This window comes from Chryseobacterium sp. DT-167, from assembly GCF_058310155.1.
The window spans coordinates 1-115,343 of sequence record NZ_JBZEEQ010000014.1; the positions used below are offsets into that span (position 1 = coordinate 1).

A 115,343-nucleotide genomic window follows, 5' to 3' on the forward strand; every position below is an offset into this window, starting at 1 on the left:
AGGAAATACCATTTCTTATGACTTAAACGGGAACATGACCAGTCATCTAGATAAAGGAATTCTTGAAATAAAATATAATCAACTGAATCTGCCATCTTATATAAAATTTAATAATTTCGTACAAAGAGTTGGCGGTGATGTATACCGAAATATGACTTACTCTTACCGTGCAGATGGAGTAAAGATCAAGAAAGTACATCATTATTTTTCAGGTAGAAACAGAGCAGATGCTTTTGCAACTACTGATTATATTGATGGTTTTCAGTACAGTAATGATCAGTCTGGTCTTATTGTACCATCTGTATTAAAGTTTTTTGCTACTTCCGAGGGGTATTTTGATTTCGAAAACAATCGTTATATTTACCATTACAATGATCATTTAGGTAACGTAAGAGTAAGTTTTGCAAGAGAAGGTAACACGGCGATCATTGTAGAGCAAAACGATTATTACGCATTTGGATTAAAGCATAATGGTCCTCTCTATAATCCTACAGGATTGAACTATAAGTATCAATATAATGGTAAGGAAATGCAGGATGAAATTGGGATGTATGATTATGGAGCAAGATTTTATATGCCCGATTTGGGAAGATGGGGAGTTGTAGATCCTTTAGCGGAACTAAACACAAGACACTCTCCTTATCATTATGCCTTAAACAACCCCATGAGATTCATTGATCCGGATGGAAGAAATGCAATGGATACGATGATGCAGCTTGGTGGAACGTGGCAAAATGTCGGGTACGGATATTTCAATGCTGAATTAGGAAAGTATATCGATTACGAAGGTAATGTAATGAATGCTGCTCAGGTTCTGGAATCAAGAGCCTTTATCAATGGCGGTGGTGGAGCTGGAAGTGGTGCTGTAGATGTTGTTCTGCAAGAACTAGTGATGACTGGTAAGGGCAGTAAAAAAACGTTTAATAACTTTGAAAATCTGGACTATAATAGATTTATCCTGTCAAACAGTATATTAGGAGCTTTAGGAAACTGGAATTATGATGTTAACAGTGCCAACATGGGACAATACATCATGAACTCTAAAGCCTCTATGGAGGTGGCAGCGGTTGAAAGATTCTTATTTATTGATATACCTTTGTCTTTTGCCGGTGGAGAACTTGTTGCTGCAGGATGGAGGGCAAGTGGTATTGGTAGATATTTATGTGGTCCTATTGGAAGATTGACCAACGGACTGATAAAAATCTGTTTCACAGAGGGAACTTTAGTAGCTACAGAAAAAGGCAGTAAAAAGATTGAAGACATTAAAGAAGGGGATTTTGTATGGAGCTACAACGAAGAAACGGGCAAAAAAGAACTGAAAAAAGTAGTAGCACTATCCCGCAATACTTCTTCTTCATTAGTAAAAATCTCTGTAAACGGTACAGAAATTACCTGTACACCGGAACACCCATTCTTTGTGAACGGAAACTGGGTAGAAGCCAAAAACCTAACAAAAGGTACACTTCTAACCACTTTAGACGGAACAACTTCTCCTGTAGAATCTATTAAATTCTTGGATGAAAAGGTAAAAGTCTATAACTTTGAGGTTGAAGGTAACCATAATTACTATGTTTCTGAGAAAGGAATTTTGGTGCATAATGATTGTTCTTTAATGACTGAATTTATGGGTCATTTCGGTAAATACGTTTCAAACATCGATGCTAGTATTAATATGGGATGGTTTACAGGAGATGTTATGGAACTGCAGGTTAATGCTATATTACGAAGCTCAAGTGCCCCTAGAAATGGTGTAATGAAAGCATTAACAGAAACGGCTGAAGGTATGGCAAGAAAACATGGAATGAGTGAAGTTCGTATACAGTTCAATATGGTTCATAATTCTTTCCTTAAGCATGGAGGATGGGCAGACGAACTGGGATATTATTTTAGTAGAGAGGGAGATACAGTTTTTTGGGAAAAAGTTTTACATTAGTATGAAAGCAAAAGAATTTAAAAAAGAGGTTTTGGAAATTACTCTTAGAAGTGTTGATAAAAAACCTGAAGATTGGATAACATTTAATGATAAAATGCACACAATTTTATTAGAGGATAATTATGTCCCAACAAAAGCATCTCTATTGTCAAATGAATTACCAATATTAGAGTGTGATTTACATGACTCTTATTTACTTGTAACTTCAGATAGGGTTATTTCCATTATCAATAATAAATATGATGAGATTTATCCAAATGATTTTTATGAACTTTGTAATGATTATGAAAAGTTTAATTATAAAAAAGAAGGTAATTATCCCAAAACTAATTTTATATGTATTCAGAAAATAGATGGATTTAAAGTTCTATTAAAAATAGATTCTAATTATCCTGCTTTTTTTACTAAAATATTAATTTATAATATTATGTTATATAAGAAAGAAGGAAGATGGTTTTTAAATCCAAGGAACAGAATGTATTAGTAAAAATATTTTGATAACTAAATAAACAATGAAAAAGAGATTGATTTTTGATCAATCTCTTTTTATTAGAAAAGTAAAAGTTTATAACTTTGAGGTTGAGGCAACCATAATTATTATGTTTCTGAGAAAGGCATCTTGGTGCATAATAATTGTGAAAGATTTTTAGGTTTAACAGATGACTTGTATGCGGAAGGACAATATTTTATGTATTCAGAAAATTACATTTCCGGAAATACATATACAAAGTCTATTTCATTATTAGCCAAAGCACAAGAATCGACGGATCTCAATTTATTATTAAGAACAATGTTTAATGAAGCAAAAAGTCATGGTGCAACAATGCTTGAATTAAGAGGGACATCTGTAATGAATAGTAAGTTGTTTAATGAAGCTGCTGCTAGGAGATTAGGTTTCACTTTTGAGAAATTAAGTGAATCATCAATAAGACTTACAGCCCCAATTCCTTAATAAAATGAAAATATCAATTTTAGAAGCAAAATTCAGAAGAAGTAAACTCGAACTGAATTATACCGAATTATGGAAAACTTTAAATATTTTTAAGCAAAATATTATTTTGCAAAATATCACTTTATCCATAAATGAAACACCTATTATTACATCTTTTATAAATAATATTGAATGGTGGTTAATAACAGATCAAACAATTTATAATTATAATAATCACTTAGATATCATACTTTTAACTAATATTTCAAAAATTGAAATGTTCAAAGACATTAAAACTCTTAATGAAAGTTATGTAAACATTTACTATAAGGAAAGGATATTATCATTAAAACTTGAGGAAAAATCTTGGATAATAGTAATCGAAATATTAAAACATTTAACGCATTTAAATATTTCTATTGATAAGAATTTTGATCAATATTAAAATGTAAATTATTCCTTCACTTTTTTTGTGAAGGAATTTTATGACATTAACCAAAACTCTATAAATTTGAAGGTAACCATAATTATTATGTTTCTGAGAAGAATATTCTTGTTCATAATGATTGTGGAATCAATGCCATTATTGAATCAATACCTTCTTCTTTAAAACAACTTAATATGTGTAAAAACTTTGCAGCAGAATTAATGGAAAGAATGACAGCACAAGGTATAAAAGGAGAAATGGTTACGCTAAAATCATCAAGAAATATCTGATCTGATGCATTTAATATGAATATTAGCACAAATGGAGACCATGTTGGAGTAAAAGTTGGAAATATGGTTTATGATAATTTATATCCCAAAGGAATTGAATATTCTAAATGGCTTATGGATTTAGAAGTAGGTTCTCCAATTTTAGGCATGCCCAAAGTTACACCTTTCTAAAAATAAATTTATGAAATTTGAAGAATTAATGTCTCATATTGAAAGGAGACCTCAACAATTTATTGGAGAAAAAGATATATTTTTGTTAAATGCTTTTTTAACAGGTTATCTTTGTAATAATGCAATAAGATTAGGCGAAACAGCTAAATATGATTTTAGATCTGATTTTAATGATTGGTTACAAGAAAAATTTAATTATCACAATTCATTTTCATGGTCAAATATCATAAATGAAATAAGCAAAAAAGAAAATTTGAATTCTGTAGATGTATTTTTTAGAGAGTATCATTTATTTCAAAAAGAAAATAAATAATCATAAATATTCCCTTATCATGTTTTAGTAAGGGAATATTTTTGTTTTCAAATAAGTAATCAAAAGTCTATAACTTTGAGGTAGAACGTAACCATAATTATTATGTTTCTGAAAAAGGGATTTTGGTGCATAATAATTGTGAATGGCTAGAAGGATCATTAAGCCAGATTAAAAGATGGATTCCTACTGAACCATGAATGCAGGGTTCAAAAGCAATTGATGACATAGCTGCCAGATTAATGAAAAATGATTCTTATGTTTTCAGAGAACCAATAAAAGTAGTTGAAGCAGAGGGAAGGACGTTTATATTAGATGGTCACCACAGAATTGAAGCTGCTATAAAAGTGGGCTATGAAGGATCAATACCATATCAGAGAATACCTGCCGGACAAATATCTGAACATTCTATTTTCAGGAATATTGGAGAACTTTTAGAAACAGTTGGACATTAAAATTATTAAAAAATAAGGAATGAACTACCACAACTTATATGATAAAATAAGAGAATATGCTTTAAAATGTTTGTTTTACAATGAAAATTTGATTACAAACTATAAATTACAAACTATTCCAGAATTAAGTGATTATAATCATTTTATATTACCAATGGCTGCTGTAAAAAAAAAGGTTATAATTTATAAAGACTTTTTTGTAATTGATCAAACTAAACTTGAATACCATGTTCATGGTACAGGTATAACTTTTACTTTTGATGAAATAAGATATTCTTTTCAATATTTTCCTCAAATAGAAAATAAAAATATTCCAATTTTTTCTATTTCTTCAATTTATGATTATATAAAAGTTATACATGGATATATTGAACAAGATAAATTTACAGAAATAATGAATAAAATTGTAAATGAGAAATTAATAACTAAAATTGATGAACATGGTTTCTCATTTTATATTCCAGAATTAGAATTATCGGTAATGTTCCAGAGTTAGTGATGAGCATTTTTTGAAAGATTAACTCACTGAATTTCAGAACTTATTTAAAATTAAATAACCAAAACAAGAGTAGGCATTTCCTACTCTTGTTTATTTTTTTCAAAAAAACATATTTAAATGACTGAAGATCATTCCTCGTGTATCAGAGTTAGTGATACAGCGATTTGCAAAAATTGTTACTCACAAAATATCATCAAAAACGGAACTACAAAAACTAAAAAACAGCAATATTTCTGTAAGAACTGTAATAAAAGGTTTTTAGAATTTTATAGTTACAAAGCTTATAAAAAGAATATCAACCCGCAAATAATTCAACTGACAAAAGAAGGTTTAGGAATCAGAAGTACAGCCAGAGTTTTAAACATTTCTACAACAACTTTACTTAGAAGAATTATTAAAATTGCGGCGGATATTACTCAACCTAAAATCTGCTATTATCAATCTTACGAACTTGATGAAATGAGGCTTTTCATCAGAAAGAAATCAAATCAACAATGGTTGGTTTATGCTATAAATAAAGTAACTAAAACAGTCGCAAATTTCTACATTGGCAAACGAACAAACAAAACCTTAAACACTGTAATAAAAACTCTTCTCAATTCAAATCCGGAAAAGATTTATACCGATAATCTTAGAAATTATAAGTATTTAATTCCAAAAGGAATTCATGAAAGCAAAAGATTTGGGACAAATTCTATTGAAAGGAAAAATCTGAGTATAAGAACTCATCTGAAAAGACTAAACAGAAGAACAATCTGTTTTAGTAGAAGTGTTCGCATATTAACTTCTATTCTGAAACTCTATTTTTGGTCATAATTTAAGTTTCCACAATCACATATATTCAAACCTAAAAATGATCATTATTATTAATCAATGACAATTCGCCTTATGCGGATGTGTGTTGTGATCTCCCGGCAAATGACATTCACCATTGTTATCTTTAGAAATCGTCATTGCTTCAGCTCTCGGAGAAATATAAGGAATACCCAATTCTAAACCTCTCACGATAAACAGACCTCCCAAAATAATCATAATGACCGGAACTGCTTTTAAAATCTTAAGTCTGAACGCCTGATTCATCAGGTTTCCGACCAAAACTACGGTAAACATGAATGGAAGTGTTCCCAAACCGAATAAAGCCATATATGAAGCTCCCTGCCAAATTCCGCCGGCTGCTAAACTTGCCGTTAAAGCCATGTAAACCATTCCGCAGGGAAGAAATCCGTTGAGAATTCCTGTCGTGAATCTTGAGCGGTAATCTGCCTTCTGTAAAAGTTTTCCTAAGTTAGATTTTACTTTAAACAAAAATTTAGAAAAAAAAGGAATTTTTGAAGCAAAATCTTTCCCTCCAAATGAAAATAAAGCCATTACAATCAAGAGAATTCCCACAGCAATTGTCAAATACTGTTGAAAACCTGCCATTTCAAAACCTTCGCCGATAATTCCTAAAATTCCGCCTAATAAAGCATAAGTGAAAATTCTACCGAACTGATAGGTTAAATTCTGAAGGTAGAAGTTGGTAGCCTGTTTTTTCGTTAATCCCATCGATAATGCAATAGGACCACACATTCCGATACAGTGAAAACCGGAAGCAAAACCTAAAGCGATTGCCGATAATACAAGTGCTATTTCCATATCACGTCATAATCGAGTCGGTAGTCTGTTTTGTTGGTATTCCACATCAATCGTAACGTGTAATTTCCTTTTGTCAAAACTTTTGCAGGAATGGTAAATGACTGATTGGTATCGAGTTGCTCAGATCTTTTGATGTCTAAATTCTGATCATCAGATCTGTTAAGCACAAATTTAATCTTAGAATTTGCGTTGTTGATATTTTTTGGAAAAGTCAGGGTAATTCCTGATGCATTCTGAGAATATGCAGGTTTTTCTTTCAAAGTATCTGCTCTTCTTTTTGCATCGATGACGGTTTGATATTCCAATTCTTCTTCGTAATACTTATCGGTTACCATTTCCGAGTTTTTCTGTCCGTTCGGAAATAAGAAAAGCATTGATAAAATAAATATAATAAATGAACCTAATGCTATCAATACACCGTGGCCCCAAGTGAAATTTTTCATCTTTAAAAAAATTAAAATTGTAATTTAAATGGTCCTTCGAAATAAGTTTCATAAGAATCTATAAGCTCACCTTTCATGTCGTAAACACCAATTTTGATGTTTTGTTTAGATAATTTCATGGCATCTTCAGGAAAGCTGATATTCACAGTACCTTTTGTGATCTTATCTCTTTCTACTGTAATTTTGCTTGATGCACTGTAGCTGATTTCACCTTTTGCAGGCTCTATCACTTTGATGGTAACTATTTTTTTATCATTGGTTTTATTCAGAAAAGTATAGTTGTAGGTATTGGTGATTTTTCCTTCTCTTACAAAGAATGTACTTCCTGCCGGTTTGATGAATTTAGCTTCCATCTCGCCACGGCTTGAAAGAAGATAGGCTAAAAACCCAACCAATAAAACCAGAACAACGGCAAAGCCTTTCATTCTTCCGGTGAATTTATATGGAGCTCCGGTTTCTATTTCTTTTTCAGATGCATAGCGAACCAAGCCTTTCGGTAAGCCTACTTTTTCCATGACTTCATCACAGGCATCGATACATGCGGTACAGTTGATGCATTCCAACTGCTGTCCGTCTCTGATGTCGATTCCTGTCGGACAAACGACCACACATTGATAGCAATCTATACAGTCGCCTTTTCCGGCAGCTTTCCGGTCTTCACCTTTTCTCCATTTTGATCGGTTTTCACCTCTGTTGAAATCGTAAAAAACATTGATGGTTTCCTTATCAATTAAAACTCCCTGTAATCTTCCGTAAGGGCAGACCAGTGTACAAACCTGCTCTCTGAACCATGCAAACACAAAATAAAATGCTGCAGTAAAAAGAATCATTACAATAAAATTGGTAAGATGGGCAAAAGGACCGTCAGAAACAATATCAAGTACCTGCTCATAACCCACAATATACATAAACATGAAGTGCGTAATAATCAATGAAATGACAACATAGATCGACCATTTCAGACTTCTCTTCCAGATTTTTTCGCTATCCCATTCCTGTCTGTCAAGCTTCATCTGCTTATTTCGGTCTCCTTCAATCAGATATTCTATTTTACGAAAAATAGATTCCATAAAAATTGTCTGAGGACATATCCACCCGCAGAAAATTCTTCCGAATGCAATCGTAAAAATGATGATAAATAGGAGAGAGGCAATAGCGCCCAAAGTAAGGATGAAAAAGTCCTGAGGATAAAAAGGTTGCCCGACAATGAAAAACTCTCTGTCGATAACATTAAATAAAAAGAAAGGATTACCATTGATTTTTATAAATGGTACAATAAAATATACAGCCAGTAAGATATAACTGACGATGTTCCGGTAATTGGTGTATTTACCTTTTGGTTTCTTAGGAAAAACCCATTTTCTTTTTCCGGATTGTTCCATTGTTCCTATAGAATCTCTATAAGTTTCAGGATCTAAAACCTGCCCCTGTCCGCCGCGTAGAATTTCTACTTCTTTATCTGACATTTTTAGTATGGTTTTATTAATAAAAAAGAAAAAACATAATTCGTTACTATTTTTTAATTTAATAACAAATTATGTTTAATCATATATTTTTAAGTTTTAATTTACTGTTTCTCCCACTTTGCTTCATCACCGTAAGCAGGTGCACCGCCTTGAGCTGGAGTAATTGGTGGCTGTTCCTGGTTGATGTGATATACATAAGCTGCAACATTCTGAATGTCTCTTCCTGTAAGTACACCATTTTTACCCCAAGCCTGCATTGCAGTTCCTGTAACACCATTTTCGACAACGTGGAAAACGTTTTTGAATAATGTTTTTTCAGGCTGGTTGTGCCAGAAGTTATCTGTAAGGTTAGGACCGATGCCTCCTTTACCACCATCCGAGTGACAAGATACACAGTTGGTCTTGAAAACTTCCTCACCTGCTGCGATGTTGTCTTCAGAAAATACTGCAGTTTCTATGGTTATCTGAGGCTGATCTTTTTCGTAAGCTGCAATACTTGCAATCTGTTCTTTGTATTCTACCTCATACTCAGTCAGCGGATGTGCAAAATCAGTAAATGAATATGCACATATGTACACTGCACAAAATGCTGTCCCAAACCAGAATAAACCTACCCACCATTTTGGCAATTGATTATCCAACTCCATGATCCCGTCAAAACCGTGATCGATAAGGATATCTTTTTCTTCGGTTTCAGACTGCTTCTTGAAAGCTGCATCATACTGTCTTTTTAAGAAAGGAATTTTCTTTTCGTTAAGGTACGCTGCTTTTTCTTCTGCAGATAGTTTTTTAAATTTATTGTTTTCAATCAAATCTCCGATTGCACTGTGAATGTATGCCAAAATTGCACTGATCACTACAGTTCCCCAGAAATATGGCGAAGCTAAAAACGAATAGCTTTGTACAAATAAATAATAAAATACGATCAGAAGTCCTATTATTATCAAGATGTTTACAAAAACCGGTGTTCTTTGTTTCATAATAAATAGTTTAATTTTTTAAATTAAAATCATCGTCATCATCCTCAAGAGGCGCATGCTCTTCTTCTTTGTAATATTTTTTAGGTCTGCTAAAAACATAGATTACTAAAGCAATGAAGAACAGCATAAAGAAAATCAGAGCCAAAGTTTGATACAAACCTGCATTTTCTGTGTTGGATAATATATCTTTAAAGTTCTGAGGAATCATGTAAGCTTTTAATTTTAGTTATTACTAGCTGTTTTTATTTCTGTAGTTTTAATATCTGTACCCAATCTTTGCAGGTAAGAGATCAATGCTACGATTTCTTTTTTCTCAAGTTTTACATCCGGTCTTTTTGCGTACTCATTCTTCAAATCGGCTGCTTCAGAGAAGATATCTTTTACAATTTTTGCTGCCTGATTGTCTGCCCATTTATCTGCTGAATCAATCTGAGCCTTTGTGTAAGGTACATCAAAAGATTTTTTCATCAGCGTCATTTTGTCGATCATCTTTGATCTGTCTAAGTTGGTTGCAATCAACCAAGGATAACGAGGCATGATAGAACCTGCAGATGTAGATCTTGGGTTATACATATGCTTGTAATGCCAAGAACTCGGGTTTTTACCACCTTCTCTATGCAAATCTGGTCCTGTTCTTTTTGAGCCCCAAAGGAATGGTCTATCATAAATGAATTCTCCTGCCTTTGAATACTGTCCGTTTTTACCGTTAAATCTTACGATCTCGTCTCTGAAAGGTCTGATCATCTGAGAGTGACAGGCATTACAGCCTTCACGGATGTAAATATCTCTACCTTCCAATTCTAACGGAGAGTAAGGTTTTACCGCAGAAATTGTAGGTACACTCTTATCCAGTGAAAGCGTAGGAACAATTTCTATCAAACTACCGATGGATATTGTGATGAAAGATAAAATACCTAATAAAACCGGCATTCTTTCTAACCAAAGGTGAGTACCTTCTCCTTCTTTTCTTTTCTTGCTGATAATTGCTAAAGCCGGAGCTTCTGCAGGAACTTCTTTTTGGAATGATCCTTTTCTCACTGTAGCAAAAACGTTGACTACCATCAAAAGACCTCCTGAAAGATATAAGAAACCTCCTACAAATCTTAATTTATAATAAGGAATAATTGCAGTTACTGTATCGAGCCAGTTTTTCCACAATAATGTTCCGTCCGGGTTGAATTGTTTCCACATTAAGCCTTGAGTGAATCCTGCAATATACATGGGTACTGCGTAGAAAATGATTCCTAAAGTACCTAACCAGAAATGCCAGTTAGCTAATTTTACAGACCATATTTTTGTTCTCCACATAATCGGTACCAAGTAATAGATCACACCGAATGCCATGAAGCCATTCCATCCTAATGCACCTAAATGTACGTGACCGATAACCCAGTCGGTAAAGTGACCGATTTTGTTGATGTTTTTTGTTGCTAAAAGCGGTCCTTCAAAAGTTGCCATACCATAACAGGTCACTGCAACTACGAAGAATTTAAGGATCGGATTTTCTCTTACTTTATCCCAAGCTCCTCTCAAAGTAAGAAGACCATTCAGCATACCTCCCCAAGATGGAGCAATAAGCATAATAGAGAAACCTGTAGATACCGCCTGTACCCAAGCCGGAAGAGCCGTGTACTGAAGGTGGTGAGGTCCTGCCCAGATATAAACGAAAATTAACGACCAGAAGTGAATAATTGATAACTTGTAAGAAAATACAGGTCTGTCGGCTGCTTTTGGTAAGAAGTAATACATCAAACCTAAAACCGGTGTAGTCAATACGAATGCTACTGCATTGTGACCGTACCACCACTGAACGATAGCATCTTTTACTCCTGCATAAACAGAATATGATTTGAATCCTGTGAATGATAATGGAACCTCAAGGTTATTGAAAATGTGCAGCATTGCCACTGCGATCCAAGTACCAATATAAAACCAGATTGCTACATACAGGTGTCTTACTCTTCTTTTTGCGATTGTAAGGAACATATTTGCTCCGAATATAATCCATGAGAATGCAATTAATATGTCGATTGGCCACTCATGCTCAGCATATTCTTTTGAGGTATTGATCCCCATAAAGAATGTGATGAACGTAGCCACAATCATTAACTGCCAAGTCCAGAAATGTAACCAAGACAATGTATCGCTGTACATTCTTGATTTTAATAATCTTTGTAATGAGTAATAAATACCGGTATAAACGATATTACATACAAATGCCCAAATAACAGTGTTGGTGTGCAACATTCTTATTCTTCCGAAACCAAACGCACCATGAGTGTTGATCAAACCTTGAATATCACCTGATGACAGACTTTTTATCGTCGTATCATCGGTCCCGAATAAAAATTCAGGCAGTTCAGGGTAGAAAAGCATTAATGCTGCCGTAAGCCCGAACACGAATCCTATAATTCCAAAAACTATGGTCGCGTATAGGAATGCCCGAACAATACTGTTGTCATAACTAAACTTTTGTGTCTCCATACTAACTATTCACTTTTTTCTTCAATTTTATTATTTTCTCCTATTTCCTCTTTATCGTTTTTGTTGCCAGAATCTACCTTTTTATCTTCTTTTACTTCATCTTCAAAAAGTATGCGAACAGCAGGAGATTCATCATCTTCAAACTGTCCTTTTCTCGCATTTACTATAAAAACGATCAGGAAAACTGCAGCCAAAGAAGCACTGCATAAGATCATTAAATATAGAATATCCATCAGACAACAAAATTAACCTATTTTCGGGGTTCAAAATTAGTGAAAAATAATGACATTAATCACGAAATAGCGCTTCTCGCTAATTTAAAATCAGTCTAAATAAGGCTGTCTAGGCGGTTTTTTTGAAATATTTCCGACCTAAAATCCACGTCGAAAGTGTAGTAAAAGAAATCACTGTAATCGAACTTAATGGCATTAAGATGGCAGCAAATAATGGCGACATATGTCCGGTTACTGCAAAACTCAACCCTACAATATTGTAAAGAAAACTGATTACGAATGTCAATTTAACAATTGTGATCGATCCTTTGCAAACGTTCAGATAGTTGTCTAGCTGTGATACTTTTTCACCGTTCATAATAACGTCTGAAGATGGTGTAAAGCTGTTGGTGTCGTCTGAGATAGCAATTCCTACGTTGCTCTGTTTTAATGCTCCTGCATCATTCAGTCCGTCTCCGAGCATGGCTACTTTCATTCCTCCGTTTTGTAAGTCTTGAATGTAATTTAGCTTGTCTTCCGGGCTTTGGTTAAATGCCATTGAACTGACATTTGGAATGATTGCTTTAAGCTGACTCTCCTCCGAAGAATTGTCTCCGCTTAAGATAAAAATCTTATAAAGATTAAGTTTGGTGAAAAGGCTTTTCAAGTTTTCACGATATTCATTCTTGAAAATAAATTTACCTAAAAACTCATTATTTTTACTGATGTAAACTGCGGTTTCAAGATTTTTAGACTCCTGATCGTTGTATTTTGCAGAGCCTATTTTATATAAATTTCCACGAATGTTGGCTTGGTAGCCCTTTCCTGAAATTTCCACGAAGTTTTCCACAGGGAAATATTCATCATTGATTTCTATAAATTCGTAAAGAGATTTTGAAAGCGGATGATTGGAGTTTTTCAGTAAAGTTTTGATATTCAGTAAATCAAATTCAGAAATTTCAGAACCTTCAAATTTGATATTGGTTTTTTTCCTTTCAGTAATCGTCCCGGTCTTGTCGAAAACGATGGCGTTGATTTTCGAAATTTTTTCGATCGTCAGAGTGTCTTTTACATAGAATTTATTTCGTCCTAAAATCCGCATAATATGTCCGAAGGTGAACGGAGAAGAAAGCGCCAATGCACACGGACAAGCGATAATCAGAATTGCAGAAATTACCTGAAACATTTTTTCTAAATCGATAAATGACCAGTAAATTCCCGAGATCAAAGCAATGCCTAAAATAATGAATGTGAAATACTTACTGATGTTATTAATTAATGTATCCAGTCCTGTTTCATGTTTTTTAAAAGCTTCTTTGTTCCAAAGCTGCGTAAGATAACTTTGGTCCACGTTTTTGATCACTTCAAGCTCAAGTGATGAGCCAATCTGTTTTCCGCCGGCAAAAATTTTGTCTCCGGGCTGCTTGCTGATGCTTTCGCTTTCTCCTGTAATAAAACTGTTGTCGATGTTTCCTTCACCATTAATTAAAATAGCATCTACAGGAATAATTTCCTGATTCCGAACCAAAATTCTGTCTCCGATTTTAATTTCAGAAAGCAAAATATTTTCCTGTTTTCCGCCAAAATCAACTTTGGTAACGGCGATGGGGTAGAATGATTTGTAATCTCTGTCGTAAGAAAGCGAGCTGTACGTTCTTTTTTGAAACATTTTTCCCAGAAGCATGAAGAATAGAAGTCCGCATAAAGTATCGAAATATCCAGGTCCGTAATCGGTTACCACTTCATAAACACTTCGTCCGAACAAAACAAATATTCCCAAAACAATAGGAACATCAATATTGACGATTTTATTTTTCAAACCGTACCAAGCTGATTTGTAATAATCTGAAGCAGAATAAAGTACCACCGGAATTGACAGTAAAAACATCAGAAATCTGAATAAGCCCTTATAATGTTCCATCCAGACATCTTCACCGCCAATGTATTCCGGAAATGCGAGAAACATTCCGTTTCCAAAAGCAAATCCGGCAATTGCAAGTTTCACCAAAAGGGATTTGTCTAAATGATCTTCGTTTTTTTCGGCAGTTTCTAAACTGATTGCGGGTTTGTATCCCAGATTCGTTAAAAATTTAGCTAGCTCGCTTAATTTTAAATCGTTATGATTGAATGAGATCTGTAAGGTCTTTCTTGTGAAGTTGACCTGAGAATATTTAATATCTTTATGTAAAGTGTGAAGACTTTCTAAAAGCCAGATACAGGATGAGCAGTGAATGACCGGAATTTTAAAAGTAACAAGACTTGTATTTCCTTCGGAGAAATCTGTGATTTTTTCAAAAATTTCAGGAGTATCGAGATAATCAAACTGAGAAAAATTTTCGTCGCTTGGTCGTATTCCTGCCCTTTTATTTAGTTCGTAAAAATTACTTAAATTATTGATGTTCAGGATTTCGTAGACAGATTTGCAGCCGTTGCAACAGAAAATTTTTTCGTCAAAAGAAATTCTTTCTTTTTCTATGTCTTGTCCGCAATGAAAACAGTTATCGCTCACCTTCATAAATTATTGACTGACAAAATTATAACAATTTTTTTTGTTTATCGAGTTAAAATGTTCTATTTTTGTGATAAATGTCATATTAAAATGTCGCAGGAAAAACAGATTGCTATTGAAGAAAGATTTGCCAGGGTTTTTAACGATAAATCCTTCAAAGACAGGCTTTCCAATACTGATTTTGAAAGATACTTAGGTGCAAAGAAAAAGCTTAGTTTTCAGAAACATGACATCATCTTTGATGATGGTGAAATTCCGAAAGGAGTGTATGTTTTAGAAAAAGGAGCCGCAAAATTGTCTAAATCCGGGTCTTTTGGGAAAGATCAGATTTTAAGATTTATAAAAGAGGGCGATATTATCGGTTATCGTGCATTGCTCTGTGGTGAAAATTTTCAGGCAAAAGCAGAGGCAATGACAGATATAGAATGTACTTTTTTACCTGCAGATATTTTTATGGATCTTCTTGAGGTAGATCCCCAGCTTTCATTTATTATGCTTCAGAAGATTGCATATGAACTGGGAGAATCTTCGAATACCATTACCTTCCTTGCACAGAAAACGGTAAGAGAACGTCTTGCTGAAATTTTAATTCTTCTGGAACAGAAATTAGGTACAGATCCTGAAGGTTTTATTAAAATTTCTTTAACCAGAGAAGAAATAGCAAATATTATTGGTACTGCCACAGAAAGTGCCATCAGATTGATCTCTGAATTTAAAGGAGATAGTCTCATTGAAGTTGACGGGAGAAACATAAAAATCCTGAATCACGATAAACTCATGAAACTCGGTCACGTAGTTTTATAATCATACACAATACAAGTCGGCGAAAGCCGACTTTTTAACTTTTAAACAATACATATCTTATGTCTGTTCATTCTGAAATTAAAAGAGTTACTACTGAAACCTTACGAAAAATGAAATTCGATAAGGAAAAAATAACAATGCTTACTGCGTATGATTTTACTACTGCAAAAATGGTAGATGCAGGGGGAATTGATGCCGTTCTGATAGGAGACTCTGCAGCCAATGTGATGGCGGGTTTTGAAACTACATTGCCCATTACTTTAGATCAAATGATTTATCATACCCAAAGTGTAGTGCGTGGAATTGACAGAGCTTTAATTGTTGCTGATTTACCTTTCGGAACTTATCAGAGTAATCCTGATAAGGCATTAGAATCATCTGTAAGAATGATGAAAGAGGGTGGTGCTCATGCTATAAAAATTGAGGGCGGAAAAGAAATTTCAAAATCGATCAAAAAAATAATCAACGCCGGAATTCCTGTGATGGGACATTTGGGATTGACACCGCAGTCTATTTATCAATTCGGAACTTATAAAGTAAGAGCTAAAGACGAAGAAGAGGCAGACAAACTGATCAGTGATGCAAAGCTTTTAGAAGAATTGGGTTGTTTTTCTATCGTTTTAGAAAAAATTCCTGCAGATTTGGCTAAAAAAGTTTCAGAAAGCATCAGTATTCCGACTATTGGAATCGGCGCTGGTCCTGATTGTGACGGGCAGGTTTTGGTCTATCATGATATGGTAGGAATGAACAAAGGTTTTTCTCCAAAATTTTTAAGAAGATATCTTGATTTGTATACTGAAATCACAGGAGCTGTGGCGCAGTATGTGAAAGATGTGAAAAGTGCTGATTTTCCTAACCAAAATGAAAGTTACTAATGAGAAATAATCTGCAAATGGCTCAGGGAGTGATTTCTATTTTAGCCATATTATGTTTAGTTGTTGGTTGGTTTCAGTTGTTTTCACCTGAAATTAATGATATTCTTTCAAGAAAGCTATTTTATCTTTTAATAGGCCTGAGTTTTATTTTACAGGCTCCGTTGCTTGCCAATGAAAAATTTAAATATCCGATGTATGGAGCGGCGGCTTTGTGTATTATCGGAGCATTTTTGCCTATAGATTCAAGTTTGTCATTTATCAAAACGATTGGTTTGCTGGGCGGAGTCATTATTTCGTTTACAAACAGATCTGCGACTCGTCAGTAACTATGGAAGAACAGATCCTCTATGAAGATAATCATCTTTTGGTTATCAATAAAAAAGTCGGGCAATTGGTGCAGGGAGACAAAACTGGTGATGAGCCACTCTTAGAATCCATTAAAAATTTTATAAAAAAAAGAGATGATAAACCCGGAAATGTTTTTCTCGGTTTGGTACATCGCATTGACCGCCCAACTTCCGGTTTGGTGATTTATGCTAAAACTTCCAAAGCACTTTCTCGTTTGACGCAAATGGTGAAAAACAGGGAAATCAAAAAAACATATTGGGCGGTTGTTGCCAAAGAAATGATTCCCCAAAGTCAACGGCTGGTTCATTATTTAAAAAAGAACGAAAAAAATAATAAAGCAATTGTTTTTACTAAACAAACTGAGGGAGCAAAAGAATCTATTCTTACCTATCAGATTATTAAAACTTTAGACAATTATCTTCTTCTTGAGATTGATCTTGAAACGGGGAGACATCATCAGATTCGTGCTCAATTGTCAAAAATAGGAGTTCCGATTAAAGGAGATTTAAAATACGGTTCGCCGCGATCAAATCCTGATGGCGGAATAAATCTTCATGCCAGAAAATTGGAATTTGTACACCCTGTTACAAAAGAAAATATACAAATTGTTGCTCCCGTTCCGCAGAATGATGTGGTGTGGAAAGCGTGTGAAGATTTGATATAGCTAAAATTTATTTTTATGATTATACTCTTAATATTTGTGAAATATATAGCAATTTGATATTTTTTATTTGTTTATTTTAAAATATAACTGCTATTATGTAAAAAATAGTATATTTGTTTGAATCTAATTTGAATAAGTATGAAACATTTTTACAAAATTTTTTCACCATTAAAAAAAATCAATTCCTGTCTGAGGAATTTGGCTTTGGGATTTGCATTATTTACCGTTGGGAATAATGCTATAAATGCCCAGATTTGGACAATTAACGTTTGCTCAAATACACCAAGTACTACACAAAGCAACCTTTATGGACCTATGTATTCTGTTGCAACCGCAAATGCTACAAGCAGAATTACTTCAATATATCCTTCTTCTCAGCTTACCGGGATAGCATCGCAGACACTCACAAGCATTTATTTTCACACAGGCGCCGGAAATGCGGCTGGTATGCTGGGTACTCCGAATCTTAAAATATATCTTAAAGAGGTTTCAAATTCTGACTGGGGATCGGGAGCACTAGATTGGGCAACGGCTTCTACTGGAGCGACATTGGTTTTTGACGGAAACCCTGCACCTTTAGTTGGAACAGGAGGAGGATGGAAACAAATTCCTCTTACTACCAGTTTTCCTTATTCTGGAACGCAGAATTTAGCTGTTTTTCTTGAATATAAAAATACTACAGCCAGTAATGCAATTACATGGTCTTATGAATATACCAGCCCCTGTGTAAGTGGCTTAACTACAGGTCTGGAAACTAAATATAGTAACAATACAACTGGAGTTTTGCCAACTTCATTAGCTTCTACTAATTCAAGAAGACCTTATATTGGCTTTGATCATCCTGTAGCCTGCCCTTCTCCAACCAATGTAACGACTACAGGAATTACTCAAAACGGAGCGACTATCAGCTGGACAGCAGGGGGAACCGAAACTTCTTGGGATTATGCCATACAATCTGCAGGAAGCGGTATACCTACAACATTCAGTAATACTACTGTCGCTACTTTAAATCCTGCTACCCTTACCCCAAACACAAATTATGAATTTTATGTAAGAGCTGTTTGCGGTGGTACTAATGGAAATAGCATATGGAAAGGCCCTTATGTATTTAAAACCTTATGCGGTCCTGCAACATCAATGTTTGAAAATTTTGACAGCTACGTAACAGGAAATATTGTTCCGGACTGTTGGGCGAGAATTATTGGTGCTTCGAATACCGCACAGACAATCAGCTCTACAACTCCTGCATCGGGAACCAGAAATCTTTATCAGATCGCTTCATCACCGGCGAATGCAACCATAGTTGTTTTGCCGGAGTTCAGTAATGTAAATGCAGGAACAAACTGGCTGAGATTCAAAGCCAGAGTCACTGCAGCTCCAGGATCTTTGGATGTGGGATATGTGACAAGTATTACTGATGCTTCCACATTTGTAAATCTTCAGACACTTTCAATTGTTAATACAAGTTATACAGCACAGAATGCAGAATATACCGTAATAATACCAAACACAATACCGGCTAATGCAAGATTGGCAATAAGAAACGCAGGTATCTCTACCGCAGGACATTTTATGGATGATATGTATTGGGAGGCGAAGCCGAGTTGCATAAGCCCTACAAATATTTCAGTATCAAATATTACTCCATCAACTGCTCTTTTGCAATGGACGGCCTCTGTAACGCCTCCGGCAAACGGATATGATGTTTATTATAATACAACAAACGTAGCTCCAAATTCATCTACAACACCTTCTCTTACAGGTATTACAGGTACATCGGCTACATTAAATGTTTTAAACCCAAGCACTTCATATTATGTTTGGATACGTTCCAGATGTTCTGGTACAGACTTTAGTAATTGGACAACGCAAATTGTCAGCTTCAATACTTTATGTCAGCCTCCCGCTCTTTTATCAACCACTGGTGCGACAATCTGCCCAAATCAAGCTGCAACTTTGAGTGCTACAACGGTTTCCGGTGCCAATTTGAAATGGTATGATGCTCCGACAGCAGGTAATTTAGTTGGAAACGGAACCTCATTTACCACCCCTACATTAAGTTCAACCACCAACTATTATGTTTCTGCTTCAACCGGAGGAGTAGCAAATGTTGGTAAAGTAACACTGGAAACTAATGCATCCACTGGAGGAGGTCTTTCTTCATACCTTATATTTACGGCTCAATCGGATTTTATACTCAGTACCGTAGATTTGTTTCCATATTCCGCAACTGCAGGTACTTCAGGAACTGTAACTATTGAATTACTTACTGCTTCAGGAACACCAATTACATCTGCTACTGTAAATGTTACCGGTGCCAATTCCGTTGCTTCATCAGTTCCTCAAACTGTTGCATTAAACTTTCCTGTTACCGGCGGTGCTTCTTATCGATTAGGCGTAAGTGCATGGACAGGGATATCAAATATGTATCGTGATGCATCCAATCTAGCCTTCCCTTATTCATTACCGGGTATTGTAGATATTACGGGAGGAAGTTTAGCGACTCCATATTATTATTTCTTCTACAACTGGAGAGTTATCACCGGATGCGAATCTGCAAGAACAATGGTTACTGCAACAGTAGACAGCAACTGTCTTTCAACTTCAGAGACAGATAAAAAAGATGCGGTTAAAGTATATCCAAACCCATTCTCGGAAGTTGTGAATATCAACAAGCCTGAGTTGGTAAAATCAATAAGAGTTTCAGATGTTTCTGGTAAATTGATCAGAACATTCAATCAGGCAGAATCTGTTTTAAGGTTAAATGATCTTTCTGCAGGAATGTATATCTTACAGCTTGATATGAAAGATGGTTCTAAGCAGACCATTAAAATTATTAAGAAATAATCTTCATTAATATTTAAATAGAAATAGGCTCTAAATTTTTAGAGCCTATTTTGTTTTTATAAAAACTGAATGTTATTGTCCCGGTTGCAATACTCCACCATTATTTTCACTTTGGGTGGTTTGCTTGATCATATTCGGATCTTCTTTCGCCAATTTGTTTTTGGTTGGGATCTTGTAATTTACCGAAATTCCGAAACTTCTGCTGTCGTATTTATTGGAAGTAAAAACATTTCCGCCAGAAGATACTGCCTTAATTACACTTTTATTCTGATTAAATATATCTCGTGCATACAAAGAAACATTGAGGCGTTCGCTCATGAATTTTCTGGATACCGTAAGATCAAAAGCATTGTTTAAAGGCTTTTCGATCTCAAAATAATAAAAATTCCCTCTCGGTGCGATGACGTTGTAATTTGCCTGAAGTCTGATATCTTTTGGAAGAATAAACTGCCCCATTAAGCTGAACGACCAAAAACCTTTTGTTTTTATATCCGGCATCTGCTGAAGCTGGTAGCCTGTGTAGATGTAAAGCAAATTCATTTTGTCAGGATTCACATTAAATTTCATCAACTCGCTGAAAGGGGTTGTGAAAAGCATGAAAGGAATTGGCATTCCAAAATTAAAGTTATGTGTTCTCAGACTGCTTATCTGTACCTGTTCATTTGTAATGAGATTATTTTCTCTGGAAACTTTCTGTACAATCTGATTTTTCACCCAACTTGTGCTGTAACTTACATAAGCATAATCAAATGCGCTGATTTTGAATTCTGCATTGTCATAAATAGTAGGCTGAAGATTTGGGTTTCCGCTTGTGTTTAGTGTATTGTTACGGAGAGTTGTGTTATTGGGATTTAATAATGAAACACTCGGTAAGCTGATCTTTTTGTTATAATTAAGGTTGACAAAAAGTTGTTTCATCAGATTATATTGTACACTTGCATTGGGGAAAATTTTGAATTTTTTGAAAGGATTCAAATTTTTTTGCTCTAAATCTCCGTTATCATTAAATGCTTTTGTAATTCCTGTAATATCATAGTTTTCAGCTCTTGCCCCTGCAATGAAATCAAACTTTTTCAAGGTTGCCTGAAATTCCAGATAGGCAGAAGTGGTCTGTCTTGTATAATCTAAGTTGACAATATCTCTGTCTTTGGTCTCAAAATTCTGCTGATCATACAATCCTCCGAAGCTTACTTTGCCTTCATCCAGAATTTTCAAGGGTTGGGAATAATCTATTTTGAAATTGTAAAGATTAAACTGAGATGAGTTATCCAACCAGCTTACACTATTGCTGTTTTTTTGGTTGAATTCAGAATTGCTGTTGTTATAAACAAATCTAAAATCAAGCTTTTTATTTTTATCGGTAAATTTTTTCTGGTACGTTGCCGCAACTTCCTGTCTCAAACCTTCAGTATCACTTAAGAAATTTGATGTGGTAACGCCGTTTATAAACTCATCTGAGGTGATTTCTGAAGCACCATTGTTGTGATTGATGTCGTAATTAATCAATAATCTGTCTTTTCCCAATTCAAAAGTGAAAGCAGAATTCATATAATATGTTCTTCCCAAAGAACTTGAGCGGTTCCTGCTAAGCGCATCAAATTCAGAAAGAGATAAGCTTTCTCTATAATATTGACCCAAATTTACCTGCCATCCAAACCATTTATTTCTTGAGTTTAAAGCAATTGAATTATTAAACCTGCTTCTGTATTTGTCATAGCTTGAGAAACGATAACCACCGTTGTACACTGCAGTCAGATAATTTTTTGCTGATTTACTGGTGATGATATTTAAAATTGCACCTCCTGAAGTTGCCGGAAATTCTGCACCGGGTTGAGTGATGATCTCAATTCTTTCTACAGAATTGGCAGGCATTCCTTCCAAAAACGCATTCAGTTCGTTACTCGAAATATTCAAAGGACGACCATCCATATAAACATCAAGCGGTTTTCCTTGGTACATCATTCCCACCATGTCGGAAACAACCAGACCGGGAAGCTTTTTCACACCTTCCATCAGAGATCCCGAATTAAGACTTGGCTGCTCAGAAAAATCAAAGATAGTACGGTCTGCCTTTTGTTCGATGGCTTTTTTGGTCTTGGTCATTACCACCGCTTCAATTTCCTTTTCTTTGATTTTTGTTTCTTTATTGTCTTTGGTTTCCTGTGCAAAGCTGAACGTTGAAGCTGCAATAGAAAGAGCAAGTATAGTTTTCTTCATTTGATAGTTATAGTTATACAGTTAGACGATCAAAATAGATAATTGTTACAGCATATAACTTTATATTTTACTTCAACGAATCAAATTCCACATAGTCAAACTCAGGAGATGAGGTGAATAATTGTCTTAAAACCGAAGCATGACCATTTCCTGCAATCACTAATATTTTATCGTCCGAAGTATGCGGAATATTCTGAATATTTCTGAACATTCTCAAATTTCTGTCGTACCAATATAAAGCTAACATATCTGCGCCGTCATGTTCTCTCAATTTAAAATCTCCACTTAGATAAGCGCCATATTCATACTTGTGATATTCTTTGCTGTTCATAAATTTAAAAAGATCTAAAATTGATTTGAAGTTTTTCCGGTCAGAACTTTTAAAGAAAACATTATACTGCTTTGAAATAATATCATCACTCGAAAAGTCATAATCTGCACTTATATTTTTAAAATACAGAGAATCTTTCTTCCCAAATTTTTCCTCAAGATCATCCAAAACAGAATTTGCATCAATACTGTATAATTCATTTAAATTCAGTTCTTTTGCGATACGCATTGCGATCTGGTAACGTTCATCTCTTTGATCTTTGTGCTTTCCTTCTTTGTATTCCTTTAATTTTTGATTGGCATTCCAATTGGGCCATGCTTCGATGGCTATTTTTGTAGGTTTAAATTTTTTAATATAATCAATAAGTTCTGTAACTTCATTTGCTGTTTTTGGTGACAGGACATCTACCTGATCTCCTTTTTCAGTTTTATGGGCATCAAGATTGGGATAATCAAAATGAAATGATCCTACAACCAAAACTTTAGTCTTGGGATTTGTAAAGTATTCTGAAGGTTTTTTCTGTGCAGAAATTACTGTTGACAAGCAAAGTAAAAAAGTATACAATAATGTTTTCATAAGATTATTTTTTTGACAAAATTATAGTTCTATGCTATAACATAAAACAGCATTTCGATCAACAGAATAAGAAATGGTATGAAACCAATCTTCATCGGAAAAAACAAACTGTTTGTCGAAAAAACAGGATGAAATTTCGCAAAAAATCTATTTTTGTTCTATGAAAATCACCAAGCTCCTCTATCTGCATGTTTTCTTCTGGTCAATTTATATAATGGGTTCGCTTATTATTCCTTATTTTGTTTTTGACTCTCCGAATACGATTTTTAATCTTACTTTCTTTATCACGAGCATCATTTGTTTCTATGTAAATTATTTCGTAGTCGTTCCGAAGTTTTTTGACGGAGATAAAATTTATAAATCCGTCATTGTGTTTTTCCTGAGTGCAAGTTGTTTTGTCGGTGTACGCTATTTTATGGAAGAATGGTTTTTGCCAACTTTTTTCGGAATCAGGAATTATGCGGAAGGAACACAATTTATTTATTATTATTTTGATAATATTTTCTATAGCAGTACAACGATCTTCATCAGTACTACATTTTGGTTTTTAAAATATTTTATCAATACTGAAGTTGAAAAAACAGAATTGGTAAAGGCAAAGAAAAATGCGGAATTACAGGCTTTGAAAACGCAAATTAATCCTCATTTTATTTTTAATTCTTTGAACGATATTTATTCACTGGTCTACCAAAATTCAGATAAAGCCTTACCTGCGATTGAAGAATTAAGCCGGTTATTGAGATACAGCACAAAAGATCTTGAAAAAGATGTGATTCCTCTGGATAAAGAAATTGGTTATATTGATAGTTTGATCGCTCTGGAAAAATTAAGGATAAAAAATCCGGAATTATTAATGATCGAAAAAGAAATCAATTACCCAAAATTGAATATTTCACCGATGATTTTGGTGCCCTTTGTAGAGAATGCTTTTAAACATGGTGATTTCAGAAATAAAGGTTTCAAAATGAAAATTTCTGATGAGAATGAGATTCTGCATTTCCATCTTTTAAATTATAAAAAAGACAAAATGAAAGATTCACTTTCAGGAATCGGGATCAAGAATGTTATGAAAAGACTGGCTATCTTATATCCTAAAAAGCATGAATTAGATATTAAAAATTCAGAAACAGAATTTATCGTAGATTTAAAAATTAATTTGCGAAATGAGAAAAATTAAATGTATCATCATAGATGACGAGCCGCTCGCAGTTTCTCTGTTGGAAAATTACGTTGAAAAAATTTCGTTTCTTGAGTTTGTTTTTTCTTTTGAAAATCCTATTGAAGCTTTAGAGTACATCAAGAAAAATGAAGTCGATTTAATTTTTCTTGATATTCAAATGCCCGAACTTTCAGGGATCAATTTCATGAAAATTTCAGGAGATAAGCATAAATATATTTTGACAACAGCATATTCTGAATATGCTTTGGAAGGATATGAACATAATATTGTTGACTATCTTTTAAAACCTATTTCGTTTGAACGTTTTTATAAAAGTGCGTTAAAGGCTCAGGAGCGTTTTTCAGTTAATGAAAGTCAAAAAGGCTCTCATTTCTTTGTGAAATCTTCAGGGCAGCAACATCGCATTAATTTTGACGAAATTTTATACATAGAAAGTCTGAAAGATTATGTCAATATAAAAACTGATGATCAGGAATATATTATTTTGGATACGCTAAAGTCTATGGAAAATCAGCTTCCTGCTTATTTTCTGAGAATTCACAAATCGTTTATCATCAATTTAAATAAAATCAAAAGCTTAAGCTCAAAAAAGGTAATTCTAAATTCAGAAAATGAAGTTCCTGTCGGAGACAGTTACAGGGCTGTTTTTTTAGAAAAGATGAATAAATAAAAAACCAACTTCAATCGAAGTTGGTTTTATGTATAATGAGATTAAGAATTAATTTTCCTGTAATTTAATTAAATTCAGTGCAGAACCCGCTTTGAACCAGTCAATCTGCTGATCATTATAAGTGTGATTTGCCATTACAATATCTTTCGTTCCGTTGGTATGAAGGAATTCCAAAGTCAGTTGTTTTCCCGGTGCAAACTGATCCAGATCAAGGAAATTGACAACATCATCTTCCTGTATTTTATCATAATCTGTTTCATCAGCAAATGTCAATCCCAACATTCCTTGCTTTTTCAGGTTTGTCTCGTGAATTCTTGCAAATGATTTTACCAAAACCGCTTTTACGCCAAGATGTCTCGGCTCCATTGCGGCGTGTTCTCTGGATGACCCTTCACCATAATTTTGATCTCCAACTACAATCGAAGGAATACCTGCAGCTTTGTAAGCTCTCTGTACGGCAGGAACTTCTTCGTAAGCACCGTCTAATTGGTTTTTTACGTTATTGGTTTCCATATTATAGGCATTCACAGCTCCGATCAGCATATTGTTTGAGATATTATCAAGATGACCTCTGTATTTCAGCCAAGGTCCTGCCATAGAAATATGGTCAGTTGTACATTTTCCGAAAGCTTTAATTAACACTCTCGCTCCGGTAATATTTTTACCATCCCAAGCCGGGAATTCTTCCAGTAACTGAAGCCTGTCTGAAGTTGGACTTACTTTTACCTCAACTGTTGAGCCGTCTGCAGATGGAGCTTGGTAACCATTGTCATCTACTGCAAAACCTTTTGCAGGTAATTCAAAACCTTGAGGCTCATTTAATTTTATTTGTTCTCCGTTTTCTGCGGTTAAAGTATCTGTAATCGGGTTAAAATCTAATCTTCCCGAAATTGCAATAGCTGCCACCATTTCCGGTGAAGCTACAAAAGCGTGAGTATTTGGGTTTCCGTCTGCTCTTTTTGCAAAGTTTCTGTTGAAAGAGTGAATGATTGAGTTTTTCTCACCTTTTTCAGCACCTTCTCTGTCCCATTGTCCGATACAAGGTCCGCAAGCATTGGTAAAGATTCTTGCGTTTTCAAATTTTCTGAATGAATTTAAGAAACCATCTCGTTCTGCGGTAAATTTCACCTGCTCAGAACCTGGATTGATTCCTAAGATCGCTTTGGGTTTTACTCCTTTGGTAACAGCGTCTTCAACGATAGAAGCTGCTCTTGACAGATCTTCATAAGAAGAGTTGGTACAAGATCCGATCAGTGCCCATTCAACTTCAATTGGCCATCCGTTTGCTTCTGCTTTTGCTTTAAATTCAGAAACGGGAGTTGCCAAATCTGGTGTAAAAGGTCCATTTAAATGGGGAGCTAATTCTGAAAGATTAATTTCTATAACCTGATCAAAATACTGTTCGGGGTTTGCATAAACTTCGGCATCACCCGTTAAATGCTCGGCAATTGTATCGGCTGCATCTACAACATCCTGTCTTCCTGTGGAAGCAAGATATCTTCTCATAGAATCATCATAACCGAATGTAGAAGTTGTAGCCCCTATTTCTGCACCCATATTACAGATTGTTCCTTTTCCTGTTGCTGATAAAGAGATTGCTCCTTCACCGAAATATTCTACAATACAACCTGTTCCCCCTTTTACGGTAAGAATTCCTGCAACTTTTAGGATGACATCTTTTGCGGAAGTCCAGCCAGACATTTTGCCCGTTAATTTTACACCGATTAATTTAGGCATTTTAAGTTCCCAGGCCATTCCTGCCATTACATCTACAGCATCAGCTCCACCAACACCGATGGCAACCATTCCTAATCCTCCTGCGTTTACGGTATGAGAATCGGTCCCAATCATCATTCCTCCGGGAAATGCATAATTTTCTAATACAACCTGATGAATAATTCCTGCTCCCGGCTTCCAGAAACCAATTCCGTATTTGTCACAGACAGAACTCAAAAAGTTGAAAACTTCTGAGTTTTTATTAATTCCTTCCTGTAAATCTGATTCTGCACCTACTCTTGCCTGGATCAGGTGATCCGCATGAACTGTTGATGGAACTGCCACTTTAGCTTTTCCCGCCTGCATAAATTGCAAGAGAGCCATCTGTGCAGTTGCATCCTGCATGGCAACTCTGTCCGGAGCAAAATCCACATATGAATTTCCTCTTTCGTATTCCTGTGTTGAATTTCCTTCCCACAAATGTGTGTAAAGAATTTTTTCTGAAAGCGTTAAAGGTTTTCCTGTGATTTTTCTTGCTGCCGCAATACGTTCAGGATAGCGTTCGTACACTTTTTTGATCATGTCGATGTCGAAAGTCATATCTTAATTTAATTTTATTTTTTATAAATTGTTCTGCTTTTTAAATTTAAAACAGATGATACTGTGATTCATCAAATTCTGTTCCTTCAATCAGATTAAGGGATAATACTAATGAATTACGGACATATTTTATTTCTATCAAGTTAAGAAAAAATAGAGTTTCTGTAATTGATTTAAGTTAAAATAAATAGGATAAGCCTTAAATAGAAATGTTCTAAACAAAAAAATGAAAGATTTTAAATCCGAAATGGATCAAAATCTTTCATTTATATAATTTCAAAAGTCTTATGAAAGACGTATAATTATTTTAATTAATGTCCAACAGCTACCAACTCTTTAATTGGCGGGGCAAATTTGGTTAAGTCAATACCTTCAACAGCAGCTTTGTATTCGTTAATATTAGGAATTCTTCCCATAATAGCCGAAAGCACAACAACTGGTGTAGACGCCAATAAAGATTCACCCTTTTTACGTTCAGAATCTTCTACCACTCTTCCCTGGAAAAGTCTTGTTGAAGTTGCCAGAACAGTATCTCCTTTTTCAGCTTTTTCTTGGTTACCCATACAAAGGTTACAACCTGGACGCTCAAGATACATCATGTTTTTGTACTCTACACGAGCTGCACCTTTTGGAGCATTGTCGTCAAATTCAAAACCGGAATATTTCTCTAACAATTCCCAATCGCCTTCAGCTTTTAACTCATCAATAATATTATAAGTTGGAGCTGCCACAACAAGTGGTGCTAAGAATTCAACTTTACCATTTTTTCTTTCAATATTTCTCAACATCTGAGAAACAATTTTCAAGTCACCTTTGTGAACCATACAAGAACCGACGAAACCTAAATCTACTTTTTTGTCGCCACCATAAAAAGTAAGATCTCTGATGGTATCGTGAGTATATCTTTTAGAAACATCCTCGTTATTTACATCCGGATCTGCAATCATTGGTTCAACAATTACGTCAAGATCAACCACTACTTCTGCATAATAACTGGCATTTGAATCCGGCGTTAAAGCTGGTTTTTCACCAGATTTAATTTCAGTAATCCTCTTGTTTGCTTTATTTATTAATCCCTGAAGAACCTGAAGATGATTATCCATTCCTTTGTCGATCATGATCTGGATTCTGCTTTTTGCAATTTCTAATGATTCAATCAAAGTGTCATCTTCAGAAATACAGATTGAAGCTTTTGCTTTCATTTCTGCAGTCCAGTCTGTAAATGTAAATGCCTGATCAGCAGGAAGTGTACCGATGTGAACTTCGATAATTCTACCTTGGAAAACATTCTCTCCTCCAAACTGCTGCAACATTTGCAATTGAGTCGCATGTACTACATCACGGAAATCCATATGATGCTTCATATCACCTTTGAAAGTCACTTTCACCGATTCCGGGATTGGCATTGATGCTTCACCTGTTGCTAAAGCTAAAGCTACCGTTCCAGAGTCAGCTCCGAAAGCAACACCTTTTGACATTCTTGTATGAGAGTCACCACCAATGATGATTGCCCATTCGTCAATTGTAATATCATTCAGAACTTTATGAATAACATCTGTCATTGCGTGATATTCACCTTTCGGGTCACGAGCGGTGATCAAACCGAAATCATTCATAAATTTCATCAATCTAGGAATGTTTGCCTGCGCTTTTTTATCCCAAACTGAAGCCGTGTGACAGCCTGATTGATAAGCACCGTCAACGATTGGCGAAATAACGGTTGCAGCCATTGATTCCAGTTCCTGAGCGGTCATTAAACCGGTTGTATCCTGAGATCCAACGATGTTTACTTCTACACGAACGTCTGAACCAGCGTGTAAAACTTTCCCCGGAGCTAAACCAACAGCATTTTTATTAAATATTTTTTCAACAGCAGTAAGACCTACTCCTTCTTTAGTAATTTCTTTTGATGGTGCATAAACCGCAGGAATTTCTATTCCTAAGATATTTGAAGCCCAGGTCTGAAGTTTTTTACCAAAAACGATAGCGTAAGATCCACCAGCTTTGATGAATTCCATTTTTTGCGGCGTGAATGATTTAGAAATGTCTTTTAATTCCTGGCCGCCGTTATATAATTTTTTAGTCTTCGTATTAATGGTAAGAACCGTTCCTGTCGCTACAGAATAAACCTGCTCAAGGATTGGTTCATTATTTTCATTACGGATAACATTGCCTTCTGCATCCAGTTTTTTTATCCAGTTTTGAAGATCAATACCAATCCCGCCGGTAACGTCAACAGTTGTAAGGAAAATCGGAGAAATACCGTTTGTTCCAGCTACAATTGGAGCAATATTCACAAATGGAATATAAGGACTTGCCTGTTTACCCGTCCAAAGTGCTACGTTGTTTACGCCAGACATTCTTGATGATCCAACACCCATTGTTCCTTTTTCTGCGATCAGCATTACGCTTTTGTCAGGATGTTGCGCCTGTAAAGCCTGAATTTCTTTTTGAGCTTCAGGAGTCATCATACATAATCCGTGAAGTTCACGATCTGATCTTGAGTGCGCCTGATTTCCCGGAGATAATAAATCTGTAGAGATATCACCTTCACCGGCAATATATGTTACCACTTTGATTTCTTCAGGAGCTTCAGGAAGTTTAGTGAAGAAATCAGCCTGTGCATAGCTTTCAATAATTTCTTTTGCAATCTCGTTACCGCTGTGAAATGCTGCCTTCAGACGGTCAGTGTCTGCTTCGTAAAGAAAAACCTGTGTCTTTAAAACGTTGGCAGCTTCTTTAGCGATCTGTGCATCGTCACCCAAAGCCAGATCCAATAAAACCTTAATTGAAGGACCGCCTTTCATGTGAGATAATAACTCGAACGCAAAAGCAGGAGATATTTCTTCTAATACGGATTCACCTAAAATGATTTCTTTTAAAAATTGAGCTTTCACACCTGCAGCAGGTGTCGTACCCGGTAAAGTATTGTAGATAAAGAATTTCAGAGAGTCTGCCCTGTATTCGTTATTTTTATCTTTAATTTGTGCAATGATTTCACTTAATAATTCTGCACCATCAATTGGTTTTGGGTGAAGACCCTGAATTTTTCTTTCTTCAATCTCTTGGATGTAATCCTGATAAATATTCATAAATAGAAGTTCTTTTTCAAAGTTAACGGCAGACCTGTAACGGTTGTTATTGGATGATTTCGCAATTTATGCAAAACCTGCTGCAATAAAAAGTATAGTCTGCACCATTTTTAGAATGTGAGCTAATGTCAGTCCTAAAGTGAGAAAAAGGACTTTTCTGAAATGTAAATGGCTTATCAGTAATCTGTCTTTCGCAAAACTCTCTTTAGTAAGGTTTGGATATTTATTTGATCATGTTATCACAAAAATCATTATCCAAACGTTTTAAATTATCAGACATTTAAAAAATGTTCCCAAAAGTACGAATTTTAAATATTTTTTTTGAGATAAATTATTTAGATTCTGTATAAATATGTGTTTTATATTTTCTATTTTTGGCAGATATTTTGAACACAAATGATCATGAAGAAAATTTTTGATGTTATTTTTATTCTTTTATCCGTAAGTCTGTTATCGCAGTCTAAAAGTTTGAAAAATAATCAGTTATTGAATACGAAAAAAACCACAAAAAAGGTCGTTAATAAAACTCCTGAAAACAATTTAATTATTCTTAATGAAAATGTTCCGTTATTAATTCCGCAAAAAAAGAATGATAATTATGGGTATATTAATCAGAATGGGAAATTTGTCATCGCGCCCGAGTACCACATTGCAATGTTTTTTGCTGAAGATTGCAACCTTTTAAACTCATCAAATCCTAAAGCCAGGAGTTTTGGTACAGCCAAATTTGCCACAGTTGAGAAAAATAATATCTCATACAGAATTAACTATACAGGAAAAAGAGTCTATCAATATAAAAATGCTGATTTGGGTAAATGCAATTCAGAATTTAAAAAACAACTTTTCCACGCATATATTTTAAACGGGCTTTACGGAATTATCGAAGATTCAAAATTCAGCAATCCTGCAGATCGTTCACAGTTTAAAATTTATCCGAAATATCAATATCTTCATATTCTTGAAGGTGATGATTTATCCAATCCTATGATCGTGGCTTCACACAAAGATAAATTTGGAGTAATCGATGTCAACAACAATATTATTATTCCATTTGAATATGCCGATATTAAACGAAACTACAGCTGGAAATTGGGGAAAATGTTTGAAGTGACCAAAGACGACAACAATTACTATTATATTGATGTTAACAATAAATCGTACTAAATTTGGAAGATCGGTAATTTTTTGTAATTTCGCGCTGAAATTAAAGGGGTGCTCCAACGGGGGCTGAGATTATACCCAATGAACCTGGAACAGATAATGCTGTTTAGGGATGTTGTATCATAATATCTTATCGATCCCCTTTTATTCCATTAAATTTTAAAAATTTATAAGAATGAAAGGATTATTTTTTTTAGGACTTACCGCAAGTTCTTTAAGTTTTGCACAAACGCAAAACACAGATTCTCTGAAAATCAGGGAAATTGAAGCGATTAACTTTACCAGAAGACTACCTGTTGCGAAAGAGATCATCAATGTACAGAAAGATCTTGACAGTAGAAATCTCGGACAGGATTTACCGATTCTCTTAAAAAACCAAACCTCCATTATCTCAACTTCTGATGCCGGAAACGGAGTAGGTTACACGGGTTTCAGAATCCGTGGAGTTGCAGGAAGGGGAATTAACGTGATGATGAACGGCGTTCCGTTCAATGATTCTGAAAGTCAGGGAACTTTCTTTGTCAATGTTCCGGATCTCACGAGTTCAGCGTCGCAGATTGTCATTCAAAGAGGTGTTGGGACTTCCAATAACGGAGTTTCTGCTTTTGGAGCCAGTATTAATGTGATTTCGAAAGAGCCTGAAGACAAGTTTTACTTTAAAACAGATGACAGTTACGGATCATTTAATACCTACAAATATTCCGCTGAAGTAGGTTCGGGGAAATTCTGGAAAGACCGACTTTCCGTGATGGGAAGATATTCTCACATTCATTCTGATGGATATATTGACCGTGCTTTTTCAGATTTAAACTCTTACAATTTTACCGCCTTATTTGAAGAAGGAAAAACGAAACTTCGTTTGATGGCTTTTGGCGGAAAAGAAAAAACCTACCAAGCTTGGAATGGGGTAGACAGAAAAACATGGGAGACCAATCCAAAATACAACATTTCAGGGGCAATTTATGATGCAAACTGGGAAAATGTTGTCGGATTTTATGATAATGAAACCGATAATTACAGACAAAACCATTATCAGTTACTTTGGGAGCAAGGATTAAATGAAAGATGGAATTTAGAAACCACTTTACACTACACTAAAGGAAGAGGATATTACGAAAACTATAAACAGGGAGATCCTTACGAAAGATACGCTCTGCCAGATTTTAACGGAGAAGAATATTCAGATTTTATCAGAAAAAAATGGCTGAATAATGATTTCTACGGAATTGTTTCAACACTATACGGAAAGTTTGATAATCTCGATCTTAATTTTGGCGTTGTCGGAAATCAGTATTACGGAAGACATTACGGAAATGTAACAGATATTTTTGTTCCGCAGATTCAGGAACATGAATATTATAGAAACCGATCTGTAAAAAATGAAGTAGCAGGTTTTGCTAAAGCTTTGGTTAAAGTAAATGATTTTGAATTCTTCGGAGATCTACAGTTAAGAAATATCGATTATGATACTAAAATCTTAATGGAAGGCGATGGCGAAGGCGCAAATTTAGACAAAAACTGGCTGTTTTTTAATCCAAAAGCCGGTGTCAATTACAAATTAGGCAACGGAAAAGTATTCGTTTCCTACGCTCATGCACAAAGAGAACCGAATCGTGATGATTTGATCGCAAACAACGATGTGAAATCGGAAAAGCTCCACGATTTTGAAGCGGGAATTGAAAAACAGTTTGGAAAAGTAGCTTTCACAGCCAATCTATATTATATGTATTACCTGAATCAGTTGGTTTTAAACGGACAGATCAGTAATATCGGAGAATTTATCAGAACCAATTCCGGGAAAAGTTACAGAAGAGGAATTGAAGTAGGTGCTTTGGCAAAACTTTCAAAACAATGGGAAATTTCAGGAAATGTAAGCTTGAGTCAAAACAGAAATATTGATTTCAGAGTTGATAACAAAACATTAGTTAGCGATTTGGGAAACACAGAAATTTCGTTTTCTCCCAATGTGATTGCCAATTTGGGACTGAAATTTAATCCTACTAAAAATTTCCAGTTTGCTTTGATGAATCAGTATGTCGGAAAACAATATTTAGACAACACCGAAACTCAGGATTTGCAGTTGAAAGATTATCTTCTGACCGATTTTAATGCTCAATATCAGTTTAAAGTGGCAAGACATGACGTTGCTTTAAAACTTTTGGTTAATAATGTTTTTAATCAGAAATATGTCAACAACGGATATGTCTATGAAGGACCGATCTATTTTTCTCAGGCAGGAACCAACTTCATGTTTGGGATCAGCTGGAAAATTCAGTAATTAAATTAGACACCATTTCATATCATTATATTTCAGTAAAGTTCAGATTAAATTTTGGAGGCTGCTTCGGCAGTCTTTTTTGTTTTTAAATTAAAAAGATAGAATAAATAACTCCCACAGATTTCGCAGATTTACACGGATGAAGCGGTAGAGAAGTATAAAATATCTTGGTAAAGCTTATCTCTATTTAAAAAAATCTGTGTTGATCTGTGTAATCTGTGGGAAGCCAGTTTCATATGATATGACACAAACAAATCTCTGAAAAAGTCATGAAAAAGTTATAAATTTGCGACCAAATGAATATTTCAGCTTACATTTTAGACTATTTGAAACAATTTGGAACGGTTACTGTTCCGATGTTTGGTGTATTTTCTCTGGAAAATTCTAAAGCAGTCATCAATTCAGAAAACGGAAGCATTCTTCCGCCTTCCACAAAAATTGCGTTTCATTCTGATTATCAAATCTTATCTGATGATCTGGTGGAGTTTATCGCGAGTCAGAAAGAGGTTTCTAAAGAAGCAGCAGGAAACGAACTTCAGATTCAGACCGATTTCTGGAAGAAAAAACTTCAGGCTGAGCAGATTTTGGAAATTCAGAATTTAGGAACTGTTTTTATCGAAGACGGACAGCTTCATTTTAAAGGAAACCGCCTGGAATCTGATCATCCGGATTTTTACGGTTTGGAAGAAATTCACTTTTCAGATATTAACAAAGGTGAAACTTTCGAAACTCCTAAAAATACAGAGAAAGATTACAAATTCAACAAATCAATCCTCTGGATTTTCCTTTTTATCATTCCTGTTTTAGGAATGTTGTATTTAGCGTATACACAGCAAGAATTGATATTCGGAAAAAAATCTTTTGATGATGTTTCGGTACAGACAAAAACGAAGAGAATTGAAAAGAAAATTCCGGTAAAAGTAGATTCGGCACAGATCAAAAGAGCAGATTCTATCAAAGCTTTTAAAACAGATTCTCTGAAAAAAGATTCGATAAAACAAGCTGCAAAAACCTGGAAACCCAGCTCTCAAAAAAGAAAATCAAGATGGCAAAAATAAAAAAAGCGTCAGAATCTCTGACGGTGATGACCAATATCGTACTTCCCAATGATACCAATCAGTTAAGAAACCTATTCGGGGGAGAATTATTGGCAAGAATGGATCGTTGTGCGTCAATCTCTGCAACAAGACATTGCGAAAGAAGAGTAGTTACAGCTTCTGTAAATCACGTTTCATTTGATCATCCGATTCCTGAAGGCGGAATTGTTGTGATGGAATCTAAAGTTTCCCGCGCATTCTCCACTTCAATGGAAATTTATGTAGATGTGTGGTTAGACGATCCGATCAACCATAAAAAAATACAGACCAATAAAGGGATTTACACTTTTGTTGCCGTAGACGAATTTAACAGACCGATTCCGATTCCTGTAATGGAACCGGAAACTGAGCTTGAAGTAGAAAGATTCGATGCTGCCTTAAGAAGAAAAGAGCTTTCCCTAATTCTTTCAGGAAGAATGAAGCCGACAGATTCAGTGGAACTGAAAAAATTGTTTGCAGGAGAAATTGATGTATAAATAACAACGGAAGAATTTTTCTTCCGTTTATTTTTAAATGTAATCTGATATTATGAGAATTTTACTATTAGACAAAAATCATCCGTTAATTACTGAACAGCTTTTAGAAAAAAACTTTATTCTGGAAGAAGATTTTACATCTTCTTACGATGAGGTTTGCTCAAAGATTGAAAATTATGATGGTGTGATTATCAGAAGTAGAGTTCCTTTGGATAAAAATTTTTTAGAGAGAGCGAAAAATCTGAAATTCATTGCAAGAGTAGGGGCGGGAATGGAAAATATCGATATTCAGGTTGCTGAAAAATTAGGGATTCAGTTGATTAATTCTCCCGAAGGAAACAGAGATTCTGTTGCAGAACACGTTGTCGGGATGCTTTTAATCTTAATGAACCGGCTCTTCATTGCATCCAACGAAGTGAAAAACGGAATCTGGCTGCGTGAAGAAAACCGTGGTGACGAATTGCTTGGAAAAACTATAGGATTAATCGGCTACGGAAATATGGGAAAAGCTACTGCAAAAAGACTTTCGGGTTTTGGATGTAAGGTAATTTTTCATGATATTCTTCCCAATCTTTCTGATGAATTTGCAACGCAGGTTTCTTTAGCAGAATTAAAAAATCAAGCTGAGGTTTTAAGTCTGCATATTCCTTTAACGGCAGAGACAAATTATTTAATTGATGGTCAGTTTATTTTAGAAATGAAAAATGACTTCTATTTCGTCAATACTGCAAGAGGAAAGAATGTTGAAACGAGAAGTTTAGTTGAAGCTTTGAAGTCAGGAAAAGTAAAAGGGGCTTGTCTTGATGTTTTGGAATATGAGAAAGCTTCTTTTGAAAATCTCGATGCTTCGACTTCGCTCAGCACAGGTGAAAATGATGATTTAAATTATCTGTTGAGCTCAGAAAAAGCTATTGTAACACCGCATATCGCTGGTTGGACGCATCAAAGCAAAGAAAAACTGGCGCAGGTAATTGTGGATAAAATTATAGGTTCTTATTCAAATTAACTACTTTCACATTATGTTAAATAATTCATAATTTACAAGTATGTTTCAAAATTTATTTTGAGTTTTATTAAATTGCCAGTCATTTTTGAAACGCATGAAGAAGTTCAATCTGGTATTTGTTACCACAATAATATTATTCCTTTTTTCCTGTAAAAACAAATCCGAAAACAAAGAATCTCTCACAGAGAACAGTACCAATCTTCCGAATTACGGAAATGTAGATTTGGGAAAGGTGTTTTCACCACAGGACGGAGTTCTTTCAAACAAAGATTTTGTTATCAATTATATCGACCAGTATTATAAAAAAGTATGGGAAGGAAGTGACTTGAGCGGCGGAATTTTAGTGGCAAAAGGCAACGATATTTTATTTGAAAGCTACAGGGGTTTTGCGAGAGAAGGTAATCAGATGCCAATTGACAAAAATACACCTTTACACGTTGCTTCGGTTTCAAAGACTTTGACGGCAATGGCAATGCTGAAATTGGTAGAAGCAGGAAAAATAAAATTATCTGACCGCCTGACACAGTTTTTCCCCGGATTTCCTTATCCTGATGTTACTGTTCAGACTTTATTGGATCAAAGAAGCGGGCTTCCGAAATACGAGTATTTCATCACAAAAATTCAACCCGCTCCGGCAGAACTTTCAAAAACATACATTACCAATCAGGATGTTCTGAATATGCTCATCAAATACAAACCTGAACTGGCAAGAGATACAGATACAGGTTTTATGTATTGCAATACCAACTTTGCACTTCTTGCTTTATTGATTGAAAAAGTGACTAAAACTCCTTTTCCTCAGGCAATGCAGGAGATGGTTTTCACTCCTTTAAAAATGACAAATACTTACATTTTTCAGGAAAAAGATATTCCTACGGCAGCTCAGTCATTTTATTATGGTGGAAACAGATTGTATCCTTTAGACCGTTTGGATCTGATTTATGGTGACAAAAATTTGTATACAACACCGAGAGATTTATATACTTTTTCAAAAGCAATGTTTTCGAAAGATTTCCTGAAACCGGAATTGAAGGATATGATTTTTGCTCCTTACAGCAATGAAAAAGCAGGGCAAAATAATTATGGCTTAGGATTCAGAATGAAAATTTTTGATAACGGAGAAAAATTAACGTATCACAACGGATGGTGGCACGGAACCAATTCTGTATTTGCTCATCTTTTAAAATCTAAAGTCACCATTGTCGCTATCGGGAATAAATATTCAGGAAAAGTTTACTCAGCTTTGGCATTGTCGGGATTATTTGAAGACTTTCCGCCTCAGAAAGACAAGCTCAATCACATTATGAATGATAATAAAGACACATTGAAAACGGGAACTGAGGTTTTTGGAGAATAATGTTTATTTTTGCTCAAATATATTCATGAAAAGAATTGTTCTCTTACTGATTGTCAGTTTTCTTGTGCTTTCCTGTGCAAGGGTGGGTTCGCCTATTGGCGGACCAAAAGATACTTTGGCTCCGAAGTTTCTAAGTTCTAATATTGATACCACAAGAGTGAATGTGAGAAGAGATATCAAGGAACTCAGAATCGATTTTGATGAATATATTACTCTGAAGGATATCAATAAAAACTTAAACATTTCCCCGCCAATAGAGAATATTACGAGAATTTTACCCTCTAATATTGCCAATAAATATCTGATCATTCAATGGTCTGATACACTTCAGGCAAATACTACATATAATTTTAATTTTGGAAACTCAATTGCTGATAACAGTGAATCGAATATTCTGAGATATTTTAACTTCGCTTTTTCTACAGGTGAAAAACTTGATGATCTCTATATAAGTGGTGAAGTAAAAGATGCTTTTGCCATTACAAAACAGAACAGCAGCGAAAATAAAATGGTTGTCGGTATGTACCAGCTGAAAGATACAATCGACTATAAAAAAAAACCTTATTATATTACCAAAGTTGATGATGACGGGTATTATGAACTGAATTATCTGGCTCCCGGAAAATATAAAATTATTGCATTTGATGATGAAAACGGAAACTCAATATATGATCCCGGTAAAGAAAAAATTGGCTTCAGAAAAGATACTGTTTCGATTGAAAAATCTATTTCAGGTTTAAATTTAAAACTCTATCCGTCTAAAAAAGCATTTAAAAAACCTGAATTAAAAGAAATTCCTGGAGGTATTCTCATGACATTTGGAGGGAATCCTACTGATGTGAAAATTACTTCGAGAAACGAAAAACTTCAGGATTTTAAAGTTACCCATATACCAAAATCTGATTCAGTGCGTATTTGGTTTGATGCTGTGAAAAGTAATGTAGGGCAAACGGTGACCGAAAATTTGAAATTCGGATACGAAGCAGATGGTAAAAAAGATTCTACTTCGGTTTTCTATAAGTACAATGCCAAAAATACAATGACTGTCGAAAATAATATCGGCGGCTCGCTTCTTCCTCCCAAAACTGATTTCAAACTGATTTCAAATTATGTTGTTGATAAGATCAATCCTGAAAAATGGACATTGAAAACAGATAGCGTAAGCCAGAATTTTACCGCTAAGATATCGGCTTCTAATCCTTACGAAATTTTAGTTCAGTCTGATTTCGTAGCGGGTAAAAAATATCAGCTTACAGTTCCCAAAACTACAGTCTCTTCTTTTTATGAAAAAAATGCAGAGTCAAAAAGATTTGATTTTGAAGCTGATAAAGTTGAAAATTACGGGAGTCTCAGATTTACTCTTACTAATGCACCGAAAACAAAATATTGGATTCAACTGTTAGATTCTTCAGAAAAAGCTGTTTATCAAAAATATACGAGTGGAGCACTGGTTGATTTTGATATTATAAAACCGGGTGATTATATTGTCAGGATTTTAGTAGATAACAATGAAAATAAACATTGGGATGAGGCAGATTTTGTCAATAATATTTTTGCTGAAGATTCTTATGTCTATTATAAAATGGCAGTTGCAAGACCATTATGGGAAACAAAAGAAGATTGGGATCTGAATGATAAAAGAGTTTTTGAAGGTATCAAGGCTCCAAAACCTGTTGAAAAAGAGGATGTCCAGACAAATCCGAATAATCTGAATAACAATAATAACAGTACTAATTTAAATAACAGTACGAGATTGAATAACACGAGACAATTAACCCGATAATGAAAACATTTAAAAAAGTAGTTTTCTGGATTTTTGTTTCCTTTGCGATCATTCAGTTTGTACCTGTCGATAAAACAAATCAACCGATCAATAAGTCTGCTAATTTTGTTGATGTTAAAAAGCCGCCGCCAAAAGTTGTCGCATTGCTGAAAAATGCCTGTTATGATTGTCATTCAAACGAAACGGTTTACCCGAAGTATGCTTACATCGCACCGTTTTCCTGGTCTGTGAAAGATCATATCAATGAAGGCAGAGAGCATCTCAATTTCTCGGTTTGGAACTCTTACAATAAAGATTTAAAGGAAAGTATGTTGAAAAATGCTGTTCAGACGCTGCAAAATAAATCGATGCCTTTGCCTGCTTATATCGTTTATCATGACGAGTCTAATTTATCTGATGCAGAACGAACTATCTTGGTCAAATATTTTGAGGAGCTTCTGAAAACAAAATCTTATTAGACTGAAAATAAAAACTCCCACATTTACAAAAGATGTGGGAGTTTTTTAGTTTAAAAATTCTTTAAGTATTCTTTAAAAAATATTTTCTGTGAATCAAATGCAATGTCTTCAAGATTAATTTCGCGTAAAGGAATCCAATGTGTTTCCGAAATTTCAGAAAGCGCTAAATTTACTTCAAACTTTTCTGAAACACTGTATTCATAAAACAAATCGATCGTATTGTAGTCAATTTCTTTATATTGATAAACATTGGGAAGGCTTGTAAGATATTTTAAATTTTTAATATCTATATCAAGCTGTAGCTCTTCAGAGAGTTCGCGTTTGCACGTTTGCTCTGCACTTTCCCTTGGATCGACAAAACCTCCTGCCAAATCAAGTTTTCCTTTTTTAGGCTCCTGATTTCTTTTAGTAAGATAAACCTCGTCTCTGTATCTTATCACTACCGCAACGGCTCCTGCAACGTTATTATATAAAGTGAAATTGCAATTGGGGCAGCTCCATTTTTTTTCGCCATCCCAATTCAATGATTCTTTGCCGCAGTTCGGACAAAACTTCAATATTTTCATTCAACAATTTTAGTCTTATTTCTCGGATGGAAAGTTAAAATCACATCACGGAGTTCCTCAGTTTTAAGATGAGTATACACCTGTGTTGTCGTAATGCTCGAATGTCCCAGCATTTCCTGGATAAACCTAAGATCTGCGCCATTCTGCATAAGATGCGTTGCAAATGAATGTCTGAATGTGTGCGGAGATATTTTTTTGCTTACACCGGCTTTTTCCGTAAGTTCTTTAATAATTAGAAATACGATTACTCTTGACATTGAAGTCCCTCTGCTGTTTAAAAACAAAGTGTCTTCATGTTTTTTATTGATTTTGATTTTTGAGCGCACCTCTTTAATATACGCTTGCAACAATTCTGCCGTATAGTGTGCTAAAGGAACAAACCGTACCTTATTTCCTTTTCCGATAACTTTAATGTAGTTTTCTTTGAAATTGATGTTTGAAAGTTTCATATCAATCAATTCGGAAACCCGTAAACCGCAACCGTATAAGACTTCGATAATGCATTGATTTCGCTGTCCCAGATCTGAAGTGACGTCTATTGCATCAATAATCTTATTAATGTCTGCGAGACTCAGGGTGTCAGGAAGGTATAAACCTAGTTTGGGTCCTTCAAGTAATGACGAAGGGTTGTCATCACGAATTTCATCTTCCATCAGAAATCTGAAGAAAGCTTTAATAGACGAGATCCATCTCGCCTGTGATCTTTCACTGAATTTCTGTTTAGACAGTTTGAAGATGTATTCCTGCAGGTGATCATAAGAGATAACATCCGGACCTATATTCTCCAGATCTTCCTCTGCATATTCCTTTAGTTTTTTAATGTCTCTTACGTAAGCATCAAGTGTGTTTTCTGAGAAGTTTCTTTCGAATCTTAGAAAAATTTCAAAGTCTTTAATTTTTTCATCCCAAGTCATTGTGTTGTGTTTTTTATTTTATTTACAATTCATTTTCTATTACCTGTATTATTTCAATACCGTGTGCTTTTAAAAATGATATTCCTTCATTATCAGAATAAGCATTTATATATACGAGTCTTTCTATTCCTGCCTGCAATATCAGCTTACTGCAATCTTTGCAGGGGGAGAGCGTAAGATATAAAGTCGCTCCCCGGGCTGATTGTGTAGAACCGGCTAATTTAAGAATCGCATTCGCTTCTGCATGTAAGACGTACCAGTGAGTTTTTCCGTGTTCGTCTTCGCAGCAGTTTTCTGATCCAGAAGGGGTACCATTGTATCCGTCTGAAATAATCATCCTGTCTTTTACGATAAGCGCTCCTACCTGTTTCCTTTTGCAGTAGGAAAGTTTTGCCCATTCAAGAGCCATTTTCAAATAAGCTTTGTCAAACTTACTATACGTCTGCATCATTTCGAAATAATCTGTGATATGGTATATTTAGAAGTTTGGCTTTCTTTTTTCAAGAAAAGCAGAAACTCCTTCTTTCTTATCTTCCATTTCAAAAAGTTCTCCGAAATACTTGATTTCAGTTTCAAAACCTTTATCTGTATCAGATAGATTGGTTGCTTGTATTGCTTTAGAAATTGCCATTGGTGAGTTATTCGAAATTGTTTTAGCCAATTCTTTTGTTTTATTCAATAATTCTTCGATGGGGTAAACTTCATTTACCAGACCAATTTCTTTTGCTTTTTGTGCAGGAATCATTTTTGCTGAAAAAATCATCTCATTGGCTATTCCTTTTCCTACTAATTTTGGAAGTCTTTGCGTACCTCCATACCCCGGAATTAACCCTAAAGTTACTTCAGGAAGACCTAGTTTTGCATTTTCTGATGCATATCTTATATGGCATGCCATCGCAAGCTCTAATCCTCCTCCTAAAGCAAAACCGTTTACTGCCGCAATTACCGGTTTAGACAGATTTTCAATTTTATTAAAAAGATTATTATGCCCGTTTCTTGCAAGCTCTTCAGCTTTTGCCTGATTAAAATCACTGAATTCTTTGATATCGGCTCCGGCCACAAAAGATTTTTCACCACTTCCTGTTAATATAATAACCCTTACTTCATTATCAGATACTAAATCATCTAACGCAGAACTGATTTCTTTTATTGTGTCAGCATTTAATGCATTTAAACTTTCAGGTCTGTTGATTGTGATGATTGCAGTTTTGTCTTCTTTGCTTAAAATTATATTTCCGTAATTCATTCAGTGGTCTATATCTTTAATAACCTGCAAATTAAAAATTATTTTGCAAAAAAAAGGGAAAAAATTCATTTTTTTCCCTTTTTTGTTTATTTATAACAGTTTATTTTGAATGATTCATCATATTTGAGTCAATATTGATGTGTAAACCTGAAGCTACTTTCATACCAAGCTCGATGTTTGCCCTGAAAAAGTGGCACAACTGACGGTTAATGATTTCATCTCTTTTTGGGCCGTCAATACCGCTCATGTGATCGATGATGTTTTTGACCAAATGATCTCTGTCTTCCTGATTCATTGCTTTGGTATACAACAATCCGGGTTGGGTATAATGATCGTCATCGTTTTCGTTACGGTTATAGTTTGCAACATGATTACTGTCTAGTTCGTATTCGAAATTCTTATATGAAGAATCAGGTTGAATATCATCAAAACTGTTCGGATGATAATTGGGCTTGTCCTGATATTCGCTGGAATCTGCCATAAAGCCATCTCTTTGATAATTGTTGACAGCAAACGGACATCTGTTGACTTCAAGCTGGTGAGCGTTTACGCCTACTCTGTATCTATGGGCGTCAGGATAAGAAAATAATCTTCCCTGAAGCATTTTATCCGGTGAAAAACTGATTCCGTTGATTAAATTACTCGGTGAAAAAGTTGACTGCTCTACATGAGCAAAGAAGTTATTCGGAATTTCATTTAGTTCCATTTCTCCGACCTCAATAAGTGGGAAATCTCCCTGGAACCATACTTTGGTAATATCAAAAGGATTCCATCTGAATTCTTTTGCCTGCTCTTCCGTCATGGTTTGAATATACATCGTCCATTTCGGAAAATCACCGTTTTCGATAGCGTTACAAAGATCTTCCTGGGCAAAATCAGGATTTTCTCCTGCCATTTTAGTAGCATCTTCGTTGCTAAAGTTTTTAATTCCCTGTTTTGTTTTAAAGTGAAACTTCACCCAGGTTCTTTCATTTTTTTCATTGATCATTGAAAAAGTATGAGATCCGAAACCGTGCATATGTCTGTAGCCATACGGAGTTCCTCTGTCAGACATTAGGATAAGAACCTGATGAAGCGATTCCGGATTTAAACTCCAGAAATCCCACATCATTGTCGGGCTTTTTAAGTTGGTTTTCGGAACTCTTTTTTGAGTATGAATAAAATCAGGAAATTTTTTAGCATCTTTAATAAAGAAAACCGGCGTGTTGTTTCCTACTAAATCCCAATTTCCATCTTCTGTGTAGAATTTCAAAGCAAATCCACGCGGATCTCTCGCTGTATCTGCACTTCCTTTTTCTCCACCAACAGTAGAAAAACGTGCAAACATTTTACATGAATTTCCTACCTGAGAAAAAAGTTTAGCTTTTGTATATTGTGAAATATCATGAGTAACGGTGAATTTTCCATAAGCACCACTTCCTTTTGCGTGAACAATTCTTTCAGGTATCCTTTCTCTTACAAAATGAGCAAGATTTTCCTGTAAAATAAAGTCCTGCAACAAAACAGGTCCTCTCGAACCAACGGTTTGAGAATCCTGATGCTCATAATAAGGAGCACCGCTGCTTGAAGTTAATTTTTTAGAATCCATAGAATTATATTTGATTGATTTTTCAGTTTTAAAGAGCCATAATCAGCTTAATAATTATCAAATTTACTCGAATTTTTAATTGGTTCTGCCAAAAACATCATATCTTTGTCATAGATAATATTAATCAAATGAACATTCAGCAATTGGAATATCTTATCGCTGTAGATAAGTATAAACATTTTGGTAAAGCTGCTCAGGCTTGTTTTATTACCCAGCCGACATTAAGTGCAATGATACAGAAGTTTGAAGATGAGCTGGATGTAAAAGTTTTTGACAGAACAACTCACCCTATTCGTACAACAGATGTGGGACTGCAGATCATAGATCAGGCTAAAGTGATTATAGAGGCCGTCAACGAGCTGAAGAATAAGGCTAATTTACTAAACAATATTTTAGGCGGAACGATTAATTTGGGAATTATTCCTACCGTATCCTCATTCATTTTACCAACTGAAATTTTCCATTTTCTAGAAGACAATCCCAAGATTCTGATGAATGTGAAAGAAATGACTACCGATAACATCATCAAAGCTCTGAAAGCCGGAGAATTGGATGCCGGAATTATTTCTACGCCTTATGATAATGCGAACGAATTTTATCAGGATTTCCTTTTCAATGAAGAATTGATGATTTACAGTTCGGATACAGAAGCAAATAAAAAAAATACATTTATCGTTCCTGACGAATTAAACGTCGAAAAAGTCTGGCTTTTGGAAGAAGGAAACTGTCTTAGAAATCAGTTTGAAAACATCTGTCATTTAAAAGAAAACAGATTAAAGCCCAAAAATCTTGATTTTCTGGCTTCAAATATTCAGACCTTAGTTCATATGGTTGATAAGGTAGGCGGAATCAGTATTTTACCTGAATTGGCTTTGAATCAATTGTCTGAAGAACAAAAAGGCAAAGTTTTCAGATTTAAAAAACCTTTTCCTTACAGAGAGATCAGCATTATCTATTATAAGCCGACTTTTAAACAGAAAATCATTGATGAATTGGGGACTTTTATCAAGACTTCACTTAATACTAAGTTGAATTTTAATGAAAATCCTAAAGATTATGTGAGCATCAAGCCGCAATAATTGATATAAATCATTAATTTCAAGAAAATTATAAATACCACGCAAAAGTTTTGAGTATTAAGAAAATAGTACTTAAATTTGCGAACGTTATTAACGAGGAAAAATTTGACCTGATTGCAACCTCTCTAAAAAAATGCTAAAACAGTATATTCTTTTTAGCTTTTTCTGGGCAATTATTCATTTTTTTCTTCTACATTTAATTTTAAAAATACAAGAATAATATGTCTTATTTATTTACGTCTGAATCAGTTTCAGAAGGGCATCCAGATAAAATTGCCGACCAGATTTCCGATGCATTGATCGATAACTTTTTAGCATACGACAAAGCTTCAAAAGTAGCTTGTGAAACTTTGGTGACAACAGGGCAGGTTGTTTTGGCAGGTGAAGTGAAATCTGATGCGTATCTTGATGTACAGACGATCGCAAGAGAAGTAATCAACGGAATTGGCTATACAAAAGGCGAATATATGTTCAACGGTGATTCTTGCGGTGTAATTTCTGCAATTCACGAGCAATCTCCAGATATCAACCAAGGCGTTGACAGGGCTGTAAATGATGAGTCTTTCGAAGCTAAAGCAAATGCACAGGGAGCAGGAGATCAGGGAATGATGTTCGGATATGCTACCAACGAAACAGCAAACTATATGCCTTTGGCTTTAGATTTAGCTCATACGATTCTTAAAGAACTTTCTGCGATCAGAAGAGAAGATTCTGAAATCAAATATCTTCGTCCAGATGCGAAAAGCCAGGTGACGATTGAATATTCTGATGATCATAAACCGATAAGAATAGATTCTATTGTAGTTTCTACTCAACATGATGATTTCGGAGCTGAAGAGGAAATGCTGAATAAAATCAGAGAAGACATCAAAAACATTCTTATTCCTAGAGTTGTGGCTTTGCAGACTGAGGAAATCAAAGCTTTATTTAATGATCAAATCAAATATCACATCAACCCGACTGGGAAATTCGTAATCGGAGGTCCTCACGGAGATACAGGTCTTACAGGAAGAAAGATCATTGTAGATACTTATGGGGGGAAAGGTGCTCATGGTGGGGGTGCATTTTCAGGGAAAGATCCTTCAAAAGTAGACAGAAGTGCTGCTTATGCTACGAGACACATCGCAAAAAACTTAGTTGCAGCAGGCGTTGCAGATGAGGTTTTGGTACAGGTTTCTTACGCAATTGGCGTTGCTGAACCATGTGGTTTATACATTAATACTTATGGAACTTCAAAAGTAGGTTTACATGATGGTGAAATCGCTAAAAAAGTGTCTGCAGTATTTGATCTTAGACCTTACGCAATCGAACAAAATCTGAAGTTAAGAAATCCTATCTATCAGGAAACTGCTTCTTACGGTCACATGGGAAGAGAGCATTTTGTTGCTGATAAGACTTTCAATAAAGGTCATAAAAACGAATTGACTTTAACAGGTTTGGAATTCTTTACTTGGGAAAAATTAGATAAAGTAGAAGAAATTAAATCCGCATTTGGAATTTAATCAATTCTTTTAAATATTTAAACTGCCTTATCTAACTAAGATAAGGCAGTTTTTTTTAAATTTACGTTTTAAATAAATTAAGATGAAGAACTTTCGTTGGTTAGCGGCAATATTGTGTATTTGTTTTCTATGTGCTTTCGCAAAAGCTCAGGTTACGGTGCATAAAATGGTGAATGTAGGATATGTTTACCAGAATCAAAGCTTTGGTGAAGTGGGAGGGAAGTTGCTTTTTCTGAAAACTGATGATGTCATCTACAGATTGGGTGCTTCTGCATTAATGGGATCTGCAAATTCTGAATTTGCCATCATGCCAAAAGTGAATGCAGATGTTTTATTGAATTTTGAAAAAAATGTAGACTTTAAACATTCGTATTATTTTTTGGTGGGAGTTGAAGGAACAAATAAATATGTAGCTCCAAAAATCGGAGTTTCTATCTTCGGGCTTTTAGATTTGACAGGAGGTTACGCTTTTTCGATTGCAGACAGCAGATTAAATGGCAAAGAATTAAAAGGTTTAAATATTAATTTCACATTAAATATTCCTACAGCGTTCTTACATGACATGTTTAAGTAGATTTTTTTATAGAATTCTTTGAAATATTTAATAATTAGTTAACAGTTATTAAAATTTTATTTATATTTACAACATAATTTGATGCTTATAGAATAGACTTTACTTTTTTAAACAACTTTGTAGCGGCGATAAACCAGTCAGAATGACGGGAGACAGCTTGACTACGGGTATATACTGAGAAGAAAAGTCATGAAATCAACAGATAGCCTATTAATATCTCTTTACCAGAAAGGAGACGAAGAAGCATTATCAACCCTTATCCATCGTCATCAGAAAGACCTTTTTTCATTTATTCTTTACAAAATAAATGATGAGGATCTGGCAAACGACGTTTTCCAGGATACTTTTATTAAGATTATCGTCATGCTGAAAGAAGGGCGATATAATGAGGAAGGAAAGTTTATTCTTTGGGCAAAAAGAATTGCACAAAACTTAATCATCGATCATTTCAGAGCTAAATCTAAAAATGTAAAAGTTTCGGAAACTACTTTTGACAACGATGAATTTTCTATTTTTGATTTAATCAGAGAGCCGTCTGAAAATATCGAAGATCAATTGGTAAGTATGCAGATTCAGGAAGACCTGCTAAAAATGCTTCAGTGTCTTCCCGAAAATCAGCAGGAGGTGATAAAACTCAGGTTTTTCGACGGATTGAGTTTTAAAGAAATCGCAGATCATACTGATATGAGCATTAATACGACTTTAGGCCGGGTTCGCTATGCACTGATCAACTTAAGAAAAATCATGGAAGAAAATAATATTATACTTACGAGATAATAATTCACTCCTTTTCACGTTTTAAAGAAAAAACATTTTTTGCCTATGAAAAATAACGATTCTTTAAAAATGAAAAGTTTGAAACCCAAAAAACAAACCATTGATTTTTTGCTTAGTTTCTCAAAAAGTCTTGACGTGGTAAAGATTAAAAACAATCATTATCACCTTTCAAAAAATTAATCATTAATTTTGTGCTGTATGAAAATTCAGCACATTTTTTTTGATCTTGATAATACACTTTGGGATCACCGCAAGAACGCTTATCTCACTATCAGAAGTCTTTTCGAAAAAGAAGAAATTACTTTAAAATATAATATTGATTTTGAAGAATTTCATTCTGTATATCATGAGATCAACGAAAAACTTTGGGAGCAGATCAGAGACGGCGAAATTGATAAAGAATATCTCAGAAAACATCGTTTTTACGATACTTTCAAGCGTTTCGGAGTTGATGATTTAAATTTATCTATGTTTTTTGAAGAACATTTTTTAGATAAAATTCTCAATTATAATCATTTGGTAGAAAGTGCGGATGTTATTTTGGAGTATTTAAAATCTAAAAATTATACACTTCATATTATTTCAAATGGTTTTCAGGAAGTTACGGAGAGAAAATGTATTTTATCAGGAATTGATCACTATTTTAATACCATTACAAGTGCCGATTCAGTTGGCGTAAGAAAACCAAATCCCGAAATATTCGAATATTCTTTAGGTCTTTCTAAAGCTAAAAAAGAAGAAAGTATTTTGATTGGTGATGACTGGATTGCCGATGTTGTCGGGGCACAAAATTTTGGGGTCGATGTGATTTTCTTTGATGTTCTGAATGAAAACCCGCAACAGGAAAATTTGAAAACAATAAAACATCTTTTACAGATTAAAGAATATTTGTAAGAAATGCTTTATCAATAAATTATTTTTAAAAAGTTTCGGCGGCACCAAAGGTGCCGCCGAAACTTTATTCCGTTGAAAAATTTAGATTAAATTCCTAAGCTTTCTCTCACTCTTTTAATTGTTTCGGTTGCAATCGCTCTTGTTTTCAGAGCACCTTCCTGAAGTTTGGTTTCCAATTCATCAAGATTATTCATGTAGTAAGAAAACAATTCTCTTTCTTTTTCAAATCTCGTTAAAATTAAATCTAGCAATTCTTTTTTAGCATGACCGTAACCAAAATTTCCGGCTAAATATTTTGCTCTTAATTCTTCAGTTTGCTCAGCAGTTGCAATTAATTCATAAATAGCAAAAGTCTTATCTGTTGAAGGATCTTTCGGTTCTTCCAGAGATTTAGAATCACTTTCGATGCTCATGACTTGTTTTTTCAGTTCTTTTTCAGGTAAGAAAATATTGATGATATTTCCTCTTGATTTCGACATTTTGTGACCATCGACTCCGGGAACATATTTTGTGTCTTCCTGCAATTCAGCTTTAGGCAAAACCAAAACTTCACCCATCTGATTATTAAACCTTGAAGCAACATCACGGGCAATTTCCAAATGCTGAAGCTGATCTTTTCCTACAGGAACAATTTCCGCATCATACAAAAGAATATCCGCAGCCATCAAAATCGGGTAGGTAAACAAGCCTGCATTTACGTCCTGAAGCCTGTCTGCTTTATCTTTAAACGAATGTGCTAAAGTAAGTCTCTGATAAGGAAAAAAACATGATAAATGCCAAGATAGTTCACAGGTTTCAGGGATGTCGCTCTGTCTGTAAAAGAATGTTTTTTCGGTATCTAATCCGCAGGCAAGCCAAGCTGCAGCAATTTCGTAGGTGTTATTTTTAAGTTCTTTTGCATCTTTAATCTGTGTAAGTGAATGCAGATTTGCGATGAATAAAAATGATTCGTTTCCTGACTGCTTTGAAAGCTCAATCGCAGGAATAATAGCACCCAAAAGGTTTCCCAGATGTGGCGTTCCGGTGGCTTGTATGCCGGTAAGAATTCTTGACATTTGTTTTAAATTATTTATAAAAATTAATGAAATGCAAATTTAGGGAAAATTACTTTCTAATTGCGTTGTAGTATTGGATTTCAATTTTCTTAAAAATCTGTGGCAAAATGATTTTATATTCTTTTTTATCCAGATTTGTAATCACAGTTCCAAAAATATAAATCAAATATGTGTATTTTCCATCATTAATAATTGTGTAATAATCTGAATTTGTACCAAAGAAAATTAAATTTCGTGTATCCGTAAGTTGATTCTTAAAAGCTCCGAACGAATATTTCTTTTGATAACTAAATAGATGCTGGATTTTGTCTAATGACTTTTTGTCGAAAATTTTGCATGGATTATCTTTTTTCAAATATACCATTTTCTCATTGATCAAAATTTTCTCTATCACAGAAGGTTTTTTCACCAAACCATCGTTGTAGGTTTGAAGTATTTTAATTGCATCTAAATATGGGATATAATTATAAAAATAACCCTCTATGTTGAGATTATATATATTAAATATCGATAAGAAATAAACTTCTTCTTGGCTTACTTCTAAATCTTTTCCAGATGTTATTTGAGGATGATGATTAGCTAGATAATTTTCATGAATCTCAGAGTTTGAATTTTCATAAAGAACATTTCCTATCCGGATTATTTTTCTTAATCCTCCAAGTAAAACATCATTTCGATCATATTTTTTATTTCTGAAAGAGCTATAAAAGTTAACCACTTTTCCGCTTTTATTATCTACAACGATTATTTTTTCTCTGAACCATTCATCAAAAGCTTTTTTATCTTCAGGTTTAAGATTGTAAGTTAAAGCCATTTCAAAAATTTTATTTCTGATAGAATCCAGATTAGTTTTATAAGACGTAGAATCTAAAGTTGTATAGATTTTTAAATTCTTTTGTTGTGTATTGATTTTAAGTTTTTCAAGCTCCTCATCTACAAAACGAATAACTGTACTGTCTTTTATTGGTTTGTTATCGGAATAATAGTATATGTTTTCCTTTTTACAGGAAATAAGTAAGAATAGTAATATGAATAACTGAAAGAGCTTCATTCAGAATTAAGGAATTAAAATCTTATCTCCTCCATATTTCGGTTCTACACCAAAAATCAGATCCCAATAAACTTTTGCTTTTGCGAGATATTCTCGGCTGTTCGTCTTGAGTCCTGCATATTTAGTCACATCCTTTGCATTGTAACCGTAAGCTCGAATTCCGTTTTTTCTGGCTAAAAATACTGCCCTTTCATTGTGAAATTTTTGCGAAATGATAATCAGCTTTTTCTGTCCGAAAATTTCTTTTGCTCTTACAACAGAATCTAAAGTCCTGAAACCTGCAAAATCAAGAAAAATCTTGTCTTCCGGAATTCCGTATTGCATTAAAGTAAGCTGCATGTCTTCAGGTTCATTATAATCTTTTCGGCTGTTGTCGCCACTCACAATGATGTATTCTATCCTACCACTTTTATAGAGATCAACAGTTGCTTTTATTCTGTTATAGAAATAAGCATTTGGTTGTCCGTTGTTAAGTTTTTTGCTTGTTCCTAATAATAAAGCGGTTTTCGTTTTGGGAATTTCTTCAAGATAGTTGGAAACATAACTATTGCTGTATTTCTTAATGCTGTAATTGGCAAAAGCAATAAAAATAATTCCTGCAACGAAAAGAAGCAGGAAAAATTTTAAAATATTTTTAAAAACTTTTTTCATTAAATATGAATTGTTTAAAATTCAAGACCATTCGGGAAAGCTTTCTTTCTGAAGATCAATAATAATGCAGCTCCAACTGTAATGGCAGAATCGGCAACATTAAAGATGTATTTAAAAAATTCGATGTGTTTTCCACCGATTATTGGCCAGCTTTCAGGAACTGTCCAATCTACCAAAGGAAAGTGAAGCATATCAACAACGCATCCTTTCATAAAATTAGAATAACCATCACCGAAAGATGTGATTTTTGAAACCCCGCCATAATCGATCCATCTTCCGATGCTTTCGTCATACACTGTTCCGCTGTCGAAAATCAGTCCGTAAAACATCCCGTCAATGATATTTCCAATGGCTCCTGCAAAAATGATAGACATTGGTATAATTAAATAATTTGAAGCTCCCTGTTTCAGCCATTTTTTAAATAAATAAATCATTCCTCCGATTAAGAACAGTCTTAAAACGACAAGAAGATATTTACCGATCAGTCCGCCAAAATGGAGTCCGTAAGCCATGCCCGGATTTTCAACAAAAGTGAGTTTAAAAAAAGGTAAAACAGATACGCTTTCGCCTAAACTAAAATGAGTTTTGATATAAATTTTTGAAGCCTGATCTATAAATAAGATAAGAAAAGTGACAGCTAAGATCTTTTTCATTACAGATTCGTCTTTGGTTTGTCTTTAAAACTTTTCCCTGTATTTTCTTTTTTAACAGGAGTTTTTTTCTCGAAGGTTTGAGTTTTCATTCCTCTAGTATGAAATTTTTCATAACGAATTCCCATATCTTTCATAACGCTTTTCAGTGCGTTCAGCTCCATTTGGTTTTTTGGGTGTACAATTAATGCTTCCATTTTTTTTATTTAATTTTTTTGTCAGTCTGAGCTATAGTCGAAAACTTATTTTTTAGACAGTTCGTCTAATCTTTTTCGGTCTTTTGCAGACAAATCATTGATTCCGTTTTTGCCCATTTTGCTCAGAAGTCTGTCGATTTCCTTTTCTCTTTCGCGTTTATCAGAATTAAACTGTTGATCTATCGTCAGATTTTTTGGCTTGTCGGGATAGAATCTGTTTTTGATCCGGTCTCTGTTGAAAAACCATAAAATGGCGATAAGAATAATTCCTAAAATCAAATATTCGCTCATAGATATAATTAAAAATTAGGTTTATAAAATGTAAGACAACATTTCATAAACCCAATAATTTATTTACAAAAATAAGATAAAAATATTATCTCTGCATATTTTTAGCTTCGATGCTCAAAGTTGCATGTGGCACTGCCAAAAGTCTTTCTTTCGGAATCAGTTTTCCGGTCACTCTACATACACCGTAAGTTTTATTTTCTATTCTGATCAAAGCATTTTTCAGATCTCTGACAAATTTTTCCTGTCTTCCTGCCAAAATAGAGTTTTGCTCTTTACTCAATGTTTCTGCACCTTCTTCAAAAGCTTTGAATGTTGGTGAAGTATCATCCGTACCGTTATTCTGGTCGTTGATAAAGCTCTCTCTGATCAACTGCAAATCTTTTTCTGCTTTTTCTATTTTTTCTTTAATTACTTTCTTAAATTCTTGTAAGTCAGCATCGTTGTATCTTACTCTTTCGTCTTGCATGGTCTTTTCTTTTTTAATAAAATTATGAATTGGAATTTGAAAAAACAATAACTATACGTTAATTTTTTTCAACATTTACTTTAAAATTTAGGTCATCAATATCGATTTCGTTAAAATTTGAAAGTGAAGATACAATTTCTATTTTATTTGACAAGACCTCAGATGAAATATATTCTTCATTTTGTTTGATTTGATCCAAAAACGGTGTGTTTTCTTCCAAAATGATGCTTATTCTGTCTGTTAATTCAAAATCTTTCTCTTTTCTCAGATTCTGGATCCTGTTAATAAACTCTCTTGCGATACCTTCAGATTTTAACTCATCAGTCATCTTCAAATCTAATGCCACGGTTGTTTTTCCGTCGGAAGTTACTGTCCAACCCGGAATATCTTTTGTAGAAATCTCAACATCAGCAACTGTGATTTCATAACCTTGCAGCTCAATTTTTCCTTCTTTTTCTAAAGATGATATTTGCTCAGCTGAAAGATTAGTAATTTCATTACCAACAACTTTCATATCTTTTCCAAGTCTTGAGCCTAAAGTTTTGAAGTTAGGTTTGATTTGTTTTACAATTAAATGAGATGCTTCTTCAGCATTGATTAACTGTAATTCTTTAACGTTAACTTCCTGCTTAATTAATTCTGCCACTGCTAAAATTTGCTCCTCAGTCTTTTTATCCAAAACAGGAATCAATACTTTTTGTAAAGGTTGACGCACTTTTACATTTTCCTTTTTTCTCAAAGAGAAAACCATACTCGTAATATTTTGGGCTAAATGAGTTTTTTCAACCAAATCCTGATCGATTAAACTTTCATTCGCAACCGGGAAATCTGTCAAGTGTACTGATTCGAATTTTTCTTTACCTGTCGCACCATTCAAATCCTGATACAACTGATCCATAAAGAACGGAGCGATTGGCGCAGACAATTTGGCGACGGTTTCAAGACAGGTATATAAAGTCTGGTAAGCAGAGATTTTATCATCAGAATAATCTCCTTTCCAGAAACGTCTTCTGCACAATCTTACGTACCAGTTACTTAAATTATCATTCACAAAATTGCTGATCGCTCTTGCAACTCTTGTCGGTTCGTAATCTTCGTAGAATGCTTTTACTTCTTTGATTAAAAGATTTAATTCAGATAAAATCCAACGGTCGATTTCAGGACGGTTTTCAACATCTTTTTCAGAATACTTAAATCCGTCAACATTCGCATATAAAGTGAAGAATGAATAGGTATTGTAAAGTGTTCCGAAGAATTTTCTTCTTACTTCATCAATTCCTTCGATGTCAAATTTCAGATTTTCCCAAGGATTTGCGTTTGAAATCATGTACCAACGCGTTGCATCTGGTCCGTAAACTGCTAAAGTCTCGAAAGGATCAACAGCATTTCCTAAACGTTTTGACATTTTCTGACCGTTTTTATCCAAAACAAGTCCGTTACTCATTACATTTTTATAGGCAACTGAATCAAAAACCGCAGTTCCTATGGCGTGAAGCGTATAAAACCATCCACGAGTCTGATCAACTCCTTCCGCGATAAAATCTGCCGGGAAAGCTTTATGGTTGTCAATTAATTCTTTATTCTCAAAAGGATAGTGCAACTGTGCATAAGGCATCGAACCTGAATCAAACCAAACGTCAATCAGGTCGCTTTCACGGTTCATTGCTTTTCCGGAATCTGAAATCAAAATAACTTTGTCAACAATGTTTTTGTGTAAGTCAACCAAAGAATAATTTTCTTCAGACATGTTTCCGATCTTAAATCCTTTGAACGGATTTTCTTTCATCAACCCTGCAACAACAGATTTTTCGATCTCATTGTATAATTCTTCTACAGAACCGATTATTTTTTCTTCTTTCAAATCTTCAGTTCTCCAGATTGGTAACGGAATTCCCCAATATCTTGATCGGGAAAGATTCCAGTCGTTGACGTTTTCTAGCCAGTTGGCGAAACGACCTTCTCCGGTAGCTTTCGGCTTCCAGTTGATTTCTTTGTTCAAATCTACCAAACGGTCTTTTACAGCCGTCATTTTCACAAACCAAGAATCTAGCGGATAATATAAAACAGGTTTGTCGGTTCTCCAGCAATGCGGATAGCTGTGAACATATTTTTCAACCTTGAAAGCTTTGTTTTCTGTTTTTAAAACAATTGCCAGTTCTACATCCCAAGATTTTTCAGGAGCAGTTCCGTCATCGTAATATTCATTTTTAATATATTTTCCTGAGAAAGTTTCCGGAACATCATTTCCTTTGATAAATTTCCCCTGAAGGTCAACTAATGGGACTAAATTATCATTCTCATCTTTCACCAACATTGGCGGAATTCCGTTTTCTTTGGCAACTCTCGCATCATCCGCACCAAAAGTAGGAGCAATATGTACGATACCAGTACCGTCTTCCGTTGTCACAAAATCTCCGATGATTACTCTGAATGCTTTTTCAGGAGTTTCATCCGGCGTAAACCAAGGTATTAACTGTTCGTATTGAGTTCCAGCCAATTTTTCTCCGGTAAATTCTTTTAAAACTTTATACGAAATCGTTTTACTGTCTGAAGTATAATTTGCCAAATCTTCATCAGTTCCTTCAATGAATTTTTTGCCGAAATTCTTTTCTAATAAAACTCTCGCCAAAACAACCGTTACGGGCTCAAAAGTATATTGGTTGAAAGTTTTAACAACAACATATTCAATATCTCTTCCTACCGCCAAAGCTGTGTTTGAAGGCAAAGTCCAAGGAGTTGTCGTCCAAGCTAAAATGTTTACATCTCCATCGATATCATTAAATAAGTCTGAAGAATATTTTTTAACTTTAAACTGAGCAACAATGGTTGTATCTGTAACATCACGATAAGTTCCAGGTTGATTCAGCTCGTGTGAAGAAAGTCCTGTTCCTGCTTTCGGAGAATATGGTTGAATTGTATAACCTTTATACAACAAATCTTTACTATATAATTGCTTCAACAACCACCAAACGGTTTCCATGTACTTTGATTTGTACGTGATGTAAGGATCTTCCAGGTCTACCCAATATCCGATTTTTTCGGTCAGGTGATTCCACACATCGGTATAACGCATTACCGCTTCACGACAAGCTTTATTGTAATCTTCAATCGAAATTTTTTTGCCAATATCTTCTTTTGTGATTCCGAGCTCTTTTTCTACACCTAATTCTACCGGAAGTCCGTGCGTATCCCAACCCGCTTTACGGAAAACCTGTTTCCCGTTCTGCGTTTGGTAACGACAGAAAATATCTTTCAACGCTCTTGCCATAACGTGGTGAATTCCGGGCATTCCGTTTGCTGAAGGCGGACCTTCATAGAATACAAACTCTGGGTTTCCTTCACGGGTTTCTACACTTTTTTCAAAGGTTTTATTGGCTTTCCAGAATTCTGCAACATTCTCGGCTACATCTATAAGGTTGAGGTTTTTATATTCTTTAAATTGGCTCATTGTAATTTCTCAATTTCGTTGATTAATCAAGTTGGCAAATTTAGTGATTTTTGTCGGTTTATAATATATGTTTTATTTTGACTAGGTTTATTGAAAATTTTGAGAAGATTGAAGCGTTTTTTGAAGTGAATTGTGAAATGTGAATTGAAAAACTCAATCATAGAATTTTTGGTTTTTATCAATAGGAGAGGGCTTTAGCCCGCTTTCAATGTTGCAGAATAATATTGGCTTTAGCCAAAACCTATTTTTCTCTCGCAGATTTTGCAGGAACAAAATTTAGCACCCAACTTTTAAATTTAAATTAAATAAATTTGTCATCTAAATTTAAACTATTGGAACTCTTCCCACCCATCGAAAAATCAAGCATTCAGGAAATAAAAAAGTATCAGGAAGAAAAACTTCGGGAGCTTTTACAATATCTTGAAGCTAACTCGCCTTTTTATCAAAATCTATTTAAAAAAAATGATATTGATATTGCTGAAATTCAAACTTTGGAAGATCTTCGAAAAATCCCGACGACGACAAAGAACGATATTCAGCAGAATAATGATGACTTTTTCTGTGTTGCACAAAATCAAATCGTTGATTACAGTACAACTTCAGGAACTTTAGGCGATCCCGTAACTTTTGGTCTTTCGGAAAATGATATGGAGCGAATTGCTTATAACGAAGCAATATCTCTTTCGTGTGCAGGAATTTCCAAAGGTGACGTTGTACAGATGATAACAACGATCGACAAAAGGTTTATAGCAGGACTTGCTTATCTTTTAGGTTTACGAAAAATGGGAGCAAGCGTTATCAGAATGGGACCAGGCATCCCTGAATTGCAATGGGATTCAATTTTCAGATACAAACCAAAGTATTTGATAACCGTACCGTCATTTCTTTTAAAAATGATCGACTACGCTGAAAAACACGGCATTAATTATAAAAATTCAAGTATTTTTGGTGCAGTTTGTATTGGTGAAAGTATCAAGAATCAGGATTTTACGGATAATATCCTTTCGCAAAAAATAAAAGAAAAGTGGGATATTAAATTATTTTCAACCTATGCTTCCACAGAAATGAGCACCGCATTTACAGAATGCAAATTCCAGATTGGTGGACATCAACATCCGGAATTGATTATTACAGAAATTCTTGATGACAACGAAAATCCCGTAAAAGATGGTGAAAGTGGCGAATTGACGATTACCACTTTAGGAGTTGAAGCGCTTCCTTTATTAAGATTTAAAACGGGAGATTTAGTTAAAGCGCATTATGAGTCTTGTCAATGTGGTAGAAACACGATGCGATTGGGTCCTGTTGTCGGAAGAAAACAGCAGATGATCAAATATAAGGGAACGACTTTGTATCCGCCTGCGATGAATGATATTCTGAACGATTTTGACGGAATTTTATGTTACCAGATTGTGATTCAATCAAATGAAATTGGTTTGGATGAAATTATCATTAAACTCAGCACAGAAAGAGACGATGAAAGTTTTGAAGGTGAAGTGCGTGATCATTTCAGAGCAAAATTAAGGGTAAGTCCGAAAATTGAGATCGTAGATTTTGATGTTTTGTCTAAAACGGTTTTTAATCCGAATAGCCGAAAGCCTATCACGTTTGTAGATTTACGATAACTTTTTGATTTTATTCAATCAAGTTGGAAATGTTTTTATGCAGGGATGATTAAATTTCTTTCCAAGTATTATATTTGCAGTCTAAAAATAAATTAATGAAAAAAATATTACTTGTATTAATGATGGCTGTTTCATCCATTACTTTGGCGCAAAACGAATTGAAGGTTATTTCAGGAAGTTTTGGTTTTATAAGAGATCAGACCGAAATTAACGTAGAATTAAAATTTGATCAAACACTTTATCAAGTGGAAAATTTGACTGAAGATCAGTATCTTGAAAAAAGAAAAGAAGATATTTTAAAAAATTCAAAAAAAACAAATGAAGATTGGCAAAAATGGCTCGGTGAATGGCAAAGATTTAAGAGTTCTGAGTATTTAAAATATTTTTTGAAAGGAGCAAACAGCAAATCTAAAATCGTTTTTGCAAGTGGAAGTAAAGCAAAATATACATTGATTATTGATGCAAAATGGATTTATGCAGGATGGCATGGTGGAATAATGGGGCAAGAAGCAAAGCTGACTTCAGATATGAAAGTGGTAGAAACTGATAACCCATCAATAGTTGTATTGCATGTACAAGGCGATAAAATTTTAGGGAAACCGCAGAATAAAGATTTTGTAATGGAATATGGAAGAATAGCAGGAGCGTTTGAAGCTACAGGAAAAAGATTTTTGGGGAAAGAATATAAAAGAGCTTTAAGAAAATAAAATAAAAAAGGTCTGAGAATTCTCAGACCTTTTTTATGCTTGTTGTTTTTCTGCTTTAATAAAATTGGCGAGGTTTACAATGGCGGTATCATGTATTCTCACAAACGTATTCTTTTTGTCCCAAACATAACCTGCAAGAACGGCGCATATTTTCCTTTTAACATCGGGGTTTTCCGGTTGATGGAAAAATAATTCCTGAAGATTTCCGGTGTACCATTCTTTTACATAGGTTGTGAAAACGTTAACTCCGTATAAGATGTAATCTGCAAATTCTGTCTGCCAGTCAATTTTTTCGCCATTTAGCTGTCTTATTGCAAGTTTGGCTGCGGTCATTCCGCCTTCAGTTGCAAATGCCATTCCCGAAGAAAAAACAGGATCAAGGAATTCTGAAGCATTCCCCGTTAAAGCAAATCCGTCTCCGAATAATTTTTTAACCGAGCAAGAATAGTCTTTCAAATGTTTTGGCTCAAACAAAAATTCCACATCACCAAAACGTTTTACATAATAGTCGGAAAGGGAAATCGCTTTTCGTAAAGCTTCTGCGGTATCTCCATTTTCAGATAATTGATCAATATATTCAGTCGGACCCACAATTCCTACACTTGTATTTCCATTGGAAAAAGGAATTACCCACAACCAGACTTCAATTTCAATAATATCAAAAGAAATCAAAGTTCCTTCTACGCCTGCTTCTCGGTTAACATCCTCAACATGAGCAAAAATTGCAGAATGCGGAGAAAGTTTTGAAGGTTTTTCTAAATCTAAAAGTCTTGGTAAAACTCTCCCGTAACCACTAGAATCGATTACAAATTTTGCGTGAATTTCCTTAGTTTCGCCATCTTTTGTCTTTACGGTGGTAATAGAATCTGTTCCGTTGAATTCAATTCCGATTACTTCAGTTTCAAATTCAAGATCTACACCTTTATTGATGACTTCCTGAGCCAAAGCATTGTCAAAATCTGCTCTCGGAACCTGCCAAGTCCAGTCCCATCCTTCCCCGAATTTATTACTAAAATCAAAAAGACAAACTTCATCCCCTCTCAAAAAACGGGCACCGAGTTTTTTCTCGAATCCCATTTTGTCCAAGGCAGGGAAAAGTCCGGCTTCATCGAAATGATCCATCACTCTCGGAATCAGGCTTTCACCAACTACAAGTCTCGGGAATTTTGTTTTTTCAACAACTTTTACGTTGATATTATTCTTCTTTAAGTAGGCAGAAGAGACGCATCCGGAAGGTCCAGCTCCGATTACGAGAACATCAACAAATTCTTTGATCATCTTTGATTTTTTATTTTAATAATAACTTATATCTTTGCCGCAAAATTAGTGACAATTAATTATATTTTACAAAATTATATATTATTACTTTAATTAATGAAAATAAATAACTTTTTAGAACTGAGGGATTTTCAGAAAATCATTATAGGAAATGAAACCATAGAACTCGATGAGGTACTTCTCAATCGTGTGAATGCAAGTTTTCAGTTTCTGAAAGAATTTTCAAAAAATAAAGTAATTTATGGAGTCAATACAGGTTTCGGACCGATGGCTCAGTTCAAAATCAGTGATGAAGATACGCATCAGCTTCAATATAATTTAATAAGAAGTCATTCTTCAGGTATCGGAAACCCGCTTCCGGCAGATGAAGTAAAAGCGTGTATGTTGGCAAGATTAAACACTTTATCACTCGGAAATTCGGGTGTTCATGAATCTGTAATTTATCTACTTAAAGAATTGATTAACAGAAATATTACGCCTTTGATTTTCGAACATGGCGGAGTGGGAGCGAGTGGAGATTTGGTACAATTGGCACATTTGGCTTTGGTCTTAATCGGTGAAGGTGAAGTTTTTTATAAAGGTGAAAGAAAATCAACAAAAGAAGTTTTTCAAACTGAAGGTTTGGAACCAATCAAAGTAGAAATCCGTGAAGGTCTTGCTTTGATGAACGGAACTTCTGTTATGTCGGGAATTGGTATCGTCAATGCATACAAAGCCAATCAATTAACTGAAATATCTATTAAGTTATCTTGTGCAATTAACGAGATCGTTCAGGCTTATGATGATCACTTATCGGAGGCACTAAACGGAACCAAGCTTCATGAAGGCCAGCAAAAAATTGCGGCCAAAATGCGCGAACATTTATCTGACAGTAAATTAATCAGAAAAAGAGCAGATCATTTGTACACTCATTTCGAAGAACAGGAAAAGGTGTTTAAAGAAAAAGTGCAGGAATATTACTCTTTAAGATGTGTGCCTCAAATTCTTGGACCAGTTTTAGATACTTTAGAATATACAGAAAAAGTTCTTGAAAATGAGATCAATTCCGCAAACGATAATCCGATCATCAACGTTGAAGATCAACACGTTTATCACGGAGGAAATTTTCATGGAGATTACATTTCTCTGGAAATGGATAAGTTGAAAATTGTCGTTACAAAACTGACCATGTTGGCTGAAAGACAGTTGAATTATCTTTTAAATGCTAAAATCAACGAAATTTTGCCTCCTTTTGTAAATTTAGGTAAATTAGGCTTCAATTTCGGAATGCAGGGAGTTCAGTTCACAGCAACTTCTACTACGGCAGAAAGCCAGATGCTGTCAAACTCAATGTATGTTCACAGTATCCCTAATAACAATGATAATCAGGATATTGTAAGTATGGGAACGAATGCTGCGGTGATTTGCAGAAAGGTCATCGAAAATGCTTTTGAAGTATTGGCAATTGAAGCAATTACGATCATTCAGGCAATTGAATATCTTGATTTTAAAGATAAAGTTTCATCTTCAACTAGAGAACTGTACGATGAAATCAGAAAAATCATTCCGGCTTTTTCAAACGATATGGTCATGTATCCGTATTTGGAAGAAGTAAAAAAATATTTAAAGACAATGTAATTATTTAGTTTAATTAATTGTCAATAAAACTAATACGAAACAATATTAACATTAACACATGAAATGTGCTATCATAACAGGCGGTTCCAGAGGTATTGGAAGAGCGATCTGTATAAAACTTGCTGAAGAGAAAAATTATCATATTCTGATCAACTACACTTCAAATGAAGCTGCAGCAAAGGAAACCTTGGCTAAAGTTGAAGAATTGGGCTCAACAGGCGAAATTCTTAAATTTGATGTAGGAAATGCAGAAGAAACTTTAAAAGTTCTGAATGAATGGCAGGAAAATAATCCAAAATCAATTGTTGAAGTGATTGTCAATAATGCCGGAATTACAAGAGACGGATTATTCATGTGGATGCCAAGTGAAGACTGGAACACTGTGATTAACACGAGTTTAAATGGTTTTTATAATGTGACCAATTTCTTTATTCAGAAATTATTACGCAATAAATACGGAAGAATTATCAATATGGTTTCAGTTTCCGGAGTGAAAGGTACTGCAGGACAAACCAATTATTCTGCGGCTAAAGGCGCTTTGGTTGGAGCTACAAAAGCTTTGGCTCAGGAAGTTGCAAAGAGAAATATAACCGTAAATGCAGTTGCACCAGGTTTCATCAAAACAGATATGACACAGGACTTTAATGAAGATGAGCTGAAAGCGATGATTCCAGTCAACAGATTTGGTGAAGCAGAAGAGGTGGCAGATTTGGTTGCATTTTTAGCTTCGAAAAAATCTTCTTACATTACAGGTGAAGTAATCAATATTAACGGAGGAATTTATTCATAAAAATAATGTAGCAATTTACCAGTTTACCAATGTTTAAAATTGTTACATTGCTAGATTGTACATTGTTAAATTTAAAAAGATGGAAAATAGGGTAGTCATTACCGGAATGGGAATTTATTCTTGCATCGGAACTTCTTTAGAGGAAGTGAAAGAATCCCTGTATCAAGGTAAATCCGGAATCGTTTTAGTCGATGAGAGAAAAGAATTTGGTTTCAGATCTGGTCTTAGTGGCGTTGTTCCGAAACCGGATCTCAAAAATCTTCTCAGCAGGAGACAGCGTGTAAGTATGGGTGAAGAAAGCGAGTATGCTTACCTGGCTACGCTTGATGCGCTTAAAAATGCCAATATAGACCAAGATTTTTTAGATCAGAATGAGGTCGGAATTTTATATGGAAACGACAGTGTTTCTAAAGCGGTTGTAGAATCAATCGACATTGCAAGAGAGAAAAAAGACACCGCTTTAATGGGATCAGGAGCGATTTTTAAATCGATGAACTCTACTGTGACAATGAATCTTTCCACAATTTTTAAATTAAGAGGAATCAATTTAACTATCAGTGCAGCTTGCGCAAGCGGATCTCATTCTTTGGGATTGGCTTACATGATGATCAAAAATGGTTTTCAGGACATGATCGTTTGTGGCGGAGCTCAGGAAACCAATAAATATTCAATGGCAAGTTTTGACGGTTTAGGCGTTTTTTCGGTAAGAGAAAACGAGCCTACTAAAGCTTCAAGACCTTTTGATTCTGAGAGAGACGGATTAATTCCAAGCGGAGGAGCTGCATCTTTGATTGTTGAAAGCCTGGAATCTGCTCAAAAAAGAGGAGCCAACATTTTAGCAGAAATCATTGGTTATGGTTTCTCATCCAATGGCGGACATATTTCAACACCGAATGTTGACGGACCGGCTTTGGCAATGAACAGAGCTTTAAAACAATCAGGTTTAAAAGCTGAAAATATAGATTATATCAACGCTCATGCAACCTCTACACCGATTGGTGATGCGAATGAGGCAAAAGCAATTTACGAAATCTTTGGAAGTGAAGTTCCGGTGAGTTCCACAAAATCGATGACCGGTCACGAATGCTGGATGGCAGGAGCAAGTGAAGTGATTTATTCGATTCTGATGATGCAGAATGATTTTGTGGCACCAAATATCAATCTGGAAAATCCTGATGACGAGGCGAAAAAGATAAATCTTATCGCTGAGACAAAAAATCAAAAAATTGACGTATTTTTGTCGAATTCTTTTGGATTTGGGGGAACCAATTCCGCATTAATTGTAAAAAAGTTTGAGTAAAAACATGGAAAGGGAAAAAATTGTTGCGATCGTTAATGATTTTTTGATCAACGAGTTTGAAGTTGATGGCGATGAAATCAACAATGGGGCAAATTTTAAGAGCACTTTAGGCTTAGACAGCCTAGATTATATTGATATGGTTGTTGTGATCGAATCTAATTTCGGAGTGAAATTGGGTGAGGCAGACTTCAAAAAAATAGTCACTTTTGATGACTTTTATTCAACTATTGAAAATAAAATCGCTGAAAAAAACGCATAATTATTGATTAAAACTTTATCTTCTTATAAATTTTCCTTTAAAAATTAATTCAAAGTCTTTGTTAGGAGAGAAATCTTTTGTGAACTTAATATATTATTATTTTGTTCTAAAAACTTTGAGATCTTTGCGTTAAAAAAAATAAAGTCTGAAACCGAGATATGAACAAGTGGAAAGGTAAATCTAAAGGGACAATATTAGGATACAGAATATTCGTCTGGTGTATTAGAAATATCGGGATCAGGAGTTCTTATTTTGTGCTTTATTTTGTTGCTGCTTACTACTTTTTGTTCGAAAAAAAGAGCAATCAATACATTTCATATTATTTCAAAAAGCGACTCAATTATAACTTTTGGAGAACGATAATTTCCAGATATAAAAGTTACTTCACTTTCGGAACGGTTTTGATTGATAAAACGGCGATCTCTGCAGGATTGAGAGACAAATTTACCTATGAATTTGACGGAGTTGAAAATCTTAAAAATCTTTTAGCCGAAAAAAAAGGCGGTGTTTTAATCAGCGCTCACATCGGAAACTTCGAAATTGCGGAACATTTTTTTGCTGATATTGATTTTGACTGTCAGATTAATTTAGTAACCACAGATCAGGAAATTACGGTTATTAAAGAATATTTAGACAGTGTTACGGTTAATAAAAGTAATATCAAATTCATTTATGTGAAAGATGATATGTCGCATATTTTTGACATCAACGAGGCTTTATCAAAAAATGAATTGATTTGTTTCACAGGTGACCGTTATTTTGAAGGTTCAAAATTCCTTGAGACAGATTTACTCGGCAAAAGCGCAAAATTTCCTGCAGGTCCTTTTCTTATTGCATCCAGATTAGGAGTTCCGGTCGTTTATGTTTATGTGATGAAAGAGAAAAATCTTCATTATCATTTGTATGCAAGAGTCGCTCAACAGGTTAAAAAGCGAGATGCGCAAGGACTTTTAAACTCATATACTCAAAATCTGGAGTCGATGATCAAAAAATATCCTCTTCAGTGGTTCAATTATTTTGATTTTTGGGATGATGTAGATTAAATTTTTCTACATTTACCCTATTGAAAAACTAAGTAAAACTCAAATCATTAACATCAATTATTGTTAAGCATTATTTGTTCCTAATTATTCACAAAGTTTGTCGTTCCGAAAGAATCTAAGCGACAGTGAGATGCTTCCAGCATGGCAAAAGAACTGCTTAACTTTAAAAGAATATCTTTCTCTTTTGAAAAAACAATACGACATATTGGTTATTGGCAGCGGATTGGGAGGTCTTGTTTCAGCTCTTATTTTGGCGAAAGAAGGCTTAAAAGTCTGTGTTCTTGAGAAAAATAATCAGTATGGCGGAAACTTGCAGACGTTTTCAAGAGATAAATTGATTTTTGATACCGGAGTTCACTATTTAGGCGGATTATCTAAGGGGCAAAATCTTCATCATTTTTTTTCTTATCTGGAAATTATCAATGGTCTCGAACTTGAGAAAATGGATGAAAACGGATATGATAAAATAACTTTCGGAGAAGACGAAATTGAATATCCTCATGCACAGGGTTATGATAATTTTGTTGAGCAATTATCTAAATATTTTCCTGATGAAAGAGAAAATTTAGAAAATTATTGTGAAGAGATTCAGAGGGTTTGTAATTATTTCCCTCGGTATAATGTCGTGGGACAAAATAACTACAACGAAGAAATTCTTCATTTAAATACCAGGAGATTCATAGAATCGATCACTTCAGATAAAAAATTACAGGCTGTTTTATTAGGATCAAATTTTCTTTACGCCGGAGATTCTGAAAATATTCCTTTTTACGTTCATGCCTTAACGGTAAATTCTTACATTCAAAGTGCTTATAAATGTGTGAAAGGAGGAAGTCAGATTTCAAAGCTTCTGATCAGAAAATTAAGAGAATACGGAGCAGATATTCATAAACATTCCGAAGTTTCTGAATTGATTTTTAATGAAAATAATATTTTAAATTCAGTAAAAACAGTTCAAGGCAAAGAATATTTTGCGAAACAGTTTATTTCAAATATTGAGATCCGTTCTCTGATCAGGCTTATTGGTGAAAAAAGATTAAAAAAATCTTTCCTAAACCGAATCTTAAGTTGGGAACCTGTTTCATCCTGTTTCAGTGTTTATTTGGTTTTAAAACCGAACTTGATTCCTAATTTTAATTATAACATTTATCATTTTTCATCTGAAGAAATGGTGTGGAATGCTTTTAAATATAAAAAAGAAAACTGGCCTGAAACATACATGCTGTCATCAACTCCGGCAAAACAATATCCTGAATTTGCAGAAAGTCTGACCGCAATTTCCTATATGGATTTTGATGAGGTTAAAGAATGGGAAAATACATTTAACACTATTGCGGACGAGCATGAACGCGGAAAGCAATACGAAAAATTTAAGCTTGAAAAAGCGAAAAAAATGATTGATGCCTTGGAAAAGAAAATTCCTCACCTGAGAGAATCTATCAAAAACATTTATACATCTTCTCCGCTTTCTTACCGGGATTATATCGGAAGTTTCAGCGGAAATATGTACGGTTACGTCAAAACTTCAGAAAACCCTTTAAAAACGATGGTTTCGCCACGCACTAAAATTGAAAATCTTTTCCTCACTGGGCAATCAGTTAACATGCACGGGATTTTAGGCTGCACAATCGGTGCTTTTAATACTTGCGCTGAAATTTTGGGAAAAGAACTGATTGATGAACGTTTGACAAAAGTTTTAAATCAAACAAATGAAATTTAAAATCTTAATTTATCTATTTTTTATATTAAATCTCATTTCCTGTGGGGTTTCAAAATCAATAAAACATATTCCTGATGTAAAAGGATATTCATTAGAAATTCCGAAGGTTGACAAGATTAACGACTCTACTTTTAGTTTTAATCAAAATTATTTAACTAAAAATAGACAACAGCTTTGGGAATTATATATCAAGGGAAATCCTTTGCAGTTGGGTTATAACAATGGTGCATTAACGCAAAATCTGATGCAGAAACAGGAAGAAATTTTCTTTTCTAAAGTCGAAGGTTTTGTTCCGTCGAAATTCAAACAAAATCTTTTAAGAGGTTTCCTGAAATGGTATAACCGGAAAATGTACCTGAATGTAAGAGAAGATTTTCAGGCTGAATTGTATGGTTTGTCTCAATACTCATCAGATAAATATGATTTTATAGCTCCGAAATTTCTTCGAAATATGTATTTACACGGCGCCCACGATATTGGTCACGCAATGCAGGATCTAATGGTGGTTGGTTGTACTTCTCTTGCCGTTTGGAATGAAAATACGGAAGACGGAGATCTGTTGATCGGACGAAATTTTGACTTTTACGTCGGGGATGATTTTGCTAAAAATAAATTGATAGAATTCGTAGAACCGGAAAACGGAATTCCTTATCTGTCGGTAAGTTGGCCAGGAATGATCGGTGTTGTTTCCGGAATGAATAAAGAAGGGATTACCGTGACGATCAATGCGGGGAAATCAAAAATTCCGTTGACGGCAAAGACTCCGATTTCTTTGGTGACGAGAGAGATTTTACAGTATGCCAAAAATATTGATGAAGCGATAGCGATTGCAAAAAAGAGAAAAGTTTTTGTTTCCGAATCTATTTTGGTGGGTAGTGCAAATGATAAAAATGCTGTGATCATAGAAGTTTCTCCGAACAATTTTGGAGTTTATAAAGTAGAAAATTCCAGTAAAATTGTATGTACAAATCATTTTCAGTCAGAAGCATATAAAGATGATAAACGCAATCAAAAACATATTATAGAGAGCCATTCCGAATATCGTTATGAAAAACTTCAGGAACTTTTGCAGGAAAATAAAAAGCTGAATCCTGAAAAAATGGCTTCGATTTTAAGAGATAAATCAGGATTGAAAGATAAAAAAATTGGCTACGGTAATGAGAAAGCGATCAATCAGCTTTTGGCGCATCACGCCGTTATTTTTTCACCTCAGAAAAAATTAGTTTGGGTTTCTTCTAATCCTTATCAGTTGGGCGAATTTGTATGTTACGATCTGAATGAAATTTTTTCGGATAAAAGATTGAAAGGTGGAGAATTTGCAAAATCAGAATTGAATATTGCAAAAGATCCTTTTTTAGATTCTCAAGAATTTAAAAACTACGAAGAATTTAAAAAACTGAGTTCTCAGTTTGAAGGAGACGAAATCCTTTCTGAGGAATTTATTGACCATTATAAATCATTGAATCCCGATTTGTGGTTGGTTTATTATCAGGTTGGAAAATATTATTTTAAGTTTAAAGAATATTCAAAAGCAAAGATTGAGTTTGAAAAAGCCTTGACTAAGGAAATTACAACCGTTCCTGACAGAGAAAATATTGAGAAATATCTAAAGAAGACTTTGAAAAAGTTGAAATGATCTAAAATCAATCGTTTTCAGGATTTACTTTATTCAAAAAAAGATAAGCTGCAATTCCAGAAATCAGAGACATTGTACTTGCCAAAATAAGACTTCCAATGATGTATTGTACAAAATTATTTTTCACTAAATCAAAATTCCATTCCTGATTAAAAATATCGCTGTCTTCCGCAACAAAAGGCGCTCCCAAAAAAAGAGATGCAACTATGATAAATGGAATAAAAGGTGGCAAGCTCACATTTGAAGCCACAAAAGCCAAAACTTTGTTGAGCTTAAAGAGTACAGATAAAGAAATGACCAGCAAAGTATGAAACCCCCAAAAAGGAGAGAAGCCGATAAAAACTCCCAGCGCAATAGAAAAAGCCTTCGTACGGTTGCTTCCGTCACTTTCCAGAACGTCTTCTTTGATGAATCTTTTGAAACTTTTCTTTCTGAAATTATTGATGAAATTTCGGGGAATAATATAAACTAAAGTGATGAAAACCAGAATGGTATTCAGAATGCTGATTCTCGTAAAATCTTTGAATGGTCTGAAATGTGACACTCTTTCCGCCGGATCGTACAGAACTTTTATGGGAACGTTTTTCACAGGAATATGCCGCCACGCAGTTCTTACGATAATCTCAATTTCAAACTCAAATTTTGGCGTAAAATATTTCTTCGGAATTTTATGTAAAGGATATAATCTGTAGCCGGATTGTGTGTCTTCCAGCTTAATTCCGGTCTCAAACCAAAACCAGAAATTAGAAAAACGGTTTCCAAAACTGCTTTTTTTAGGAATTCCGTCCTGTGACATATTTCGGTTTCCAATCAATAGAACATCTTCGTTTTCATTCAATAAAGCCTCCACAAAAACAGGAATATCGTCGGGATAATGTTGTCCGTCAGAATCAATCGTGATTGCGTGATGATAACCCGATTTTTTTGCCTTTCTGAAACCAATTTTCAAACCATTTCCTTTTCCTTTGTTTTGAGGTAAATTGATGGTGGAAATCTGAGAATAGGTTTTTAAAATTTCTGAAGTAGAATCTGTAGAACCGTCGTTGATGACGATGATGTTTTTGGTGTACTCCAAAACACCGTCAATCACTCTCCTTAGCGTTTTTTTGTTGTTGTACGTTGGAATGAGGATGCAGATTTTCCTTTCGGAAATTGCATTTTGTACTTCAGAAAGTGTCATTTATTTTAATGAATTTTTTTCCGTTGCGGTCATTGTTTTAGACTGCATTGCAAATTTTCTGATGTAGGTTTTCAGTGAGGCGTTTTGTTTGCTGTAATTGCTGAGAAGGAAAGTTTTGTCCTCTTTCAGGTTCTTATTATACCCAACAATTTTCGGAATATTTTCTTGAACGCTCATTCTGATCACACGCAGTTCTGCATTGTTTGGATTGTTTTTGATAATGCTTTCCAGACTTGTAGCCCCGGATTTTACAAAAGATTTTCTCTTGTTCTTTTCTGTGGTTACCTTGGCTTCAAGTATATTTGCAGCGGCTTTATATGCTGAAATTACAGGGTCTGAAGATGATTTTTTATCAGCAATTCCGATAAAGTTTTTTGCACCTTCAACAGATAGATTGGCTTTTGAGTAAGAATTTCTCAAAGTTTCCAAATCACCACTTTGAAAAAATAAAAATAAACCGGCTAGTAAAGAAAATAAGAGTTTCATATTTTAGTATAATTGACTGACATTTTTAATGCAATAGTCTCGCCAAAAGAAGTTGTATTTTTTACTTTGATTTCAGTTTCACCTTCATTAATATCCAATTGCATCATTAAATCAGGCGTTTCAAAAGGGTTGATGATTGCCATAAACTTGACGTTTGAAGCAGATTTCAGAAACAATTTTTTCCCTGTAAACTCTTCTGTCAGCTCTTTTACGATCTGCATCATACAAACTCCCGGCGTCACAGGATTTCCCGGAAAATGACCTTTGAAAATATCGTGGTCTTTATTAAGGATAATGTTTGCAATGAAACTTCCGTTCTCAGTTTTATCGTGTGACTGTAAAGTATAAAAGTCTGTAAGTATAGTCTGCATGATTTATTCGGTTTCAGTGATTTGAAATAGCTTGATATTGATCTTAAAATCTTTGTGCTGAAGATTGATCGTTTCTGCAAAAGTAGGTTTTTTAGCTTCAAAACTAAAATCAATTTTTTCCTTATTATTCTTTGTGTAAACTAAATGATGGAGTAATTTATTTTCTTTATTAAAAGATAAATAATAATCTTTTTTGCCAATCTTCGAGTCATATATTATAAAAAGATCATTTTCAAAACTTTCAGTTACAGGATATTTTTGTCTTAACAATTCCTGAAAGTCATTTCTCAGAAAATTAATAACCATTTTTTTATCTAAATCTGCCAAAACATAATTCAGTTTAAAATCATTTCCAGAAATTTCAAAATCGATCATTTTGTTTCCAAAATCTGAAGTCATTACAACCCGATGCGTGGTTTCAGAGATTTTTTTAATGATTAAAATTCCGCTGATGTGATTTTTATAAACATCCATCTGGCATTTATACACATAATCTTCTTTAGAAGAAAAGTAGAGATTTTCAACTGTTTTTTCTGTGGTAGAAACTGGTTTTACTCCTTTTAACTGATACGATTTACAGGAAATCATCAGTAAAAAAATTGCACTATAAACTAAACTCTGAAGCAGGAATCGGCGCATTGATTTTAGTGTTTTTGAAAACAATATTTGTAGTATCTCCGGAAGCTTCCGTCATATTTACCTGTGAAACCGTTGACTGATTCTTAGGAAAATGAAGTTCGATCTGTTTAATATACTTCAATAGTTGAGCAGATTTCGGAGTGAATTTCGCAATATTAGAAGCCGAATTTTTTAAGTAAACGACGGAGAATTCAGGATCATTGAACATTTTTCCGTTGGAGCTTCCTACGATTAATTTATTGATCTTCTCAAAAGTTTTACTTTTCGCATCGACTGAAGATTTTTTCCCCTGATCATTGATGAAAATTTTGTTTTCCTTAAAAACAATGCTGTATTGGTAAGGTTTTGTGTATTTCCAGCTCAGTGTATTTGGAGATTTCAGAGACATTCTGCCTTGGGTGACAATATTCTTATCCAGGAAATCCATTTTTTTGGTTTGAGTGAAATCACTTTGCAGAGTTTTTATTTCCTTTGTTTCAGAAGAGATTTTTGTCACAAATGCTTTTGCTTCTGCTCCGTTCATTGCCGTATTCTGAGCAAAAACGAAACCTGAAATTAATAAAAATGCTCCAAAAGCTATATTTTTAATCATTTTTTAATTTTTTATAATAGAATCAATTGTAAAAGTTGAATACTTTTTGACCTTCAAAAATAACAATAATTCGACCAAAACATTGTACGTTTTCTCCGAAGTATCGTGAAGAAGGATGATGCTTCCTTTTTTTAAATCTTTGGTTACTTTTTTGTAAATTTTTTTCTCATCGTCTGTGATCGTATCTAATGAACGAACGTTCCATCCGATACTTTTTTTGTGAGTTTTTTTGATGGCTTTTGCAATATTCGGATTGGTAACGCCAAACGGTGGACGATATAAATTGGTTTTTATATTTCCGACTTTAGAAATAATCTCATCACATTTTTCAATTTCCTCAATCATTTTTGAAGCCGATAAAAAGCCCGTGTTGTTTGAATGGGAAAGTGTATGATTTCCAATCGTATGACCTTCTGCGATAATTCTTTGAAACGTTTCAGGGTATTTTTCAATCTGTTTTCCGATACAGAAAAATGTGGCTTTCACCTGATTTTCTTTCAAAATGTCTAAAAATTTAGGAGTAAATTCGGTCGGTCCGTCATCGAAAGTTAAAGCAACTTCTTTGATTTTTGTTCTTTTATGAGTGATGCTGTTGACAAAATAGCCTAATTCAATATCAAAAGAACCCCAAACTACCACTGCAGAAAATAGGATGAAGCAAAAAATGTAAACCCAAATTGTTCCCTGAAATGCATAAATAAATAGGTTCAAGAAAAGATAAAAAATAATAAATGGATAATGTTTCATCTTTATTGTTTTTAGATTTAAACTTTAGCAACCTGTTTGTCATTCACTTCGTGGAATCTTTGATTTCCGTAGGAATCTCGACAGTGTCTTAAATTTGCTTAGATTCCACGCTCCATTTCGTTTCCTCTGAATGACAAAAATTATACTTTCTCCAACAAAACCAAACTATTATCATTTCCTCCCAAATGATTATACAAAAGAACATTTTTAATTCCTTCTTTTTTCACAGAATTGATCATCATCACTTCCGGAATCTCCTGATTTTTGAGAATCTGACAAGCCATAAACATTGAAAAACCACTTGAGGTATTGAATTCTCCGCTTAAGTGTTTGTAATACAATAAAGACGAATTTGGAAATAAATCTATTGCTTTTTTATAATAAACATCAGATTCTGAATCTCCACTGAAACCTAAAATCACAGCATCAATATCGTTATTCGTTAAATTATTTTTAGCTAAAAAATCCTCAATAAATTGTTGAGTTTCATCTAATTCTAATATGTTAACAATTTGAATAGCTGTAAGTTGAGCATAAGAAGTTTCAGTTTTCTCTTTTCCTAAAACAAAAAAGCTCGAACCTTCGCCCCAAATCACGCCTTCCGTCGTTGAATTCAAATAATCAACAGGCAGATTTTCTTCTTTTTTAATGGAATTATTCAGTTTGTAAAGCTCCATTGTTCGCTCAGTTTGCTCATCTGTAGAGCCAACCAAAACATTTTCTGCTTCACCATCAAGAATCTGAAGTTTAGCATCGAGCATTGAAAATTCTAACGATGAAGAGCAGTTAACGTAGGTAAAATTATAGCCGTGACATTGCAGTCCCAAAGCAATTTGTCCAGCAACGGTATTATGAGTTGACTGAATGAAGTAAGTCGGAGTCAAAAATTCTTCATTATTATCAATTACATTTTTCAAAAACTTTTCAGAATCCTGTGAGCAGCCCATTCCGGTTCCTACGATGATGGCATCCGGTTTTTCAATTCCGGCTTCCTTTAAAGCTTTTTTTGATGCTACTGAACTCATTTTTACGGTTTTAGACATTCGTCTGCTCATTGCTGGCGGAATGAATTCTTTGTAATTGGGCTCGATGGCTTTTAAAACCTGAACAGAATTTCCGGGTTTCAGATTTTGGAAAAAATTTTCATTTAAAGTGTCCTGAACCGAGATGCAGGCTGCACTGTTGATGTAAACTGCACGCATTATTTAGAAAAAATTAAAGTTGAACAGTTTCCTCCAAATCCAAAAGAATTGGAAAGTACGTGGTTGATATTTTTTTCTTTCAGTTCGGTAACGGGCGTCAAATCAAATTCTTCCATTTTTGTTTTGAAATTTAAATTCGGAAAAATCACATTGTGTTGCATTGCCAAGATCGAATAAACAGCTTCAATTCCCGCCGCAGCTGCCAAAGTATGACCCGTAAATGCTTTCGTAGAACTGAATTCCGGCACCTGATTTTCACCAAAAATCCGAATCATTGCAATACCTTCAGATAAATCATTATTCGGTGTTGCCGTTCCGTGAACGTTGATGTAATCGATTTTTTCTTTGTCTAATCCGGATACTTTCAAAGCTTTTTCCATTGCTAGATAAGCACCTTGTCCGTTTTCCGAAGAAGCAGTCTGATGATGTGCATCGTTTGCATTTCCGTAACCAGAAAGATAAGCCAGCACTTTTTTATTTTCTTTTTTCACCACTTCATCAGATTCCAAAACTAGGAAAGCGGCTGCTTCGCCCAAGTTCAGACCTTTTCTGTCGTTGTCGAAAGGCGTGTTGTAAGAATCGGTCAGAATCATCAACGTATTGAATCCATTCAAAGTAAACTTCGAAAGAGAATCTGTTCCGCCAACAATTATGCGGTCGAGAACGCCATTTTTAATGAGTTTAGCACCCATCATAATCGCATTTGCAGCAGATGAACAGGCTGTACTGATGGTAGAAACCATACCTTTCAGACCCAATAATTCTGCAATTGCCAACGATGAATTTCCTGCATCGTGAGAGTCAATATATTTTTGCTTTTCAGGAAAATCTTCGTAGGTGTAGAAATATTTTTCGGTAATATCCATTCCGCCTACGCTGGTGGAGGAAATCAATCCGGTTTTGTATTCATTAATATCCGAAATTCCGGCGCTTTCTACAGCTTCTTTTGCAGCAACCATTCCCAACAAAGCGGTTCTCGTCACATTGTTATCTTCGTTAAGCTGAAGTTTCTGCACAAGTTCTTCATTAGACAGTTTTATCTCGCCTGTTTTGATATTTCCGGCGTGGCGAGTTTCAAACAATTCGATGTCTGAAATGCCGTGTTTACCGGTCGTTAGCGAAATAAAATTTTCCTCGATATTGTTACCAATGGAGGAAATAATGCCCATTCCTGTAATGGCAATTCTTTGACTCATCTTTTAAATAATGTAGCAATGTATCAATTTAACAGTGTAACAATATGGGTACATTGCTGGATTGATACATTGTTAGATTGAATTATTTTGTTCTGTTTTCCTCGATGTATTTTGCCATCACTTCGATAGATTGGAAGATTTCTTTTCCTTTTTTCGGGTCAGATAACTTGATTCCGTAGTCTTTGTCAAGAAGGACAATTAATTCCAAAGCGTCAATAGAATCCAATCCAAGACCACCACCGAAAAGTGGGTCTGTATCTTTGATTTCTTCTACTGCAACGTCCTCAAGATTAAGAACTTCTATAATTTTGTTTTTTAATTCTAATTTTAAATCTTCCATAATTTTATTCTAAAATGTAAAATTACTCTTTAAAGTAATATTTTTAAGTGTTTTTATTTCAAAAAATGTTTTTCTTCAATATTTTCCAGAACTTGCATTTGATGAATTGCAATTTTATTAAGTTTTTGCAAACGCTCACTTTGGCTGAAATTCTCTTGAATGAAATTAGCATTGATGTTTTCCAGATTTGAAAGACAAATCAGTTGATTCATCGTCGCATAATCCCGAATATTTCCTTTCTTCTCAGGATTTGCTTCTCGCCATTGACGGGCTGAAATTCCGAATAATGCCACATTCAGCACATCTGCTTCATTTGCATAAATGATAGAAATTTCTTTTGAAGATAATTCTTTTGGAATCAGATTTTGTTGGATGGCATCCGTATGAATTCGATAATTTATTTTTGCCAATTCTCGTTTTACAGACCAGCCAAATTGCTTTTGCTCTTCTTCTTTTAACCTTTGAAATTCGGTTATCAGATATAATTTAAACGAAACACTTATTGCGGAACCAAATTCAAAAGCGATGTCTTTGTGTGCAAAAGTACCGCCGTATTTTCCTTTTTTTACAATAATTCCGGTTGCATTGGTTTTTTCAACCCATTCCGAAATACTCAACGTGAAACTAGGCAATCCTGCCTGCATTTTAAAGTGGTCAGATTCGACCACTTTAAAGTTTGGGTTGTTAATGAGCTCCCAAGTGCTTAAAAATTCTAATGCATAACGTGTTCTAATCCAGTTCTTAATAATGTCCGCAGCGCGACTTTCGCTTTCTTTTGCGTTAGCCATATCAGTGAGCGAGATGTAATCTACATTCTCAACGGATACTATGGTTATTTCTGAATTTTCTACACTAATTTTTGCCATTCAAACTTTTAATAGCTGATTTTTATTTATTGAATCTTACAGTTTTTCACAAACTTAGCAAATATACAAAAGCTTTATAACTTTCCTGATAAAGTTCTACCCAGCCACACAAGACTTTTTCAGCTTTCCCTGATTGCAGAATCTGTGCCGCATATGAATTTAAAAATTCTTCATCAAATTCATCCAAGACAAAAAAAGCATTTTCGGTCTGCATTTTATGTTTAATGCTGATTTCGCCGACGCAAATATTCGGTAAAGTGTACACAAAAATGGCAGGACTTGGGAAAGAATTTTCCTGAGAATTGATGCTTTCCTGATATTTAAAATCAGTGTCGAGGCTTGAGGATTTGTTGGCAAAAACCAAAGCGGTATTGCTGTGGTCGTCATTTTTCAGAATCATTTCGGATATTAGAAAAGCGAGTTTGCTGAGATTATCCATTTTATGAAATTTTGGATAATTCAGTTCTAAAGTTTTGTAGGTTTCTTTTGCAAAGTCTGAGAAATTTTGGGCTTTGGTTTCAAAAATAATTTGGTCGTTGAGAATTATTTTTGAGTTTTCTATGGTGCAGATGTCTGTTTTCTTCATTGAGGATTTTCAAAAGTTTAAGGCTTTTTTGTTGGATTTTGATGAGTGTTGAAAACAGCGAAGACCACAATTTCATTTTCTACAATTTCATAAATGATAACAAAAGGGAATTTTTGGATGTAAGCCTCACGCAAATTTCCTTTTTTCAAAGGAAAGTGCAATGGGTTATTTTGAATTCTAGAAAAGTAAGATTCAACTTTTTGCATAAATTTTTCTCCAAGTCCAATTTGTTGACTTTCGTACCATAATGCAGATTCAAGCAAATCAGCTTCAGCATTTGGAGATAGGGAAAGATGATAAGTCATAGTTTTTTCATCAATCTTTCTTTCACTTCTTCCCACGAAGAAGTCTTTAGCTCACCGTTCAAATATTTTTTGCGTTCTTCCTCAATTTTGTCATAAACATAATCTGGAACTTCGGGATACTCAGAAGCTTCTAATTCTAAATCTTCTTCTTCTTCTGCATGAATGATTGCATTGATAATTCGCAGGATTCTGTCATCTGCAATATCAATGAACTCGTGAATTCTTTTTCTGATTTCCAAAGTAGATTCCATTTTCTAAAACTTTAATTCTATCAAAATTACAAAATTATTTTTATGCTTTTTCCAAAACTATCGCCGCATTACAACCGCCAAAACCCGAAGCCGTCTTCAAAATATATTTAATTTCTGCCGACTGATTTTCTTTAATAATATTCAAATCCTGAGAAACTCCCATTTCTTCAAAGTTTTTAGATGGAATTAAAGCGCTGTTCAAGGCAGATTCCATTGAAATAATGCTTTCCAAAAGTCCTGAAGCTCCCAGACAATGTCCGTAATAACCTTTCATACTGTTCAAAGGAACATTTTGCAAATCCATTCGGTTGAAGGCGATGGCTTCCATTTCGTCGTTGTAAAGGGTTGCCGTTCCGTGAGCGGAAATAAAATCGATTTGTTCGGCTGAAACTTTCGCTTCTTTCATCGCATTTTGAACGCTTGCAAATAATCCGTCGCCTGTTCTCGATGGGCCTGAAATGTGATTAGCATCGTTAATCGCTGAATCGCCTAAAACTTTAAACTTAAAATTTTCATTTTCTGATGGAGTAGAAGTGATATATGCTGCTGCCGTCGCTTCACCCAGATTAATTCCATTACGTTTTTTATCGTAAGGTTTGCAGGGTTCGCTTGCAATTGCCTGAAAAGAATTAAAACCTGAAATCACAAATTCAGAAATCTCATCTCCGGCAACCACAAAAGCATCTTTGTATTTTCCTGTCTGAATCATATTTTTCGCCACAGAAATCGCCATAACTCCGGAAACACAGGCATTTGAAATGACAATCGGTTTGGTTTTAAATCCAAAAAAATCAGCCAGTTTTTGCGCTAATTTTGAAAGGTAAATGCCTTCCGGTAAAGTGGTTTCGTTTTTTAATAAACTGATATTTCCTTTTGTTGTCGAAAGAATAAAAGCGGTGTCATCTGAAATCGAATGTCTTTCTACCAAAGGTTTTAAACTCAACAAAAACATTTTCTCTAATCTTGTGAAATTGTCATTCTGAGCGGAGTCGAAGAGTTTATTAAATTCTTCTTCCAATTTTTCAGAATCAATTTTAGAAACAAAGAAAGCTTCGTGATTATCGATAACTTTATGTAAAGTCACATCGGATTTCCCTTCCAAAAGTGCTTTCCAGTTTGATTCTACATCAAAACCCAAAGGCGTGATGCAGTTGTAATCTGTGATGTAAATTTCCTTTGTCATAATCCCATTTTATCTTTCCAAGTCTGAAAAAACTCGGGATTGTACAGACATAAATTATTTTCAGAATCTAAAAAAACCTGAATGGTTTCTCCACTACAAACCAATTGATTTTGTTGATTGAAAATCTCGTATTTATAAATCAATTTCGCCGAAACAGAATTCACAAAAGTCGTTACGATGTTGAAGGTTTCCCCATATTTCAAAGGAAGAAAATGTTCGCACATACTTTTTACAATCGGCGTTACAAATCCTGCTTTTTGAATATCAAGATAGGTCAAACCGTGCTGTCTTCCGAAAGCTTCTCTTCCATCTTCAAAATACACGATATAATGCCCGTGCCAAACGATTCCCAGCGGGTCTGTCTCGTTGAACCGGACGCGTACTTCTTCGGTACAGGTTAAATTTTTAGACTGCATTTTGTTTTCTTTCGTATAATAAAGAGATGGTCACCATCGCAATATAAAATAAAAATAAGAAAATCAGTTCTTTGGCAATTTCGCTAATGCCGCTGTTTCTTAAGATAATATCGTAATATGCATTCAGTCCCCAGTTCATCGGGGAAAACTGTGCAATTTTCTGCATAAATTCTGGCATCAGGAAAACCGGAACCCAGATTCCGCCAATCGCTGCCAAAACAACTACGGAAGTCGCTCCAAACGGCGCCGACTGTTCCTGAGTGTCAGAAACGGTGCCAATTAAAACCCCAAATCCAATCGCTGCCAATCCTGCAAAAAGAGTAACAATAAGCAGGTGAAACATTTTTCCGGAAACATCAAACTGAGGCAAATCCATCAAAGGGAAAAGCCAGATTCCCACCGCAACCATCAGCAAAAACTGGGTGACGCAAATGATGAGATACGTGAATGTTTTTCCTAAAATATGAATATAATACGGCGTCGGGCTCACACGAACTCTCACGCTCGTTCCTTGACTTTTTTCTTTGACCAAATTAATCGACAACGGCACCACAATAAAGAAAATCGCAAACAACGCCCACGCAGGAACGTTGTGTTGTACGGAATTCGGCATCAGTTCTTCCTTGCCTTTATTTGGTGTGATTTCTTTAAAAGTAATTAAGCTTTTATTTTCAAGGTCTTCCGTTGTACCGAGTTGGTCCTGGAAGGCTTTGTAGATTTTTTTATTCTCGATTTCGAAAACCATTTTATTGATGGCGTTCATTACAGAATTTTTGAAACCTGCATTGGTGGCAGGGTCGAAATAGAGATGAATGTCTTTTGCTTTTGAAGCCACAGCTTTTGTCGCAGTAGAATCGGTTTCCAAACCAAATGAGCTGACAACGGTCTGAACTTTAGAATCGATATTTGAGTTTAAGTCTTTCGTTAAATTTTCAGGAATAACGATGGCCATTTGATAATCTCCCGTAAACACAGCTTTTTCGGCTGATTTTTCGTTGTAATCGGTGACAAGTTCAAATGTTTTACTTGTTTCCAGTTCTTTTTTGATGACTTTGGAAACCTCAGAATGGTCATTATCAATGAAAATAATCGGAATTTTTGAACCTTCCAGATTTTTGAATGTCGAATCCTGGATTAAAGTGATGGTAATTATCAACAGCAATGGCATTAGAAAAATAATGACAATTCCTCCCGAATCTCTCTTCAACAACTGAATTTCCTTGATGAAACTTCTCCACAATTTATACAACATCTCTTAATTCTTTTCCGGTTAATGAAATAAAAACATCCTCCAGGTTTTCAGCATTGGCAACTCTTTCCACCAATTCTTGCGGAGTTCCTGTTGCGTGGATTTTTCCGTGGTCGATAATGGCGATTTTTGTACAGAATTCCTCCGCTTCCGAAAGGTGATGCGAAGTGTAAATAATGCACGTTCCTTTTTTATTTAAATCTAAAAGATAGTCGATAATCGCTTTTTTGGATTGAACATCTACGCCAACGGTCGGCTCGTCCAGAAACAGAACTTTCGGATTGTGAAGCGTTCCGGCAATCAGATTGCAACGGCGTTTCATTCCGCCTGAAAATTGGTCAACTTTTTTATTGGCAAATTTCGTCAAGCCCATCAATTCCAAAGCTTCGTCGATTTCTTTGTGAAGATTTTTATGTTTTAAACCATACAGACTTCCGAAGAATAAAAGATTTTCTTTCGCAGTCAAAGTAGGGTAGAGCGCATATTCCTGAGGAACAACACCGATGATTTGTTTAATTTTGAAACTGTCCTTTTTAGGCGAGAATCCGTCGATGGTAAAACTTCCTGAAGTAGGTTTTATTAAACCAGAAAGCATAGAAATCAATGTGGTTTTTCCCGCTCCGTTTGGGCCGAGAATTCCGTAAATTTCGTTTTTATCAATATTCAAAGAAATATCATTAACCGAAAAGTCTTCCGAATTTTTGTATTTCTTGTAGAGATTTTTTATTTCGATGATATTCTCCAAACTATATTGCTTTTCTCAATTTCTTATAAAAAGCTTCCTCCAGATCTGCAATATGCAGCATCGATTTTGAAAGCTGATTGTAAATGTCGCTTTTGGAATTTCTGTTTTTGTAAACTCTTGCAATATCCACTGCAAAGTCTCTCCAAAGGTCGCCGATTGTGGTGATTTCTTTAGACAATTCTTTCAGTTCTTCATTTTTAAGAATCACAGCCGCTTCCTGTAAAAAAGCACCGTAAATAAATCTGAATCCGCCACCGCCGGTTCCTATTTCTTCCTGCATTCTAATCAATTGTCCGAGATAATGATTCGTCACTTTTGTCCCTTTTTTCTCCGCCCATTTCGGAATGTTTTTTGCCACCCATCGCATCGCTTTTACGCCAATAATCGGAACGGGAGCGAGCATATTTTTGCAGGTATCTTTGATACCTTTTTTGATGGCTTCTTCTAAGTTTATATTTTCTGGGATGTGTGTCGGAAAATACATATGACCTTTCGGGGCAAGTGCGCCTTTTGCATAACGTACTTTTTCAAGTTCAGCCTCAGTCAAAGTCGTTGCGAAATCCATCACAGGGTCGCTTATGAGGAATTTTCCGTCTTCTTTTCCATACACCACAAGATTGTGGGCATTGAAATGGAATTTATATTCTTCAGGAAAATAAGTAAGATTGAAAACGCCTACCTGAAGACCTGTCGGGATATTTTGTTCTAAATTTTTCTCCAAAGCAGCCTGAGCTTCTTTAGGATTCGAAAATTTAACTCTTTTGATTTTAATGCCCAGTCTTTTTGCGGCTTTGCTGAAAATAGCTCCCGGCATCGGACGATAGCTGAAACCCGGTGCAAAGTTTACTTTCAGGAATGGTAAATACACGAAAAACAATCCGGAACCAATTCCGAAAATCATAGGTTCGCTAAGTTTTAAACCTCTGTTGAGAAGTAAATTGGAGGCAACACCGTTTTCACAATGGGCTGTCTGGTGGTGTTCAAAATTCAATTTCATTATTTACCGTCGAAGTTTTTTAATTCATTTACCGAGATTCCGAAGGTATCGGCGTATTTTTTGAGAGTAGAATCGCTGAGTTTTTTGAAAATTTTCGGTTTTGCGTGTCTTTTGACGGTCCATTGCCATTTCCCGACATACGCTGCAAGAACCTGCAAATCCATTTTATTTAGTTCCATAAAATAGATGATTGGACTCACGATGTTATTGGCAACGTTTTGTTTTGCCTCTTCAATTCTTTCGTTGATGAGTGCCATCGATTCATCGAGAGCGGCTTTTTTTGCTTCCCAGCCGATGCTTTGAGCGGTGGTGTAATTGTTATTTTCATCAGTCACATATAACATTTCGGTCATATTTGCTGATTGAAGATTACTTTCGTCTTGTGGAATGTCTTGTTTTTTCACCCAAAAAGATTGATGTTTAATAATCAGATGATATTTTATGCATCTGTTTCTCACTGATTTTTCAATGTGCTAAAATAATAAAAATGCAGGACATAGGATTATGGAATATATCGAGGGTAATTGTTCAGATCTAAAGCAAATTCTTTGTAATTCGTCGTGATTTGATATTTAATTACATCATAAATACATTGAACTTATGTCCATCGGGATCTGAGAAAGTAAATCCATAATAATTGTCAGCAAATTCTTTCGGTTCAGATTCTAATTTTCCGCCAGCATTTCTCACAGATTCTGCCCATTGATCAACTTCTTCTCTTGTTTCTGCGGATAAAGTAAAAATTATTTCATTGAAATTCTGAGCATTCGAGAATGCAATGTGTGTATTTTTCTCTAAAATATCTTTGAGAAAAAAATGGATGACAAAATTATTGTCACTAAAAAAAAAACTGGTCAGTTCATTAGATTTTCCATTAGACCTGAATCCTAAATTTGTATAAAACTCTGTAGTACGGTCAAGATCTTCAACTGCAAAATTTGCCCAAATCATTTTAGTTTTCATGAGATGTTTTTTATGAAATTATTAATTATTGTCTACAAAATCTATTCCTTATAAGTTATCGCCTTTGTTCAAGCACATATATCAAATTTTATTATACGATTTATAACCATGAATAATCTTCTATTTAAAATCATAATTAAAACGTTTGTAGAATATTCACCTGTCATTAAAGGTGAGCTCCGTAGGAGCGGCACTTGACACTATGTAATATAAATATCAATGGATTGTAACAAACGCTTTCAAAATCCTACCTATTTAACATTAAATTAATAAATTTCACTATGAAGAAAGTTTTTATTTCTCTTTCATTCTTTTTCATGATCAATGCAATGGCGCAGAAATTTGATACGCAGACAATGACCGACAGTCAGGGTTATACGTACGAAACTGTGAAAAATGATCAGGCAGGAGTGAGAGTCTATACTTTAAAAAACGGATTAAAAGTTTATCTCGCAAAGAACGATGATGCTCCAAGAATCCAAACCTATGTTCCTGTAAGAACAGGTTCAAATAACGATCCTAGCGATAACACAGGATTAGCTCATTATCTTGAGCACATGGTTTTCAAAGGAACTTCACATCTGGGAACTCAGGATTGGGCTAAAGAAAAAGTCTTGTTGCAGCAGATTTCTGATCTTTACGAACAGCACAAAGCTGAAAAAGATCCTGAAAAGAAAAAAGCACTTTACAAAAAGATCGATGAGGTTTCTCAGGAGGCTTCAAAATATGCAATTGCAAATGAATATGACAAAGCAATTTCATCTTTGGGTGCAACCGGAACTAATGCTCACACTTGGTTAGACGAAACGGTTTACAAAAACAATATTCCTGCAAATGAGTTAGAGAAATGGCTTAAAGTAGAAAAAGAACGTTTCTCAGAATTGGTTCTTCGTCTTTTCCATACAGAATTGGAAGCGGTGTATGAAGAATACAACCGAGCTCAGGATAATGACAGCCGTTTGGTAAATTATGCTTTAATGGAAGCGCTTTTCCCAAAACATCCGAACGGTCAGCAAACCACAATCGGTACTTCAGAGCATTTGAAGAGCCCCTCAATGGTAGCGATTCATAAGTATTTTAATACATATTACGTACCTAACAATATGGCGGTTGTATTGGTTGGAGATCTAGATTTCGACAAAACGATAAAATTAGTTGACCAGTATTTTGGAACGTTCAAATACAAAGAACTTCCAATGAAGAAAATGGTTTCTGAAGAGCCAATGACCCAAATTGTAAGCAGAACGGTAAAAAGTCCGTCTGCACCGAGAATGACGATAGCATGGAGATCTGATTCTTACGGAACCAGAGATGCAAGACTAGCAAGCATGGTTGGTGAAATCTTAAGCAACAGCGGTGATGCAGGTTTAATAGATTTAAATATCAGCCAAAAGCAAAAAGTATTAAGCGCAGGAGCTTACGAATCTCCTTACAAAACGTACGGAGCATTTACATTGTACGTAGTTCCAAAAGAAGGACAGAGTTTTGATGAAGCTAAAAAATTGTTGCTTGGACAGATTGATTTAGTTAAAAAAGGGCAGTTTCCGGATTGGATGATGAAAGCAATCGTCAACGATATGAAAGTACAGCGTATGAAAGGTTGGGAAACTGCAGACGGTCTGGCAACAACACTTTACAATGCTTACATCAACGAAAGAACTTGGCAGCAGGAATTAGACGAGATCAACGATTACGAAAAAATCACCAAAGCAGATATTGTAAAATTCGCAAATGAGTTTTTCAAAGACAATTATGTGGTTGTTTATAAAGAAAAAGGTGTGAATGACAAATTGGTTCGTGTACAAAATCCAGCCATTACACCAATCAAATTAAACAGAGAAGCGCAGTCACCTTTCCTTAAAGATATTTTGGGGACAAAAGCAGGAGAAATCAAGCCTCAGTTTATTGATTACAAAACGGCGATTGCTACAACAGATATCAAAGATAAGAAGGTAAGTTTCGTTCAAAACAAATATAATAAAGTAGCTCAGGTAAATTATATTTTTCCTTTCGGGACAGATAATGATAAAGAATTGAGCCTCGGTGTAAGCGTTTTACAATATTTAGGAACTGACAAGTATACTCCTGAGCAGCTGAAAGAAGAATTCTACAAATTAGGAATTTCAAACAGCTTCAGAACTACAAATGATCAGATCATCATCTCGTTGAGTGGGCTGGAAAGCAATATGAACAAAGGGGTAGAGTTGCTAAACCATTGGATGACCAATGTAAAAGCCGACAAAGCAATCTACGATCAGACCGTAAAAACGATTCTTGAATCAAGAGAAGTTGCCAAAAAAGACAAGACAAGAATTATGGCAGCACTTTCAAACTATGCGAAATACGGAAAGGATTCAAGAATGACAGATATTATTCCTAAGCAGCGTCTGGAAAGTATCAACGTGAATGAGTTGATGTCTAAAATCAAAACCCTGAACCAATATCCTTATGAGATTTTCTTGTACGGAGAAGATCAGAAAGGTCTTGAGAAAGCAGTAAAACCTTTCGTTATCAATACAAAAATGCAGCCTGCAAAAGCTAAAGAATATGCAGAACCGGCTACTGAAGGGAAAGTATATTTTACACCTTACGATATGGTACAGATGGAAATGGCAAAAGTGGCAAAGGCTAAAAATGTAGATTTAACCAATTTCGGAAAAGTAAATGTCTTCAACGAATATTTCGGACGCGGATTGTCTTCTATCGTATTCCAGGAGATCAGAGAAAGCAAGTCTTTAGCATATTCTGCGTATGTATCTTATGCTCCGGCTTCTGAAAAGAACCACCCGAACTATGTGACCAATTACATCGGCACTCAAGCAAACAAACTGCCTCTTGCGGTAAATGCAATGAACGATCTGATGGCAGATTTTCCACAGATTCCTGCGCAGTTTGAAAACTCAAAAGGTTCGGCGTTGAAGCAGATAGCTTCAAACAGAATCAACAGGACCAATATTTTCTATAACCAATTGGCATTGAAAAAATTAGGTGTAGATTATGATATCAGAAAAGATATCTATGCAGAAATTCAGAATTTGAGTTTGCCTCAACTGACAGGCTTTTACAATGCTGATATCAAACCGTTGAAATATAACACTGCCATTATCGGGAAAAAAGAAAACCTGAATATGGAATCAATTAACAAAATGGGGGAATTCAAAGAAGTAACCCTTGAAGAAATCTTCGGATATTAATTTTCATTAATATAAATTGTTTGAAGTGAAGCAGAAATGCTTCACTTTTTTTTATTTTTACACCATTTAAAAGTTTATAAACTTGCAGTTGCGTTTTTATGTTGATTACCTGCAATTTTTTTATTTATGAATTATCAGATAAAAATAATATTATACAAATCGGGGGAATAAGCATTGTCAAAATAAAAAATAACCAATCAGATTATCTGCTTTTAAAAGATTATAATAAAGCACATTTAAGAAATAATTATTGGGGATTGCTTTTTTCGGGTTTTTAAGTATAGGTATTATTATGAGTATCTTTTAGGATAGATTAGTGATCATAACCGAACGCCAAAGCGATGGCAACGACCAGTACAATTGCCAGAATGCAATACATTATATAGCTTATAAAACTTCTTACAAGTACTTCCTTAGATGTCAATTTATTAAAGAATTGTTTGTTTGTCCAGAAAATCAGGATAAAATCTATAATGAGAAGGAGATTTGATATCGTGTTAAAATCTGAACGATCTTTCAGAAAATAGAGGATAGGAAGAAAGACTATGTGAATGCCAAGTCTTTGTGAAGTTTTAAAAGCTTCAAAAATGATCAATTCATAAAAATTATATCCGGTTTTTTTAAACATAATGTAAGTCGTCACAGCATACAAAGGGATGGTTGCAACCACAAACCAATAATAATGTTCGAAAATTTTCTCCAATATCAAGCCAGAAGATTCGTCTAGTGCTACTCTTTGGTTTAGATCTAGCAAATGGTAAATCAAGGCATATATTGTTGACATAATGATCACCATAGAAATAGGTCTGAAATGATTGACACGTTTTCCTGCGATATATTCCTCAATGATGTAACCCGGTTTTTCGAAGAGCTTTTTTAAAGAATATCCAATACCTTTATCATAATGCAAAAGACCATGCTGTATATCTTCCCAAAGAAACTCATGATTGATTCTTTTGGTTTTCGCCGACTGTCCGCATTGATTGCAGTAGTTTCCGTTAAATACATTTCCGCAGTTTTTACACGTGGTCATACAATGTTTTTTGCATTACAAATATCCAGAATTTTCTGGTACAAGAGATGTTTCGATGATTTATCTTAGTCTACTTTCTCTTCTTATATTTTAACTGTATCAATAAATATACCTCATCTTTCTCTATATCTTTGCACCATGTACGTTCTACAGCCAAGGCATTGTCATACAGATAAAGATCTTCCATATTGTTAACGTATTCTAATCTTTCAGAAGTTTTGTATTTAAAAAATGAAATCAGATTTACCTCATCACCAATTGCTGGTGCGACAGGAAATTCTACAGAGTTTTCAAACTCAAATTCTATATCGTAGGAATAAAACCTTACTTTGACGCTCATATTTTTATTTTTATCAAATATATCGAAAATAAAGGGTTTCCAAAGAACAGAGTTATGCTCGGAGTTTTTGAAATTTCTTTTTTGATCTGTGTTTTTATTTTAGAGATAACTTTATACACAAAGTTTGTCATTCCGTAGGAATTCAAACTACATTGCTCAGAGAAATTGGCTTAAAAATTTTTAGATTAAAAAAGCCGACTTAAAAAAGTCGACTCGTATATTTTAAAATAAATTTCTAAGATTTTAATTCCTGAATAAACAAACTGATCTCCGTACGAATCAACAGTTCTTCATGCAAAAACGTTTCACAGGAAATATTGCAGATGTTTCCGTATTGAGAAATTAAGGAAGCTTTAGAAATAATCTTGTCTCCGACTTTCGGTAATGCCAAAATTTCAATTTTTTTGATATTGGTAATAAAACCGATCAGTTTAGTATCTTCATTTTGACCTGTGAAAAAACTCTGTCCAAGAATTGAAGAGCAAGTTTGCGCAGAATGTTCAATAAGACCAGCTTCTACAAAATGATTATTTTGAATAAATATGTTATCTGGAGTAATCTCAAAAGAAGTAACCACCTTTTCCGGAGTCAGCTCAAGAATATAATCAGCCATCAGCATGGGATTGCGATGAGGTAAAAACTGGTGAATATTGATGATATTATCTTCTTTTAACTCCATTTAAATTTTTCTTCTAAAAAACTTTAATTATATTATTTCGTCAATTCGGGTAGATTTCGAAAAACCGTATCGAGAAGTGTATGTGACAGATTTATCGATACAAATTCTTCCAGAATTTTACCCGAACTGACGAATTGTTTCAAATTTATTTTACAACAGTTTTCATTTGCGATTTTGCAATTAAGGTATCGTTTATTTTGGTAACGATTTCCACCAAAGTCACGCCTAACATTTCATTCAGAATGGTAGCTTCGGTTATAAGGTGATCGCCAATTTTTGGTAATTCATCAGCTTCAAAAGATTTGATGGCACCAATGTACCCTGTTGGAGCCTCTTTTCCCAAAAGAAAATATTTATATCCTGTATGCAAAGCAACGGTTTGAGCCTGATGTTCGATCAATCCTGAAGCCTGAAAGATTCCTTCATGCACAAAAAGATTGTCTTCTTTAATGGTAAAACCAGAGATTACGTGGTTTTCAGAATATTCTGAAACTTCGCCTACCATTACAAAAGGAAACTTCTGCGGAATCAGGCTTTCTACAAAACTTTGATCAGAATTGGGTAAGGTAACCTCCATTAGCAAACTGTTAGTAAAGCACAAGAATAAGCGAATCTTCCACTCTCAGGAACACACAGAAGAATTCTTTCTCCTTTATTAAGATTTCCTGAATTCATTAGCTGCTCAACAGCAATAAAGATTGATCCTGCACCTACATTTCCAACCTCTGATAAGTTATAAAACCATTTTTCCCAAGGAAAATCAAGTCCTACATTGGCAAATTCTTCTTTTAGACCTTCTTTGAAATATCCTGAAGAAATATGTGCTAAAACATGATCTATAGAATCCGGATCAAGCTCATGTTTGTCGAACGATGTTCTTAAACTTTCAGCACCTTTCACTAAGATATATTTATCAAGAATTTTAGTGTCCTGCTTTAAAGCAAAAATCGATTGGTTCAGCCACTCTTCAGCAGGATATTCTGCCCATGATCTTAAGCTTCCGTCTTCCTGCTTTTCACAGCCTGAGTACATACATGCTTCAATTTCGTGCGCATAAGAATAGAAATCGATCCATTCTATTTTTAAAGAGATTTCATTTTCTCTAGGTTTTGGCTCCAGTAAAAATGCAGCAGCACCGTCAGAAAGCATCCATCTCAAAAACTCTCTTTTGAAAGCTACGATAGGTCTTTCTTCAAGTAACTTCAAGTTTTCTGCCTCGTGGTTGAATTTATCAGCGGTCATCCATGCAGACATTCTTTCAGAACCTACACAGACAGCGTTGTCTTTTACCCCGGCTTTAATGTTTAGAAAACCATAGTTTAATGCATTCATCCCTGAATTACAAAGTCCTGTCGCGGTATTGATTTCTACAGATTTACCAATATTCAGTTCGCCATGCACCATTGATGAGTGTGATGGCTGAATCTGATCTGCAGAAGAAGTTCCGCAAGACAGAAGCTGCATATCTTCCTTTTTAAAATTTTCATCAAAAAGACCTTCTACTGCTTTTGCGGTTATCTGAGCGTTGGTGTGAGTTGGTTTTCCCTCCTTATCCAAAGCGTAATATCTCGTTTTGATTTTGTTGTTCCTTAGAATTAAGGCTCTCGCTTTAGAAGGTGTATTATTTACCAAGCCAAGATAGCTTTCCATTTCGTCATTCGAAACCGGCTCATTCGGCAAGTATGTTGAAGCTTTTGTTATAAATACGTCTTGCATTTCTATTTTAAATTAATTCCTTGTAAATATTCTTTTTGTTTTTGTCTTTTAGACCACAAAAGGGGTGCTAATAATATATGAAAAACCAACACAATTGGCGAAATAATCCAAATTGCTGCCATCAAATATACTTTAAAGAATTTTATCAGCAATGGGCGTTTTTCTTTTTTCTTTATAATCAGATTACTCCATACTGTAAAGATTTTGTTACCTACTTTCTCGACTCTCACCAGGAAAGGTCTGATTTCTACAGCTCCGTTTTTCACCAGCTCCGGCTGAAGATTTGCAAGATCATTGTTGTCAAAATGATTTTCAATGATCTTTCCATATTTTCCGGCTCCGTTGATTTCTTCATTTGAAACTCCGGCTGCAGGAAGCATTCCTGACTTTTCTTTTTGTCCGGTTGTCAGCCAGCGCAGAATCGTTAAAACACTGGTGTAGTTATCGTGCCGGTCTACCAAAGCGATATTGCCAACCAGTTTGGCATTCAGATTTTTCAGATAAACCTTCAGTTTTTCCTGAGAAAGCATCCACATGTTTCGGGTTCCGGAAACGGTAACGACAGGCGTGTTTTTCAATAAACCTTCGGCATAACCACTTTTCAGAAAAGAAATAATAGGGATAGAAGGAGTCAGATACCAAACCTGATATCCGAAAAGGATGAGGTCGTATTTTTTATTCAGCACATTTTCCGGCGGCGGAAGAATCTCGCTCGGAATCTGCAAATAAGATTCGGGAAATGTATTGAAAAACACATCACTCGACCACGGAAAAGGAAAATCCTCTTTTAGCTGAATGTTGTAATAGGTGACTAGATATTCGTCTTTTTTATCCTCAAACGGCTGGGCAATATTTTTCATAATATCCTCCAGCTGACCCGTCTGTGTATAATAGAGAACAAGTACGTTTTTCTGCATTAATATTTTTTATGGATTACAAAAATATGCTTTTAAAATTTATTATTCGTGTCGGAATACTCTTATTGATTCAGAAGTGAGCACTAAGTTAAATGCAGCGTTGTTAAAAACAATATTTTCAGTATTCATCAAAATAATAGTTTTGGGAAGAAGTGCGACGTCATTCAGATCAAATTGGGCATCAGAAATCAAAAGAACATCAATATCTTTCGTGACTTCAGAAATGTTTTCAATATAATTGATTTTCCTTGTTTTAACGACATAATTATTTTTAGCAATTTGTCTTTTTTCTTCGCTTTTTATGAGACTGAAAACTCTTCTTCCGGCCTGTTGAAGTGTCAGAAGAATATCTTTTTGCCCAAAATCGTCTGCGATGTGCAAGATGTTCGCATCTTTTGCGATGTGTTTATTGAGTTCAAAATAAACGGATTTATTTTTCTCAAAATCCTGTTTCACTTCATTTACGACTTCGGTTTCTTTGTAGAGATAGGTTAAAAACAATTTCTTTTTAAAATAATTTTCGTCCTCAATTTCATTTCTCAGTCTGGCAAATTCTTTTCTGAAATAAGCATTGATATTCTTGGCTCTTTCTTTGTAAACCGTTCCGAATGAGAGATCATCTTTGCTTATTCTGTCTCCCACTTTCACAATAATATCGCCGTCATAAATGATGAAGTCTCCTTTGGGTAAAACTTCAGAGTTTCCGTGAATATAAAGCGGTAAAATATCCAGATCAAATTCTTCAGCAAGATAAAAAGCGCCTTTATGAAAACGTTTCACATCATTCGTATAAGATCTTTCCGCTTCCGGAAAAACGACCAGAGAATATCCCTGATCAATTTTTTCCTTTAATTTTTCTTTTCCGTTTTCGATGCCTTGAGAAACCGGGTAAAATCCTAGAGCTTTCACCAATTTCCCAAAAACCGGAGAATCATAAACCCAATCATTCACGAGATAAACAATTTTGTGAGTTGCCATCGCAATTGCCAAAGTGTCGAGAAACGAAGTATGGTTTGCGATGATAATGGCAGGTTTACTGAAATCTTCATTTGGATTTTCTATAACCTTCTTTTTAACGAATGGGTTTCCGTACAATACAGAAGTTAAAAATTTAGCTAAAATCAGCTTGATGATATCTAAAGTTTTTCCTTTCGATTTTTTTACAAAAATACTGCCGATTACTGAAAATATAAACCCTCCCAAACCGTAATAAATAAAGAGAATCACTGAATGCAAAAACAGCCTGAATGTAATAGGAGATAGTCCTTTTTTGGTTCTGTTAATAATTAAAAATCTGAACCAGAACGGATACAGAGTTGAAGTAATAATGATAACCGAAAGCATTCCGATCAAAGCGACCAATGCCAGTGAATGTAAAGCCGGATGTTTTGCAAAAATTAATGAACCAATGGATAGGATTGTTGTGAAAACTGCCAGAATAATTGAAATTCGATAAGTTGGGAGTTCGTTTTTCCCTGTTGTATGTTCCTTCTGCATTGCCTGTGTCAGAAAAATACTGAAATCGTCACCAACCCCAAAAACCAATGTGCAGACAACGGTGCTGAAGATATTTAATTCCAATCCTAAAAAGTAAAGTATTCCTGCTGTTACAACGCCCGTCAGAACAATGGGAAACATTGTGAGAAGGGTGAGTTCAAAATTTCTGAAGAAAACAATGATGGTCAAAAGAATTGCCAGTAATGAATAATTGATCAACGTATTAAAGTCTCTTTTCAGTAAACCTAAAAAGTTCTCGTTCAGCTGTTGACGGTCAATAGCAATCGCATCGTGCTTCTTTTCTACATCTTTTATGAAGATATCTCTTTTGTTTTCGTCCACTTTTACGACATTCGAAACGGTGTAAAAACCATTTTCCTGACTCAGAAATTCCGAAATTTGAAGTGCTTTTATTGTTGAGTATTCCTTTAAGCTTAAAGTGGAGTAGGTTTTATTTAAATTTTCATTAAACTGATTAAAAGCCGAAGAGTTAAAGCCAAATTTATTTCCGTTGCTGATCAGTTCAGAAATTGTTGTATTCTTCTTGTTTTCGTCCCAGAAATTCTTCCAGATTTCTACTTTTTTCTGCTGGTCTTTTTCAGACAACACAACATTTCCAAGCGAGTTGTAGCTTAATATTTTTCCTTCTTTTTTTTCTTTCTCCAAAAATCGGCTCAGATTTGAATTTCTTGCCAAAGCTTCTTCCTCAGAATTCCCATAAGAGATCGTGTAAATGGATTTTGAAGTGATGTCTGACAATTTTTCAAGTTTTGCTTCACTTATTTTTAAATCTTTCGGGATGTAATTGAGATCACCAATATTTTCATTAAAACCAACGTGCCTGAAACCAAATAAGCACGCAATGATCACAATCGAACAACCGATAATCAGAGGTTTGTTTTTCTCATAAGGATAGTGCCCGATTTTATCAATAAAATTGGTGCTTACTTTACCTGATTTCTTTTTCGGATGATACAGTTGCGGAACAATAATCAATGCTAAAACCGAAGAAAATAAAACCGTGATTGACGCAAATAAACCTAAATCTTTCAACGCTTCGGAGCGTACAAAAACCAGACACAAAAATGAAACTGCTGTTGTTGCGCTGCTCAGAATTACCGGTTGGGTAATTTCTTTATAAAGTTCTTCAATATTGTTGTTGTGCTTATAATGTGTAAGAATATGCAAAGCATAATCAATTGTAATTCCAATCAAAATGGCTCCGACACTCAATGAAATAGCAGAAATTTTATCTTTAATAAAATACAAAACCATTAATGCCAGTAAAACAGAAAATAAAGTCGGAAGGAAAACGATAATGGGTGTGAAGAAGTTCCTGAAATAATACATCAGCAAAATCAACAGAACCGTCATCGAAATGATAACTGTGTTCTGAATGTCTTTCTTAATTTGTTGAGCATTTGCAACCGCAATCACCGGTGAGCCAAAATAACTTAATTCAGTTTTGCCTTTGAATTCTTTGTTGAGACTGTCTTTGATTTCGTTCAGTTGATTGACAAAAACTTCATTGTTTTTAGTGTCGTTGCTTTTGTTTTTTGGTTCAATGAAAAGCAGAAGGTTCTTCCCGTCTTTGGTAACGACGTAATTGTCTTCGAGTTTAAAATCTTTGCTGATGTTTAAAGCATTCAGTTTTTTGATGCCTAAAAAAGTGATTCCAAGAGGATCTTTTTTAATGAATTCTTTCGTTACCAAACTCGTTGGCGAAACCAAAGAAACATAATTGTTCTCAACCTGTTTTGCAATGCTGTCTTTGTTGAGTTTTCTTTCAATTTCCTTATAGTCGTTTTCGTCTAAAAACAAAGGCAAATTCTGATTTACGAAATCAAATGTTTCGGAAATTTCATTGTCATTCACTTTCCCCTGAATTGAACCGATGTATTTTTGTAAAGGTTTTGTTTTCTCTAAAAATTGGTCTGCAGTTTCTGATAGCTGAAAATTGTCGTCTTTTGATTTCTTTTCAATAATAACAATGATCTTATCTGAAAAGTTGAGCTGCTTGAGAACTTTTGCTGTAAGATCAGATTTTTCATTTTTGGGAATGATCTGATTGATGTCTTCTTCAAAATTGATTTTAGCAGCAAAGAATAAGCACATTGAGGCAACTGCCAAAGCGGTTACAATAGAAATAATTCTGTTTTTGGCGATCAGATAATATAAAAAGATGAAAAAACGATGCATGGGTTTCTCAAATCAGGTTTGCAAATTTAAATTTTTAAGCATTAGTTTTAAAACATTTGTGATAGTTTTCGCTGAAAATCAATAAAATATTCCATTTAAAATGAAAAATTCTTTTACTTTTGCAAAAGTTTCCCTTAACTGACCGATATATATTTAAACACAAAATTATTCTTAATCGGGAAATTGCTTGGTATGTTGAGAACATTTGATGAAAAATTAAACGGATTCCTGTTTGTAGTAATATTTCCATTTCTGCTTTTCTTCATGTCTTATTATGGCTTCGAATCTTCGTATGTAGAATTGAAATCGATGGAGAAGGCTCCAGATTTTATGTTTTCTTCAGTTTATGCCTATCGGGTAATCCCTAATTTTCTGATGATTCATGCTACTGAAGCCTTCGATTACTTTATTAATCATAATTTTTCATCGCTCAGAAAAATCCTTCTAAAAAACGGAACCTCTTTTTATCACAGTATTTTTCTTATCAACAGTTTCTTTTTTGTTCTTTCGTCGGTAGTTTTAAATGCAATTTTAAAAATGAACCCAATTACAATACTTCTAAATTCAAATGTCAAAAAGATCGTGCATCTTTTAGCGATATTTTTTATTGTAATTGTCCAGTATGTACCGACCAATTGCGATTTGATCGCTGTTTTCTTTTATTTGTTGGGGATTTGGTTTTCGTTACGATATTATCATCAAAGAAAAATTTCTGATTTTGTTTTTTTGTGTCTCACGATTTTTGTGTCGACATTTGTTAGGGAAACTGCATGTCTCAATATTGCTTTTTTTGCAGCGATTTTCATAGATTTTGAAAGATTCAAAACGGAAGTTTTTAAATCAGCAAAAGAAATTATTTTGCTGGTTTTGTCTTTTATATTGCCATACATTGGGCTAAAGATGATTATTCCGCAAGATGCTTCGTTTTTTGAGGGTATTTATCTTGCCAAAAATTTCACCAGTCCATTTAATCTCGCAGGATTACTTTTTGGTGTCATTGGTTTTTATTTTATTTTTAGTGTTTGTGGCAATGTGGGGAAATTAATTCTTAAAAAATATCTTTTCTTCTCCATTCCTTATCTTGGAATGATTACTTTAGTTGGTCTTTTTTGGGAGACCAGGCTTTTTTTACCACTGCTTCTTTCGGGATTGATTGTGGCTTTTCATCGGTTTAAAAATATTCATACTGCTTAAATGAGTTTATTACATCCATATTATATAATTGCAATTATTTTCATGCTGCTCTTTAGCTTCCAGGAAGTATTTGGCAGAAAAGTTGATAAAAAATGGCTTTGGTTCTTGGGTGGTTATCTTGTTGTATTAGCAGGGTTGAGAGATCATGTAGGGCCAGATTACGGCAGTTATGTAGGAATTTATATTTACTCTGATACCAAAGATTATGTAAGTATAATTTTCAAAGCATTTTTTTTGGAAGGACCCCGACCTGTAGAGTTGGAGTGGCTTTTTGTTTTGATTAACAAAATTTTGATTAATGTATTTGAGGCACCATTCTATGTTTTGACATTGGTGATTGCTATTATTACCATTTTCCTTAAAATAGAATATGTTGATGATAATACATTTTACCCTTTCACATTTATTCTTTTTATGTTTATTCCGGGTTTTTTTATTGGTGAAAGTGGGCAGATTCGGCAATGTTTGGGTTCTTTTATTGTTTACTATGGCATCAGATTCATCAAACAGGAAAAATTGATTTTATATTTACTATGTGTTTATTTAGGTGCCGGTATTCATAATGTTTGTTATATTTTCTTACCCATGTACTGGATAGCGCGTGTTCCGCTAAATAAAGTATGGATGCTTATTTTGATTATTGCATCTATATTTGCCTCACCGTTTGAGGTGTACAGGTTTTTTGGTGGTTTCTTGGATAATATTGCCGGAGATAATGTTCTGGTTGAGGGTTTTAATGGTTATATTGATGAAACTACACAGCGTCTGAACGGAGGCATTGGGATACCTGAAGGAATGATGGCTGTTCTTACATTCTTTCTTTTCACTTTTGACACTCAGATGAAAAAAAAGTTTCCTTATTATGAATATCATCGGAATTTTGCCGTGATTGGAATTTGTTTCTATTTCATATTCAGAAACAATCCTATCTTTTCTTCAAGACTGGCGGGCGCATTTATTGGTTTTTCTTATATTATCATTCCAAATACCATGTATGTTGTTTCGGACAATACAAAGAAATTCATTTATACAATTATTATTTCGCTTGTACTTTTTAACTTTATAGTTTTTGCGAGTTTTAAAAATATTATTGGTGGTAGATTTACCATTGATCTGTATAAAAACCACATTTTACCTTAATATTTCCATCATTTTCTAACTTATTTTTACATACCACATTGTGATGATTTGTTTTATGCTAAATTTTTCTTGATATTAAGAAAAATTCACTTAATATTATGTTAAATTCCATTAATATTATTGTACTTTTATCGAGGATTGATAAAATTAATTTATTATTAATATGTTAATGCGTTTAATTATTTGGTAATATAATTATTTTATATTTCGATAATGTTTAAAACAAATTGATTATTGTCTGTTTTGGTTCAAAATCGAGGCGATGTTTAATTAAGGACAATTTTAAGTATGAAAAGTAAGATAAGTAAGAATCTAATAGCAATGTTTTGCTTAGTTTCTTTAAATATGTATTCTAATAGCAATTTAGAAATAGAAAGAGATTTTATTACTGCTGAAAATGTAGTGCGAGACTTTATAAAGAAAGACACTTTAGTTAAAATCTCCGATAGAAATCATTCTGCAGTGAGTCAGTCACGAGCTGCTGCGGTTTTAGATTGGACAAAAGCACCAAACAGTTATATTTTTGACCCTGCGCTAAATGGGGAAGGGCTATATATCCCTGTGAAGAAGGCATATGAAATGTGGCGGAGCTATAAATATTTGGCAAGTGCAGGAGCAATTAAAGGTAAAGTAACCGCAGATGTTCTTTGGGAGGATGTTCCCGGTCTTATCAAATCCGGCACCAATTACAGCCTGGAAGTTGTAGATTCCGGTGAAAACGGAAAAATAAAAGTGATGATCAACAAAGCCAAAAAAGGGAATGCTGTTGTGGCATTCAGACTAAATGGTGAGATTTTCTGGTCATGGCATATTTGGGTAACAGATGACCCTTCCAATGGATCTACTTATAAAAGTTTTACAGGTCTTAAAAGAGAAAGAAAAAACGGAGTAATAGAAAATATTCCCGACGCAGATTGGAAATGGATGGACAGGAATTTAGGTGCCATTACCAATACCAATACAAGCGGAGAGTGGAACAGAAGTGGCGGATTGCTTTATCAATGGGGAAGAAAAGATCCTGTTCCGCCATTGGTTTTGAAGGGTAATGATTTTTATGAGGTTTCGGGCTCGATCGGAAGAGTGAGACATAGGGGCGCAAAAAATTTCAACAATGCAATCAATTTTGATGTACTCAGAAAATTTGTATTGCTTTCTAATGCGACTTTAGATAATAATCTTCAGCTTTCTGTAAAAAATCCTTTGAGTTTAATTTATGTGAATAAAGATGATAATTCAGGTCCGGCTTATTATAACAACAACACAAATCTTATGGTCAACTGGTTTGGAAGATCTGCAAGTTTGGTTGACAGTAAGCTGCCAGAGCTGAATTTATGGTCAGATAATTCCAGAGGAAAGGTTGGCAATGGATATAATAATGATGCGAATGCTGCCCCATATCGTGACAAATCTCCTTTTGACCCTTGCCCGAACGGTTGGAGGGTTCCGTCAATGCTTGTAGCAAATCTGGCATCGGGTGCTTATGTAGACGATATAAGAATTGATTATTCGCCATTTGGGGTGAGAACTAATCTGGGTAAAAGTGCTTTTGAATCAAATGGTTATCATATTTTAAAGCCTAATGATACTAATGTTCCTGCTTTTATGACCGGTTTTAAACTATATCCAAATGTCGGCTTTGATCTGTCAAACGTTGGCGGAAATAATATGGGAGTTTTTCCGGGTACAGGACAATTGGCAATAAATGCTCAGGGAGGGCAATATACTGATCAGCATCACGTAGGTTTATGGACGGCAACATTAACCCGATTTTTTGATACAACTCCGGCAGTAAGTGCAAGATCACTATTTATGGTGCCAGACAAATACCAGAACGATACACCGGATGCAGCAAACCCAACTATAAAAGGAAAATATTGGTATCAGCCGACGTCAAGTGCCAAAACGTCGGATGCAAACGCATGCAGATGCATTAAAGATCCTTTGTATCTTGTTAATGGATATGATTTCCCGACACAATATTTAAATGCCAATAAAGAATACGTTGAAGGTTTAAACAATCCAAATACCTATCAGGTTGTAAAATCAGCATCGGCATTCACTTTGGAAATTCCAGTGACGAAAGCTTTTTCTGTTCAAAGTCAGCTTTTAAATAATCCGGAAATTTTAAATCCTGCAAATTTTGGTGATCTTAAAGCAAATGTTCTATGGACAACAAATACAGGTTTAATTAATACAGTTAATGTAACAAATCCTTCTCCGGGATCGGTTTCAGGTCTTATTAATTCTAAAATTTTAGTTTCATTAAATCCAAACCAAAGCGGAAATGCAGTAGTCACTTTACACAACGGGAGTAACTCAAACCCTGTCTACTGGTCATGGCATATCTGGGTTACTGATACTGCAGTTGGCTCTTATAATTATACAACTGAAACACCAAATGCGGTTGCTTCAAATTATGTCAATTACGTACCGCGAGGAGATGTTTTAAAAACAGAGTTTATGGACAGAAACTTGGGTGCTGTAGATGCATTTCCAGTGATGGCGAATCCTCTTGCACCAACCGTTGCTGAGTATGAGAAAGTCAGAGCTTCCACGGGGTTACAGTATCAGTGGGGAAGAAAAGATCCTATACCATCATTTCAGTTTGCAGATCGTTCACCATACAATATATTTTTAGGTAATGTAAATGCGAACGGAGCAGTCGCATACACAACGCTCACTCCTGCAGTGTATAATAACTTATCAGGGTCATATATCGTTCCCTATAATACCTATACAAATAGTTCTAATGCGAATGTGTTATCGGCAGATAAAACTTCTGACAAAGTATCTAAAGTATTGTCTTATTCGGTTAAAAATCCTTTGGTTTATATGATTCCGAGTACATTTGCTCCCTTCAATAGCGCGGTTCCTAATTATACGAATGGTACAGACTGGTTATTGAATGAGCCGAATGTTGCTGCAGACAGATGGGGAAGAGGCGGTGAAAAATCTCCGTTTGACCCTTGTCCGGAAGGTTGGAGAATTCCGGATCTTACAGGAGTGGCTATTATTGCTAATCTTGATTACGGAATTTCACCTTGGTATAAAAAAGATAAAAAAGCAGCAACAAGTTATAACGTTATTAATGATTATTTGGGAGTAAGGGTTCAGAATACTACAGGTTCTACAATAGGCTATATATTTAACGATGCGACATATCCTGTCGGCAATTATCCGAATTCCGGCTCACGAGGCTTTAGAAGTGTGATGGGGAATCAGTCTGCACAGGGTACTTTTGACGTGAATAATTTCCAATATCCCGGTGTCTGGACGGCTGCTTTAAATTCAAACTATATTGGCAGACCGGTTAATCTGCTTTTCGATGCATCTTCAAACAGTATGATTGCTTTCCATGATAATAATGACCCGTATTTTGGAATGAATTGCCGATGTGTGAAAGTTAAATATGATCAAAACGGAAACGAAGTCGGTCCTATTCCTGCAATTCCGGTAACGGCGGGTGCATCTGTAAAAGCCTCAAATATTTTCACGGAAAAAGAGATTTCGCAGATTGCAAAAGAAAATAGAATCACACTTTTCCCAAATCCGGTGAAAGATGTGTTGTATATTAAAGCAACAGATTTGAAAGATTATTACTATCAAATCTACAACGCTTCCGGTCAGATTGTAAAATCAGGGAAGTTTGAAAATACGCGGACAGATGTTTCTTCACTTGCTCAGGGAATTTATTTGGTAAGAATCAATAATTCTAATACGGTGGTAAAGATTTTGAAAAGATAAACTACAAGAATTTTCTCGAATTCTTACATTAAAAAGAAACAAAATAGTGCTTACCTCTTTGTAAATTCATATTTTTGATTCCTTAAAAACAATGGATTTGCAGAGTGTTTTAAAAGCTGTTTTGCTTCTTTTTATGGAAAGTAAATCCGAAAGCATATGATGAAACGAGAGAGAATTTTATCCTTTTTAAATATTAAAATTTTTATTTATGTCATAATTGCCGCGACAGCCCTGTTTGCGCTTGTTTTTACCTATCTGCATAATGCAAAATCAGACGGTTATATCTTGGGTGATTGGCTGATCAATTATCAGGACGGAGGTTTCAAAAGAAGAGGGCTTTCCGGAAGTTTTTTCTTCTTTTTACAGGATTTTTCAGGTATCAGACTGAATTTATTAGTCTATTTTTTTCAGGTTATTATTATTTCCGGTTTTTTTTATTTCTATTTTAAATTGATACAGTATAAAGAGGCAACTTTTCTTTATCTCTCACTTTTATTATCTTCTATAGGTTTTGTAGGGATTTTCAATTGTGTAGATTATGTAGGTAAGAAAGAGTTTATAGTTTTTTTTCTGTTCACTTATTTTGCATATCATTTAAATAAAAATTCCCTTTCAAAATCGAAAGAATATTTTGTTTGTACAGGACTTTTTATTGCCATGTTCTTTCATGAGATTACTTTGTTTTTTATTCCTTATTTTCTGATTGCATTATATTTAAAAGCCGGAAAATTTGAATTAAAAACGTATTTAAAATACCTCATAGCTGTTTTTGTTCCTGCTGCTTTCATTGCACTTCTTGGTAATAATATCAATGAAGGACAATCTTTACAAATTCTTCAGAACCGGAGAGTGATCTTAACTAAAGGTATTTTCTTTTGGGATATCAATGAAAGGCAATACATGATTGAACATTTTAAAGAATACAGATTGTATTTCATAAGTTTGATATTATCAGTTATTCATGTAGAGTTTTATTTAAAATATCAAACTGATCGAAAGATGATATCTATTTTATTAATTGGTGCTTTTATCTTCTCTTTACCGTTATTTTATCTGGCAATTGACTGGGGAAGATGGATGTATATTCACATGATATTTATTATAGTGCTTTTCGCAATGCATCTGAAGGATAGCGTTAATTCAACCAAATCAGAAATATTAAAAATAAATCGAAAATTTAACCTTACACTATTTATCATTATTTTGTCTTTGACATATCGGGTTGAAATGTCAGGAAGAGGCTTTACTTTTGAAGGGTTTTTCTACAGAATCTTCATAGTACCCTTCGAATTATTGCATAAAATGATGTGACGGAAAATCTATATAATAAAAAAGCTTTACTTTTGCAAAAATTTAGAGAATGTCGAAAAATTTAGTAATCGTCGAGTCTCCGGCAAAAGCAAAAACTATTCAGAAATATTTAGGGAAGGATTTCGAAGTAAAATCAAGCTTCGGACACATCCGTGATCTTCCAAAAAAAGGAATGGGAATTGACCTTGCCACCTTTAGCCCGGATTACGAAGTTTCTGCCGACAAGAAGAAACTGGTAACAGAATTAAAATCTGCAGTAAAAAAAGCCGAAATGGTTTGGCTGGCTTCCGATGAAGACCGTGAAGGAGAAGCTATCGCTTGGCATTTAGCAGATGAATTAAAGCTGAAACCCGAAAACAGAAAAAGGATTGTCTTCCACGAGATTACCAAAAATGCTATTTTAAAAGCAATTGAAAATCCGAGAGATATTGATCAGAACTTAGTCAACGCTCAACAGGCGAGAAGAGTTCTCGACAGAATCGTAGGCTTTGAAATGTCTCCGGTACTCTGGAAAAAAGTAAAGCCGGGATTGTCTGCAGGAAGAGTGCAGTCGGTTGCAGTACGATTGGTGGTTGAAAGAGAAAAAGAAATACGACAGTTTATCCCAAAGGCAAGTTTTAAGCTTGACGGAATTTTCTTAAATAAAGCAGAACAGGAAATTGCTGCAAAACTTAAAAAAGACTTCGAAAAGGAAGAAGACGCAGAAAAATTCTTGGAATTGGCAAGAACTACAGAATTTAAAGTTCTGAATGTTGAAACCAAACCGGGAACACGCTCAGCTTCTGCACCTTTTACCACATCTACGCTTCAGCAGGAAGCTTCTTCAAGATTGGGCTACAATGTGACCAACACAATGCGTCTGGCTCAGAGATTATATGAAGAAGGTTTCATTACTTATATGAGAACCGACTCCGTAAATCTTTCTCAGGAAGCTATTGACGGGGCTAAAAATCAGATTGTTTCAGAATACGGAGCGGAATATTCAGCACCAAGAAAATATACAACAAAATCATCTTCTGCACAGGAAGCTCATGAGGCAATCCGTCCTACGGATTTTTCCGTAAAATCGATTGGTGATGTTCAGCTAAGTAAATTGTATCAATTAATTTACAGAAGAACATTGGCTTCTCAGATGGCGAATGCTAAAATCGAAAAGACGGTTATCGAAATTGGGAATGAAAAGCTTCCTCAGCATTTTGAAGCGCAAGGCGAAGTCATCATTTTTGACGGTTTCCTAAAAGCTTACGGAATCGTAAAAACCGAGGATGAAGATGAAGAAAGCAACGAAAAGCTATTGCCAAAAGTGAGCGTAGGTGAAGTTTTAGACTATAAAAAAATTACCGCTACAGAAAAATTCACAAGACCAAGTGCGAGATACACAGAAGCAGGTTTGGTCAAGAAGCTGGAGGAATTGGGAATCGGTCGTCCGTCAACGTATGCACCGACAATTCAGACCATTCAAAACCGTGAATATGTAGACAAGAGAGAACTCGAACCGCAGATTCGTGAAGTGGTGAAAATCTCTTTAGCAAAAGATAAAATTAAAAAAGAAGTTCTTGAAGATAAATTCGGAGGTGACAAAAATAAATTTGTTCCTACTGATATTGGTGAAGTGGTGAATGATTTCTTAACCAATAACTTCTCGGAAATTCTGGATTACGGTTTCACGGCAAGAGTCGAAGAAAGCTTTGACGAAATTGCAAACGGTGATCAAAAGTGGAAAGAAATGATGACCGATTTCTACTCAAAATTTCATCCGAGAATTGAAGATGTAGAAGAAAATGCAGATCGCGCCAACGGAGAACGTCTTTTGGGCGTAGATCCGAAGTCAGGTAAAAATATTTACGCAAGAATCGGAAGATTCGGACCAATGATTCAGATTGGTGAGCAGGATGATGAAGAGAAACCAATTTTTGCATCACTAATGGCGGGGCAAAATATTGCTACCATCAATTTAGATGATGCTTTAGAATTGTTCAAATTGCCATTTGAGTTAAAAGATTTTGAAGGTCAAAGCGTGACTATCGGGGTTGGAAGATTCGGACCTTACGTGAAATGGGGCGAAACATATATCAGCATTCCGAAAGGAGAAGATCCGCTGTCTATAGATCAAAAACGTGCTGAAGAAATCATTGCTGAAAAGAAAATGGCAGATGCGCCGATTGCAACCTTCAAAGGCGAACCTATTACCAAAGGAACGGGAAGATTCGGACCTTTCATCAAATATCAGAGCATCTTTATCAACGTTCCTAAGAGATATGATTTTGACAATCTTTCTCAAAGTGACATCAACGAACTGGTAGAAGCTAAATTAGAAAAAGAAGCCAACAGATACATTCAGCAGTGGGAAAAGGAAAAAATTTCTCTTGAAAACGGAAGATGGGGACCTTTCATCAAATTTGGAAAAGCAATGTTCAAAATTCCAAAGAAAAAAGATGACACCAAGTATGAAGCTGACGACTTGAAAGAAGTTTCTCTTGATGAGGTTAAAAAATGGATCACCGCGCAGGATCCTAAGGCTTTCGCTGAAAAAAAGAAACCCGCAGCGAAAAAGCCAACCGCTAAAAAAGCTACTACAGCGAAGAAAGCTCCTGCTAAGAAGCCAGCTGCTAAGAAATAATAGTTTTAAACTTAAAATATATAAACCCCTTTTGATGATTTCAGAAGGGGTTGTTTTGTTAACTTTAAAGTGCTGCGCCTTTCATGTTGTTCAATATGTGTATTACTGTTTTGTTAAAACATTTTTTTACAATAGCTATGCGAAAGGATATATATTATAGTATTGATTATCTGGAGTGATAATGTCTGTTTCTAAAATAAGTTTTGCTGTATACCAAAAATTTTTTCTCTCATCATCCATCTTGTCTTCTGAAGAAATACAATCCAAAAAGTATTGCTTCTTAGAATTATTTTTCACTGTTAAATAATCGTTCCGGAGGAATCTAAATCAAAATTTCAAGATGCTGTTGAGATGCTTCCAGCATGACAAACAAGGTATTGCACTACTTTTATTCACTTGAATCTTTCCAACCTTTGTCATTCCGGAGGAAAACAAACCCCGAAAGCGCAGGATACTCAATCTATAGGTAACGACTAATTTAGCTGTAAATCAGAGGTAATGAGTAAATCCAATCCTATCACACGCAGAGATTTTTTGCAGACTTCAGCTTTGGGAATCGCAGCGGTATTCCTGGGTTCATCATTTACCCATGCATTTAATTTTTCCGATAAATCTTATTTCAATTTAAAACCCATCGGAAGATCACTGGAATTGGATGGGTATTACATTTGGTGCAGTTCGCCGATCTGGGGTGACGACGGAAAAGTACATCTTTTTTATTCCAGATGGAAAAAAGAAAAAGGAATGGGAGGCTGGCTCAACAGTTCTGAAATCTGCCGTGCAGAAGCAAATTCTCCTTTTGACGATTTTCAGCATAAGCAGGTTATTCTTGCTCCGAGAGGGGGTGAATTTTGGGACGCAACAACCTGTCACAATCCCTTAATCAAAAAAGTGGAAGATCAGTATTATCTGTTCTTCATGGGAAATTCTAACGGAAAGACGAATACCAAAAGAATCGGACTGGCAACTTCAAAAAGCCTCGACGGAGATTGGACGAGACCCGAAAAACCATTGCTTCTTCCAGGAGAAAAAGGTACTTGGGACGACCATTGTACTACAAATCCCGCTTTTGTAAAAGGAAACGATGGTAAATGCTGGCTTTTTTACAAATCCTGGAATACCGAAGAATATGAAACCCAGAAAGGAGCTGTCCGAGGAAACCGAAAATATGGCTTGGCAAAAGCAGATTCACCAATGGGGCCTTATAAAAAGGTTTCTGAAAATCCGGTGATTGATTTTTCTTCTTTGCCCAACAATGCTCAGCTTGAAGATGCTTTCATCTGGAAGCAAAATGGAAAATTCCATGTGGTGGCTCGTGACATGGGATTTTATAATCACGAATACGGTCTGCATTTAACAACAAAAGACGGACTGCATTGGACAAAACCTGAAATCGCTTATTTTGAAATGAAACATTACATTCAGGAGCCTGAACCGCCAAAGCATTTAAAAAGATTCGGAAGACTGGAACGCCCGATGATCCTGATGAGCAAAGACGGAAAAAGACCACAGTTCTTATTTGGAGCAACGCAGGGCGGAGCGTTTGAAACGTCTACGGCTTTTGTGTTTGAGATTCTGAAAGATTAATTTTTTTTATATAGATTATTGTAAGACCATCATCCTGTTTTTGTTGATGGTTTTTTAATTATAAAATGATTTAATTTTAATATTTTTGGGCTTTAATAAGTATTTGAGAACATGGATTTTGAAGATTTTATCATTTCCCCAAGAAATTTCAGGACAGAAAACTGGCAGATCGGCAATCAGATCACCAAAGAAATAAAAGAAGACAGCATTGTTTTGCTTTTCGTTTCAGATTACAGAGGCGCAAACGGCGATGCGGAAGTACAGGATTTTACAGCGATCAGAAAAGAATTTTATCAGCTTTCAAAGCTTGATTTTGAAATTCCGGTAGTTGATCTGGGAGATTTGGTTTCAGGAAAATCGGTGGAAGATTCTCATTATATTTTGCAGGAAGTTCTTTCAGCCTGTCATTATAAAAGAGCGATTCCGGTGATCATTGGTGGTTCCAATGATTTTGCTTTTTCTTTGTTTTCGGGATTAAATTTTCATCAGAAGAATATCAATTATACCCAAATCAGTAATGTCATTTCCCTGAAACAGGGTGAAGGAATTGATGAGCATACTTTTTTAAGCAAAATTTTAGGCTCAAAAAATTTCTCTATCAAAAATTATCATCATTTGGGTTATCAGAAACATCTGAACGAGTCTGATTCTGTGAAACTGATCAGGGAAGTTGAATTTGATATTGTCCGTTTGGCTGAAATGATGAATTCAACAGAACGTACCGAACCTTTTTTCAGAAAAGCTGATTTAGTGACTGTAAATTGTGATGCAATCGAAAGTTTCAGCGATGCATTCTCAATGAATCCACAAGTAAATGGTTTGAACCGAAGAGAAATCTGTGCCTACATGAAAGAGATCGGTTTGAGTGAAAATCTGAAATCTGTAGGAATTTTTAATTATAATATTTACTCTGAAAATCAGCTCAATCATCAGCTTTTGGCTCAACTGATCTGGTATCTGATTGAAGGAATCAACATTCAGCACTCACATCCTAAAGAAAGGCAGTATGAAATGTTTTATGTTTTGATTGAGGATAGACAGTATGCCTTTAAACGGGATACATTCAGCAATCTTTGGTATTTCGGAGATGATGAAAATATACAAAACTGTATTCCGTGCTCAAGAAAAGACTTTGATGAAGCTAAGAAAGGCTGGCTGAGTCCGAGATTTACCAAAAGCTAAGCGATGAAAAACGTTCCCTCAAAAATTTCCATTATCGTTCCGGTTTATAATGTCGAAAATTATCTGGAAAAATGTCTTGATTCTTTGGTGAGCCAAACGTATGAGAATATTGAAATCTTAGTCGTCAATGACGGAAGCAAAGATGAGTCTGAGAAAATAATCCAGGATTACGTTCAGAAATTTCCTGACAAGATCAAAGCTTTTTATAAAGAAAACGGTGGATTAAGCGATGCAAGAAATTTTGGAATTGATCATGCAACCGGAGATTATTTAGGTTTTGTTGATAGTGATGATTATGTTTCTCAAACAATGTTTGAAGAAATGATCGACCTTGCAGAAAAACATTATGCCGAAATGGTGATCTGCAATATACAGAAAGTGGATGAGAACGGTGATGTAACTCAAAAGCTGACGCAAATTCCCAATATGCCAGAGAAAATTGACCTTGATGAGAATTTTTCCGTATTTTCTGATTTAAGTTATTTTGCGTGTAATAAATTGTTTAAAAAAGACCTGTTTGCCGGGAAGAGATTTAAAAAAGGCGCTCATTTTGAAGATATTCAGTTGATTCCTCAGCTTTTACTGGAATGTAAAACCCTGGCGCAGACCCAATATTATCATTATCAGTATTTGGAACGCACAGATTCAATTTCAAAAAGTCATACAGAAAAAGGTCTGGATATTTTGAAAGCAGTGGAAGATGTTGAATTTTATTTTAAAACTTCACAGTATTCGATAAAGTTGAAAGAATTGAAAAATTTCCAGATTTTAGAGGGAGTTTATACGTTTTTAGCCTATCTGGCGTTCGTTAAAGATGAATCTGTTTTTTATAAAATGTCACAAAGTCTAAAGGTTTTTATGAAGGAGCGGAATATTAATTTTAAAGATATATTGATTTACAGTCGTTTTGATAAGAATTATATTTTATCTTTGCCCCTGAAAAAAAAAATCTTTTATTTGCTGTTCTTTACCGGACAAGAAAAACTGATAAGAAAATTAATATAAACACAAATGGAAAGCAATTGTCAGCCCATACTTAAACTGATTGACAATGATTTCATTAAGACTTTAAGGACAATGAAGCCCGAAAGTACTTAAATAGAAAAAAAATGAAGAATTTTGAATTGTTCTTAGATCACTCTGGAATTTCTATTTTTTATGTAAAAGTAGGTCTGGGTTTTCTGTTCTCTTTTTGCATCACCTTTTTTTCGATCCCAACTATTACAAAAATTTCCAGAAGAAAAAATCTGATGGATGAGCCTGGAGTGAGAAGCTCGCATATACGAAAAATTCCTAATCTTGGAGGTATTGCTATTTTTTATTCTATAGGAATCTGTGCCTCGGTTTTTGCTTACGAGCTTTTCGACTTATATAAATTTCTTTTTGCATCGTTAGTCATTCTGCTTTATGTGGGAGTGATGGATGATATTGTTGTCATGCGTGCTTACAAGAAACTGGTGGCTCAGATTATAGTGTCAGCTTTCATCGTTATTGGTTCAGATGTAAGGATCAGAAGTCTGTTTGGCATCTGCGGAATTTACCAGATCAATTATCTTGTAAGTATTGTCGTCACTATTGTTACCTTTATTATATTGATCAATGCATTTAATTTAATTGATGGCATTGACGGTTTAGCGGGGGGATATTCTATGATCTGCAGCGCATTGTTTGGAATCAGCTACTATCGCTTGGGCCCCTATAATTTTCCTCTTGTTATTTTATCGGTAATTATCATCGGATCTGTACTTGCGTTTCTCTATTATAACCTGACCAATTACAGAGCGGCAAAAATTTTTATGGGAGACACGGGGTCTATGCTTTTAGGATTTTTATTAGCGTTTACCTGTATTTGCTTTATAGATATTTTTATAGACAGACAGTTGCCGTATGTTCCGAGATACCATTTGCAATCTGCTCCCGTAATTGCTGTTTCAATCTTAATACTGCCAATCGTAGATACATTGAATGTAATTATTATAAGATTGTGGAACAAAAAATCTCCTTTTCTGGCAGATAAAAATCATATCCATCATAAATTATTAAGGCTTAACCTTACTCATAGAAGATCAAGTTTCTACATTCTATGTTATTACCTTTTTATTGTTACTGTGGCGTATGTTTTTAGGCATACTGATGTAAATTTATTATTGGTGATAATTTTGTTGCTTGGTTTTTTGGGGGCTTACCTACCGGATTTTATATATCTGCTTAAAAATAATAAATTAAAATATAATAATTAAATTCTATTTTTGCAAACTACATTAATTTATGATGAAATTTTATAAGTATCTACTGTTTTTAATATTACCGTTCCTCTTGACGTCTTGTATCACAAGCAAAGATGTCAAATATATGCAGCCAAGTGAAAGTCTTGTAATTAACGAAGAAGGGTTGATCCCATACAATATTCCAATCTACAGAATTACTAAAAATGATATGTTGACGCTGAATATTGTAACAACTCCGAAAGGAGATGCAGCACAGTTTTATTCTACATTAAATTCTTCGGGTACAGGTGGCGGGAGTATCACGATGTCGGGAGGTGCATCTTCTGGGACAGGAAGTGGTGGTAATGCGACCATCTATTTTAATGGACTGAAAGTTGATTCGAAAGGTGATATTAATGTATTTGGAATCGGTTATGTGAAAGCCGAGGGAAGAACAATAGAAGAAATCAGTTCAGAACTTCAGGAGAAGGTAAACGAAAATTTTCAGGAAGGCAAATCTGAAGTGAGACTCAATATCGATGGTATCACCTATTATATTTTAGGAGATATTGAAACCGTAGGAATTACAGGAGAGAAAAAAGCTCACAAAAACACACTGACTCTTACTGAAGCGATCTCAATCAATGGAGGGTTAAACCGAACAATCGACAGGAAAAATATTGTGATCCACCGAAAACTTCCTGAAGGAATAAAAGTGGCTAAAATAGATCTAACCCGCGAAGATGTAATGAATTCTCCTTACTACTACGTGCAAAATGGTGACGAGATTCTATTGACTACTCAGAGGAGAAGCCTGAACGGATTTGGAAAAGACCCTATTCAGACCCTTATAAGCGGAGTTTCTGTAATCACAACTGCATTATCAATTTATCTACTTCTTAAAAACCTTTAATTATGATTCCAGGAAAAGAAGCAGCGGTAGATAAGAGTGCAACTCAGAGAGAGAAGTTCGGATCTTTTGCTTTATTTGATGTTGAACATTTTTTGAGAAAACTCTTGAAAAATTGGTATTGGTTTGTGTTTATGTTCTTTATTGGGTATGGGATTTCATGGTTTTATGGCAAATACTATGCACAGAATGTATATTCATCTAATTTATCTTTAAGTATCTCAAATAGTACAGCGAGTTATTTTACGCCCAATCAATCGATCAATTTTATTTGGGGGCAAGGCGGTAATCAGGATGGGGTTTATCTGAAAAAGATGCTTTTGTCAAGATCTCATAACGAGTTTCTAGTCAAGGAGCTTAATCTCTTCGTGAATTATCAGACTAAAGGTTTTATCAAATCAACTTACCTTGATAAAGATGACTCTCCCGTCTTTTTAGATATCGACAGGAAACATTTGCAGCAGGTGAATTATCCAATTACGCTAATTCCAAAAGGAGGTGGCTCTTATGAAGTGGTTTTACCTGAAGAAGGGGAGTCTACAAATCTTTATTCTTATGAATTTGAAGGTTTTCAGGGAATCAGTGGTTTTGCAAGACCTGCGAATAAAATTATTAGGATTAATGAATGGTATACTTCTCCTAACCTGAGATTCAGACTGTTACCCAATCCGGCAGCAACTAAAATTAAACTTGAAAATATTATTGTAAATCTTTCAACAGTAAATGATGCCGTAAATAGCATTATTGGAAGTGTAGGGGTAGATTTTGATAAAGAGATCAATACAATCATGATTATTTCTAAAACAGGATATAATCTGAACAGTACGGTAAACTTTCTTAATAAATCTGTTACGGAGCTGCAGAAAAAAAGGTTTTTAGACAAAAATACAGTGGACAAAAATACGGCAGATTATCTCAAAGAAAATCTGGCAAGTATCAGAAGGAAATTAGATTCCAGCGGTTCCGTCCTTAATTATTTAAAAACGTCGGAGAAACTTTACGATATAGACAATCGTGACGAAAAATCATTAAAGGAGATAAAGGATCTGGAAGCTAAAAAAGCTGAAATCCTCAGTAAAATGTCTTCCCTTAATAATATAAGAAATAGTGTAGAAACACAAAATTTTGATAAAATGATCAGCAGTTCTGCTGCAGGATTTGAAGACGGATTATTTTCGGCCTCTGTTTCAGAATTGAAAGCACTTTACCTTAAAAGAAGAGAGTTAGCATCTATTTACACTCCGAATTCTGAACCAATGAAGGAGATCAACAGATTAATCAATGATGCAAAGCAAAATTCCACAGGATCGCTACGAAATATTTATACGGTTTATACAGATCAGCTTAATAAGATTGATCAGCAGGTTGCACAGGCTAATTCTGAATTGTCAACCTACCCCGAAAAACAGAGGAAATATTTGGATGCGGAACGGGGATATAATATGATTGAGGCCACTTACAACAGTCTTCTCAGCAGACAAAATGAAAGTCAAATGAGATTGGCAACCAATCAGCCGGATATTACGGTGATTGACCCGGCAAAAAATTTAGGACAAGGTCCGATCGGCCCCAATGTTAAAGGTACAAAGATGGCTATTATAGCAGGTTTGCTTGCACTGCCATTTGTTTTTATATTAGTTGGCGGACTTCTTGACAGCAAAATCAGAAATATAAAAGAACTTTTAACGGTTACTAAAATACCATTGCTCGGCGTTATCGGTAATAATACAAACGAAAATATGCTTACGGTTCTGGAACATCCTAAATCTTCGGTATCAGAAGCTTTCCGTGGGATAAGAGCCAATATGAGATTTTTGGCAAGCGAAGACGGCAAAAGTAAAGTGATCTTGGTGACCTCTTCTGTTGGCGGGGAAGGTAAAACCTATGTTTCTATCAATTTGGCATCTGTTTTAGGTTTAAGTGACAAAAAAACTATCTTGCTTGGGATGGACCTTAGAAAGCCTAAAATTTTCGGAGATTTTAATATCGACAATAAAAACGGTATCTCAAATTATTTAACTGGGGAGGTTGATATTGACCAGATTATTAATAAAACGAAGATTCCGAATCTTGATGTTGCCACATCAGGACCTATACCTCCAAATCCTTCGGAGCTTCTGATGAGCGAAAGAAACTTAAAATTGATTGAAGAGCTGAAAACACGATACGATTTTATTATTATTGATTCGCCGCCTGTAGGATTGGTAGCAGATTCTTATGATCTGATGAAATATTCTGATGCCAATTTATATATTGTCCGTCATGAGTATACAGAAAAGTATATGCTTAAAATGATTACAGAAAAATATCATAATGACGAAATTAAGCATTTAGGAATTGTTTACAATGACTATATCGTGAAACAAGGCTATGGATATGGGTACGGTTACGGATATGGCTACGGATACGGTTACGGATACTTTGATGAAGATAAAAATTACAAAGAGCCTGCTCTTATAAAAATAAGAAATTTTATAAAAGCTTATTTAGACAAAAAAAGTTAATAATGATAAACCCTCAGATGATGAGGGTTTACTGTTGTCAGATCGGTGCTTTCTGTTAAAAAAAGAATAATTTTGCCAGTTTGTCGTTTACTTTATAATAAATTATGTTTTTTTGTTTATTTTTAACGAAACATTAAGGTTATCATTAATACAAAAATGTTTTATATTTGCAAAAATTAATTTTTAAAATAACCATAAATCCATATTCTTCTATGAATAAAAAATTATTGTTTAGCTTTCTTACCCTCTTAGGTACAATGGTAAGTGTAAATGCACAAAGAAATGAATTGGGAATTCGTCTGGGCATGAGTAATTTGGTAGGCGATATAGGAAATACCAATTACATTTTGCAGCAGCCATTGGATTTAAACAGAGCTTCAGATTGGGGGGTTCCTTTTTATGGTGGTTTGTTATATAGATTTAATTTTAACCCTCATCAGACTGTAAGACTAGATCTAGGCTACAATCAGGTTCAGTTCAGTGATAAAGCTGCAAAGGAAGAATATAGAAGAAACAGAAACTCATACGGGAAAAATAATGTATATGAAGCGAGTGTTGTTTTTGAATACAATTTGTTTCCGGTCAACAACGAGCAACTCAGTATGGTAAGTCCGTATATCTTTGCGGGAATTGGAGGTTTGATGTTTGACGCACCCAAAGCTACATTAAATCACGATTTCAGAAGAAATGCTGATGGTGTGGCGCAAGCTCCAAATGATGAGCTTGATTTTGTGACTACTACAGAATATACAATGGGTAGAAAAACGGTAGCTCACATTCCTTTCGGTGTTGGTCTGAAGTATAAATTCAACCACGGTTGGGCAATTTTTGCAGAAGCTACATTCAGACTTGCATTGACAGATCAGCTGGATCATAGCAAAATACTTGCTAAAGATGTGGTGTCTAATTACAATGCAGATATTTTAAATCCTTCTACCGGCGGATCGCTTTTGCAGACGGGAGATTATTTTATTGTTTCTAAAGAAAGAGAGGCTGCTTTTATCGGCAGCAGAAATATAGGAGACCTGGAATCAAGAGATTGGATGAATACCTTTAGTTTAGGATTGACCTATTCTTTTGGAAGACCACCATGTTATTGTGATTAATTAATTATGTCGTTGATTAAAGAAAAAATAAATTCCGAGAATTTACCGCAGCATGTAGCCATCATTATGGATGGTAATGGAAGATGGGCTAAGTCTCGTGGCGAAGAAAGAACATTTGGTCATAAAAATGCCATTGATGCCGTAAGAAATGCAATTAATGCATGTAATGAAGTAAATATTCCGTATCTCACACTGTATACATTTTCCTCAGAAAACTGGAAACGTCCTACTGATGAAGTAAATACACTTATGTCTCTTCTTACCGAAACTTTGCTTTTGGAAGCAGAAGAGATTTTTAGTAAAGGGCTGAGAATGCATGTGATTGGGAATTTAGAAAAGCTGCCAACATTAGTAAGAGAGCAACTTCTAAGAGTTGTTGAGCTTACCAAAGAAAACACAAAAGGAAATTTGGTTTTGGCGATCAGTTATGGTTCGCAGAACGAAATTCTTAATGCCGTTAAAAATATCAGCACCGACGTGAAGGAAGGTAAAGTTGATGTAGAAAATATTGATGAAAAACTATTTGAGAATTATCTCTATACAAAAGATTTTCCACCTGTAGATTTGTTGATTAGAACCAGCGGTGAGACCAGGATAAGCAATTTCCTGCTTTGGCAGATTGCTTATGCAGAGCTGCAATTTCTCAATGTTTTGTGGCCAGATTTCACAAAAGATATCTTTTTCCAGTGTATTGTAGATTATCAAAACAAGGAAAGAAGGTATGGCCTTACAGGCGAACAGATA

105 protein-coding genes and 1 pseudogene (1 of these 106 running past the window's edge) are annotated in these 115,343 nt (G+C 34.8%); 53 read left to right on the forward strand and 53 right to left on the reverse strand.

Features of this window, described 5'->3' with window-relative positions; translation table 11 throughout:
* From AC4FQ5_RS16660 to AC4FQ5_RS16705, 10 genes and pseudogenes are all read left to right on the forward strand, one after another.
* A partial coding sequence (locus AC4FQ5_RS16660; RefSeq protein WP_491145114.1) for a polymorphic toxin-type HINT domain-containing protein occupies positions 1-1,933 on the forward strand: 1,933 nt, incomplete at its 5' end.
* 1 nt (position 1,934) lies between these two features.
* Entirely contained in the window at positions 1,935-2,417 is a 483-nt protein-coding gene (locus AC4FQ5_RS16665) for a hypothetical protein (RefSeq protein ID WP_491145115.1), read from the forward strand.
* A 135-nt stretch (positions 2,418-2,552) separates the two neighbouring features.
* Positions 2,553-2,885: a hypothetical protein gene (locus AC4FQ5_RS16670; RefSeq protein ID WP_491145116.1), complete on the forward strand. Its 333-nt coding sequence runs from the start codon at positions 2,553-2,555 to the stop codon at positions 2,883-2,885.
* Positions 2,886-2,889: 4 nt separating this feature from the next.
* A complete protein-coding gene (locus tag AC4FQ5_RS16675; protein WP_491145117.1) occupies positions 2,890-3,309 on the forward strand; it encodes a hypothetical protein in 420 nt (139 codons plus the stop codon).
* A gap of 287 nt (positions 3,310-3,596) precedes the next feature.
* Complete coding sequence (locus AC4FQ5_RS16680; RefSeq protein ID WP_491145118.1) at positions 3,597-3,752, forward strand: papain fold toxin domain-containing protein; 156 nt, start codon at positions 3,597-3,599, stop codon at positions 3,750-3,752.
* Positions 3,753-3,762: 10 nt separating this feature from the next.
* The gene (locus AC4FQ5_RS16685) at positions 3,763-4,065 is read left to right on the forward strand and encodes a hypothetical protein (protein WP_491145119.1); all 303 of its coding nucleotides are present in this window, start codon (positions 3,763-3,765) and stop codon (positions 4,063-4,065) included.
* A 68-nt stretch (positions 4,066-4,133) separates the two neighbouring features.
* Positions 4,134-4,262: pseudogene (locus AC4FQ5_RS16690) on the forward strand (hypothetical protein); the annotation flags it as partial.
* Positions 4,263-4,517, forward strand: a complete 255-nt coding sequence (locus AC4FQ5_RS16695; RefSeq protein ID WP_491145120.1) for a ParB N-terminal domain-containing protein — start codon at positions 4,263-4,265, stop codon at positions 4,515-4,517.
* A 19-nt stretch (positions 4,518-4,536) separates the two neighbouring features.
* Complete coding sequence (locus AC4FQ5_RS16700) at positions 4,537-5,013, forward strand: DUF6896 domain-containing protein (RefSeq protein WP_491145121.1); 477 nt, start codon at positions 4,537-4,539, stop codon at positions 5,011-5,013.
* A gap of 120 nt (positions 5,014-5,133) precedes the next feature.
* A complete protein-coding gene (locus AC4FQ5_RS16705; protein ID WP_491145123.1) occupies positions 5,134-5,832 on the forward strand; it encodes an IS1 family transposase in 699 nt (232 codons plus the stop codon).
* Positions 5,833-5,886: 54 nt separating this feature from the next.
* Here the strand turns inward: AC4FQ5_RS16705 and AC4FQ5_RS16710 are convergent, their stop codons facing one another.
* The 8 genes from AC4FQ5_RS16710 to AC4FQ5_RS16745 all read right to left on the reverse strand — a co-directional run bounded on the left by AC4FQ5_RS16710 (position 5,887) and on the right by AC4FQ5_RS16745 (position 14,745).
* On the reverse strand, positions 5,887-6,651 hold the full coding sequence (locus AC4FQ5_RS16710) for a sulfite exporter TauE/SafE family protein (RefSeq protein ID WP_491145125.1): 765 nt from the start codon (positions 6,649-6,651) through the stop codon (positions 5,887-5,889).
* Complete coding sequence (locus AC4FQ5_RS16715) at positions 6,642-7,094, reverse strand: FixH family protein (RefSeq protein WP_491145127.1); 453 nt, start codon at positions 7,092-7,094, stop codon at positions 6,642-6,644. The genes AC4FQ5_RS16710 and AC4FQ5_RS16715 overlap by 10 nt, the downstream gene beginning before the upstream one ends.
* An 11-nt stretch (positions 7,095-7,105) precedes the next feature.
* The gene (ccoG, locus tag AC4FQ5_RS16720; protein WP_491145129.1) at positions 7,106-8,560 is read right to left on the reverse strand and encodes a cytochrome c oxidase accessory protein CcoG; all 1,455 of its coding nucleotides are present in this window, start codon (positions 8,558-8,560) and stop codon (positions 7,106-7,108) included.
* Positions 8,561-8,661: 101 nt separating this feature from the next.
* On the reverse strand, positions 8,662-9,540 hold the full coding sequence (locus tag AC4FQ5_RS16725; RefSeq protein WP_491145131.1) for a c-type cytochrome: 879 nt from the start codon (positions 9,538-9,540) through the stop codon (positions 8,662-8,664).
* Positions 9,541-9,550: 10 nt separating this feature from the next.
* On the reverse strand, positions 9,551-9,748 hold the full coding sequence (locus AC4FQ5_RS16730) for a cbb3-type cytochrome oxidase subunit 3 (protein WP_491145133.1): 198 nt from the start codon (positions 9,746-9,748) through the stop codon (positions 9,551-9,553).
* A gap of 14 nt (positions 9,749-9,762) precedes the next feature.
* Positions 9,763-12,024 (reverse strand): cytochrome-c oxidase, cbb3-type subunit I, encoded by a 2,262-nt coding sequence (gene ccoN / locus AC4FQ5_RS16735; protein ID WP_491145135.1) that lies wholly within the window; start codon positions 12,022-12,024, stop codon positions 9,763-9,765.
* Positions 12,025-12,029: 5 nt separating this feature from the next.
* Positions 12,030-12,257: a cbb3-type cytochrome oxidase assembly protein CcoS gene (ccoS, locus tag AC4FQ5_RS16740; RefSeq protein ID WP_047443550.1), complete on the reverse strand. Its 228-nt coding sequence runs from the start codon at positions 12,255-12,257 to the stop codon at positions 12,030-12,032.
* 109 nt (positions 12,258-12,366) lie between these two features.
* The gene (locus AC4FQ5_RS16745) at positions 12,367-14,745 is read right to left on the reverse strand and encodes a heavy metal translocating P-type ATPase (RefSeq protein WP_491145293.1); all 2,379 of its coding nucleotides are present in this window, start codon (positions 14,743-14,745) and stop codon (positions 12,367-12,369) included.
* Between the two features lie 90 nt (positions 14,746-14,835).
* On the opposite strand from AC4FQ5_RS16745, the gene AC4FQ5_RS16750 reads away from it, so the two are divergent.
* The 5 genes from AC4FQ5_RS16750 (at position 14,836) to AC4FQ5_RS16770 (ending at position 20,283) form a co-directional block, all read left to right on the forward strand.
* The gene (locus AC4FQ5_RS16750; protein ID WP_491145137.1) at positions 14,836-15,549 is read left to right on the forward strand and encodes a Crp/Fnr family transcriptional regulator; all 714 of its coding nucleotides are present in this window, start codon (positions 14,836-14,838) and stop codon (positions 15,547-15,549) included.
* Between the two features lie 59 nt (positions 15,550-15,608).
* Positions 15,609-16,424 carry a 3-methyl-2-oxobutanoate hydroxymethyltransferase gene (gene panB / locus AC4FQ5_RS16755; RefSeq protein WP_491145138.1) on the forward strand — a complete coding sequence of 272 codons (816 nt, stop codon included), beginning with the start codon at positions 15,609-15,611 and terminating at the stop codon, positions 16,422-16,424.
* A complete protein-coding gene (locus AC4FQ5_RS16760; RefSeq protein WP_491145139.1) occupies positions 16,424-16,750 on the forward strand; it encodes a hypothetical protein in 327 nt (108 codons plus the stop codon). The genes panB and AC4FQ5_RS16760 overlap by 1 nt, the downstream gene beginning before the upstream one ends.
* A 2-nt stretch (positions 16,751-16,752) precedes the next feature.
* A complete protein-coding gene (locus tag AC4FQ5_RS16765; protein WP_491145141.1) occupies positions 16,753-17,436 on the forward strand; it encodes an RluA family pseudouridine synthase in 684 nt (227 codons plus the stop codon).
* A 138-nt stretch (positions 17,437-17,574) separates the two neighbouring features.
* A complete protein-coding gene (locus tag AC4FQ5_RS16770; protein ID WP_491145143.1) occupies positions 17,575-20,283 on the forward strand; it encodes a fibronectin type III domain-containing protein in 2,709 nt (902 codons plus the stop codon).
* Positions 20,284-20,355: 72 nt separating this feature from the next.
* Here the strand turns inward: AC4FQ5_RS16770 and AC4FQ5_RS16775 are convergent, their stop codons facing one another.
* Both AC4FQ5_RS16775 and AC4FQ5_RS16780 read right to left on the reverse strand, forming a co-directional pair.
* The gene (locus tag AC4FQ5_RS16775; protein WP_491145145.1) at positions 20,356-22,500 is read right to left on the reverse strand and encodes an outer membrane beta-barrel protein; all 2,145 of its coding nucleotides are present in this window, start codon (positions 22,498-22,500) and stop codon (positions 20,356-20,358) included.
* A 67-nt stretch (positions 22,501-22,567) separates the two neighbouring features.
* On the reverse strand, positions 22,568-23,407 hold the full coding sequence (locus AC4FQ5_RS16780; RefSeq protein WP_491145147.1) for a DUF5694 domain-containing protein: 840 nt from the start codon (positions 23,405-23,407) through the stop codon (positions 22,568-22,570).
* A gap of 160 nt (positions 23,408-23,567) precedes the next feature.
* On the opposite strand from AC4FQ5_RS16780, the gene AC4FQ5_RS16785 reads away from it, so the two are divergent.
* Both AC4FQ5_RS16785 and AC4FQ5_RS16790 read left to right on the forward strand, forming a co-directional pair.
* Positions 23,568-24,584, forward strand: coding sequence for a sensor histidine kinase (locus AC4FQ5_RS16785; RefSeq protein WP_491145149.1), 1,017 nt, complete (start codon positions 23,568-23,570; stop codon positions 24,582-24,584).
* On the forward strand, positions 24,571-25,257 hold the full coding sequence (locus AC4FQ5_RS16790) for a LytR/AlgR family response regulator transcription factor (protein WP_491145150.1): 687 nt from the start codon (positions 24,571-24,573) through the stop codon (positions 25,255-25,257). The genes AC4FQ5_RS16785 and AC4FQ5_RS16790 overlap by 14 nt, the downstream gene beginning before the upstream one ends.
* Before the next feature lie 48 nt (positions 25,258-25,305).
* On the opposite strand, the gene AC4FQ5_RS16795 is transcribed toward AC4FQ5_RS16790, so the two are convergent.
* Both AC4FQ5_RS16795 and AC4FQ5_RS16800 read right to left on the reverse strand, forming a co-directional pair.
* Positions 25,306-27,573, reverse strand: coding sequence for an aconitate hydratase (locus AC4FQ5_RS16795; RefSeq protein ID WP_491145152.1), 2,268 nt, complete (start codon positions 27,571-27,573; stop codon positions 25,306-25,308).
* A 311-nt stretch (positions 27,574-27,884) separates the two neighbouring features.
* On the reverse strand, positions 27,885-30,665 hold the full coding sequence (locus AC4FQ5_RS16800) for a bifunctional aconitate hydratase 2/2-methylisocitrate dehydratase (protein ID WP_491145153.1): 2,781 nt from the start codon (positions 30,663-30,665) through the stop codon (positions 27,885-27,887).
* Between the two features lie 402 nt (positions 30,666-31,067).
* Between AC4FQ5_RS16800 and AC4FQ5_RS16805 the strand changes: the two genes are divergently transcribed.
* The 8 genes from AC4FQ5_RS16805 to AC4FQ5_RS16840 all read left to right on the forward strand — a co-directional run bounded on the left by AC4FQ5_RS16805 (position 31,068) and on the right by AC4FQ5_RS16840 (position 40,281).
* A complete protein-coding gene (locus AC4FQ5_RS16805) occupies positions 31,068-31,829 on the forward strand; it encodes a WG repeat-containing protein (RefSeq protein WP_491145155.1) in 762 nt (253 codons plus the stop codon).
* Between the two features lie 172 nt (positions 31,830-32,001).
* Positions 32,002-34,104 carry a TonB-dependent receptor gene (locus AC4FQ5_RS16810; protein ID WP_491145156.1) on the forward strand — a complete coding sequence of 701 codons (2,103 nt, stop codon included), beginning with the start codon at positions 32,002-32,004 and terminating at the stop codon, positions 34,102-34,104.
* Positions 34,105-34,400: 296 nt separating this feature from the next.
* Positions 34,401-35,162, forward strand: coding sequence for an HU domain-containing protein (locus AC4FQ5_RS16815; RefSeq protein ID WP_491145158.1), 762 nt, complete (start codon positions 34,401-34,403; stop codon positions 35,160-35,162).
* Positions 35,150-35,677, forward strand: a complete 528-nt coding sequence (locus AC4FQ5_RS16820; protein WP_491145160.1) for an acyl-CoA thioesterase — start codon at positions 35,150-35,152, stop codon at positions 35,675-35,677. The genes AC4FQ5_RS16815 and AC4FQ5_RS16820 overlap by 13 nt, the downstream gene beginning before the upstream one ends.
* Positions 35,678-35,729: 52 nt before the next feature.
* A complete protein-coding gene (locus AC4FQ5_RS16825; RefSeq protein WP_491145162.1) occupies positions 35,730-36,683 on the forward strand; it encodes a 2-hydroxyacid dehydrogenase in 954 nt (317 codons plus the stop codon).
* 94 nt (positions 36,684-36,777) lie between these two features.
* A complete protein-coding gene (locus tag AC4FQ5_RS16830; RefSeq protein ID WP_491145164.1) occupies positions 36,778-38,040 on the forward strand; it encodes a serine hydrolase domain-containing protein in 1,263 nt (420 codons plus the stop codon).
* Between the two features lie 25 nt (positions 38,041-38,065).
* The gene (locus AC4FQ5_RS16835) at positions 38,066-39,823 is read left to right on the forward strand and encodes an Ig-like domain-containing domain (protein ID WP_491145166.1); all 1,758 of its coding nucleotides are present in this window, start codon (positions 38,066-38,068) and stop codon (positions 39,821-39,823) included.
* Positions 39,823-40,281 (forward strand): heme-binding domain-containing protein, encoded by a 459-nt coding sequence (locus AC4FQ5_RS16840; RefSeq protein ID WP_491145168.1) that lies wholly within the window; start codon positions 39,823-39,825, stop codon positions 40,279-40,281. Before AC4FQ5_RS16835 ends, AC4FQ5_RS16840 begins: the two co-directional genes overlap by 1 nt.
* 50 nt (positions 40,282-40,331) lie before the next feature.
* Here the strand turns inward: AC4FQ5_RS16840 and AC4FQ5_RS16845 are convergent, their stop codons facing one another.
* The 5 genes from AC4FQ5_RS16845 to AC4FQ5_RS16865 form a co-directional block, all read right to left on the reverse strand.
* Positions 40,332-40,847: an NUDIX hydrolase gene (locus tag AC4FQ5_RS16845; RefSeq protein WP_491145170.1), complete on the reverse strand. Its 516-nt coding sequence runs from the start codon at positions 40,845-40,847 to the stop codon at positions 40,332-40,334.
* On the reverse strand, positions 40,844-41,761 hold the full coding sequence (gene xerD, locus AC4FQ5_RS16850; protein ID WP_491145172.1) for a site-specific tyrosine recombinase XerD: 918 nt from the start codon (positions 41,759-41,761) through the stop codon (positions 40,844-40,846). Before xerD ends, AC4FQ5_RS16845 begins: the two co-directional genes overlap by 4 nt.
* A gap of 22 nt (positions 41,762-41,783) precedes the next feature.
* Positions 41,784-42,209, reverse strand: a complete 426-nt coding sequence (locus AC4FQ5_RS16855; protein ID WP_491145295.1) for a deoxycytidylate deaminase — start codon at positions 42,207-42,209, stop codon at positions 41,784-41,786.
* Between the two features lie 30 nt (positions 42,210-42,239).
* Positions 42,240-43,007, reverse strand: coding sequence for an enoyl-CoA hydratase-related protein (locus AC4FQ5_RS16860; RefSeq protein WP_491145174.1), 768 nt, complete (start codon positions 43,005-43,007; stop codon positions 42,240-42,242).
* Between the two features lie 100 nt (positions 43,008-43,107).
* Positions 43,108-44,595, reverse strand: a complete 1,488-nt coding sequence (locus tag AC4FQ5_RS16865; protein WP_491145176.1) for a catalase — start codon at positions 44,593-44,595, stop codon at positions 43,108-43,110.
* A 128-nt stretch (positions 44,596-44,723) separates the two neighbouring features.
* Between AC4FQ5_RS16865 and AC4FQ5_RS16870 the strand changes: the two genes are divergently transcribed.
* The 5 genes from AC4FQ5_RS16870 to AC4FQ5_RS16890 all read left to right on the forward strand — a co-directional run bounded on the left by AC4FQ5_RS16870 (position 44,724) and on the right by AC4FQ5_RS16890 (position 49,421).
* Entirely contained in the window at positions 44,724-45,674 is a 951-nt protein-coding gene (locus AC4FQ5_RS16870; protein WP_491145178.1) for a hydrogen peroxide-inducible genes activator, read from the forward strand.
* Positions 45,675-45,895: 221 nt separating this feature from the next.
* On the forward strand, positions 45,896-47,176 hold the full coding sequence (metK, locus tag AC4FQ5_RS16875) for a methionine adenosyltransferase (RefSeq protein WP_491145180.1): 1,281 nt from the start codon (positions 45,896-45,898) through the stop codon (positions 47,174-47,176).
* A gap of 82 nt (positions 47,177-47,258) precedes the next feature.
* Positions 47,259-47,750 (forward strand): hypothetical protein, encoded by a 492-nt coding sequence (locus tag AC4FQ5_RS16880; RefSeq protein ID WP_491145182.1) that lies wholly within the window; start codon positions 47,259-47,261, stop codon positions 47,748-47,750.
* A gap of 189 nt (positions 47,751-47,939) precedes the next feature.
* The gene (locus AC4FQ5_RS16885; RefSeq protein ID WP_491145184.1) at positions 47,940-48,527 is read left to right on the forward strand and encodes an RNA polymerase sigma factor; all 588 of its coding nucleotides are present in this window, start codon (positions 47,940-47,942) and stop codon (positions 48,525-48,527) included.
* 198 nt (positions 48,528-48,725) lie between these two features.
* Positions 48,726-49,421, forward strand: a complete 696-nt coding sequence (locus AC4FQ5_RS16890) for a YjjG family noncanonical pyrimidine nucleotidase (RefSeq protein ID WP_491145186.1) — start codon at positions 48,726-48,728, stop codon at positions 49,419-49,421.
* A gap of 86 nt (positions 49,422-49,507) precedes the next feature.
* Here the strand turns inward: AC4FQ5_RS16890 and trpS are convergent, their stop codons facing one another.
* The 8 genes from trpS to ileS form a co-directional block, all read right to left on the reverse strand.
* Complete coding sequence (gene trpS / locus AC4FQ5_RS16895) at positions 49,508-50,476, reverse strand: tryptophan--tRNA ligase (protein ID WP_491145188.1); 969 nt, start codon at positions 50,474-50,476, stop codon at positions 49,508-49,510.
* Positions 50,477-50,525: 49 nt separating this feature from the next.
* Positions 50,526-51,527: a hypothetical protein gene (locus tag AC4FQ5_RS16900; protein ID WP_491145190.1), complete on the reverse strand. Its 1,002-nt coding sequence runs from the start codon at positions 51,525-51,527 to the stop codon at positions 50,526-50,528.
* A gap of 6 nt (positions 51,528-51,533) precedes the next feature.
* Positions 51,534-52,178 (reverse strand): SanA/YdcF family protein, encoded by a 645-nt coding sequence (locus AC4FQ5_RS16905; protein ID WP_491145192.1) that lies wholly within the window; start codon positions 52,176-52,178, stop codon positions 51,534-51,536.
* A 14-nt stretch (positions 52,179-52,192) separates the two neighbouring features.
* The gene (locus tag AC4FQ5_RS16910; protein WP_491145193.1) at positions 52,193-52,831 is read right to left on the reverse strand and encodes a lipoprotein signal peptidase; all 639 of its coding nucleotides are present in this window, start codon (positions 52,829-52,831) and stop codon (positions 52,193-52,195) included.
* Positions 52,831-53,025: a DUF2683 family protein gene (locus AC4FQ5_RS16915; RefSeq protein ID WP_300354037.1), complete on the reverse strand. Its 195-nt coding sequence runs from the start codon at positions 53,023-53,025 to the stop codon at positions 52,831-52,833. Before AC4FQ5_RS16915 ends, AC4FQ5_RS16910 begins: the two co-directional genes overlap by 1 nt.
* Before the next feature lie 45 nt (positions 53,026-53,070).
* Entirely contained in the window at positions 53,071-53,316 is a 246-nt protein-coding gene (locus AC4FQ5_RS16920) for a DUF6576 domain-containing protein (RefSeq protein WP_491145195.1), read from the reverse strand.
* Between the two features lie 85 nt (positions 53,317-53,401).
* Positions 53,402-53,782: a TraR/DksA family transcriptional regulator gene (locus AC4FQ5_RS16925; protein ID WP_263002686.1), complete on the reverse strand. Its 381-nt coding sequence runs from the start codon at positions 53,780-53,782 to the stop codon at positions 53,402-53,404.
* Positions 53,783-53,840: 58 nt separating this feature from the next.
* The gene (gene ileS / locus AC4FQ5_RS16930) at positions 53,841-57,230 is read right to left on the reverse strand and encodes an isoleucine--tRNA ligase (protein WP_491145197.1); all 3,390 of its coding nucleotides are present in this window, start codon (positions 57,228-57,230) and stop codon (positions 53,841-53,843) included.
* Between the two features lie 332 nt (positions 57,231-57,562).
* Between ileS and flxY the strand changes: the two genes are divergently transcribed.
* Both flxY and AC4FQ5_RS16940 read left to right on the forward strand, forming a co-directional pair.
* Entirely contained in the window at positions 57,563-58,855 is a 1,293-nt protein-coding gene (gene flxY / locus AC4FQ5_RS16935) for a flexirubin biosynthesis putative acyl-CoA ligase FlxY (RefSeq protein WP_491145297.1), read from the forward strand.
* A 95-nt stretch (positions 58,856-58,950) separates the two neighbouring features.
* Entirely contained in the window at positions 58,951-59,562 is a 612-nt protein-coding gene (locus AC4FQ5_RS16940; protein ID WP_491145198.1) for a hypothetical protein, read from the forward strand.
* Between the two features lie 33 nt (positions 59,563-59,595).
* Here the strand turns inward: AC4FQ5_RS16940 and AC4FQ5_RS16945 are convergent, their stop codons facing one another.
* Positions 59,596-60,840 (reverse strand): NAD(P)/FAD-dependent oxidoreductase, encoded by a 1,245-nt coding sequence (locus tag AC4FQ5_RS16945; RefSeq protein ID WP_491145200.1) that lies wholly within the window; start codon positions 60,838-60,840, stop codon positions 59,596-59,598.
* 96 nt (positions 60,841-60,936) lie between these two features.
* On the opposite strand from AC4FQ5_RS16945, the gene flxA reads away from it, so the two are divergent.
* From flxA to AC4FQ5_RS16980, 7 genes are all read left to right on the forward strand, one after another.
* Positions 60,937-62,457 carry a flexirubin biosynthesis tyrosine ammonia-lyase FlxA gene (flxA, locus tag AC4FQ5_RS16950; protein WP_491145202.1) on the forward strand — a complete coding sequence of 507 codons (1,521 nt, stop codon included), beginning with the start codon at positions 60,937-60,939 and terminating at the stop codon, positions 62,455-62,457.
* A 58-nt stretch (positions 62,458-62,515) separates the two neighbouring features.
* Positions 62,516-63,247 carry a flexirubin biosynthesis SDR family reductase FlxB gene (gene flxB / locus AC4FQ5_RS16955; RefSeq protein ID WP_491145204.1) on the forward strand — a complete coding sequence of 244 codons (732 nt, stop codon included), beginning with the start codon at positions 62,516-62,518 and terminating at the stop codon, positions 63,245-63,247.
* A gap of 79 nt (positions 63,248-63,326) precedes the next feature.
* Positions 63,327-64,547 carry a beta-ketoacyl-[acyl-carrier-protein] synthase family protein gene (locus AC4FQ5_RS16960; protein ID WP_491145206.1) on the forward strand — a complete coding sequence of 407 codons (1,221 nt, stop codon included), beginning with the start codon at positions 63,327-63,329 and terminating at the stop codon, positions 64,545-64,547.
* 4 nt (positions 64,548-64,551) lie between these two features.
* Positions 64,552-64,806 carry an acyl carrier protein gene (locus tag AC4FQ5_RS16965; RefSeq protein WP_300354066.1) on the forward strand — a complete coding sequence of 85 codons (255 nt, stop codon included), beginning with the start codon at positions 64,552-64,554 and terminating at the stop codon, positions 64,804-64,806.
* A 158-nt stretch (positions 64,807-64,964) separates the two neighbouring features.
* Positions 64,965-65,849, forward strand: a complete 885-nt coding sequence (locus AC4FQ5_RS16970; RefSeq protein ID WP_491145208.1) for a lysophospholipid acyltransferase family protein — start codon at positions 64,965-64,967, stop codon at positions 65,847-65,849.
* 130 nt (positions 65,850-65,979) lie between these two features.
* Positions 65,980-67,569, forward strand: coding sequence for a phytoene desaturase family protein (locus AC4FQ5_RS16975; protein ID WP_491145210.1), 1,590 nt, complete (start codon positions 65,980-65,982; stop codon positions 67,567-67,569).
* Positions 67,559-69,205 (forward strand): C45 family autoproteolytic acyltransferase/hydrolase, encoded by a 1,647-nt coding sequence (locus tag AC4FQ5_RS16980; RefSeq protein WP_491145212.1) that lies wholly within the window; start codon positions 67,559-67,561, stop codon positions 69,203-69,205. Before AC4FQ5_RS16975 ends, AC4FQ5_RS16980 begins: the two co-directional genes overlap by 11 nt.
* Positions 69,206-69,212: 7 nt before the next feature.
* On the opposite strand, the gene AC4FQ5_RS16985 is transcribed toward AC4FQ5_RS16980, so the two are convergent.
* The 20 genes from AC4FQ5_RS16985 to AC4FQ5_RS17080 form a co-directional block, all read right to left on the reverse strand.
* Positions 69,213-70,385 carry a DUF2062 domain-containing protein gene (locus AC4FQ5_RS16985; protein ID WP_491145214.1) on the reverse strand — a complete coding sequence of 391 codons (1,173 nt, stop codon included), beginning with the start codon at positions 70,383-70,385 and terminating at the stop codon, positions 69,213-69,215.
* Positions 70,386-70,871, reverse strand: a complete 486-nt coding sequence (locus tag AC4FQ5_RS16990; RefSeq protein ID WP_491145216.1) for a hypothetical protein — start codon at positions 70,869-70,871, stop codon at positions 70,386-70,388. It abuts the gene before it with no gap.
* Complete coding sequence (locus AC4FQ5_RS16995; protein ID WP_491145218.1) at positions 70,868-71,242, reverse strand: ApeI family dehydratase; 375 nt, start codon at positions 71,240-71,242, stop codon at positions 70,868-70,870. The genes AC4FQ5_RS16990 and AC4FQ5_RS16995 overlap by 4 nt, the downstream gene beginning before the upstream one ends.
* Before the next feature lie 3 nt (positions 71,243-71,245).
* Positions 71,246-71,881: a flexirubin biosynthesis protein LolB2 gene (gene lolB2, locus AC4FQ5_RS17000; protein WP_491145220.1), complete on the reverse strand. Its 636-nt coding sequence runs from the start codon at positions 71,879-71,881 to the stop codon at positions 71,246-71,248.
* Positions 71,847-72,473, reverse strand: a complete 627-nt coding sequence (lolA2, locus tag AC4FQ5_RS17005) for a flexirubin biosynthesis/transport protein LolA2 (protein ID WP_491145222.1) — start codon at positions 72,471-72,473, stop codon at positions 71,847-71,849. The genes lolB2 and lolA2 overlap by 35 nt, the downstream gene beginning before the upstream one ends.
* Positions 72,474-72,476: 3 nt before the next feature.
* Positions 72,477-73,220: a polysaccharide deacetylase family protein gene (locus tag AC4FQ5_RS17010; RefSeq protein WP_491145223.1), complete on the reverse strand. Its 744-nt coding sequence runs from the start codon at positions 73,218-73,220 to the stop codon at positions 72,477-72,479.
* A gap of 140 nt (positions 73,221-73,360) precedes the next feature.
* Positions 73,361-74,422, reverse strand: coding sequence for a beta-ketoacyl synthase N-terminal-like domain-containing protein (locus AC4FQ5_RS17015; protein ID WP_491145225.1), 1,062 nt, complete (start codon positions 74,420-74,422; stop codon positions 73,361-73,363).
* On the reverse strand, positions 74,422-75,618 hold the full coding sequence (locus AC4FQ5_RS17020; protein WP_491145227.1) for a beta-ketoacyl-[acyl-carrier-protein] synthase family protein: 1,197 nt from the start codon (positions 75,616-75,618) through the stop codon (positions 74,422-74,424). Before AC4FQ5_RS17020 ends, AC4FQ5_RS17015 begins: the two co-directional genes overlap by 1 nt.
* Before the next feature lie 82 nt (positions 75,619-75,700).
* On the reverse strand, positions 75,701-75,958 hold the full coding sequence (locus AC4FQ5_RS17025) for a phosphopantetheine-binding protein (RefSeq protein ID WP_034963026.1): 258 nt from the start codon (positions 75,956-75,958) through the stop codon (positions 75,701-75,703).
* 53 nt (positions 75,959-76,011) lie between these two features.
* Positions 76,012-76,824, reverse strand: a complete 813-nt coding sequence (locus AC4FQ5_RS17030) for a KilA-N domain-containing protein (protein ID WP_491145229.1) — start codon at positions 76,822-76,824, stop codon at positions 76,012-76,014.
* Positions 76,825-76,870: 46 nt separating this feature from the next.
* Positions 76,871-77,410, reverse strand: coding sequence for a 3-oxoacyl-ACP synthase (locus AC4FQ5_RS17035; protein ID WP_491145231.1), 540 nt, complete (start codon positions 77,408-77,410; stop codon positions 76,871-76,873).
* 17 nt (positions 77,411-77,427) lie between these two features.
* Positions 77,428-77,751, reverse strand: a complete 324-nt coding sequence (locus tag AC4FQ5_RS17040; protein WP_491145232.1) for a type II toxin-antitoxin system RelE/ParE family toxin — start codon at positions 77,749-77,751, stop codon at positions 77,428-77,430.
* Entirely contained in the window at positions 77,712-77,966 is a 255-nt protein-coding gene (locus AC4FQ5_RS17045) for a hypothetical protein (RefSeq protein WP_491145234.1), read from the reverse strand. The genes AC4FQ5_RS17040 and AC4FQ5_RS17045 overlap by 40 nt, the downstream gene beginning before the upstream one ends.
* Before the next feature lie 40 nt (positions 77,967-78,006).
* Positions 78,007-79,149 carry a beta-ketoacyl synthase N-terminal-like domain-containing protein gene (locus AC4FQ5_RS17050; protein WP_491145236.1) on the reverse strand — a complete coding sequence of 381 codons (1,143 nt, stop codon included), beginning with the start codon at positions 79,147-79,149 and terminating at the stop codon, positions 78,007-78,009.
* Positions 79,146-79,565, reverse strand: a complete 420-nt coding sequence (locus tag AC4FQ5_RS17055; protein WP_491145237.1) for an acyl-CoA thioesterase — start codon at positions 79,563-79,565, stop codon at positions 79,146-79,148. The genes AC4FQ5_RS17050 and AC4FQ5_RS17055 overlap by 4 nt, the downstream gene beginning before the upstream one ends.
* Entirely contained in the window at positions 79,555-80,817 is a 1,263-nt protein-coding gene (locus tag AC4FQ5_RS17060) for an ABC transporter permease (protein WP_491145238.1), read from the reverse strand. The genes AC4FQ5_RS17055 and AC4FQ5_RS17060 overlap by 11 nt, the downstream gene beginning before the upstream one ends.
* Positions 80,807-81,559: an ABC transporter ATP-binding protein gene (locus tag AC4FQ5_RS17065; RefSeq protein ID WP_491145240.1), complete on the reverse strand. Its 753-nt coding sequence runs from the start codon at positions 81,557-81,559 to the stop codon at positions 80,807-80,809. Before AC4FQ5_RS17065 ends, AC4FQ5_RS17060 begins: the two co-directional genes overlap by 11 nt.
* A gap of 1 nt (position 81,560) precedes the next feature.
* Complete coding sequence (darH, locus tag AC4FQ5_RS17070) at positions 81,561-82,556, reverse strand: BtrH-related acyltransferase DarH (protein ID WP_491145242.1); 996 nt, start codon at positions 82,554-82,556, stop codon at positions 81,561-81,563.
* Entirely contained in the window at positions 82,556-82,960 is a 405-nt protein-coding gene (gene DarG / locus AC4FQ5_RS17075; RefSeq protein ID WP_491145243.1) for a flexirubin biosynthesis protein DarG, read from the reverse strand. The genes darH and DarG overlap by 1 nt, the downstream gene beginning before the upstream one ends.
* 172 nt (positions 82,961-83,132) lie before the next feature.
* The gene (locus AC4FQ5_RS17080; RefSeq protein WP_491145245.1) at positions 83,133-83,519 is read right to left on the reverse strand and encodes a VOC family protein; all 387 of its coding nucleotides are present in this window, start codon (positions 83,517-83,519) and stop codon (positions 83,133-83,135) included.
* A gap of 281 nt (positions 83,520-83,800) precedes the next feature.
* Here AC4FQ5_RS17080 and AC4FQ5_RS17085 point away from each other — a divergent pair, with 281 nt between their 5' ends.
* Complete coding sequence (locus AC4FQ5_RS17085; RefSeq protein WP_491145247.1) at positions 83,801-86,713, forward strand: M16 family metallopeptidase; 2,913 nt, start codon at positions 83,801-83,803, stop codon at positions 86,711-86,713.
* A gap of 313 nt (positions 86,714-87,026) precedes the next feature.
* Here AC4FQ5_RS17085 and AC4FQ5_RS17090 read toward each other — a convergent pair whose 3' ends face one another.
* The 7 genes from AC4FQ5_RS17090 to AC4FQ5_RS17120 all read right to left on the reverse strand — a co-directional run bounded on the left by AC4FQ5_RS17090 (position 87,027) and on the right by AC4FQ5_RS17120 (position 95,094).
* Positions 87,027-87,746 carry a DUF3667 domain-containing protein gene (locus AC4FQ5_RS17090; RefSeq protein ID WP_491145249.1) on the reverse strand — a complete coding sequence of 240 codons (720 nt, stop codon included), beginning with the start codon at positions 87,744-87,746 and terminating at the stop codon, positions 87,027-87,029.
* A gap of 70 nt (positions 87,747-87,816) precedes the next feature.
* Complete coding sequence (locus AC4FQ5_RS17095) at positions 87,817-88,086, reverse strand: hypothetical protein (RefSeq protein ID WP_491145251.1); 270 nt, start codon at positions 88,084-88,086, stop codon at positions 87,817-87,819.
* Between the two features lie 235 nt (positions 88,087-88,321).
* Positions 88,322-88,765: a hotdog family protein gene (locus AC4FQ5_RS17100; protein ID WP_491145253.1), complete on the reverse strand. Its 444-nt coding sequence runs from the start codon at positions 88,763-88,765 to the stop codon at positions 88,322-88,324.
* 145 nt (positions 88,766-88,910) lie between these two features.
* Positions 88,911-89,342 (reverse strand): hotdog family protein, encoded by a 432-nt coding sequence (locus AC4FQ5_RS17105; RefSeq protein ID WP_491145255.1) that lies wholly within the window; start codon positions 89,340-89,342, stop codon positions 88,911-88,913.
* Entirely contained in the window at positions 89,342-90,481 is a 1,140-nt protein-coding gene (gene darB / locus AC4FQ5_RS17110; protein WP_491145257.1) for a dialkylresorcinol biosynthesis protein DarB, read from the reverse strand. Before darB ends, AC4FQ5_RS17105 begins: the two co-directional genes overlap by 1 nt.
* A gap of 2 nt (positions 90,482-90,483) precedes the next feature.
* Positions 90,484-91,398, reverse strand: a complete 915-nt coding sequence (locus AC4FQ5_RS17115; RefSeq protein WP_491145259.1) for a dialkylresorcinol condensing enzyme DarA — start codon at positions 91,396-91,398, stop codon at positions 90,484-90,486.
* A 42-nt stretch (positions 91,399-91,440) separates the two neighbouring features.
* Positions 91,441-95,094, reverse strand: coding sequence for an MMPL family transporter (locus AC4FQ5_RS17120; RefSeq protein WP_491145261.1), 3,654 nt, complete (start codon positions 95,092-95,094; stop codon positions 91,441-91,443).
* 192 nt (positions 95,095-95,286) lie between these two features.
* Here AC4FQ5_RS17120 and AC4FQ5_RS17125 point away from each other — a divergent pair, with 192 nt between their 5' ends.
* From AC4FQ5_RS17125 to uppS, 13 genes are all read left to right on the forward strand, one after another.
* Complete coding sequence (locus AC4FQ5_RS17125) at positions 95,287-96,288, forward strand: hypothetical protein (RefSeq protein WP_491145263.1); 1,002 nt, start codon at positions 95,287-95,289, stop codon at positions 96,286-96,288.
* Positions 96,289-97,428 (forward strand): EpsG family protein, encoded by a 1,140-nt coding sequence (locus tag AC4FQ5_RS17130; protein ID WP_491145264.1) that lies wholly within the window; start codon positions 96,289-96,291, stop codon positions 97,426-97,428.
* Between the two features lie 345 nt (positions 97,429-97,773).
* Entirely contained in the window at positions 97,774-101,172 is a 3,399-nt protein-coding gene (locus AC4FQ5_RS17135) for a T9SS type A sorting domain-containing protein (RefSeq protein WP_491145266.1), read from the forward strand.
* A gap of 156 nt (positions 101,173-101,328) precedes the next feature.
* Positions 101,329-102,483 (forward strand): hypothetical protein, encoded by a 1,155-nt coding sequence (locus AC4FQ5_RS17140; RefSeq protein WP_491145268.1) that lies wholly within the window; start codon positions 101,329-101,331, stop codon positions 102,481-102,483.
* Between the two features lie 49 nt (positions 102,484-102,532).
* Complete coding sequence (topA, locus tag AC4FQ5_RS17145) at positions 102,533-105,103, forward strand: type I DNA topoisomerase (RefSeq protein WP_491145269.1); 2,571 nt, start codon at positions 102,533-102,535, stop codon at positions 105,101-105,103.
* 498 nt (positions 105,104-105,601) lie between these two features.
* Positions 105,602-106,690 (forward strand): family 43 glycosylhydrolase, encoded by a 1,089-nt coding sequence (locus AC4FQ5_RS17150; protein ID WP_491145271.1) that lies wholly within the window; start codon positions 105,602-105,604, stop codon positions 106,688-106,690.
* Positions 106,691-106,801: 111 nt separating this feature from the next.
* Positions 106,802-107,872, forward strand: a complete 1,071-nt coding sequence (locus tag AC4FQ5_RS17155) for a formimidoylglutamase (RefSeq protein WP_491145273.1) — start codon at positions 106,802-106,804, stop codon at positions 107,870-107,872.
* 3 nt (positions 107,873-107,875) lie between these two features.
* Positions 107,876-108,877, forward strand: coding sequence for a glycosyltransferase family 2 protein (locus AC4FQ5_RS17160; RefSeq protein ID WP_491145274.1), 1,002 nt, complete (start codon positions 107,876-107,878; stop codon positions 108,875-108,877).
* 104 nt (positions 108,878-108,981) lie between these two features.
* Positions 108,982-110,112, forward strand: a complete 1,131-nt coding sequence (locus AC4FQ5_RS17165) for a glycosyltransferase family 4 protein (RefSeq protein ID WP_491145275.1) — start codon at positions 108,982-108,984, stop codon at positions 110,110-110,112.
* 28 nt (positions 110,113-110,140) lie between these two features.
* Positions 110,141-110,992: a polysaccharide biosynthesis/export family protein gene (locus AC4FQ5_RS17170; protein ID WP_491145276.1), complete on the forward strand. Its 852-nt coding sequence runs from the start codon at positions 110,141-110,143 to the stop codon at positions 110,990-110,992.
* A 2-nt stretch (positions 110,993-110,994) separates the two neighbouring features.
* On the forward strand, positions 110,995-113,493 hold the full coding sequence (locus tag AC4FQ5_RS17175; RefSeq protein WP_491145278.1) for an exopolysaccharide transport family protein: 2,499 nt from the start codon (positions 110,995-110,997) through the stop codon (positions 113,491-113,493).
* Between the two features lie 212 nt (positions 113,494-113,705).
* Positions 113,706-114,599 (forward strand): DUF6089 family protein, encoded by an 894-nt coding sequence (locus tag AC4FQ5_RS17180; RefSeq protein WP_491145280.1) that lies wholly within the window; start codon positions 113,706-113,708, stop codon positions 114,597-114,599.
* 6 nt (positions 114,600-114,605) lie between these two features.
* Positions 114,606-115,343, forward strand: partial view of an undecaprenyl pyrophosphate synthase gene (gene uppS, locus AC4FQ5_RS17185; protein WP_491145282.1) — the 5' portion only. It continues 12 nt past the right edge of the window; only the first 738 of its 750 coding nucleotides appear in the window; it begins with the start codon at positions 114,606-114,608; its stop codon lies off the right edge, out of view.

Excerpts from the sequence above, each read along its gene's own strand:
- AC4FQ5_RS17115 (WP_491145259.1), bottom strand. The coding sequence starts at position 91,398 with ATGCAGAAAAACGTACTTGTTCTCTATTATACACAGACGGGTCAGCTG.
- AC4FQ5_RS16900 (WP_491145190.1), bottom strand. The coding sequence starts at position 51,527 with ATGAAGCTCTTTCAGTTATTCATATTACTATTCTTACTTATTTCCTGT.
- AC4FQ5_RS17080 (WP_491145245.1), bottom strand. The coding sequence starts at position 83,519 with ATGAAAACTAAAATGATTTGGGCAAATTTTGCAGTTGAAGATCTTGAC.
- AC4FQ5_RS17015 (WP_491145225.1), bottom strand. The coding sequence starts at position 74,422 with ATGCGTGCAGTTTACATCAACAGTGCAGCCTGCATCTCGGTTCAGGAC.
- AC4FQ5_RS16800 (WP_491145153.1), bottom strand. The coding sequence starts at position 30,665 with ATGAATATTTATCAGGATTACATCCAAGAGATTGAAGAAAGAAAAATT.
- AC4FQ5_RS17020 (WP_491145227.1), bottom strand. The coding sequence starts at position 75,618 with ATGAGTCAAAGAATTGCCATTACAGGAATGGGCATTATTTCCTCCATT.
- AC4FQ5_RS17050 (WP_491145236.1), bottom strand. The coding sequence starts at position 79,149 with ATGACAAAGGAAATTTACATCACAGATTACAACTGCATCACGCCTTTG.
- AC4FQ5_RS16940 (WP_491145198.1), top strand. The coding sequence starts at position 58,951 with ATGAAAAAAATATTACTTGTATTAATGATGGCTGTTTCATCCATTACT.
- AC4FQ5_RS16675 (WP_491145117.1), top strand. The coding sequence starts at position 2,890 with ATGAAAATATCAATTTTAGAAGCAAAATTCAGAAGAAGTAAACTCGAA.
- AC4FQ5_RS17135 (WP_491145266.1), top strand. The coding sequence starts at position 97,774 with ATGTATTCTAATAGCAATTTAGAAATAGAAAGAGATTTTATTACTGCT.
- AC4FQ5_RS16665 (WP_491145115.1), top strand. The coding sequence starts at position 1,935 with ATGAAAGCAAAAGAATTTAAAAAAGAGGTTTTGGAAATTACTCTTAGA.
- AC4FQ5_RS16990 (WP_491145216.1), bottom strand. The coding sequence starts at position 70,871 with ATGAAACTCTTATTTTCTTTACTAGCCGGTTTATTTTTATTTTTTCAA.
- flxB (WP_491145204.1), top strand. The coding sequence starts at position 62,516 with ATGAAATGTGCTATCATAACAGGCGGTTCCAGAGGTATTGGAAGAGCG.
- AC4FQ5_RS16880 (WP_491145182.1), top strand. The coding sequence starts at position 47,259 with ATGAAGAACTTTCGTTGGTTAGCGGCAATATTGTGTATTTGTTTTCTA.
- ccoS (WP_047443550.1), bottom strand. The coding sequence starts at position 12,257 with ATGGATATTCTATATTTAATGATCTTATGCAGTGCTTCTTTGGCTGCA.
- darH (WP_491145242.1), bottom strand. The coding sequence starts at position 82,556 with ATGAAATTGAATTTTGAACACCACCAGACAGCCCATTGTGAAAACGGT.
- topA (WP_491145269.1), top strand. The coding sequence starts at position 102,533 with ATGTCGAAAAATTTAGTAATCGTCGAGTCTCCGGCAAAAGCAAAAACT.
- AC4FQ5_RS17170 (WP_491145276.1), top strand. The coding sequence starts at position 110,141 with ATGATGAAATTTTATAAGTATCTACTGTTTTTAATATTACCGTTCCTC.
- AC4FQ5_RS17180 (WP_491145280.1), top strand. The coding sequence starts at position 113,706 with ATGAATAAAAAATTATTGTTTAGCTTTCTTACCCTCTTAGGTACAATG.
- AC4FQ5_RS16790 (WP_491145150.1), top strand. The coding sequence starts at position 24,571 with ATGAGAAAAATTAAATGTATCATCATAGATGACGAGCCGCTCGCAGTT.
- AC4FQ5_RS16905 (WP_491145192.1), bottom strand. The coding sequence starts at position 52,178 with ATGAAAAAAGTTTTTAAAAATATTTTAAAATTTTTCCTGCTTCTTTTC.
- AC4FQ5_RS17160 (WP_491145274.1), top strand. The coding sequence starts at position 107,876 with ATGAAAAACGTTCCCTCAAAAATTTCCATTATCGTTCCGGTTTATAAT.
- metK (WP_491145180.1), top strand. The coding sequence starts at position 45,896 with ATGTCTTATTTATTTACGTCTGAATCAGTTTCAGAAGGGCATCCAGAT.
- AC4FQ5_RS16890 (WP_491145186.1), top strand. The coding sequence starts at position 48,726 with ATGAAAATTCAGCACATTTTTTTTGATCTTGATAATACACTTTGGGAT.
- AC4FQ5_RS16680 (WP_491145118.1), top strand. The coding sequence starts at position 3,597 with ATGAATATTAGCACAAATGGAGACCATGTTGGAGTAAAAGTTGGAAAT.
- AC4FQ5_RS17055 (WP_491145237.1), bottom strand. The coding sequence starts at position 79,565 with ATGCAGTCTAAAAATTTAACCTGTACCGAAGAAGTACGCGTCCGGTTC.
- AC4FQ5_RS16975 (WP_491145210.1), top strand. The coding sequence starts at position 65,980 with ATGCTTCCAGCATGGCAAAAGAACTGCTTAACTTTAAAAGAATATCTT.
- AC4FQ5_RS16815 (WP_491145158.1), top strand. The coding sequence starts at position 34,401 with ATGAATATTTCAGCTTACATTTTAGACTATTTGAAACAATTTGGAACG.
- AC4FQ5_RS16785 (WP_491145149.1), top strand. The coding sequence starts at position 23,568 with ATGAAAATCACCAAGCTCCTCTATCTGCATGTTTTCTTCTGGTCAATT.
- AC4FQ5_RS16780 (WP_491145147.1), bottom strand. The coding sequence starts at position 23,407 with ATGAAAACATTATTGTATACTTTTTTACTTTGCTTGTCAACAGTAATT.
- AC4FQ5_RS16960 (WP_491145206.1), top strand. The coding sequence starts at position 63,327 with ATGGAAAATAGGGTAGTCATTACCGGAATGGGAATTTATTCTTGCATC.
- trpS (WP_491145188.1), bottom strand. The coding sequence starts at position 50,476 with ATGTCAAGAATTCTTACCGGCATACAAGCCACCGGAACGCCACATCTG.
- AC4FQ5_RS17010 (WP_491145223.1), bottom strand. The coding sequence starts at position 73,220 with ATGAAACATTATCCATTTATTATTTTTTATCTTTTCTTGAACCTATTT.
- AC4FQ5_RS17130 (WP_491145264.1), top strand. The coding sequence starts at position 96,289 with ATGAGTTTATTACATCCATATTATATAATTGCAATTATTTTCATGCTG.
- AC4FQ5_RS16805 (WP_491145155.1), top strand. The coding sequence starts at position 31,068 with ATGAAGAAAATTTTTGATGTTATTTTTATTCTTTTATCCGTAAGTCTG.
- ccoG (WP_491145129.1), bottom strand. The coding sequence starts at position 8,560 with ATGTCAGATAAAGAAGTAGAAATTCTACGCGGCGGACAGGGGCAGGTT.
- AC4FQ5_RS17120 (WP_491145261.1), bottom strand. The coding sequence starts at position 95,094 with ATGCATCGTTTTTTCATCTTTTTATATTATCTGATCGCCAAAAACAGA.
- AC4FQ5_RS17100 (WP_491145253.1), bottom strand. The coding sequence starts at position 88,765 with ATGGAGTTAAAAGAAGATAATATCATCAATATTCACCAGTTTTTACCT.
- AC4FQ5_RS16750 (WP_491145137.1), top strand. The coding sequence starts at position 14,836 with ATGTCGCAGGAAAAACAGATTGCTATTGAAGAAAGATTTGCCAGGGTT.
- AC4FQ5_RS17090 (WP_491145249.1), bottom strand. The coding sequence starts at position 87,746 with ATGACCACGTGTAAAAACTGCGGAAATGTATTTAACGGAAACTACTGC.
- AC4FQ5_RS16820 (WP_491145160.1), top strand. The coding sequence starts at position 35,150 with ATGGCAAAAATAAAAAAAGCGTCAGAATCTCTGACGGTGATGACCAAT.
- AC4FQ5_RS17175 (WP_491145278.1), top strand. The coding sequence starts at position 110,995 with ATGATTCCAGGAAAAGAAGCAGCGGTAGATAAGAGTGCAACTCAGAGA.
- AC4FQ5_RS16715 (WP_491145127.1), bottom strand. The coding sequence starts at position 7,094 with ATGAAAAATTTCACTTGGGGCCACGGTGTATTGATAGCATTAGGTTCA.
- AC4FQ5_RS16685 (WP_491145119.1), top strand. The coding sequence starts at position 3,763 with ATGAAATTTGAAGAATTAATGTCTCATATTGAAAGGAGACCTCAACAA.
- AC4FQ5_RS16760 (WP_491145139.1), top strand. The coding sequence starts at position 16,424 with ATGAGAAATAATCTGCAAATGGCTCAGGGAGTGATTTCTATTTTAGCC.
- lolB2 (WP_491145220.1), bottom strand. The coding sequence starts at position 71,881 with ATGCGCCGATTCCTGCTTCAGAGTTTAGTTTATAGTGCAATTTTTTTA.
- AC4FQ5_RS16985 (WP_491145214.1), bottom strand. The coding sequence starts at position 70,385 with ATGACACTTTCTGAAGTACAAAATGCAATTTCCGAAAGGAAAATCTGC.
- AC4FQ5_RS16810 (WP_491145156.1), top strand. The coding sequence starts at position 32,002 with ATGAAAGGATTATTTTTTTTAGGACTTACCGCAAGTTCTTTAAGTTTT.
- lolA2 (WP_491145222.1), bottom strand. The coding sequence starts at position 72,473 with ATGATTAAAAATATAGCTTTTGGAGCATTTTTATTAATTTCAGGTTTC.
- AC4FQ5_RS16775 (WP_491145145.1), bottom strand. The coding sequence starts at position 22,500 with ATGAAGAAAACTATACTTGCTCTTTCTATTGCAGCTTCAACGTTCAGC.
- AC4FQ5_RS17125 (WP_491145263.1), top strand. The coding sequence starts at position 95,287 with ATGTTGAGAACATTTGATGAAAAATTAAACGGATTCCTGTTTGTAGTA.
- ileS (WP_491145197.1), bottom strand. The coding sequence starts at position 57,230 with ATGAGCCAATTTAAAGAATATAAAAACCTCAACCTTATAGATGTAGCC.
- AC4FQ5_RS16725 (WP_491145131.1), bottom strand. The coding sequence starts at position 9,540 with ATGAAACAAAGAACACCGGTTTTTGTAAACATCTTGATAATAATAGGA.
- AC4FQ5_RS17085 (WP_491145247.1), top strand. The coding sequence starts at position 83,801 with ATGAAGAAAGTTTTTATTTCTCTTTCATTCTTTTTCATGATCAATGCA.
- xerD (WP_491145172.1), bottom strand. The coding sequence starts at position 41,761 with ATGACTTGGGATGAAAAAATTAAAGACTTTGAAATTTTTCTAAGATTC.
- AC4FQ5_RS16710 (WP_491145125.1), bottom strand. The coding sequence starts at position 6,651 with ATGGAAATAGCACTTGTATTATCGGCAATCGCTTTAGGTTTTGCTTCC.
- AC4FQ5_RS16995 (WP_491145218.1), bottom strand. The coding sequence starts at position 71,242 with ATGCAGACTATACTTACAGACTTTTATACTTTACAGTCACACGATAAA.
- panB (WP_491145138.1), top strand. The coding sequence starts at position 15,609 with ATGTCTGTTCATTCTGAAATTAAAAGAGTTACTACTGAAACCTTACGA.
- AC4FQ5_RS17165 (WP_491145275.1), top strand. The coding sequence starts at position 108,982 with ATGAAGAATTTTGAATTGTTCTTAGATCACTCTGGAATTTCTATTTTT.
- AC4FQ5_RS16910 (WP_491145193.1), bottom strand. The coding sequence starts at position 52,831 with ATGAAAAAGATCTTAGCTGTCACTTTTCTTATCTTATTTATAGATCAG.
- AC4FQ5_RS17105 (WP_491145255.1), bottom strand. The coding sequence starts at position 89,342 with ATGGAGGTTACCTTACCCAATTCTGATCAAAGTTTTGTAGAAAGCCTG.
- AC4FQ5_RS16970 (WP_491145208.1), top strand. The coding sequence starts at position 64,965 with ATGAACAAGTGGAAAGGTAAATCTAAAGGGACAATATTAGGATACAGA.
- AC4FQ5_RS17035 (WP_491145231.1), bottom strand. The coding sequence starts at position 77,410 with ATGAAGAAAACAGACATCTGCACCATAGAAAACTCAAAAATAATTCTC.
- AC4FQ5_RS16830 (WP_491145164.1), top strand. The coding sequence starts at position 36,778 with ATGAAGAAGTTCAATCTGGTATTTGTTACCACAATAATATTATTCCTT.
- AC4FQ5_RS16965 (WP_300354066.1), top strand. The coding sequence starts at position 64,552 with ATGGAAAGGGAAAAAATTGTTGCGATCGTTAATGATTTTTTGATCAAC.
- AC4FQ5_RS16980 (WP_491145212.1), top strand. The coding sequence starts at position 67,559 with ATGAAATTTAAAATCTTAATTTATCTATTTTTTATATTAAATCTCATT.
- AC4FQ5_RS17025 (WP_034963026.1), bottom strand. The coding sequence starts at position 75,958 with ATGGAAGATTTAAAATTAGAATTAAAAAACAAAATTATAGAAGTTCTT.
- AC4FQ5_RS17030 (WP_491145229.1), bottom strand. The coding sequence starts at position 76,824 with ATGGCAAAAATTAGTGTAGAAAATTCAGAAATAACCATAGTATCCGTT.
- AC4FQ5_RS17155 (WP_491145273.1), top strand. The coding sequence starts at position 106,802 with ATGGATTTTGAAGATTTTATCATTTCCCCAAGAAATTTCAGGACAGAA.
- AC4FQ5_RS16845 (WP_491145170.1), bottom strand. The coding sequence starts at position 40,847 with ATGAAAATATTGAAGTTTTGTCCGAACTGCGGCAAAGAATCATTGAAT.
- AC4FQ5_RS16870 (WP_491145178.1), top strand. The coding sequence starts at position 44,724 with ATGAACATTCAGCAATTGGAATATCTTATCGCTGTAGATAAGTATAAA.
- AC4FQ5_RS16765 (WP_491145141.1), top strand. The coding sequence starts at position 16,753 with ATGGAAGAACAGATCCTCTATGAAGATAATCATCTTTTGGTTATCAAT.
- AC4FQ5_RS16700 (WP_491145121.1), top strand. The coding sequence starts at position 4,537 with ATGAACTACCACAACTTATATGATAAAATAAGAGAATATGCTTTAAAA.
- AC4FQ5_RS16865 (WP_491145176.1), bottom strand. The coding sequence starts at position 44,595 with ATGGATTCTAAAAAATTAACTTCAAGCAGCGGTGCTCCTTATTATGAG.
- AC4FQ5_RS16835 (WP_491145166.1), top strand. The coding sequence starts at position 38,066 with ATGAAAAGAATTGTTCTCTTACTGATTGTCAGTTTTCTTGTGCTTTCC.
- AC4FQ5_RS16860 (WP_491145174.1), bottom strand. The coding sequence starts at position 43,007 with ATGAATTACGGAAATATAATTTTAAGCAAAGAAGACAAAACTGCAATC.
- AC4FQ5_RS16705 (WP_491145123.1), top strand. The coding sequence starts at position 5,134 with ATGACTGAAGATCATTCCTCGTGTATCAGAGTTAGTGATACAGCGATT.
- AC4FQ5_RS17095 (WP_491145251.1), bottom strand. The coding sequence starts at position 88,086 with ATGAGCGTCAAAGTAAGGTTTTATTCCTACGATATAGAATTTGAGTTT.
- AC4FQ5_RS16855 (WP_491145295.1), bottom strand. The coding sequence starts at position 42,209 with ATGCAGACGTATAGTAAGTTTGACAAAGCTTATTTGAAAATGGCTCTT.
- AC4FQ5_RS17150 (WP_491145271.1), top strand. The coding sequence starts at position 105,602 with ATGAGTAAATCCAATCCTATCACACGCAGAGATTTTTTGCAGACTTCA.
- AC4FQ5_RS17140 (WP_491145268.1), top strand. The coding sequence starts at position 101,329 with ATGATGAAACGAGAGAGAATTTTATCCTTTTTAAATATTAAAATTTTT.
- AC4FQ5_RS16925 (WP_263002686.1), bottom strand. The coding sequence starts at position 53,782 with ATGCAAGACGAAAGAGTAAGATACAACGATGCTGACTTACAAGAATTT.
- AC4FQ5_RS16730 (WP_491145133.1), bottom strand. The coding sequence starts at position 9,748 with ATGATTCCTCAGAACTTTAAAGATATATTATCCAACACAGAAAATGCA.
- AC4FQ5_RS16770 (WP_491145143.1), top strand. The coding sequence starts at position 17,575 with ATGAAACATTTTTACAAAATTTTTTCACCATTAAAAAAAATCAATTCC.
- AC4FQ5_RS16840 (WP_491145168.1), top strand. The coding sequence starts at position 39,823 with ATGAAAACATTTAAAAAAGTAGTTTTCTGGATTTTTGTTTCCTTTGCG.
- AC4FQ5_RS16695 (WP_491145120.1), top strand. The coding sequence starts at position 4,263 with ATGCAGGGTTCAAAAGCAATTGATGACATAGCTGCCAGATTAATGAAA.
- AC4FQ5_RS16920 (WP_491145195.1), bottom strand. The coding sequence starts at position 53,316 with ATGAGCGAATATTTGATTTTAGGAATTATTCTTATCGCCATTTTATGG.
- AC4FQ5_RS16915 (WP_300354037.1), bottom strand. The coding sequence starts at position 53,025 with ATGGAAGCATTAATTGTACACCCAAAAAACCAAATGGAGCTGAACGCA.
- AC4FQ5_RS16945 (WP_491145200.1), bottom strand. The coding sequence starts at position 60,840 with ATGATCAAAGAATTTGTTGATGTTCTCGTAATCGGAGCTGGACCTTCC.
- AC4FQ5_RS16885 (WP_491145184.1), top strand. The coding sequence starts at position 47,940 with ATGAAATCAACAGATAGCCTATTAATATCTCTTTACCAGAAAGGAGAC.
- darB (WP_491145257.1), bottom strand. The coding sequence starts at position 90,481 with ATGCAAGACGTATTTATAACAAAAGCTTCAACATACTTGCCGAATGAG.
- AC4FQ5_RS17045 (WP_491145234.1), bottom strand. The coding sequence starts at position 77,966 with ATGGAATCTACTTTGGAAATCAGAAAAAGAATTCACGAGTTCATTGAT.
- AC4FQ5_RS16795 (WP_491145152.1), bottom strand. The coding sequence starts at position 27,573 with ATGACTTTCGACATCGACATGATCAAAAAAGTGTACGAACGCTATCCT.
- flxA (WP_491145202.1), top strand. The coding sequence starts at position 60,937 with ATGAAAATAAATAACTTTTTAGAACTGAGGGATTTTCAGAAAATCATT.
- AC4FQ5_RS16825 (WP_491145162.1), top strand. The coding sequence starts at position 35,730 with ATGAGAATTTTACTATTAGACAAAAATCATCCGTTAATTACTGAACAG.
- AC4FQ5_RS17060 (WP_491145238.1), bottom strand. The coding sequence starts at position 80,817 with ATGTTGTATAAATTGTGGAGAAGTTTCATCAAGGAAATTCAGTTGTTG.
- ccoN (WP_491145135.1), bottom strand. The coding sequence starts at position 12,024 with ATGGAGACACAAAAGTTTAGTTATGACAACAGTATTGTTCGGGCATTC.